This window comes from Enterocloster aldenensis (assembly GCF_003434055.1).
Lineage (GTDB): Bacteria > Bacillota > Clostridia > Lachnospirales > Lachnospiraceae > Enterocloster > Enterocloster aldenensis.
Map to the genome: position 1 here is coordinate 661 of NZ_QVEX01000019.1, position 92,890 is coordinate 93,550.

Here is a 92,890-nt window from a genome sequence, read left to right on the forward strand (position 1 = left end):
TACACTGATATAGTCCTCAGGACTCTTATATTCCACAGTATAATTTAAAAAAAACGTAACTTCAATAGCCCTCCTGAAATTTTCCTTGTATCCAATCCTTAATTAACTGTGAAGCTGCGGCCGAACCGGCCAAAACAGTGCATGAGCACGCCAGACTGCCATTGGGGCAGTAAATCTTATTGTGGAAGGAATCCACAGGATATGAAATGATTCAACATTTCTGTGAATCCAGTATAACACAAAACGGTCCATTGTCCATAATCCCCTGCCTGGTTTTAGAAAAGATTCATAAATCGCCGGGATTGGAATAAGGTGGCAGGCAATCGGATAAAACCTCTCCCTGACGTTTAGGGAGAGGTTTTTGCAGGCTTATGGATGGCTCCGGCTCCTGATTCCACGTTAGAGCGTGTTTGAAAATTCATTCCCGCCATCTGCCCTAAGGAATCCACCATAGGTACCCCTTAGGGAAAAGCACGCCCCACTTCGCGGTATATTTGGTCCCAATTCGGTCAACGTAGCCCGCTACGCCTCCCTCATCGGGACCAAATCTCCCACAAAGTGGGACGCACAGCTGATGGAAAGCAATTTTCAAACACGCTCTAGAAGGAAGTCCATCCTCCGTCCGTCTGTACGGTTGCCCCGGTCATATGGGATGCGTCCGGGGAAGCCAGGAACAGGATGGACGCTGCCTGCTCTTCGGCCGTGGCTTCACGTTCCAGCATGGAGGTGTGCTTCTGGCCTGCCATGGACTGGGCTTTGGACGGGTCCATACCGGCTTTGACAGCGGCGTCCCTGCGTGCTTTTACATATTCATAGGCTTCGGCCACCATGGGTGTGGTGGTTGCCGCCGGGTTCACGGAGTTGATGCGGATACCGTATTTTGCATAGTCCAGGGCCAGGTTTTTAGTCAGGCCGTTTACCGCGTGTTTGGATGCCACATAGGCTGGATTGCCCGGGAGTCCGGTAAGCCCGGCTATGGAAGCGTTGTTCACGATTACCCCGCCGTGTCCCTGCCTGATGAACTCACAAAGCTCCTGCCTGCAGCAGTAAAAGACGGAATAGAAATTATTGGCCATGGTGTAGTCCATCTGTTCCCGGGACAGTTCATGGAGCGGGCTGGGGTTTCCCATGACGCCTGCATTGTTGATGGCTATATCCAGATGACCGTAAGTATTAACAGCAGCCTGGACAAGCTTGGCAGCGTCCTCCTCCTCCGAAAGGTCCAGGTGGAGGAAGATAGCATCCCCTCCAAGGGCTTTTAGTTGGTCCAATACCTGCCCGCCTTCTTTTTCCAGGCGGTCGGCCAGGACCAGCTTTGCGCCTTCCTGGGCAGCGCGCAGGGCCGTGGCTGTGCCGATTCCCCTGGCAGATCCGGTGATTATCATGACTTTGTCTTTAAAACGGTTTGGGTAAATCTGTTTCAAACTTCGTTTCCTCCTTCTGTCCTGTTTTCATTTTCTTTATATAGTCTTTACAATCCTGAAGAAAACATGTTACTTTTTAAAATGGTTAAAAAGTCCGCGGCGCACCCCTTTCAATTTTCTTACGACCTTAAAAATAATATCGCTATTCCTTAAGAAATGTGTTAGAATGAATTTGATTTTAGCGTTTAACACAGGAAGAAGTAAGGAAGGAAATGTACTTCACATGAATTTGAGGAAGCGATATAGAAAATACATTACATATACAGGCACTGCCGGTATGCTGGCCCTGTCCGTGGCATTGACGGGATGTTCCAAGGAAGCCTCAGGGCCAGGGGACGGGAACGCCACCCCGTCGGAAGTCACGGAGATACAGGCGGTTCCTGAGACCATTGCCCAGCTGGGGCTTCAGGGACAGGTCCTGCCTGGGCTTAATGACGTCGACCTGCCGGATGCGGAACCTGCTCCGGAGTACCTGAGGATTGGTGTGAGGCATGAGATTGTAAAGAAGCTGCAGCAGCGTCTCATGGATTTAGGCTTTATGGATAACGATGAGCCAACGGATTATTTCGGTGAGATGACCCAGATGGCTGTTAAACATTTTCAGAGACAGAATGAACTTCCCATGGACGGGATTGTGGGCAATGCCACATGGGATGCAATCATGGCGGAGGATGCCAAGTACTATGCCGTGTCCAAGGGGACCCAGGGTGATGATATACAGAGAATCCAGCAGCGCTTATATGAGCTGGGGTATCTGGCCTCGGCGGACCTGGTTACCGGCAATTTCGGGGATTCCACAGAGGCTGCCGTGCTGAAGCTTCAGGAGGTCAACGGACTGGACCAGGACGGCAAGGTGGGGCAGAGGACCATCAACCTGCTGTACAGTGATGAGATTAAACCGAACTTCCTGGCCTATGGCGAGAAGAGCGATGTGGTCCTGGAATGCCAGAAGCGCCTTAAGGACCTGGGGTATCTTACCACGACGCCGGACGGGGCCTATGGCGAGGATACGGTTGTGGCCGTAAAGCAGTTCCAGGCCAGGAACGACCAGGTGGTGGACGGTTATCTTGGGCCTTCCACAAGGATTGCCCTTAACAGCCCGGATGCAAGGGCCAACGGCCTGATGCTGGGCGAGAGCGGCGATGCTGTTACCAAGGTCCAGAAGCTGTTAAACAAGCATGGATATCTTGTATCCGGCAATGTGACCGGATACTTTGGCGAGGCAACCGAGCGGGCCATCAAGAACTTCCAGTCCAGGAACGGACTGACTTCAGACGGTCTGGTAGGTGTCCAGACCATGGCCAAATTGACCAGTGACAATGTAAGGCGCCCCGCAGCAGGATCCACCAATACAGGCGGTTCCACAGGCGGAGGCGGTACTGGAGGAGGAGCCCAGGGAGGCGGAACCGGAGGAAGTACCGGCGGCAGCACCGGTGGCTCAGGCAATGCAGGCAATACCCCGCCGCCAGTGAGCAAACCGGTTGGACAGGGCGCTTCAGCCCTGATATCCGTTGCATCCTCCAAGCTTGGAAGCCCGTACGTATGGGGAGCCAAGGGACCCAATGCATTTGACTGTTCCGGCTTTGTGTACTGGTGTCTGAATCAGGTAGGTGTTAACCAGAGTTACCTTACCTCCTCAGGCTGGAGAAATGCCGGAAGATATACGAAGATTACCAATTTCAATGATATACAGGCTGGTGATATCGTGGTTGTACGCGGCCATGTGGGAATTGCGGCAGGAGGCGGAACCGTTATCGATGCTTCCTCCAGTAACGGGCGCGTGGTGCACAGAAGCCTGAGCCAGTGGTGGGCCAACAACTTCATCTGTGCATGGAGGATTTTCTAGGGTGCGTTTGAAAACCGCTTCCCGGCGGCTTTGGACCGGAAGGTCGGAACCGGCCCCGGGAATGCGGGCTCAGTATGGGATATCCATTATAAAATATAGAAAACAGGTGTTCATTATAACAAGGAGGGCGAGGATGCAGACAATACTGGTATGTGATGATGATAAGCAGATTGTAGAGGCCATAGATATTTATCTGACAGGAGAGGGGTTCCAGGTAATCAAGGCGTACGATGGATATGAGGCCCTGGAGTATCTGGAAGGCAATCAGGTGGACCTTCTGATTGTGGACGTGATGATGCCTGGGCTGGACGGTATCCGGACCACGCTTAAGGTGAGGGAGAACAGCAGCATCCCCATCATCATCCTTTCTGCCAAGTCCGAGGATGCGGATAAGATTCTGGGGCTGAACATCGGCGCGGACGATTATATTACAAAACCCTTTAATCCCCTGGAGCTGGTGGCACGGGTGAAGTCCCAGCTGCGCCGTTATACCCAGCTTGGCAATATGAACCAGCAGGCTGAGGGGCAGGTATTCAAGTGCGGCGGGCTTCAGATTAATGATGATAATAAGGAGGTCACGGTGGATGGGGACCCCATTAAGCTGACCCCGATTGAGTATAATATCCTGCTGCTGCTGGTTAAGAATGCAGGCAAGGTGTTCTCCATTGATGAGATTTATGAGCAGATATGGAACGAAGAGGCCATTGGGGCGGATAATACCGTTGCGGTCCATATCCGCCATATCCGGGAGAAGATTGAGATTAACCCAAGGGAGCCCAAGTACCTGAAGGTTGTGTGGGGTGTGGGATATAAGATTGAGAAACAGTAGGTGTCCATATGACAGAAGAAAGAATACGGTTCAGGCGTAAGAAACAGGTCCTGACCCTGGCCCACATATTTTTTGTCCTGATAGCCGTGTTTGGAATCAGCGCCATGTATCTGAACTCAAACTATGGCAAGGGCATAAAGTGGGTTTTTGAGGAAGCATATGAGGATTCACCCCAGTTTACCAGCCAGCTGAGCAGTGATATCGGCCGTATATTCACATATGTGGGATACAAAGGCATGTTTGAGACGGACGGCGTCCTGGATATGAATAAGGTGATTGTGGGTGTGCAGAACGGCCCTGGTTATCAGGAAGAGTATACCCTGGATTATATTGTCCGTTATCTGAAGCGCAGGGGTTATTATCTGGATGAGAATTTCTCGGTTCAGGGCTCCCCCCTTACCATGGACGAGGATGAGGATGAGATCACGGTTGATTTCCAGAAATATAATCCGGATTTCCTGGACGCAGATGCAAGCGGGGAACGGATGACAATGGAGGATCTGGCTTTTGACATTGTGAACCATCTGGGGGAATACTATACAATCCGTAATAATTACATTGAAAATAAAACCAATCTCCGGTTCCGTATTGTTTACAGGGATGACCAGGGAAAGGAAGATGTATTTACCAATGCGGACGGCATGGGCCTGGAGGATCTGAAAGGTTCGGGCAAATATTTCTATATTCCCGGCAACAGCATCAAGATGGAAAGCAATATACCGTCCGTTCCGGAAAATGCGGCCACGCTTCTGGAAATATGGAATCCCAACAACAATGATAATTATTATATGGTGGTTTCTGTGGACACCTCTTATCCTGAAACAGATGCATATTCCACTGCGGCGCAGGAGTACAGCAGCGCCAGGCGGAATTTCATCCTGGGCATAGGCGGCGTGCTTGTGGGCCTTATGGGCTGTCTTGCAACCCTGGCATTCCTTATGCTGGGTTCAGGGCATATGACGGAAAGCAGCGAGGATATACGCCTGTTCCCCATTGACGAGGTGTATACTGAGCTGAGCCTGGTTTTGTGGGCTGCTGCCACGGCCCTGTTCCTGTCTGTCGGGAGATATGTGGGGATCCGTCTGTTCAGCCTGTTTGTGGCTGAAGGCCAGTGGCCTTACTGGAACAAGGTAATCAAGGCAGTCATCCTTTACGGAAGCTCAATCCTCTGTGTGTTCAGTATGCTGAGACGTTATAAGGCCAGGACCCTGTGGAGCGGCAGCCTTGTCAAGAAGGCCATTGATGCTGCAAAGCAGTATGTGGGCCATATATCCTTTGCCGCTGGCTCCGTATTCTGCTATACGTTATTTGTATCAGCCAATGCAGCCATGCTTTGGGGAATCATTTTCCTGTTTGCATACAGGGCGGATTCACTGAGTTACAGGATATTGTTTTATGCCCTGGTTGCCTTCTTTATCGGGCTGGACGGGTATATTTTCCATCAGATGTTTAAGAAGGCAATGCAGAGGGATGTGCTGGATACTGCAATCAGCAGCATTGCCGGGGGCAATACGCATTATAAGATAGAGACGGTCCGTCTCAGCGGCAAGGAAAAGGATATGGGAGAGCATATCAATAATATCAGCAGCGGACTGGATACGGCCCTTGTGCAGCAGGTTAAAAGCGAACGCCTGAAGGCGGATCTGATAACCAATGTGTCCCATGATATCAAGACGCCTCTCACATCCATCATTAATTATGTGGATCTGCTGAAGCGTGAAAAGATACAGGATCCCAAGATTGCAGCCTATCTGGAGGTGCTGGATCAGAAATCCCAGCGTCTGAAGACACTGACAGAGGATCTGGTGGAGGCCTCCAAGGCCAGTTCCGGCAACATGAAGCTGGATATGTCGGATATTGACCTGGTGGAACTGGTACAGCAGACCAATGGTGAGTTTGAGGAACGGTTCACCATGCGCCGCCTGGATCTTGTGTGCAGCGTGCCTGACGAAGTGCTGATGATACGGGCCGACGGACGGCGGCTGTGGAGGGTCCTGGAGAATCTGTATACCAATGCGTTTAAGTATGCCATGGAGCACAGCCGGGTGTATGTGGATGTGATGGAGGAGGACGGCCAGGCCATCTTCACCATTAAGAATGTGTCTGAGAATCCGTTAAATATTAAGCCGGATGAGCTGACTGAGCGTTTTGTCCGGGGAGATGTGGCCAGGACCACTGAGGGAAGCGGCCTGGGACTGTCCATTGCAAAAAGCCTGACTGAGCTGCAGAACGGTACGTTTGAACTGATGATTGACGGGGATCTGTTTAAGGCCATGGTGTCGTTCCCGATTATGCGGGCGGAGCATAAGACGGAGCGGGGGACTGTGGGATTGGAGGCTGAGGCGGATGCGGCTGGAACTGGTGGTACTGCTGAAGCCGGGGCTGAGGATGCTGGAACCGGCGCGTCAGGAACTGAGTCGGCTGGAACCCAGGTCACTGCCGCAAAGGAAGATGAGGCCGGATTTCCGGCGGAAGCGGAAGAAGATGTAAAATCATTGGATGCAGGCCTGAAAGACTGATAAAATTTTCACGAAAAAACTGACAGTTGACACAAAAATGTAAAAAATATACAATTACAATTGGTTATTATGCCATTCAAAAAAGCCCCTGGGATTTGCTTCCCAAGGGCCTTTTTGAACCTTAAATAATGTGTAAGCAGATTTTATTGGTAGTCAAATACGTTAATCCAACTCTCCAACAGTTCCTTTTCCTCCGGACGTTTATAGTACAGCTGGGCAGCGGCCACGATGGGCAGCCATCCCTGTACATAGCGCTTTTCGGTGCCTGTTTTCTCACAGAACAGATCCATGTACATCTCAGCTTTCTTTTTGTCCTTTAAGGAGAGAAGAAGGTAGGTTCTGGCAACATCGGCGCTTGCGTTTCCCTGGGAAGCATGTACCCAGTCAACCACATACCACTTGCCGTCATTACCTACAATGATATTGCTTGGATCAAAATCGCCGTGGCACAGCTTGGTGTGCTTTGGCATTCCGTCCAGCCTGGTCATCAGTTCATAACGCAGGTTGTCGTCCAGCTGAACCTCTGATTTTAAAGCACGCATGGTTTTTTCCTTTAACTTGTTAAGGAGCGGGCATGCCTGTGCATGGATTAAAATATGCAGGTCTACCATCTGCTCCATGTACTCCTCAAGTTTGTCAGGATTCTCATCCATCAGCTGCTGCAGGGTCTTGCCTTCCACAAGTTCCCTGATTATGGACCATTTTCCGTCCACAACTGATACCCCCAGGACCTTCGGGACATTCAGTGCTTCGATGTCCTCAACACGTGCGTTGCACAGTGCTTCATTGAGGACTTCGGCCTTTGGAAAACCTTCACAGAATTCCTTGATGGCAGTATTTCCGTCGCGGTAGACGGATTTGGTTGCACTACTGGAAATTAGTTCTTTTGCCATAATTATACTCTCCTTCCACACATTATAAACGGTGCTGCGACGAAGTATCCATCGCACTGCCTTTATTCTACTACAACCAGGACAAAAAGTACATACCCAATTTGATAAATTTTTAACGTACTTTTGCCTTACATATAACATTTTTTTCTTTTAAGTTCCTAAAAACGGAAAATGGCAGTACCGTAAGCAGGAAGAGGATAGGAAAATGAATAGGGCTGTCCGTCACACTCGCCTTTGGCAGATGAAAAGCCAGGCGCTTCCCCGGACTTATATGCCCCATGGGTGCTGTCTAAAAGCAGGGTGTATTTGCCGCGTTTAGGAACCCCTACCCTGTAATCCGGGCGCTCCACCGGGGTGAAATTGATGACGAACAGCAGGTTCTTTTTGCCTGTCTCGTCCCGGCGCAGGAAACTGAAGATACTCCTGTCCGCGTCATTGGCATTGATCCACTTAAATCCGTTCCAGTCATTGTCCTGGCGGTAAAGGGCCGGATATTTTTTGTATAAATGCAGCAGGTCCTTAACATATTCCTGCAGGTCCTTGTGTTCATCCTGTTCTGCCAGATACCAATCCAGTGAAACCTTTTCATCCCATTCATGCAGCTGTCCGAAATCCTGGCCCATGAACAGCAGTTTCTTGCCCGGATGCCCCATCATGAAGGTATATCCGGCTTTCAGGTTAGCGAACTTGTCCTCTCCAAGGCCAGGCATCTTGTTAATCATGGAGCATTTTAAATGCACCACCTCATCGTGGGACAGGACCAGGATATAATTCTCACTGGTAAAATAAGTAAGGCCGAAGGTCATGCGGTTATGGTTGTATTTGCGGAAATAGGGGTCCAGCTTCATGTATTCCAGGAAATCATGCATCCATCCCATGTTCCACTTAAAGGTGAAGCCAAGGCCGTCCTGTTCCGGATGGGATGTGACCTTGGGCCAGGCAGTGGATTCCTCGGCAATGACCAGTGCGCCATGGTTGCGCCCCTGCACCACGGTGTTCAGGTGCTTGAAGAACTCAATGGCTTCCAGGTTCTGGTTGCCTCCGTCCTTATTGGGAACCCACTGGCCTTCCTGGCGTCCGTAATCCAGATAGAGCATGGATGCAACTGCATCCACCCGCAGTCCGTCCACATGGTACTGCTCCACCCAGTAGAGGGCGTTGCTGATCAGGAAATCCTTTACTTCATTTTTGCCATAGTCAAACACCTTGGTTCCCCAGTCCGGGTGCTCACCCTTGCGGGGGTCGGCGTATTCGAACAGGGGCTGCCCGTCAAAATCAGCCAGACCGTGGGCATCCTTGGGGAAATGCGCCGGAACCCAGTCCAGGATAACGCCAATCCCGGCGCGGTGCAGATAATTCACAAAATACATAAAGTCCTTTGGTGAACCGTACCTGGATGTGGGGGCAAAGTAGCCGGTTACCTGATAACCCCAGGACCCGTCAAATGGATGTTCTGCAATGCCCATCAATTCAACATGGGTATAACCCATTTCCTTCACATAGGCAGCCAGCTCATGGGCAGCTTCTGAGTATGTATAGAATCCGTCTTTTCCTTCCCTGTTTTTCTTACGCCACGAACCAAGGTGGACCTCATAAATGCTCATGGGAAGCTTCTGTACATCCTGGGTGGTACGTTTGGTAATCCAGTCGGCGTCCGACCAGTTAAAACCTTGAATATCCGCGGTCACAGAGGCAGTACCCGGCCGGTATTCGGCGCTGAATGCAAATGGGTCGGCTTTGTAGAGTATCTTGCCGGATTCGGTGGTGATGGCGAATTTATAAAGCTCCCCCACCCTCATTCCTGCATTGAAATACTCCCATATGCCGGAATCCGGTATCTTAACCATGGGGTTGGCCTCAGGGTTCCAGCCGTTAAAATCGCCCACCAGATGTACTTCCCGGGCATGGGGAGCCCAAACTGCAAAATAGATGCCGTCCTTTCCCTTGTATGTCTTGGGATGGGCGCCCAGCTTCTGATAGATATCATAGTGGGTTCCGGCTCCGAACAGGTAGCAGTCCAGGTCGGAGATGTATCCTGTAATCCGGGATGTTTTCTTTTTAGGCGTGGCCCCTGCGTTGGCCTTGGTCCCTGCGTTAGCCGAAGTACCTGTATTGGCCCTGGCTTTTGTACCGGAATTGCGTTTATTTACTGCCATATGAGTTATCCCCCTTTACTTTTAGGACAGCGCCCCGGTTGCCCCTTAATTTTATATGGATCTTTCCATTGGCCACGGGAAGGATGGATCTGCCGGGGCCATCCTCCAGCAGGTCCACTGCTTCCTTGGCCGGGATTGGTACAGGTACATCAATCTCCACATCATTCCCGTCATTGTTCACCGCGGTGATGATGACCGAGTCCGCACCATGCCGGGCAAAGGCATACTGGCGGTTGGTCAGCAGCAGTTCCTGGTAGCGGCCCCCATGGAACTCTTCGTTTTCGTCATGGATGCGGCCAACCGCGCAGATGAACTGGGTAAGTTCACAATTCCGTTCATCTGACTGGCTGATTGGGATGGCAGGACGCAGCGCCTCATCGCTGGTGCTGGTCCTCTTTCCCTCCACGCCCCATTCCCCGCCATAATAGATGGATGGGATACCAGGCAGGGTAAAAAGACAGAGGTAGATGGGAATCAGGTGTTCTTTCAGCTTCAGCTTGCTGGCAATCCTGTCCTCGTCGTGATTGTCAACAAAGGTATAAAGCTGCCTTCCGATTGCTTCCAGCCGCCTCACATTGTGGGCAATCTCAAAGAAATTATGGTCGTTAAAGCCCGAGTACAGGCTCTTGTGCAGTTCGTAGTTGGTTACGGAGTGAAGCATTTGCGGATTGACCCAACGGCTGTAGTCGCCGTGGATTACCTCGCCCATAAGCCAGAAATCTTCCTTCATCCGTGCGGTTTCCTGCCGCATCTCTTTCATGAAATTAAAGTCCAGCACATTGGCGCAGTCCAGCCGGATACCGTCAATATCAAATTCATCCACCCAGAACCGGATTACATCAAACAGATAGGACCGGACCGCCGGATTAAAAAGGTTGAGACAGGGAAGTTCAAAATGTCCCTGCCATGCATCGTATCCAAATGGGTCCCCGCATGGGCCCTGCCAGTCGAAATTAACCCCTTTATACCAGTCTTTGTAAGGGGAATCCCACTTTTTTTCCTGGATATCCTTAAATGCAAAAAACTCCCGTCCCGTATGGTTGAATACACCGTCCACCACCACGCGGATTCCGCTGTCATGGCATTGTTTCACAAAATCCTTAAAGGACTCATTATCCCCCAGCCGTCTGTCCACCAGCTTGTAATCCCTGGTGTCATATCCGTGGCTGGTGGATTCAAAGAGAGGCCCTATGTATATGGCGTTGCATCCAAGGGTGCGGATGTGCAAAATCCACTGCAGTAATTCTGCAAAACGGTTGGTTACTTCTGTGGCGTCATTGTGTCTGGGGGCTCCCGTCATCCCCAGGGGATACATGTGATAGAAAACTCCCCGCTCATACCAGGTGCTCATGTTGTTGTCCTCGCAATCTTTTGGTTTTATTTTATGATGCTTTATATGTGATGATGCCAGGAGGATTAGTCCTCCTGGCTTTTGAATTTCCGAAGCAGGAACTGGTAGCGCAGCTGTGCGGCATTCAGTTCATAGATATAGCAGTCAATGAGGGTAGGGTCAACCGCCTGCTCAAAATGATTTCTGGCAGCATCGATGGCGCACTTGGTGCGGTCGATTTCAAATTTCAGATGGATTAGTTCAGGACGGATCCTTCTTGCAGCGGCAGCGCCTGTCCTTGAAGCAGCTGTCTCCCTGACCGCTTTAAAAAAATCAAACATGCTTTTCATCTCCCAGATATTGATAGGATTAGTATATCTGGAAAATGCGGTCTTATGCATATACTGGAATTTAATATATAAATTCTTCCAGCCGGTACCCAAGTTCCATCAGCCTGCGGTTGGATTCCCTCAGGGTCAGGTAATAATAGTTGGCAGTGCCTTCCTGGCGGATGTCCACAATGCCGGCTTCCTTCAAAATCTTCAGATGATGTGAGATGGCGGGCCGGGAAAGGCTGGTGCGTTTTGTGATTTCATTGACATTCAGGGCATGGTCTTCAAATATGATGGGGCCGGCCTGCTGCTTGCAGTCCATGGCTTCGGCTGTCAGTACTTCAATGATGGACAGACGCATCTCATCGCCCAGGGCGATGAATAAAGGCATACATTGATGAAAACGTTCCTTAAGTTCCTGGGCAGTTGTCATCTGCCATTCCTCCTTTGGTTTAAAAATTTGAACCAATATCATTTTACCATTTATATAAGAAGAGGTCAAGGAAATAAGAGGGGAAATATATAAAATTCACCCTTGACATTTAGGTCCAAATCCTTCATAATGAAACAACATTCAAGATATTCTTTTTTATAATTCTAAGAAGCAAGATATTGTTAATTGCCTGGATCGGGCAGGAATCTCCAAGTGAAAGAACGTAACTGGCAGGTTGGGAACAGGGGGAACAGGATAAAACCAAGGGAAAGGAGGAAGAAATCTTTTATTGTCTGATTTTATATTACTTACCGCGCTGGCTTTCTGCGCTGCTTCAGATGTGAGGACACACCGGATTCCCAATTATTATGTGGGGTACGGGGCTGTCATGGAACTTTTATGTATTTGTTTGGAACAGGTGTATGGGACGGGACTTGGGGCCGGACCGGCAGGTTTGGCTGGTATGGGGACCGGGGCCTGTATGGAGGCCGGGCCTGGTATGGGAGCAGGATTCATATGTATCCTGGCAGCCGCGGTTGGGTTTGCAGCCAGGATGGCCCTGGTGTGGGTGCTGGGATTCCCGCTTTTTGTACTGGGGATGGCCGGGGCAGGGGATATTAAGATGGCAGGGCTTATTGCCGCATCCCTTGGAATCAGGGACGGTTTGACGGCTGTCATGGCCGGATTGATACTGGGAGCTGTTCTGGCTCTCGCAAAGATACTGCATCAGGGCAGGATCTGTCAGAGATTTTCATATTTATCAGCCTATATCAGGCGCATGGTTCAAACCAGGAAAGCAGAAAAGTATTATTGTCCTGACCGGGATGGTTATGGATGTGTCATTCCTTTTGGGGCCTGTCTGTATGCGGGAACGCTGTTCGCAGTCTTGTGGAGAGGGTAGCAGGAATACAAGTCCAATGGAGAGGAACGCAGGAAGCAGGAATACAGGCCCAATGGAGAGGAACGCAGGAAGCAGGAATACAGGCCCAATGGAGAGGAACGCTGGAAGCAGGAATACAAGTCTTACGGAAAGGATAACTGGATGTGGAAATATAAGAGGAGGTGACAGATGGTTTCATGATGAGGATTTTAGCGGTATATGGAATCGATTCTTCGTATGGGGAACGGTTTGCCGATTATGTCAATCAAAAGGAGAAGATACCTTTTACCGCCATGGCATTTTCCAATCTGGAGAAGCTTTTGCAGTACAGCAAAGAACACGCGGTTGAGATACTTCTGGTGGATGAGGAGGCCAGGGAGCAGGTCCGGGAGGTAAAGGCAAAGCAGGTGATGGTGCTCTGCCAGGGAGAGCTGGTGGAGCAGAAGGAGGAACTGCCGGCCATCTATAAGTATCAGTCGGGAGACTGTGTCATGCGTGAGGTGATGGCCCGATACTGCAGCCAGCCGGTGGAGCCGGGACTGGCCCTGCTGGGGACCAGGGCAGTGGTCATGGGAATATATTCACCTGTGAACCGGTGCTTTAAGTCCTCCCTGGCATTAACGCTGGGCCAGCAGCTGGCACGGGATGAATCCGTGCTGTATATGAATCTGGAAGAGTATTCCGGATTCTCAAGACTGGTGAGCGGTGATTATGAGATGGGCCTGTCGGATGTCCTGTACCTGTATAAACAGGGCGCTTATAACTGGATGCGGCTAAAATCCATGGTATACAACTGGGGTAACATGGACTATATACCGCCTGTCAGGTATGCGGAGGACCTGAGCCAGGTATCCCCGGATGAGATGGCCATGCTCATTGACCGGATTTCCAGGGAAAGCGGTTATGGCAAAGTGGTTGTGGATGTGGGACAGATGGGCCGGGGCGCCCTTCCGGTACTGTCGGTCTGCGATGTGGTTTATATGCCGATAAGGGAGGACATGGTGTCTGCGGCCAAACTGGAGGAATTTGATGAATATCTGGAGGAGGCGGATGATGGTTCGGTGCGGGACAGGATACAAAGGCTGCGGCTGCCGTCCCCTGCCAGGATTGGAAGGCGGGAGGGGTACCTGGAGCAGCTTTTGTATGGGGAAATGGGGGATTATGTGAGGCAGCTGTTAAAGGGCAGGGGGCCGGAGCATTTATAACATATGCGGGGTGTGCTGATGATTAAGGAACATGAGGACAGAATGCTGCTGGAAAGAGGGGGGAGGCTTCATCAGGAAAATGGAGGGGACCGGGAAGGAATCCGTTCCAGGCTCCGCCGCCGGATTATGGAGGAACTTACGGAAAGCCGTGACATGGATGATGAACAGCTGCTGGAACGGATTGATACTGCCATCCGTGATATGGGACAGGGGATTTATCTTCCCCTAAAAGAGCGGATATGGCTGAGAGGGAGCTTGTATGACAGCTTTAGAAGGCTGGATATCCTGCAGGAACTGGTGGATGATAAGACCGTGTCGGAAATCATGGTCAACGGGGCCGGGAAAATATTCATCGAGCGCAATGGGAAGACCCAGGCCTGGGAAAGGCGGTTTGAAAAACCGGAGCAGCTGGAAGACATCATCCAGCAGATTGTAGGCCGGGTTAACCGGGTGGTTAACGTATCTTCCCCCATTGTAGATGCAAGGCTGGAGGATGGTTCCAGGGTACATATCGTACTGCCCCCGGTGTCCCTGAACGGGCCGGTGGTGACAATCCGTAAATTTCCTGAGCCCATAACCATGGAGAAGCTAATCCGGTTCGGGGCCGTAACCGAGGAGGCAGCCGGGTTCCTTAAGGAGCTGGTGGGGGCAGGGTACAATATTTTTATCAGCGGGGGCACCAATTCAGGCAAGACCACATTCCTGAATGCATTGTCTTCCTTTATACCGCCCCAGGAACGCGTCATCACCATTGAGGATTCCGCAGAACTGCAGATTACCCAGGTGCCCAACCTGGTGCGCCTGGAGACAAGAAACGCCAATACGGAAGGGGAAGGCGAGATAACCATGAGCCAGCTGATACGGGCGTCCCTTCGGATGAATCCAACCCGGATTATCGTGGGGGAAGTCAGGGGAAGGGAGACCTTGGATATGCTGCAGGCCATGAATACAGGTCATGACGGTTCTCTTTCCACGGGGCATGGGAACAGCGCCCGCGACATGCTCAGCCGTCTGGAAACCATGGTGCTGATGGCCGCAGAGCTCCCGCTGCCCGCAATCAGAAGCCAGATTGCATCCGCCCTTGATATCATGGTGCATTTGGGGCGGCTCAGGGACGGGAGCAGGAAAGTACTTAGCATTGCAGAGATTGGGGGATGTACGGATGGAGAAGTGGAAATGGAATCCTTATATGAATATGACAGGAAAACAGGACGGCTTGAAGCAAAGGGGCTGCTTAAAAACAGGGAAAAGCTTGGAGCTGCAGGATATTGCCAGAGGCGGGAATAGAGGACGTATGTCCGGCAGGGGAAAACGGGAGAGGGAAGTAAAAACAGGCAGGGGAATAGGACAAGATAAGGATGTAAAAACAGCGGGGGAGGACGGACCAGGCAGGGAGACTAAGAAAGGCGGGAAATTAAACATAACCAGACGTTCAGGGAGGGTGAGGACTTTGGGGACAATCCCAAAAGCCGGTTCCAGGCCGCCTGAGACAAGGGATTACCGTATTTACCGGCTTTCAGCCAAGGAGTGGGTTGTATATGGATGTATGGGTATTAGTGCATGCGCCGTTGTGGCTTATACGTTTTACAGGAGTTTCATGGCGTTCCTGATCATGATGCCTGCCGGGCTGCTTTTCCCCCTGTATAAGAAAAGGGACTTAAAGCAGGAGCGGACCCGGCAGCTGGGACTGCAGTTCAAGGAAGGAATCCTTGTGCTGGCCTCGTATCTTGGGGCAGGATATTCCCTGGAGAACGGACTTGCCATGTGCACAGGGGAATTGGAAGGCATCTATGGAAAACAGGGGATGATTACAGAAGAATTTGCCATACTGGCCAGCGGCGTCAGGATGAACCGGCCGGTAGAGCTTCTCTTGATGGAACTTGGGGCCAGAAGCGGTCTTGAGGATGTGGAACATTTCGCCCAGGTATTTGCAGCAGCCAGAAGAAGCGGGGGCGAACTGGTGGGGATAATCAATTATACAGCCGGAATCATACGGGATAAGGTGCAGGTACAGGAGGAAATCCATACCATGACAGCTTCCCGGGAGTTTGAGCAGAAAATCATGAATGGCATTCCATTTCTGATTGTATTGTACATTGACCTGACATCCCCGGGGTTTTTCCGGGTGATGTATGAAACCATGATGGGCAGGGCTGTCATGACCATATGCCTGGCAGTGTATCTTGGCGCCTGGCTGCTGTCTAAAAGGATACTTGAGATTGAGGTGTGACAAGAAGTGGGATATAAGCAGGGATGGCGGAGCGGACAGTGGAAGAAACTGAAATGGAAAAAGCAGATCGGCTGTATGGCCATAGGCCTGATTCTGGGAGCCGCGGCCCAGATTCAGGCTGGAGCCGGACAGGACCTTGGGCAGGGATATGAGCTTAAGAGAAATGGATATGGGCAGGGGGAGGCTTTATACCAGATGAATGTAGAAGGCCTGGAAGCGGATCCGGTATCCCTGGATATCCGGCTGTCAGAGCGCATTTATACAAAGGAAGAAGCCCATAAGACATATGAGTCGGTCATGGAAAACCTTCCACGGTATATTCTTGGGGAAAATGAGTCATTAGACGAGGTAAGGTCCAGCCTTAACCTTGTGACATCCCTGAACCAATACGGGATACGTCTCAGGTGGGAGTCGGACCAACCCGGACTTGTGGATTCATATGGACAGGTAAATAATACGGAAGTAGAAGAAGCCGGCCGTGAGGTATGTCTGAGCGTACGCATGACCGACGGCACATGGCCTGAGGAGTTTATCATAGGGGTTGTGGTAAAGCCGCCTTTGCTGACAGAAGAGGAAATACGGCAGGACCGTTTCCTCAAAATGCTGTCATTGGAGGATGAACAGCAGAGTTCCACTGAGGTTTTGAAGCTTCCCGGCTCATTTCAGGGAAGGGAGCTGCGCTATCACATAAAGAATGAGCCGGTTTTCCTGCTGCTGGCAGGACTGGGGGCGGTATGTGCTGTATTACTCGCCTTAAAAGACCAGAATGATATTAAGAAGGGTGAGAACAAGAGGAAACACCAGTTATTACTGGACTATTCTGAAGTTCTCTCGCGGCTCATCATTTTTCTTGGCGCAGGTATGAGCATCAGGACTGCATGGGATAAGATTGCATTTGATTACCAGAAACTGATGGACGACGGAAGGCAAAAGCCCAGGTATGCATATCAGGAGATGTATGAGACTAGCTGCCAGATGAGGGGAGGAGTGCCGGAAGGAAAGGCGTTCATGGAATTTGGAAGGCGCATCGGGCTGCAGCAATATATGAAGCTTGGCAGCCTTTTGGAACAGAACCGCAAGAACGGCTCAAAGAACCTGAGGGACACGCTGAAGGTTGAGATGGCGGAGGCATTTGAACAGCGCAAGCACCAGGCCAGAAGGCTGGGGGAGGAAGCGGGGACCAAATTACTGCTTCCACTGTTCATGATGCTGTCCATTGTCATGGTGATGATTGCAGTTCCGGCGCTGATGGAATTTGGATAGGAAAGAGGTGAGTATATGGAGTTAAGAAATGAATGGAAGGCGTTTATGGAGGATGACCACGGCGTGGGAGTCATTGAATTGGTGTTAGTCCTGGTGGTCCTGATCGGTCTGGTGATTATTTTCAAAAAGCAGATAACCACCTTGCTGGAAAATATTTTCAAGGAGATTAACAGCCAGTCGAAAGAGGTGTACTGATGGACAGGAAAGGGGAGATAACCATATTCCTGGCCATGATACTGGTGAGTGTCTGCGCCCTGCTGTGCGGACTTGCGGAGTCGGTTCGGACGGCAGGGGCCAGATGTTATCTTCGGATGGCCGCTGATTCCGCAGTGGACTCCCTCATGGCGCAATATCACAGGGAGCTGTGGGACAGGTACCGTATCCTGGGGCTAGAATACGACAGTCAGGATACCCTTGAAAATGAGCTGGAAGGCTTTCTGACCCCCTATATGGAAGCCGGTAACTGGTATCCCATGAAACTGTCAAAGGTCCGGACAGAAGATATCATAACACTAACAGAGGGGGGTGGGAGATATCTGGAACAGGAGATACTGGATTACATGAAGTACGGATTATTTGATACGGATTGGGATGAGCTGGATGAAGCGGGAGCAGGGGAACTGCTGGAGGCGTGGAAAGAGGGCGGAAGCGTAAACCGGCTCTCAGACCTTTACTCAGCCCATTCCAGGGAAGCTGTCCGGTTAGAAAAGGCGCTGGAGAATATCAACAGCAGGCTGGATTCCCAGAAGGAGTACTGGTCCCAGGCCATGCAGTGTCTGGAAGGCCTGGACGGGCAGGGGTTTATCACCCGTGCCAAAAAGGTCATAAAAGAGTTGGAACGACTTCCCTCACTGGTGGGGATATATGAAAATAGGGCGGACCAGCTGAGGGAGCGCCTGGATGAAAGCAGGGAAAAATATGGGAAGGAGCAGGCAAACTTAAGTCCGGAGGTACAGGCTGCCCTGGAAGATGAGATTGCCCAGTATGAAGCTTATGTGGATAAGGATGGGCAGAGAAGGCAGGAGGTTATAAGACTCAGGGAATATGCGCCGGACAGGATTGCGTGGATACAGGATGTCATCAGGGACGCGGAGGATGTGATGGAGTATATCGATAATTGGGAGCCGGATGACGAGGATGATGAACTGGATGAAGCTGCATTGTGGAAACCGGTGGAACGCCGGTGGTCTGGTTATGGCATGCTTTCACTGGGAATTGAGTTTGGGGTAAAAGATAAGGAGAAAGAAGGTTTTTTGGAACGGATTGGCAGCATGGTGTCGGGCGGACTTCTGGAATTTGTACTGCCGGAAGGGACAACCGTATCGGGCAGGAATCTTAAGCTTGGCTCGGTGCCTTCCGCTTCCCTGGTTGATGCCGGGGACATGGAGGGAAAAGAAAACCATGGTACCGGAACCCAGGGAAGCGGCCTTTTGGGGACCGGGAACCTTGTGTCACGTGTTCTGGTAGGGGAATACGATATACGGTTTTTTAAAGGATTCCAAAAAGAAATGGGGGAAGGGGAATTCTATGAACTGGAATACCTTATTCACGGGAAAAATCAGGACAGGGATAATCTGTCAGGCGCTGTATCACGTCTGGTTGCGTTAAGGCAGGGGCTGAACCTGATACATATTCTGTCCGATTCCGGAAAACGGGAGGAAGCACGGGGGCTGGCCCTTGCCATTGTGGGAGGCACGGGAATCCTTCCATTGGTGTCCGTCACTGCATTCCTGATCATGACGGTATGGGCGTTGGGTGAGGCGCTGGAAGATGTGAGGTCGCTTTTGGACGGAGGAAGGATACCCTTCCTTAAGAACCGGAGTCAATGGAAGATAAGCCTGGACCAACTCCTTGACATAGGGAGGAATGGACGCCTGCCAGGTGGAGAAACCACGGGCAGCGGAGGAAACGGGCTGAATTATAAAGGTTATCTCCGCATCCTTATATTCGGAGGATATGGGATTGGCATGATATACCGGATGATGGACATCATGGAGATTAATATTGCAAGGGGACAGAGCGGATTTTCCATGGGACACTGTGCCTGCCGGGTGGATACGGAATCAACCGTTAGTGGAAAACATGTATTTTTTTCAACGGGATTGTGGAAAAAACAGATGGGAGACAGTGACTTTGATTATGAAACCCGTATTGGGGCATCCGGCAGCTACATGGATGATTCCGGGAACCGGTAATAGCAGGAAAGGAGGTTCATGGCCATGCCCTTTTTCATGTGAAAAAGGATATGCGGATACATAAAATGAAAAAGAAATCAAATATAAATGACGCACCTCTCCAGGTACAAAGTAGCTGCTTTTATCCATCTGTCATATCGGCATACCATGATAAAAGGGCATTGCCATGCACCTCCTGTTCTGAAAACGCAAGCCTGTCTGTTGAGGCGGCCATGTGCCTGTCCTTGTTTCTCTTCCTGTGTGTATGCCTGATGATGCCCATGAAGATGATGGACAGGCAGAGACAGATTCAGGCCGTGGTGGAGTCTGTGGGGGAAGAGCTGAGCCAGTACGCTTATGTGGAATACTGCCTGCGTTCAGAAACCAAGGCGTCCGTGGACATAAAACGGGCAGACGGCGGGGAGGCAGGTTCACTTCTGGCTGCCGGATATGCAGTGGCGCGGATATTGGGACAGGTGGATAACCGCTGGATTGAATCTGTTTCTTTTGACGGTACGGACATTGGCACGGATGATATGGTATTGATTGTCATGAAGTATAGGATGAAGCTTCCATTTTCCATATTGGGGCTTAGCAGTGTGCCGGTACAGCATGTCTGCAGCCGGAGGATGTGGAATGGGGCGGACGGAGGGAGGTTTGGGCAGGGGGAAACATCAGACAGTACAAAAGAAGAACTTGTTTATATAGGAAAGAACCCCACACGCTATCACAGGCAGAGAACCTGCCATTATCTGTACAATGACTTAAAAGCAGTGTCTGCCGGTGAAGTGGAATCCATGCGCAACCAGTCCGGAGGAAAGTATGTGCCGTGCAAAACCTGCGGAACAGGAAATGGAAACGGGACTGGGACCGTGTATATTATGCCGTACGGGGGCAGTTACCACACGGTAAAGACCTGTCCCTCCATTATTGCATATGTACAGGCAGTGGCTTTATCACAAGTGGAGTATCTGGGAGAATGTTCTTATTGTGGAGGTAAATGATATGGATAATATTAGCGTCTGGATGAATGTAAATGAAGTTTTGCTCAAAGGGGGATTCCTGATATTCCTGGCAGCTGCCGGTTATCAGGATTTAAAGGACAGGAGGATACATATATGCCTGTTCCTGGCATTCGGCACTGCGGGGGCGGCGCTGAAAGGAATTCATATGGTGCTGGAACTGAGGTCATATATTGCCGGATATGGAATGGAGGAGGCATGGATACAGGCAGGGAAGCACTTTAAGGATACGGGCATGGCAGTGATGGTTGGAGGCGCCCTACTGGCATTGTCCGCTGCTACCGGGGAAGCGGTGGGCAGAGGGGATGGATGGTTTTTTGTGGTGTCGGGCATCTATCTGGACTTTGCCAGGAATCTGCTGTTGCTGTGCGGCGGCCTGATACTCTGCTTTTTGGCCTGTGCCGTACTTTTCATGAGGGGCATGGGAAACGGCAGGGATGTAAGGCATATGCGTCTTCCGTTTTTGCCGTTCCTTGTGCCGGCCGGGATGGGAGTGATGTTTTTGTGAAGGGAGAAAAGTGGTATGTCAAAGGCAGCTTTACGGTTGAGGCGGCCTGTATCATGGCGGCAGTCCTGCTGTCCATATCCATGATGATCCATCAGGCTGCACGTATCCGAGACGAGACGGTTGGCGCCATGGGCCTTCATGAAGCAGTGGAAAAAGGCAGGCATGAAAAAGGCGCAGAACTTCATGTGGTGGCGTCAATGGTTCAGGATAATATGGGCCGTCCCATGACATTGTCCGGTTATCAGATACAGTTAAAAAGCAGATGGAACCGCATATCGGGAAAGGCACAGGGCACGGGATGGAGTCATGAGATTGAAGGAAAACGGTTCAGGCCGGAAGCATTCCTGCGGAAAATCACATTAATTGAGGGTCTGGGAGAAGAGGATGGAGATTAGTTACAGGCGGGAAATTAAGCACAATTATCTGGTCATTACACCGGATTCCGGTACCACTCCCGGATATGAAGCCCGTATGCTTGCCGGCAATGAGATTCAGGGGCTTCTGCGCATGCACATCCGGTATCAGGATGGGAGTTCCCTTTACTATTATGATATTACATCCAGGCAGCCTTTAAGCCGCCTGCTGGATGCGCGTTTTATAAGCAGGGATGAAATCTGCCAGATCCTGATACAGATTCATGTTGCCTTGATGCGGATGGAAGAGTATCTGCTGGGGGATGGAGGCATCCTGCTGGACCCCGGTCTGATTTACATGGATCCGGAGCTGTTCCAGATAGGACTGTGCCTGGTTCCGGGACAGACCGGGGTATTTCCGGAACAGTTGAGCCGTTTTTTGCAGTATATACTAAAGTGTGTGAATCACAAGGACAGGGAATGCGTGGTCCTGGCATATGGGGTATATCAGGAAAGCCTGAAGGAAAATTACGGCCTGGATGACATTTTAAAGTTTATTGTTTCAGATAATGATAAAAGGGAGCTGGCAAAGGAGAAGGAACAGCATGTTTCAGGTTCTGGGTATAAGGACAGATATGAATATCAGGCAGATGGGGAATTGGTACCTGACAAGGAATATGAAAATAGACGGAATGAGGAGAAAGAAGGTGGGATGCCGGACAGGGATATCCATAAAGGCGGCGCTCGGAAAAATAGTATGAAAAAGGAACTTGTTTCTATGGCAAAACTGGCCGGGGTGTGGATAGGGGCCGTTGTTCTGGTTCCCATGGCAATCTGGTTATTTGGCGGAACGGGAAGACTGGCTTCCATGAAGGCCACGCTGGTCTGGCTGGACTCAGGCCTTTTCCTGTTCCTGGCTGCTGCTAATATCCTGCGGATCCTCTTATACAAAATAAATGGAAAACATGAGGCGGCCACGGATGGGGGACTTGAGTCAGGACAGGAACCGGAGCAGGATTCCTGGAGGATCCTATATGATGATAAAGAGGAAACATGGCCCTTGGAGACAGATAAAAACGCAATGGAACCTGCGCCCAGGAATGTCCAGGAGGCAAAAAGCAGCCCGGAACCATTGGAAGATGAGGTGTTCCGGACCGCACTTTTATGCGGAGAACCCTCAGGTGAGGGAGTCCGCCGTCTGAGGGCGCTGGATGAAGGGGGGGAGGACATCATTCTTCCATATTATCCGTTTGTCATAGGTAAAAACAAGAATCTGGCTGATTACACGCTGCAAAAGGATACAGTCAGCCGTTTTCACCTGAGGATTGATAATGAGGGAAAAAATTATACGGTGACAGACCTTAATTCCACCAATGGAACGCGGGTGAATGGCAAGGCGCTTGATGCAAATGAAACCTCTTTAATAAAGGCAGGCGATGAAATATATATTGCAGATGTAGGGTATGTATTTGAATAACAGCAGACAGCCGCAAGCGGTTGACATAAAAGTGAGCCTTTTGCTTAAAAAATGTGATATATTACAAAAAATACATGGGAGGGGGATGATAAAATTAATTATATTGTTACTTACCCACTTAACAAGAACTTGAAAGTATGCTAAGATAAGATATCATTGATGATGTGAGGAAGACCGATGCAAGCTTATAAGATAAAGGATAAGGCATATGTCAATATAGCGTTAATTGCTGTGAATGTGCTTATTTTTCTTTATTTTGAGTTAATCGGTGACACGGAAGATACAATGTTCATGATAATGCACGGAGCCGTCTATGAACCGCTTGTTGTCTTGCGTGGTGAGTATTACCGGTTGTTTACTTCCATGTTCCTGCATTTTGGGGCCAGTCACTTAGTGAATAACATGCTGGTCCTCTTTGTGTTGGGCGAGAGAATGGAACAGGTCCTGGGACATGTAAAATATCTTATATTTTATATTGTCAGCGGTATTGTTGCGAATATCATATCCATAATGGTTCATATGGGGTCGGCATATGCAGCAGTATCAGCAGGGGCTTCAGGAGCCATTTTCGGTGTGGTAGGCGGCCTGGTCTATGTGGTTGCTGTTAATCATGGCCAGTTGGACGGTCTTACCAACCGGCAGCTGGGGTTCATGATCATCCTGAGTCTGTACCATGGTTTTACCGCGTCAGGAGTAGACAATTGGGCCCACATAGGAGGCCTGTTTTCCGGCTTCATCTTAAGTATCTTTCGGTACCGGAGGAAACATACTGCCAGGATTTCCGATACAGGAAGGTAGAAACTACAGCTGTGTAAACCGCAGCAGAAGGAGGACTTTCAATATGACAGATGACAATTGTATTTTTTGTAAAATAGCAAACGGGGTAATTCCGTCAACAACCCTGTACGAGGATGAGCAGTTCCGGGTAATCCTGGATTTAGGTCCGGCTTCCAGAGGACATGCACTCATTCTGCCGAAACTGCATTTTGCAGATGTATGTGACCTGGATGAGGAGATTGCGGCAAAGGTACTTCTGCTGGGTGCTAAGATTGGCGCTGCAATGAAGAAGTCCCTTGGATGTTCCGGTTTTAACCTGGTTCAGAATAACGGTGAATCGGCAGGACAGACTGTGTTTCATTTCCATATGCACATAATTCCCAGATATGAGAATGGTCCATCGATAGTAAGCTGGATTCCCGGTACGGCATCACCGGAGGAACTGGCTCAGATTGCAGAAAAAATTAAGACCAGCTTGTAAAGATGAATTGACTATGGAAAAGAAAATGGATGCTGATAAGAGAAAGAAGTTTGAGGAAATGTACCTGGATTTCCAGCTGATACTGAGAAAGATGGCTTATGTCAACGACATTCCATATGATTATATCGATGATGTGGTTCAGGATACATTTGTCTCGTATGCCCACTATGATTATTCACTTGACCTGCCGTTGGACAATACCAAGATGCTGTTAATAACCATTCTCAAAAGCCGCTGTATGGATTATCACCGTAAGATGAAGCACAGAAGCTATGGGGAGCTGGATGAAGAAGCATATAACAGCGAGAGTTATCCATCTCATGACAGGTCTGGCAGTCTTCCGGATTTTGTGGTAAGTAAAGAAAAGTGTCAGGCCCTTCTTAAGGAGATTGAGAAACTACCTGAGAACTGGAGGCAGGTGGCTGTCTTAAGATTAATAGAGGGGCGGCCAACCAGGGAAGTGTGCGAGATCCTGAACATTACAGAAAAGGCCTGCTATTCCCGGGTCAGCCGTATCAGAAAATATCTGGAGATATTGTTAAATGATGATAACTGGCCTTAAGATGATTTTTCACATGATTCAATGAGGGACATGACAGTCTCCACCGCATTGTTAAGACTGCTCTGTTCCATGGCCTGTATATAGGATGCCCTGTTTTGGTACAGGTCGTCGATTGCTTGAAACAGGCTTTCATTTGTTATGGACTCCTCTTCCAGAACCTTGCTGAATCCCTGTTTCGCAAAGGAATTTGCATTGAGGATCTGGTCGCCGCGGCTGGCAGAAGCGGACAGGGGAATCAGAAGATTTGGTTTGCGCAGGGCCAACAGCTCACAGATGGAATTGGCTCCGGCTCTGGAGATGACGATATCGGCTGCTGCGAACAGATGCTTTAATGGGGCGTCTACATATTCATACTGTACATATCCGGCTGTACCAATCAGGCTTTCGTCCAGATTGCCCTTGCCGCAGATATGTATTACCTGGTATTTGGCAAGAAGACGTGGAAGTATACTGCGTACGGCCTGGTTCACTGTGACAGAGCCAAGACTTCCGCCAATAATCAGAAGGACAGGCTTATCTGCACTGAGGTGGGAATAAGACAGGCCTGACAGGCGGTCACCCTGAAGCAGTTCTTTCCGGATGGGGGAGCCTGTAAGGACTGCCTTGTCTTCCGGGAGATATTTCAGTGTCTCAGGAAAGTTACAGCAGACCTTGGAAGCAGAAGGAATGCAGATTTTATTAGCCAGTCCGGGAGTCATATCGGATTCGTGGATGATGGTGGGGATTTTATAATGCCTGGCAGCCAGTACCACGGGGACTGCAACGAACCCGCCTTTGGAAAACACTACATCTGGCTTATAACGTCTGATGAGACGCAGCGCTTCTCCATAACCCTTGATGACGCGGAACGGGTCAGAAAAGTTCTTGATGTCAAAATACCTGCGCAGCTTACCAGAGGATATGCCGTCATAGGGAATACCTGCATTTTCAATAAGCTTGCGTTCCATGCCCTGATAGGAGCCGATATAGCGGATATCATAGCCAGCTTCCCTGAGGGAAGGAATCAAAGCCAGGTTGGGAGTGACGTGTCCGGCAGTACCGCCGCCGGTAAGAATGATTTTTTTCATGAAAACCTCCTGAAGGTTATATTATGATGGGGAAAATCCCGAATCATAAACGTCTACTATTATAGTAAGCATTAAACGCAAAAAGTCAACCCTAAAGGCAAAGGTAACTTTAGGAGATTTTGTAAACAGAGGTGTCACGTGGGAGATTATAACAAAGATTCAGAACAGGACAAGGACAAAACAATAGACTTCCTGCTTCGGGAAATGTGTGATTGTTCAAGGGAAGACCTTTTAGACGAATTTGAGGCAGCCAGCAATACAGATATTCCCCTGCCCATTCCTGAACCAGCCGCAGATGAGTTTGAGAAAATCTGGTCCAGGATACAGGAAGAAAGGGCTGAGTCAGCGGATACAACTGAACAGGCCGGATCCGAAGAACCAGGAGAAGACAAGGTTATCCGAGTCAGGTTCGGATGGAAGCGGCTGGCCGCAATTGGGTTGATTGCATGTTTGATAGCTGGTAGTGGTAGTATCGTGGCGGTGGGAAGGAAGTCTTATTTTTTCCGGGAGCGGAAGGATGAGATTGGAAGCAATGGCGTTGTATTCAATAATGATATGAATAAGGTGGCGGTTAATGGGGAGGAAGAAGCGTATGCTTTAATAATGGATAAATTAGAGATAAAACCTTTGCGACTCGGGTTTGTGCCAAGTGAGATGAGTTTTGAAGAGATGCAAATGGAAGATGGCGTGGCTTATATGAGTTTCCGATATAAGGATGATTTCCTTTATTTTATACAATCAAAATATAACACAGAAGTGTCACATAATTATAAATCTGACTTGAAATCTGAAGAAGAAAATGTTACATATAATAAGTGGCTAAAGGAAGATTTAACAATAAGAAAGGAGTTTCATAAAGACAATAAGGTAACGATAGAAACATCAATTATTATTGAAGGGGCATTCTATAGATTAGTTGGGACTGTTGAGTATGAACTTTTCCAACAAATGGCAGAAGAGCTGACATTTTAAATACGGAGGATGAAAAATGAAGAGATTAATTATAACTTCGGTAAGTGCCATTATGATAAGTATTCTTGCTACGATTAATGTGTTTGCTATACCGTTTATTCCTGATAGCCATACATCTGTAAATGTAGACTCCAAATTACTGCCTCCTGGAGTAAAACAAAGTAAGGTAACTGAAAGTGCCCAAGCGCGTGGTGAATTTTTTATTAGTGCTGATTTAACAATTAAGAATAATGGAGATGGCACAATAGGTGCCCTTGCTGTGGCATTAACAAGATTTCCGGTAGATGAAGCGTATATTACTATATATTTAGATCGCTGGGATGCAGAGGCGGAGAGATGGCGTCAAGTAAGCTATCATGAAGAAGAATTTTATGCTGAAGAAGGTACAGAGGGTTTGGTTATGCCTACAGTTGATATTTCGTTTATAGACCAACCTAGAGGTTTTTATTACCGTCTAAGAGGTTCATTTTCTGTAACATACAAGGGCGAATTCGAAGGCTTCAGCCCAGTCACCGATGGCATCTTATTAGACTAATTTAACTAAATAAACCAAATCAAAAGGCAGGTCCCCCGACCTGCCTTAACTTTACTCCCATGTACAACCCTACTGTTCCTTATATTGCTTCAAAGCCCTGGCTAACTGATCCGGACAGGATGTGGGCCTGGGGCCGCAGTGGATGCCGTCCAGCCTTGTGATGGCCTCGTCTATGTCCATTCCTTCTATCAGTCTGGACAGGCCCTGGGTGTTGCCGGAACACCCGCCTACGAATTGGACATTGGTAAGCTTGTTATCTTTTACTTCAAAGGATATCTCCCGTGAACAGACTCCTTGTGTTTTATACCTCATGTATATAGCCTCCTGCTTAAATCATTCATGTATATCAGATTATGCCTTATGAATATGGGAATGTCAAGTGCGAATAAGCTTTATACTTGAAAAACCGTACACTTCGGATATAATAAAGGATAGGTGCCCTACAGGGGACAAGAAGGAGGTTTTTATGTTAGGAATTATTGGAGCCATGGATGAAGAAGTGTCCAGGCTTAAGGAACAGCTGACAGACGTGCAGGTGGAAACCAGGGCGGCTATGGATTTTTATAAGGGCAGACTGGACGGGAAGGATGTAGTGGTGGTGCGTTCCGGCATTGGTAAGGTCAATGCCGCCATGTGTACACAGATACTGGCAGATATATATAAGGTTGAGGGAATTGTGAATACAGGCATAGCAGGTTCCCTTAAGGCAGAGATAGATATCGGGGATATTGTTTTGTCTGATGATGCGCTGCAGCATGATGTGGATGCCTCTGGTTTTGGATACGCAGTGGGACAGATTCCACGTGTGGATACACTTGCCTTTGAGGCAGATGGGAAGCTGGTTCAGCTGGCTAAGGAGTGCTGTGCCAGGGTGAACCCGGATATACACACATTCGTGGGCCGTGTTGTGACAGGGGACCAGTTTATTTCGGATAAGGGTAAGAAGCAATGGCTTGTGGAGACGTTTGCCGGATATTGTACTGAGATGGAAGGGGCAGCCATTGCACAGGCATGTTACCTGAATTCCATTCCGTTTTTGATTGTAAGGGCTATCTCGGATAAGGCGGATGACAGCGCTACGGTAGATTATCCTGCGTTTGAGGCAAAGGCAATCACACATTCGGTAAACCTGCTGATGGAGATGATACGCTCTTATTAAGCAGTTATAGGGTACTTTTTAGCATCGGGAACCTCTGGTTTTTTCCAGGAGGTTCTTTGTGCTGTATGGGCTGCTTTCCGAAATCATTTCCAAAGCCATTCCCAAAGTAATTTGTAATGCCGCATATGGAACGATACTCAAAGCCAATGCTAAAACCAAAGCCAATGCTAAAACCATCCATAGGAACAAACATAAAGTTCATTGTATAACAATCCATGGAAGCAGACATAAACGAAGCAAACATAAACCTAATTGTAAAGTCATTGATTGGAACAGGGAGAGGGCAGTCCGGAGCGTTCCATAATAATAGGAAAAGGCAGTATGGAGCGTTCCATAATATTAGGAAAAGGCAGTCCGGAGCGTTTCATTATATTATAGAAGGAAACCGTTTAAAGCCATAAATGGACAAGGCGTAAAAGCATAATCTAAAAACGCCCGGTTTGCCCATGTCTGCGTTCTTGGGCCTGCTTGAACATATATTCCTGGCATCTGTCCTAATAAATGCATCATAGGGACTCCTTAGGGCAAAGCACGCCTTATTTTGCGGCAGATTTGATTACTGATTCGGTCAACGTAGCCCGCGACGCCTCCCTCATCGGGACCAAATCACCTGCAAAGGGGGATGCACGCCTGACGGAAAACAATCTTCAAACCGGAAAGCAATCTTCAAACAGGCCCTTGGTAGAAGCCATAACAGGAACAATGGTCACTGCGGTTATCTGCTTCCGCCCGCGCCCGCGGTACGGATAGGAATGGACTGCGCTTATCCTGCTGCTTGCAGCTGCATGCTGCCCCGAGATTTCAGTAATTGCAGAAGGGACAGATGGTACGGATGGGACAGACGGGACAGATAGGACAGACGGGACAGACGGGTCCGGCAGGCATCTGAACCTTACATCTGGCATCCCGATTGCCGGGTTAAGCAGCCATATCATATATCCCGGACAGGGACTAGAATTTAAACTATATGTTCCCGCAGGCATGATTATTTACTGGATTGGGGGAAGGGGGCTGTGGGGAAAGGAGGGGACAGGGCCTTAATATACAGGCTTCTTAAGGGATGACTTACCTTTCAGAATCGTTTTTTAGGAGAATTTGGCGAACGATTCTAGGCTTTCTCAACTTCCCAAATCAAAATCCGTTGCTATAATAGACTTTACCGGGAAACGCCTGACTGCAGGGGCATTTCCCAAACGACGGACAATGGAGCCTGCCGCAATGCGGCCGCCCATCAGATACCGTCAACCATAGTATAGTAACTGGAAGGAATCCGGGAAGAAGAAAGGGGCTTTTACAATGATGAGCTTTTTACAAACAGGAAGGGCACTGTATGTGCTGGCAGCAATCTGCCTGGCAGGGGTATTCAGCCGGCTGATGGCGGGAAGCTTCTACAAACGATTAATTAAAGAGAGTACCAATATGGCATTGACCAAGAACAAGTGTCTGCGTAATTTGAAACAGAATGCAGAGGATACATATAGAATTAATCAGGGTATGAGCAACACACGTGTTTATCTGGAACGCCAGATGTACAGCCTCCGTACCGCAGGAATGACTGCAAGAGGACTGGACAACCTGTCAGGGCAGCTGACACTTCTCTGCTTCCTGGCAGGAGGCGGGGCAGCATTCCTCTCTTATTGGTATAGAAGTGATAATTATTATATTGTTCTTTACGGCTCCATCGGTATCCTGGCAGGCATGTTTACCATGCTGGTGGATTACGGGGTGAATCTGGAGGCCAAGCGCCAGCAGCTTCTCACCTGTTTACAGGATTATATGGAAAATGTGATGTGGCCGAGAATGAACCGCGAGGGCAGTGCGGACCATGTGCCTGCCGTTACAGCAGAGGAGGAGCGCAGGGAACCGGCGCCTGTACGCTCCATAGGAAGGGAACGCCGTTCAAATAATAACAACAGACGGGGGCTGGAGCAGACTGCTGCCAGCAGGGAGAGACAGGAGGACAAGTCCAAGGACAACTGGCTTCAGGACCTGAATCCGGACCAGAAGCGCATGCTTGGGGAATTGTTAAAGGAGTTTATTTCATAAATCTGAAAATCAGCTACATAGGATTAATTAGTGCAGCATTATTTTCGTGTAATTAGTTGATGGAATTAGAAAGAAATAGAATTATAAGGCAGGATATGGTATAATTTAAACGATAAGCGGCTTTACCGCAATAGATAGAGGCATGGATTGGCATGGATGTCCATCCATGGACATAAGAAAAGGAGAGCGCGAATTATGGTAAAGGAAGTAACATTTGATTATTCCAAGACAGCAGGAGTCATTTCTGCTGAGGAGATGGCCAACTTTAAGACTACGGTAATGAGTGCAAAGGAAACCTTGCTCAGTAAGACGGGAGCGGGCAGCGATTTTCTGGGATGGATTGACTTGCCTGTGGATTATGACAAGGATGAGTTTGCAAGGATTAAGAAGGCGGCAGCTAAGATTCAGAGTGATTCAGATGTCCTTTTGGTAGTGGGAATCGGCGGTTCCTATCTGGGAGCCAGGGCGGCCATTGAATTTCTGTCACACAGCTTTTATAATGTGTTACCTAAGAGCGTTCGTAAGACACCTGAGATTTATTTTGTGGGCAACAGCATCAGCAGCAAGTATATCCATGATTTAAAGCAGGTATTGGAAGGAAAGGATTTCTCCATCAATATCATTTCCAAGTCAGGCACTACCACTGAGCCCGCAATCGCATTCCGTGTATTCAAGGAGATGCTGATTGAAAAATATGGCAAAGAAGAGGCTAACAAGCGTATCTACGCAACCACAGACAAGGCTAAAGGCGCCCTTAAGAATCTGGCGGATGAAGAAGGATATGAGGAATTCGTTGTACCGGATGACGTAGGCGGGCGATTCAGCGTATTGACAGCTGTAGGCCTTCTGCCAATCGCGGTCAGTGGAGCGGATATTGATAAATTGATGGAAGGCGCTGCTTCAGGAAGGAAGAAGGCGCTGGAGACCCCATATGAGTCCAACCCTGCCCTGCTTTATGCGGCAGTGCGCAACATCCTGCTCCGCAAAGGCAAATCAGTTGAGATTGTGGCCAACTATGAGCCAAGCCTTCACTACGTGTCCGAGTGGTGGAAGCAGCTCTATGGTGAGAGCGAGGGCAAGGATCAGAGAGGCATTTTCCCGGCAGCAGTGGATCTGACCACAGATCTGCACTCCATGGGACAGTTCATCCAGGACGGAGCACGTATCATGTTTGAGACAGTGATCAATGTGGAGGAATCTCCGGAAGAGATTCTCCTGAATAAAGAAGACGTGGATACCGACGGAATGAACTACCTGGCTGGGAAGAGCGTGGATTTTGTTAATAAGAGTGCCATGAACGGCACGATTTTGGCTCACACAGACGGCAATGTACCCAACCTGATGGTTAAGGTACCGGAGCAGAATGCGTTCTATCTGGGGGAACTGTTCTACTTCTTTGAATTTGCCTGCGGTGTAAGCGGTTATATTCTGGGTATTAATCCGTTTAATCAGCCGGGTGTGGAGAGCTATAAGAAAAATATGTTCGCACTTTTAGGCAAGCCTGGATATGAGGAGCAGAGGGAAGAACTGCTTAAAAGGCTGTAATGGACTGTTTGGCACGGTAAATCCATAAAGGATAAAAGGCCGTCCTGCTGATGATGTAAGTCAGCAGGACGGCTTTTCAATTGCAGATTGTAATCCGGTGCTGTTATTTGCGCAATGAAGCCCCGGGCCCCGTCTTATCTATTCCTCTATAACCTGTATCTCAAGAAAATCAAAGTCAATGGACTCGATAAAATTGTCCTGTGTAAAACGGGCCTTATCGTGATACTTAAAATCCTTTACAGTGGAATCCAGCCACATGGGCTTTTCCAGATTGAACTCGTAGCAGATGGAGTCCAGGGAGTCAAAAACCATCTGGGTCCTGGATAGGGAGTAGTCTGATATGCATATCACGGTATCCCTTAACAGATGGTTGTCCTTCATTAATTTTCCCCACATTCTGAACATAAGGCTTCTCCTTTCTTATATTTACCTGCCATATGAAGCAATGCTCCTGTGAGCGGTTTTGCGTCTGAGGTTTAGTATATCATTTAATCCCGGGTTTTAAAAGGATTTATTATTATATGTCAGTGGACTCCCTTATGATCAGCTCCGTGGAGTACTGGGAAAAGACACAGGGGGTCTTGGGCGCCCTGATCCTGGTCAGCAGGCAGTTGGCGGCTGCTATGCCAAGCTGTTCCTTGGGCGTGTGTATGGTTGTCAGCGGGGGATTGCATTTGGCCGACTGGTTGATGTCATCAAAGCCCACGAAGGCAACCTCCTCAGGAATACGGTGTCCAAGGAACTGCATGGCGTGCATGACCTGTATGGCGGTCCAGTCATTGCCGCATATATAGACGTCGGGAAGCCCTTCCATGGACTTAAGCTTATTGACAAGATAGGGAAAATCCATGTACTGGTTATTGGTTTCATAGAGCAGGGAGTGGTCCTGGTCAAGGGGAAGCCCCAGCTCATTAAGGGCTTCGCAGAGGGCGTCAAAACGCTCCTGAAATCCGCGTCCCACGTTATAGGAGTATATGTCTCCGGCAAAGGAAAAACGGCGTTTGCCCTGACTGGCCAAAAGCTTGACAATCCGCCTTACATTGGACTTGTTTTCCATGGTTATGATGTCCAGCCTGCCAATGAGGTTCTCATATTCTTTTGGCATGTCCACGGTTACACATGGGATGCCGGTTTCGATTAATGTCTCACAGGCTTCCCGGCTGCATATCTCAACCATGATGATGCCCTGGATGGAGGTATCATAAACAATGGGAGGGAACTGTCTTTTCTCCAGCTCATCATCCGTGATGATGCCAAGGGTAAGCGTGTAACCGCAGGGAGTCAGCACGGATTCTATGCCTTTCATGACATTGACCCAGAATTCGGAGTAGTCAGCAGACGCCTTTGTCAGGAAAAGGATGGTTCCCTGGGAGGATGAGGATGCAGGGACAGAGGTTTCATTTAATATATTCCTGTAATTCATTTCACGGGCCTTTTCAAAGATTAACCGCTTGGTTTCCTCTGATACCCCGCCTTTTCCGTTAAGGGCTTTTGAGACCGTATTTCTTGATATGTTTAATTCATGGGCAATGTCCTGTATGGTACAGTTCATATGACAACCTCCTGAAGTTATTTATAAACATATTATAAGGTGCATTTGGGGAAAATGCAAACAGTTTTTGTGTTCAAATGTAACATTATAAAAAAGAGGATGCACAAGAAGAGAAGTGTGCATGAATGGGTGCATATGCACACGACAAGCCTGTTGGTACAAACATAAATATTGTATTAAATTCATAATAGAGCACAGGATTCACTGTATATGTATACGAAATTCATAGAGTGACGCCCTAAATACATTGACAATTATGTGTGCATTAACTAAAATGAAAGTGCAAATGAGAGAAAAATGTAAAGACAAAGGATGGGGCAAATGGATAAATTATTTTTCAAACCAGACCATGCATGGGTAGGTGACTTAATACCATACTATGAAAATGGCACATACTATGCATACTATTTGCACGACCCCAGGATTACCCCGGGAGAATTTGCAGAGCAGACAACCTGGCATCTGGCCACCACAGAGGACTGCAGGAAATTCCGGTACCAGGGCGAGGCCATTGCAAGAGGAGGGGATGACCGGCCAAATAAGAACATTTACACTGGTTCCGTGATTAAGAAGGGTGAAAATGAATACTATGCGTTCTACACTGCTTACAATGCAGATATCCGGATTCATGGCAAGAGCGTGCAGTCCGTGATGCGGGCGTCCAGCACGGACCTGATTCATTGGGAAACGGATGAGGATTTCCTGTTCGTGGCAGATGATTGTATGTATGAATCATTTGACTGGCGCGATCCCTTCGTATTTAAAAATGAGGAAGAGGGCAATTACTGGATGCTGCTGGCTGCCAGGAAAAAGGGAGGCGGCGCCCATAGGGGCGGCTGTACGGCCCTGTGCAAATCAAGGGATCTGGTCAACTGGACCTGTGAAGAACCGTTTTATGCCCCTGAAATGTATGTGACAATGGAATGTCCGGAAGTCTTCCGGATGGGCAGCTGGTGGTACCTTGTATTCTCCACATTTTCAGACCGTTTTACCACCCATTACAGAATGGCCAAAACACTGGACGGGCCGTGGGAGATCCCAAAAGACGATGTGTTTGACACCAGGGCGGATTATGCAATTAAGACTGCCTCTGACGGACAGAGGAGATTTGCATTCGGATGGATTGCAAGTAAGGCCGGAAACAGTGATTACGGTCCCTGGGAGTGGGGCGGGACCATGGTTGCACATGAGATTGTCCAGGAGGAGGACGGGATATTACGGGTGAAACCCACGGAGGCAATGAAAAACTTCTATGACCAGGTTTGGCCTGTCAAAGATTTATGTTATTATCATTGTACCGCCAAAGAGGAAGCAGGGGAAACCACCATACAATCTGAAACCCTGGGCGCGGTGCTGTTTCCGGTTCCGGAGCAGGGGTTTGAACTGGAGCTTACCATGATTCCAGGAAAATCCGCTGAGGCCGGCGTTGCGCTGCATACGGATACAGGAATGGAAAACGGTTATTTCCTCAGGATGGACCTGTCAGGGCACACGGCTGCATGGGACATGTGGCCCAGGTCGGTTCAGGGCGCCTATCAGTGGCAGATTAAGGGCGATGTACCGTGCCAGGTTGAGACTTCGAGGAAGCTGCCCGCATCAGATACATACCATATAAGGATTTTCCGGGAGGATGACCTGTGCGTGCTGTACATCAATGACTGCATGGCCATGTCCACCAGGATGTATGACCACAAAGGCGGTTATGGGGGTATCTATACGGTGGGGGGAACGGCGTCTGTCAGCGGATATCAGATAAAAGTAAAATCAATATAATACCGGGAAGGAGAAGAGAATATGAAAAAAAGGATATTAGCAGTTGTATTAACAGCAGCAGCCATGCTGACCATGGGGGCCTGCGGCCAGGGGGCGTCCGCAGGCAATCCGTCCAATGCTTCTGAAAATGGGAAAGGAAGCGCGGACAGCGACGTGACGGTGGTTAAATGGTTTGCCTCAAGGCCTGTGGACGGGGAAATAGACCTGACCATGAGGGAGATTGCCGAGCAGTACAGCAAGGAAAAAGGGGGGAAATGGAGGATAGAGGTTGAGACAACGGCAGACAGGCCCTCCTACCTCCAGAAGCTTAAGACCCTGATTGCAGGCGGGCAGATGCCGGACATCATTGATATTGACGCAGACCCTTACTGCCAGGAACTTGTGGATGCAGGATATCTTGTGGATGTGAAGGAATTCCTGCAGGATGAAGGGCTTTACGACAGGTTCTATCCAACCGCCCTGCGCTATCAGGAATTTACGGATGGCTCCATGTACACCCTGCCATTGGAATATCATGTGGAGATGATCTGGTACAATAAAGACATATTTAAGGAAAATGGAGTTGAGGTGCCTAAGACCATGGATGAATGGCTGGGTGTCTGCAGGACCCTTAAGGACAATGGCATCACGCCGATTTCCGTTGACGGGATTGACCGGTGGCCGGTACAGCGCTACATTGCAATGATGCCGTTTCGGATGACAGGGAACGAATACATCATCAGCCTGAGGGATGGAAAGGCCTCCATGGGGGATGAGACCGGCAGGCAGGCCGTGGAATTCTTACAGGAAATCGGACAGTATTTCAATGAAGGCTTCGGCGCAACGGATTATGCCACGGCCCAGTCCATGTTCCTGGACGGAAAGTCCGCCATGTATTATATAGGGGATTGGGAGCAGGCAGCCATGCTTGAGGCCTACAATGCGGGCAAGGTTGACTACTTCTACCTCCCCACGGCAGAAGGCGCAAAAACAGGAGCCAATGAGTTCTGTGTCAATTCGGGAATCGGCATGGCATTCAATACACAGACATTTGATGCTAAGACCAAGGACTTCATAAAGTATGTGATTGAGAATTATGGCAAGATTTACGCCGGACGCATGCAGATGTCGCCCATCAAGACAGAACTGCCCGAAGATATCCAGTTTACGGACCTGTATTTACGGATCCGGGAGGACATGGAGAAGACAGGGGAAAACTTCCTGAAGCCATGGGATACGTACCTGGATGTGGATACAAATACCGTGATGCAGGATAATATGCTTTTGCTGGCAGCCGGTGATATGACGGTGGATGATTTCATAAAAATCGTAGATGATGCCATTGCTTCTAATGTTAAATAGGAGACTTGCATTGCTTTGGCGGGATTCCCGTCCTCCCGCCAAAGCCGGTATGGAAAGGGGAAAGGGATATGGGCATTTTAAGGGACAGGAAGGCGTTCTGTGTATTTCTTCTGCCAGGCTTATTGTTTTATATACTGGCTGTGTTTTATCCGATTGAGGAATCTATCCGGCTGAGTTTCATGGAATGGGGAGGCATTGGAGCCAGAAAGTTTGTGGGCCTTGAGAATTACATCCATATGTTCAGGGACCCTGTATTCTATACCGCGTTTGTGAACAATCTCATATACCTTGTCATCGTGGTGTCCATGCAGCTGATCATAGGGCTGATATTTGCGGTGCTGCTTACTTATATGACAAAGCATGTTGCCCTGATTAAAACCTTATATTATGTTCCGTGCATCATCACAACGGTGGCTGTTACCCAGCTGTTCAGAAGCATGTACGCAACCGAACCCACAGGGTTAACCAACCAGATAATCAATGTTTTTGGTATCCGGAGCATCAGCTGGCTTACCAATATCAAGACGGTCCTTGCGGCCGTATCCCTGCCCGAGGGATGGCGGTTTGCGGGAATGTATATGGTCATCTTCTATGCGGCCCTGATTTCACTGGACAAGGAAGTCATGGAGGCGGCCAGGGTGGATGGGGCAACGGACTGGCAGCTGCTGATTAAGATTAAGCTTCCCATGATCCGCCAGATCATCCTTCTCACCCTGACCATGTGCCTGACCGGCGCCCTGCGGGGGTTTGACATTCCATTCCTGCTGACCAACGGAGGCCCGGGAAATGTCAGCGAGCTGATGTCCACCTATATGTACAAGAAGGCATTTTCCAGCAACCAGTATGGCTACGGCAGCACCCTGTCCGTATTCATCATCATAGAAAGCATACTGGTGGTTGCCTTGCTCCGGGCCGTGATGTCGGAGGAAAAGACATTAGTGAAGAAGAAACAGCATGCGGGGGGACAATGATATGGCTAAAAAGAAAATCGGAAAAATCGTATTCCTGATTGTTATATGTCTGTTTCTGGCGGTGCAGCTATATCCTGTTTTGTGGCTGTTCCTGGCAAGCATCAAGCCCACCACGGAATTGTCCGCGGCCCCGTTTGCCCTGCCAAAATCGCCTACCCTGGCAAATTACATTAAGATATTTTCAGACGGGAAAATCCTGGGATACATGTGGAACAGCTTTAAGATTACGGCGGTTTCCATTGTCCTCATTGTATTCCTGAGCGCCACGGCAGGGTTTGCAATTTCTAAATTCAGGTTTAAGCTTACGGGCAGGATTTATGCTTTTTTTACTTTCGGCATCATGATCCCGGTACAGATAACCCTGATTCCGCTGTTTATCTTTTACAGCAGGATGCACATACTCAACACCAGCTTTTCGCTGATCCTGCCACAGGTGGGATTTGCACTGCCGCTGTCCGTCATGCTGTTTGTCAGCTTTTACAGCTTCATACCCAATGAACTGATAGAGTCTGCCATTGTGGACGGCTGTTCCCCGTACCGCACCTTTATCTCCATTGTTTTCCCGCTGGCAAAAAACACGGTGATTACCGTGGCGTCCATGCACAGTATCTTTATATGGAACGACTTCATATTTGCCAACACATTCATCAGTGAACAGGCGGCCAAGACAGTGGCCCTGGGCCTTAAGGACTATGTGGGGGCCTTCGGGAATGTTGACTGGGGGGCCACGTACGCTGCCATTGCAGTATCAATCCTTCCGCCCATGATTGTGTATTTTGCGCTGAATAAGTGGGTGGCAGAGGGCATGACGGCCGGGGCGGTGAAGGGCTAGGGCGTGTTTGAAAATTGCTTTCCGTCAGCTGTGCGTCCCCCTTTGTGGGAGATTTGGTCCCGATGAGGGAGGCGTAGCGGGCTACGTTGACCGAATTGGGACCAAATATGCCGTGAAGGGGGGCGGGCAGATGGCGGGAATGAATTTTCAAACACGCTCTAGGGCTGGCCGGTGCCAAGGAGGCTCTAAGAATACACTCAACAGGGAGGACACCATGTTTGAATATTCAATGACAGGTATGCTGGGAGCCCTTCCCATGTTAAGGCATGGAAGGAGCAGGGCCATTAATGCTGAGAACCCAACAGGGGAAAAAGGGAAAGGAGGCATGGCCTCAGGCCCTCTGGGCCCGTCCAGGAAAGGGAGCCCGTGCCTTAAGGATATACAGCCGGGAGAGAGCGTGGTTCTGGGCAGGATAAAGGGCGCGGGCATGATTAACCACATCTGGATGACCGTGGACCGGAAAACATCCGATGCCGCGCGGTATGTGCTCAGGGACCTGGTGCTGCGCATGTACTGGGATGACGAGACAGAGCCTTCCGTGGAAAGCCCTTTGGGGGATTTTTTTTGCTGTGGTTTTGGGACGGATTATAGGGTGGACTCTGTCCCTGTGACGGTGGCGCCGGCCAGGGGGCTTAACTGTTACTTCCAGATGCCCTTCCGTACAGGGGCGCGGATTGTCCTTATAAACCAGCATTCCAACCCAATCCCGGCATTTTTCTACCAGATTGATTATTGCCTTTACGACCGTATCCCGGATGATACGGCATATTTCCATGCACAATGGAGGCGCGAGAGGATTACCTTGCCCGGAAAGGATTATGTCATAGCGGACCATATCAGGGGAAGGGGACATTATGTAGGGACCTTCATTGCCTTAAGTACCCTGGAGCGTTACTGGTGGGGGGAAGGGGAAGTGAAATTCTATATTGACGGGGACAGGGAATATCCCACCATCTGCGGGACCGGGATGGAGGATTATTTTGGCGGTTCCTGGAGCTTTGCACGCCAGGAAGGCGGCCGGACCGTGGAGACCATTTATAATTCCCCGTTTTTAGGCTATCCTTTTTACTCTGCCCATGATACGGATATCCATAATCCATACCATAATGACGACTGCCCTCCCATGCGTTCGTTTTACAGGTGGCATCTGATGGACCCGGTTATGTTTGACCAGGAGCTCCGGGTTACAATCCAGCAGATTGGGGTCAGTGACATGGGGTTATTTGAACGCCAGGACGATCTGTCATCCGTGGCCTACTGGTATCAGACCGAACCCCATGGAGCGTTTGAGGCGCTGCCCGGCGCCAGGGAGCGCTGGCCAAGATAGGGGTACAAAAAAATTGTTAAAAATACCTACAATCTAAAAAATATTTAGTCAAAATCCGGAATAAAATGGTTGAATTTGAAGCTTGATAATCAGAAAAAGTCTGAATATATAAGGAAATAACCAGTGATAAATAATTAATTAACGAAAAACATAATGTTGACAAAAAAATATTCCCTTCTATAATGGTAATCACCAGGAGTGTTCTGAAAACTGGTTTTTTAAGAACAGTGTTTAAGGGTATGTCCGGCAATCTGTCCGGGCCGGCCCCGGATCATGTAGAAGGAGGATATAATGATGCAGCATTTAAGAAGAATGGAAGACCGTGTTGTACTGCTTACCGGAGGAGGCGGCGGAATCGCCAGAGGCGTGGCAAGGGCCTTTGCCGACGAGGGGGCCAGCATGATCCTCACCGACATTTTCCCCGGGGGCATGGAGAAGACAAAGGCTGAACTGGAAAAGGATTTCGGCACGGATGTGGTAATCTGCGTGGCAGACGGCTCCAACGAAGACCAGGTCAAGGCTGCCATTGAAAAAGGCGTGGAACATTTCGGCAAGTTGAACGTGCTGATTAACAGCGCCCAGACCTCGGCATCCGGACTGACCCTGGTGGAACACACCCAGGCGGATTTTGACAAGGCCATTTATTCCGGGTTATACGCAACCTTTTTCTATATGAAGCATGCATTCCCGTATCTGAAGGAATCCCATGGTTCGGTCATCAATTTCGCATCCGGCGCAGGTATCTCCGGCAAGCCGGGACAGAGCTCCTACGCTGCTGCAAAAGAAGGAATCCGCGGCCTGTCCCGGGTAGCTGCCAATGAATGGGGCCCATATGATATTAATGTGAACGTGGTCCTTCCCTTGGTCATGACGGATAAGCTGGCCCAGTGGGGACAGGAAAATCCGGAGATGTTTAAGAAAAACCTGGATGAGATTCCTCTTGGCAGGTATGGGGATGCGCAGAAGGATATCGGGAAGGTATGTGTGTTCCTTGCCAGCTATGATGCAAAATACATAACAGGTGATACCCTGTTCATCCAGGGCGGTGTCGGCATGAAGCCTTAACCGTGTCTAAAAGGCAGTATTCAGACACCCCGCAGTACCCTGAATCCCTGAAAAACCTCCTTTTGGCGACATATTTCTGACATATTTGAACTTTTTGTAACATCCCTTGCCCCAAGGGGTGATTTGTAGTAAGCTATACATAGTTACAAAAGTTCCCATAAGGAGGAAATGCAGGTGGGACAGGCAATTACGGATTATGTAAAGTTCCTGGCAGATGCCAGGGATGCGGTGTACCGTCTGGACTGTGACCAGAAAACGGCAGGTCAGCTGGAAGTATTGGAAAAGGAGCAGGAACGGGAACTGGAGGCAGCAGGCAGGGCTGTTACGGATGCTGTTAACCAGACAGTCAGGAAGCGGCTGGAGGAAATCAGTTCCAGCTATGATAAGGAGATTGCCAAGGGGCAGGACCGGCTGAAAAAAGCAAGGGCAAAACGCGAGAAGGCCAAGAGCCGCGGGATGAAGGAGCGGATAGCCGAAGAGACCAGTGAACTAAGGGAGCACAACAGGGATTTAAAGGTGCAGATGAGGACATTGTTCCAGAAGGAAAGGGTGCCGTCATTCTGCAACAGTACATTTTATTACGCGCTGTATTACCCGGGAGGCCTGAAGGAAATCGCGCTGTTCCTCCTGACCCTGACCGTATGCTTCCTGGCAGTGCCCTGCGGGATATATTTTTTCCTGCTGCCCGAACGCCATATGTGGTATCTGGCCGCAGTGTATTTTCTGGATGTGCTGCTGTTTGGGGGATTGTACGTGCTGGTGGGCAATAAGACAAGGCTCCGGCACCAGGACGCCCTAAAGCGTGGGCGGGCCATACGCAATACCCTGCGCGCCAACCAGAAGAAGATTAAGGTCATTACCCACACCATCCAGAGGGATGGCAATGAGGACATCTATGACCTTGAGAAATATGATGATGAGATAGCATGCGTGGAACAGGAGCTGTCAGAAATCACCTCTAAGAAAAAGGACGCCCTGAACACCTTTGAGAATGTAACAAAGAATATAATCACGGATGAAATCATAGCCAGCCATAAAGCGCGCCTGGACAGCCTGAAGGACGCCCTGGACGGCACATCCAGGTCATTGAAGGAACTGGAGGAGGGCATCAAGCAGCAGAACATCCGGATTACGGATTCCTTTGGCCCTTATCTGGGCAAGGAATTCCTGGAGCCGGACAGGCTTTCTGAGCTGTCCAGGATCATCCAGGGAGGGGAGGCTTCCAATATCACGGAGGCCATTGGGATTTATAAGGAGTCAAAGCAGGCGCAGTAGGGCGTGTCTGAAAATTCATTCCCGCCATCTGCGCGCCCCGCTTCGCGGCATATTTGGGCCAAATTCAGGTTACATAGCCCGCTATGCGCCCTTCATTTGACCCAAATCTCCCACAAAGTGTGACGCACATCTGACGGAAAGCAATTTTCAGACACGCCCACGCGGATGCAGTATCAGAAGACAGTTAAAAAGGGGCGGCCCAGCCATCCGTATGGATGATTGGGCCGCCCCTTCTTTCTATGGATAAAAATAAAATGTGCTGTACAGGGGCGCCCATGCATGATTGCTCAACCGGCGATGCATGGGTGCCTTTGGATGTTTGTTCTAATTATGTCCGGTATCATGTCCTGCTGCCTGCTTTTGTTCCTTCTGCTCCTTGTGTAACTGTTCAATGCCGAGGCGGATCAGTTCCAGTGTGGCGGCAGAACGGCTTGAAAAGCGGTTTTCAAAGCGGAAGTCATCAATTTGTTTTAATAAATCATGATCAACGATTATGGTATAACGCGGTTTCTCTGTAGGCATGATTCAATCCCTCCTTAGTTCATATGATACCCAGGTTCATACGTTCTGTCAAGCAAAAAAGGATACTAAAAGAGACAAAAAAGTGTACGTTAAAATCCTTGACAGGTTCAGAACCTATGAACTATAATTAGTACAGGTTCATTGGTTCTGAACCATCTATAACGGAGGTGATATTCATGGATTCCGGGCGAAAGAAGCTGTCTTTTGTAGTGACGCCTGACATTGAAGCCATCCTGGACAGGGAAAAGAAAGAATGGTTCTATGACCGTTCACGGTCTTATATGATACGTGAACTTGTCATGGCCGGCTTAAGAGCCTTAAAGGAAGAATCTGAGGTGGCGGACGGGAACCATGAAGGGAGCACATAGTATCATGACAGAAAGAAAAGGAGAGGGACATTATGAGAAAAAGACTTGCAGCAATGGTGATGGCAGCGGTATTGGCGGGCAGCAGTATGATGGGATGTGCAGGCAGCGGGAATCCTGCTTCCACGGCGGCCGGGGAGCCGCAGGAAACCGCGCCTGCGGCAGCAGGACCGGACGGATCACAGGAAGCGGATCCCGGTGTAAAGAGCGATGTGACATACACACTGAGTTTCTGGCACGGCGCGACCGACGATGTCCGCCAGCAGATGTACGATCATGCAATCTCACGTTTCAATAAGGCTTACCCGAATGTGACGGTGGAGCAGACCCGTCTTGACAGCGATGCATACAAAACAAAGATTAAGACCGTGATGGGCGCTGGGGCAGCTGATATTCCGGACGTATTCATGAACTGGGGCGGCGACGTGCTCAAGTCGTACATTGAATACGGGTTAGTGGCGGATATCACTGATTTAATCGCACCGTATAAAGATGAATATTATGATTTTGAATTTGGGATTTCCACCTTTGACGGCAGGATTTATGGGATGGGTATCGGAATTGCACCTTCGGTTGTATTTTATAATACGGAGGTTTTTAAGGATCTTAACCTGGATGTGCCGGAAACCTGGGAGGAGCTGGATACGGTATGTGAAACCCTGAAGCAGGCAGGATATGTTCCCTTTGCCTTGGGGAATAAGAACAAGTGGCCCGGACTGCTGGAATACACCATGCTGGGCGTGAACCTGGGGGGACAGGAGATGTCAAAGGGACTTACGGACCGCACCATGTCCTTTGATAATGAGTATTTTATCGAGGCTGGCCGGCGTCTGGCCGACTTTTCAAAGAAGGGTTACTATCCGGACGGGACCAATGGCATTGACCACAATGCGGGGGGCAGCCGTATGCTGTTCTATAATGAAGTTGCTGCCATGTTCATCATGACCAATGGGTTCTTAAGCAACTGTGTGGCAGAGGATGCCGAGTTTTATGAAAAGGTGGGCACATTCCCCTATCCGGCCTGTAATGACTCGGGAGAAGTGGGTATTGTTGCCGGAGGCAATGTATTCTCCATATCATCCCAGTGTGAATATCCTGAGATGGCAGCGGATTTCCTGTATTACCTGACCAATGCGGATTTCAGCCAGGACTACATCGAGGCAGGGAACTGCTTTACAGGCGCAAAGGATGTAAGGATTGAGGACCCGCTGGTTCAGGAACAGTTTGATAACCTGATTAAGGCTGACTGGACCCAGAACTTTTATGACCAGCAGTTTGTGGCTGAACTGGGTGAGGCCTTCAAGGACTATACCCAGGCTCTTTATGGCGGTACCATGACCCCGGAAGAAGTGGCTGCAGGTCTGGAAAGGGTGGCTGTTGATTGTTATGGGGAGCTTAAATAGCATCCCATCCATGCGTGTAAGGCGAAGGAGGGTTTATGTCTGATAATATGGAAACAACAGGGCTGTCAGGCCCTGTTCAGAATAAGGGTAAGCCTGTTTCGGCCAGGCGCGTCCTGACCATTCTGGTATTTATTGCGCCCACCCTTTTGTTCTATGGTTTTTATAATGTGTTTGCCATTGCCAAAACAATCTATTTCAGCTTCTTGGACTGGAATGGCATCATGTCCTCGGGATGGGCAGGGTGGGCTAACTGGATCCGTCTGGTTCATGACCCCAATGTATGGTATGCCTTAAAGAATAATCTGATTTTAATGGTAACATCAATCTGTATCCAGCTGCCTGGAGCCCTGATACTGGCACTGCTGATTAACTCCAGGCTGAAAGGCGTGCGTATTTTTAAAGCACTCTGGTTTTTGCCAGTCCTTCTTTCCACTTCGGCTACCGGTATATTATGGAACCTGATATACGACCCTAATTTCGGTCTTCTTCAGGCCGTGCTGCGGGGGATTGGGAAAGGAAGCATGGTAAAAGGATGGTTAGGGGAGCCGGCATATGCCCTGCCCTGCGTCCTGCTTGTGATTTGCTGGACCTTTATTCCGTTTTACATGATATTATTGAAGGCCGGCCTGACTAATGTGCCGGGCGAACTGATGGAGTCAGCCATGCTGGATGGGGCTAACAGCTGGCAGTGCTTCTGGCATGTGACCTTTCCCCTGCTGCTGCCCACCATACGTACGGCTGCCCTTCTGAATATTGTGGGGTCCCTGAAGTATTTCGATTTAATCTGGATTATGACAGGCGGAGGTCCGGCGGGAGCCAGCGAGTTAGTTGCCACTTATCTGTATAAGCAGGGAATCCAGGGATGGAATATGGGGTATGCAAGCGCCATTGCCAGCTTCCTGTTTCTGTTTTGCGGTACCTTTGCCATTGTATACTATGGCGCAACCGCGGCGTTCGGGGATATTGGCGGCAAGACTTATAGGAGAACAGGGAGGAGGAAGGCCGGGTGAAGGATAATACAGGTCTGTTAAAAGGGATATTCCGTGTGTTTCAGTATTTTTTATGTCTGGTCATAACAGTTATTACGGTATACCCGTTCCTATTTATTGTCATGACATCCTTTAAAACCCAAAAGGAGTATTTTGGGAGCGCATGGGGAATCCCGTCCTCTTTCTGCCTGGACAATTTCAGGCTGGTCCTTACAGGCGATTTTTTACGGTATTTCCTGAACAGTATCATAGTGTGTGTGTCAGCGGTGTTTTTGGTGGTGGTCTGCTCCACCATGGTAAGCTTTGCCATATCTAAGCTGCGGTTTAAGGGGGCCGGGTTATTGTTTGCAGTCATCATGGTTGGTATGATGATTCCTGTCCATACAACCCTGATACCGATTTATGTAATCTCTAAAGATTTGGACATTTACAATCACCTGATTGCCCTGATTGGCCCGTATGTAAGCTTCAGCATTCCGATTTCCACGGTTATCATAACCCAGTTTTTCAGGGATATACCCCATGAGATAGAGGAAGCGGCCATCATAGACGGGTGCGGACCCTTTTCCCTGTATGGGCGGGTTATCATGCCGCTGGCAAAACCGGCTGTGTCCACGGTTGTTATCTATGATATCCTCCATACCTGGAATGAGTTCATATATGCAATGACGCTGGTGGACAGCAAGGAAAGGATGACGCTTCCTGTTGGGCTTAAGAACTTTTACGGAGAAGCAGCGGTTAATATTCCTGCCATCATGTGTGCCGTGTTCATCAGTTCCCTGCCGGTGATCATCGCTTATTTTTCCGCCCAGGAACAGATATCCAATGGCTTGACCCAGGGAGCTGTCAAGGGATAAGTATGCTGCGTAAAATAATCAGCACTATATTGAAGGAGGTATATCATGAATTATTATGTATCGGCAGATGGGCCGCTGTTAGGCGACGGTTCACAGGACGCGCCCTTTCGCAGAATCGGCCAGGCGGCCGAAGCTGCCAGGCCCGGCGATACGGTCATTGTGGCGCCGGGCATATACCGGGAGTGTGTGAATCCTAAAAATGGCGGTACATCTGACCGGAACCGGATTGTATACCGTTCCCAGGTACCGGGGGCAGCGGTCATCACCGGCGCAGAGGAGATAAGGGAATGGGACCATGTCAGGGACGACATATGGATGACAAGGATACCGAACGGTTTTTTCAGCGGTTACAATCCATATACTACCCAGATTGAGGGGGACTGGTACCGGGGGCTTGGGAGGATCAACCATACAGGACAGGTATACTTTAATGGTCAGGCCCTTTATGAGGAGGATTGCCTTGACCGGCTTTGGAACAATGAACCATTAGAATGGGCATGGGACAAGGAGTATTCCAGGCAGCACAAATGGTATACGGAGCAGGATGGGGACATCACTGTCATCTATGCCAGGTTCCCGGATGGGACACCCCATGGAAACCGTGTGGAGGTCAATGTGCGGCGCAGGGTATTCTTTCCGGAACAGACCGGGGTAAACCATATTACTGTTTCCGGGTTTACCCTTAAGCAGGCAGCCACCCAATGGGCGCCTCCCACGGCATTCCAGGAGGGACTGATTGGACCGCATTGGAGTCTGGGATGGATCATTGAAGACTGCGTTATTTCCGATTCCCGTTGTTCGGGCATCAGCCTGGGCAAGTGCTGGCATCCTTCGGACAACCGTTGGACAAAGGAGCGCATTAAGTCAGGAACCCAGCTGGAACGGGACCTGGTACACTATGCACAGCATACTGGCTGGAGCAGGGAGACGGTTGGTTCCCATATTGTCCGGCGCAACCGGATATTTAACTGCGGCCAGACTGGAATCGTGGGCCATTTAGGGGGGATCTTCTCACTGATTGAAGGGAATGAGATCCATCATATCAATACATACGGGGAGTTCAGCGGCTCTGAACTGGGCGGTATCAAACTGCACGGCGCCATTGACACAGTGATACGCCGCAACCATATCCACCACTGCCACAGGGGGATATGGCTGGACTGGCAGACCCAGGGAACCAGGGTTTCCTGCAACCTGTTCCATGATAACCATGGGGAGGAGGATACCCGCACCAGTGAGGATCTGTATATAGAAGTAAGCCATGGCCCGGCGCTTGTTGATAATAATCTGTTCCTTTCCCGGTTTGCGCTCAGGGAGCGTTCCCAGGGACTGGCCTTTGTCCACAATATAATTGCGGGGCCCATTGACATCGGAAGTTCTGAGGGAAGATTCACACCGTATCATTTCCCACATGGGACAGATATCATGGGATGCATGACAATCAATAACGGTGATGACAGATTCTACAACAACATATTCATTCAGCCGGACCTGCCCGAAGAGAAGAGACGGGTCCGCAATCCCGAGGTGGCCAGACTGGTTGGGATGAATCCACAGGTGAATATCGAAGCAGGTCTGCATATTTACGATGGTTATCCGCTTCATGATGAGTATTACCATCAGTTTACGGATGAAGGGACGCCGGACACTTCCTGGGGTCGCCGTTATGATTATAACTGTCATCTGCCTGTATATATCAGCGGCAATGCATACTTTAACGGGGCCAGGCCCTATGGCAAGGAACAGCTGAGATATGTTGATACGGAGAACCAGGTTTATTTTAGTTTGATTGAAAAGGATGGTTCCTATTATTTCAGCACCAATCTTTATGATTATCTGCCGCGGATGGAAACGGAGATGATTTCCACATCCATGTTGGGAATGTCCTTTGAAACGGAGCAGCCATATGAGGACCCGGATGGCTCACCAGTGCTTATTGATGAGGATTTCTTAGGCAGAAGGCGGGGGCAGCACCCTACACCAGGTCCATTTGAATATACGGACATGGATACTGGGTTTGGTGAGATAAGGCTGGTATGATAATGGAGCATTTAGTTTTCAGCCTTAATTCAGTCCTGCCCGTATTCATGGTAATGGGAATTGGTTTCTATTTGGGGAGACGCAATCTATTGACAGGGGATTTTGTGGGACAGGCCACGTCATTGGTATTCTATACAGCGCTCCCGGCAAAATTATTCCTGGATGTATCCCGCAGTAACTTTTCCGATTGTCTGGATATAGGGTTTACTGCATATTTACTACTCTGCACTTGTGCGGCCTTTGCAGGAGCCTGGATTTTATGTGTTCTTTTAGTCAGGGACAGGGCAGCTGTCAGCGCTGTTGTCCATAGTGCATTCAGGGGGAATTTTGTGTATCTGGGACTTCCCATCTGTCAGAGTATACTGGGACGGGAATCCGTTCTATCCGCCATTATGGTGGTTACTTTTGTGCTCCCTTTTTATAATGTACTGGCAACCATTGTCCTGTCCTACTATGACCCCTCAGGCAGGAAAGTAAGCTGGAAGAGGATGCTTAAGGATATTTTAACCAATCCCATGATTGTTGCCATTCTCGCAGCCCTGCCGTTTTCGCTGCTGGGAATTAAGCTTCCGCCTGTGTTTGAGAAGCCGCTGGCCTACCTGGGGCAGATGTCAACGCCCATGGCCCTTATATTAATCGGGGCAGGTATCAGACCTTCGTCCTTTGCAGGCAGGGGAACGTGGATTGGTTTTGGCGCTATTTATAAAGTGGTGGTCACACCCCTTGTATTTGCAGTTCCAATGCAGTGGATGGGGTTTAACCCGGAGCAGATTGTGACAGCATTTGTGATGTTTGCAGTTCCATCTGCCATGAATGTATATATTGTAACCAAGAAGATGGGCGGGGACGGAGAACTGGGAGCCGCGATTATTACGGTTTCCATGCTTCTATCAGCAGTTACGCTGCCCATGGGGATTTGGGTGATTAAAACCTTGGGAATCATATAAATCCCACACCCCATCCGGATGGTAAAGCATAGGGGAGGAGCGGACAGGAAACAAACAGAAAGACAACAAACAGAAAGGAAGCATGGCCGATTCCCACATTAATCCGGGATGCGGCCATGCTTCCTGTTTATATTTTCATGGGCGGCAATTAAGGAACCCCAAAAATCCCTTCCCCTCAGATACTCACCAGATGATACTGTATCTGATTGGCTGTCAATAGCTGCGCCTCCCGCTGATGGCAGGTGAATATGATGATTTGGCTGTCATAAGCCTTTACCAGCCACTTAAGAGCTGTTTTCAGCCGCTCGTCATCATACAGCACAAAGCTGTCGTCAAAGATAAGGGGCATGGAATCCCGGCCGTTCTGGATCAGCTTGGCCGCCGCCAGGCGGACCGCCAGATAAATTTGGTCCATGGTGCCGCTGCTTACCTGTTCGATGGGCACAAGCTTGCCCGGGGTGTTCATGAATACATCCATGTTTTCATTGATGCTCATGCTGGTATAGATGCCTCCCGTAATACCTGATATCAGATCTGAGGCTGTCTTGTTCAGGTATAAGCCAAAGGAATCCCGGATGGTGGTGGAAAGGGCGGTCATGGTGTCCTGGGCCAGGTCGATGGCGTTCAGTTCTTCCTGGGCCCGCTCATTTTCCGCAAGTATCTGTTTTAAACCCTCAGCCTTTGTCCGGCAGTCAGCCAGGTGCTCCAGCTTCTGTTCCAGTTCCCACTGGATGCGCTGCTGCTGTTCGATTTCCTCTGAAAATATCTCCTCATTGGCCTGGAGGCGGCTGATTTCTTCCGACAGCTGGCTTAAGGTCTGTTCTGATTGCTCCACGGCTTTGCTCAGGCGGAGGAACTCAGCCATCTTGGTTTCCAGCGCCTTCATGGCGTCCGGCGATATGGAGGAATCCCCCAGGTGGCGTGCGAATATCTCCTGGAGCAGCCGTGTATTGGTCTCCAGCTCCTTTTTAAAGCGCCGGTTCTTGTTCAGCTGCAGGATGGCAGCCACAAGGGCCGCCGCCGCAACCCCGCCAGTGATTCCCGCGGCCGCGGCCATATGGATTGGCAGCCTGATTGCATCATGGATGATCTGGGGCGCTCCAAGGCACAATCCGGCAAAACCGCCGCAGGCCAGGGCCACCATGAATAACAGGACTGCCCAGACTGTCCTGGACTTCCTGCTGCAGGCTGCCCGGGTCACCTCATATTCACTGTAAAGCTTCTTGGTGTCATCAATATAAACCTGGACAGAATCCCTGTCCGTGAACTGGCTGCCAAGCAGGATCTGGCGCCCCTTGGCTGTTTTTTCCAGGAGGCCTTCCTTTTCCTTCTGGAGGCTGTCTAACTGCTGCCGGATTTCCATTTTCCTGGTACGGCAGGCAATCAGCTGGTTGGCATATTCAGGCGCGGATATCTCCTGTTCAATCTTGCGGATTTCCCCCAGCAGGGCCGCATAACTTCTTGCGGCTTCCGGTACCATCTGGTTCTCCAGCTCGCGGCGCTGGGCCTTTAGGTAGGAGGTTGCCTTGGTTATGTTAAGGGCAATGCTTCCCGAGGTGTTGAGGTTGGCAATGTAGTTCCTCAGTTCGGACACCATCCCTCCGTCCGTGGCGCATTTGAGCTGTCCGATGCTGATGGTGTTGTCGTAAGCGGTTTCGGAAAGTCCGCAGCGCAGCTGGTCCAAAAGTGCCTTGGTGGGTTCCAGCTCCCTGCCAAGGGTCTCATTGACAATGGTCAGTTCCCTGCCCCTTTTGTGGAACCTGCGCTGGATGCGGTAAACCTGTCCTTCGCTTTCCAGGCGCAGCCATCCTTCGTAGGTGCCGCTTCCCTGCCACGGTTCGTATCTGCTGTAGGTATCATTTCTGGCAGCCCGTCCTCTCTGCCGTTCCAGGCCGAACAGCATGCCTTTTATAAATGTGTGCAGCGTGGATTTGCCGGCCTCGTTTTTGCCGTAGACCACATTCATCCCATCCTGAAAGGAGATGTCCTGGTCGTGAAGCTTGCCGAAGCCGTCAATGTGCAGACTCAGTATCTTCATGGGTTCAGCTCCTTTCATCCGTGGTCCGAAGCAGTGCGTTGACTCCGTAATATAATGCTTTCTTTTCCACGGGGCTCATGTTTTCTTTTTGAAGGGCCTGGATAAAAAATCCTATCATGTCGCTGGAATGCTCTGCAAAAAGGGCTGAAAAATCATACTGAGGTTCAGAATCATCCAGGATCTCGGCTATCCTGAAACGTGAGGAAAGCTGCTCCAGATCAAACTCAATGTCAGGATCCCTCATGCCCTTTAGCCGGAAACGGTAGATATTCTGCTGGCCGCGGTTCTCAATCTCCCTGGCAATCCGGTCAGACAGTTCACCGTTGGTGGTGTCCTTGGAGACATTCACTGCCAGAGGAATGTATTGAAGGCTTGCTGCCGGGATGAACTGCAGGCTTGTCAGCTTTCTTGTGAGCGGATGCACCTCCCCGGCATAATATCCGTGGGCGCCTGTTTCCGTCAGGTCCAGCGGTTCGGGGGAGCCGCAGTAGGCCATCTTTCCCTCGCCTACGATATGGGGCTTGTGGATATGACCCAGGGCTATGTAAGAAAATGGCGACAGCTCCAGGCTGTTAAAGTTAATGGGCAGATGGGACGCATCGCCCCCATGGGCCATGAGGATTTGGATCCTGCTGTTTAAGGGAACCTGGATGTCGTCCAGAAGGGGTTCCTTAATCTCTGTGCGGTGGTAGCTGAAGCCATGTACCTCCGTGTTGATGTCCTCAAAGTAAACAGAAGTCAGGTTTTCATCCATCAGGAATGTCACATTAGGACTCCATGTAAAACTCAAAAGGGCGGAATTATCCCGTATACGGTCGTGGTTGCCTGCTATGATAATGACCTTTGTGGAGGGAATGGAGGAAAACAGGTAATTGACCTCCTTCAGGTCCTTCATTAACGGCTGCCTGTGGAACAGGTCCCCGCTGATGAATAAGCAGTCCGCATCCATCTCTTTTGTATGTTCAATGATTATCCGGAATGTATCTTTGATTGCCTGGGCCCGTTCCTTGCCCCACGGCTTGTTGGCATCGGGACACATACCCCAGTGGATATCCCCGGTGTGGATGAATTTCATGTCTGCCTCCTGTTGGTTTATGGTTGGCGTGCCCCCGCCCGGGGCATTGGCGGACAATGTCCCGGGCGGCTAGATGTACCAGGTGTTCTTTACAGCTCGCAGTTATTAACGGTTCTTGGGAATGGCACAACATCCCGGATGTTGCCCATGCCGGTCAGATACATGACACAGCGCTCAAAGCCAAGTCCGAAGCCGGCGTGGCGGGTGGAGCCGTATTTCCTTAAATCCAGGTAGAAGTCATAGTCCTCCTTGTGAAGGCCAAGCTCATCCATCCTTGCCACCAGCTTATCCAGATTGTCCTCCCTCTGGCTGCCGCCGATGATTTCTCCGATGCCGGGAACAAGACAGTCAACCGCGGCAACCGTCTTGTTGTCCGGGTTCATCTTCATATAGAAGGCCTTGATTTCCTTTGGATAATCGGTTACGAATACAGGCTTTTTGAACACCTTTTCAGTCAGATAGCGCTCATGCTCTGTCTGAAGGTCGCAGCCCCAGGATACCTTGTAGTCAAACTCGTCATTGTGCTTCTCAAGCAGCTCCACTGCATCCGTGTAAGTAATATGGCCGAATTCTGATTCCAGGACATTGTGGAGGCGCTCCAGCAAGCCCTTGTCCACGAACTGGTTGAAGAAGTTCATTTCCTCCGGTGCGCGTTCCAGGACAAAGCGGATGATATACTTGAGCATTCCCTCGGCCAGGCGCATGTCATCATCCAGGTCGGCAAACGCCATCTCAGGCTCAATCATCCAGAATTCGGCTGCATGGCGCGCCGTGTTGGAGTTCTCGGCCCGGAACGTAGGGCCAAAGGTATATACGTTGCGGAATGCCATTGCGTAGGTTTCGGCATTGAGCTGGCCGCTTACGGTCAGGTTGGTTGCCTTATTAAAGAAGTCCTGGCTAAAATCCACCTTGCCGTCCTCTGTCTTGGGGATGTTGTTCAGGTCCAGGGTGGTTACCTGGAACATTTCCCCGGCGCCCTCACAGTCACTGCCTGTTATCAGCGGTGTGTGCACATATACAAAATCCCGTTCCTGGAAATACTGATGGATGGCATACGCAACCAGGGAGCGCACACGGAATACTGCCTGGAAGGTATTGGTCCTTGGACGCAGATGGGAAATCGTGCGCAGATACTCAAAGGAGTGGCGTTTTTTCTGAAGCGGGTAATCGGAAGCAGAGGCGCCTTCCACGGTCACTTCTGTGGCCTGTATCTCAAAGGGCTGTTTGGCCTGGGGCGTGGCCACCAGGGTTCCCTTTGCGATGATGGCAGTACCCACATTCATCTTGGAAATCTCTGCAAAATTAGAAAGGCTGTCGTGATACACAACCTGAAGCGTTTCAAAATAACTTCCGTCACTTACCACAATAAAGCCAAAGGCTTTGGAATCCCGCAGACTGCGGACCCACCCTCCAATGCTTACTTCCTTGTCCAGATAGTTCTTCGGATGCTTATAAAGTTCTCTTACGGTAATCAGATCCATGACTGATAATCTCCTTTTCTTTTCTCTCTATCGATACAGTATCCCCAATTCCCCAGGAAATGGACGGTAACTACATATACGTGATTATAAGATATTTCCCGTAATGTTTCAAGATTATTCTGTCTTCCTATTTATAATGTATGCCCATGGGACCTGACGGTGGTAGAAATTAACAGTTATAAGGCGGGATTTATCTGATATGATGTTTGTGCGGACATTGGACCGGAATCAGACAAATTGCGCGGGGTGGGGGTGGGATATTTAGTGGTAAAATCCATTGTGAGGCACTAGATATGGGGAAAATCGGTGCGAAATGGTTATTTTAGGAAGAAAATGTCGGAAAAATGCACAAAAACGGTGAAATAAATTCAAAAATTTATGTACTATTTACGAAGTTTGTGCTATAATTAAAATTACAAAAATTTTAACAGCAAGAGGTGATAACGTGATTAAAAAAGAAATGATAGCCATGCTTTTAGCAGGCGGACAGGGAAGCCGCCTTGGCGTACTGACGCAGAAAGTAGCCAAGCCGGCCGTATCTTTTGGGGGAAAGTACCGAATCATTGATTTTCCACTGAGTAACTGTATCAATTCCGGGGTAGATACCGTCGGGGTCCTGACACAGTACCAGCCATTGCGTTTAAATACCCATATCGGGATTGGTATTCCGTGGGATTTGGACCGGAACGTGGGCGGTGTGACCATTTTGTCACCATATGAGCGCAGCAAAGGCAGTGACTGGTATACCGGTACTGCTAATGCAATCTATCAGAACCTGGAGTATATGGAGTCATATAATCCTGAATATGTGCTGATTTTATCCGGCGACCATATCTATAAGATGGATTATGAGGTAATGCTGGACTATCACAAAGCCAATAACGCAGATATCACCATTGCTGCCATGCCTGTACCCATTGAAGAAGCAAGCCGTTTCGGCATCCTGATTACGGACGAGTCCAACCGTATCATGGAATTTGAAGAGAAGCCCCCAGTGCCGAGAAGCAACCTTGCATCCATGGGTATCTACATATTCAGCTGGCCGGTGCTTAAGGAAGCCCTGATTAAGATGAAGGACGAGCCTGGGTGTGACTTCGGCAAGCATATCATCCCCTACTGCCATGCAAAGGGAGACAGGGAATTTGCTTATGAGTACAATGGATACTGGAAGGACGTGGGTACCCTTGGTTCCTATTGGGAAGCCAATATGGAGCTGATAGACATCATTCCTGAGTTTAACCTGTATGAAGAATACTGGAAGATTTACACCAAGAGCGACGTAATCCCGCCTCAGTACATATCAAGTGAAGCCAGCATCGAGAGAAGCATCATCGGTGAAGGCACGGAGATTTACGGAGAGGTTGTAAACTCTGTAATCGGCGCAGGAGTCACCATTGCAAAGGGAGCCGTGGTACGTGATTCCATTATCATGCAGGGCTGTGTAATCGGCGCAGGAAGCGTTGTGGACAAAGCGATTGTCGCGGAGAACGTGAAGATCGGTTCCGGCGTGGAGATTGGAGTGGGCGAGTATGCGCCCAGTGCATATGACCCCAAGGTCTATCAGTTTGACATTGTAACCATTGGTGAGAATTCCATTGTGCCTGACGGGGTTAAGATTGGGAAGAATACTGCCATAGCAGGCGATACAACCGTAAGTGACTATCCTGACGGATTACTGGCAAGCGGAAATTACATTATAAAGGCAGGTGGCGTAAAATGAGAGCAATCGGTATTGTATTAGCTGGTGGTAACAGCAAGAGGATGCGGGAACTTTCAAATAAAAGGGCAGTGGCTGCCATGCCGGTTGCAGGAAGCTACCGCAGTATTGATTTTGCATTGAGCAACATGACCAATTCCCACATCCAGAATGTGGCGGTATTTACACAGTACAATTCCAGGTCCCTGAACCTGCATTTAAGTTCCTCCAAGTGGTGGGATTTCGGACGCAAACAGGGCGGATTATTCGTATTCACGCCATCTATCACACCGGAGAACGGGGACTGGTACCGTGGAACGGCAGATGCCCTTTATCAGAACCTGACATTCTTAAAGAACAGCCATGAGCCCTATGTGGTGATTGCGGCCGGCGACGGCGTGTATAAGCTGGACTACAACAAGGTCCTGGAATACCATATTGAGAAAAAGGCTGATATCACGGTTGTGTGCAAGGACATGGAAGACGGCACGGATGTGACCAGGTTTGGCTGTGTGAAGCTGAATGACGACGGACGCATCACGGACTTTGAAGAAAAGCCCATGGCAAGCGATGCAACTACCATTTCCTGCGGTATCTATGTTATCCGCAGAAGGCAGCTCATCGAACTTTTGGAGCGCTGTGCGGCAGAAGACAGGTATGACCTGGTGAACGATATCCTTGTGCGTTATAAGAACCTGAAGAGGATTTATGCCTATAAGCTGAACGGCTACTGGAATAATATCGCCTCTGTGGATTCCTACTACAAGACCAATATGGACTTCCTGAAGCCAGAGGTAAGGGATTATTTCTTTAAGCAGTACCCTGACGTGTACACCAAGATTGACGATTTACCGCCGGCCAAGTATAACCCTGGAGCCATTGTAAGGAATAGCCTGATTTCCAGCGGCTGTATCTTAAACGGCACGGTTGAGAATTCCATTCTCTTTAAAAAGGCATATGTGGGCAATAACTGTGTGATTAAGAATTCCATCATCCTGAACGATGTTTATATTGGAGACAACACGGTGATTGAGAACTGCATCGTGGAGAGCAGGGATACAATCCGAGCCAACACCACACATATCGGCACACCGGAGAACATCAAAATCGTCGTGGAGAAGAACGAGAGGTATACATTATAAGACGTGTCTGACCACGGGAATGCGCACGGGGAGCGCGCCTGTGGATGATGCGGGATAAGACGGAAGGGGTATAAGAACATGCAGGTTACGGACGTGAGAGTGAGACGGGTAGAAAAGGAAGGGAAGATGAAGGCAATTGTTTCCATCACCCTGGACAATGAATTCGTCATTCATGACATCAAGGTTATCGAGGGGGAGAAGGGGTTATTCATAGCCATGCCAAGCCGCAAGGCAGCGGACGGGGAATACCGTGATATTGCCCATCCCATCAACTCTAATACAAGGGATATGATTCAGACCATTATTCTGAATAAGTATGAGACTACCCTGCTGGAGAACGAGGCGGCCGAGGAAGCGCTGGTATAATACATATGTAAATTAAAAGTGAGAGCCGTTGCTGGATGACAGATGAACGGCTCTTGTTTTGTATAAAGATGATTTGAGATTCACATACGGATCAGTTCATGATGAATAGGAACAGATTTAAATACGCGGCAAATATACACCATATCAAATACGGGATCTGTAAATAAGCGGCAAGCGGGGTGACGGCGTAAAACTCCCTTATCATAATGATTATTATGAAGATTAATGCAATGAGCCAGATAAAAGCTAACAGGTAAAGATTAAAACCAAAGAAAAGAATGCTCCAGCAAAAGTTGAAGAATAGCTGGATGCCGTAGATTAATAATGCTTTGGCTTTATTGGGACTATTTGAAGAATAAACAATATATGAGGAAATTCCCATCAGTATATAAAGGATGGTCCAGACAATCGGAAAAATATATCCAGGAGGGCTGAACGCAGGTTTATTTAATGCGGTATATGATGACATGTTTCCGCTGATCAAGGCAGAGATTGAACCAACGGCCAGGGGGATAAGGATTGATATGATAAAGACGCTTTTATTCCGTATTTTCATATACTTGGAAACCTCTTGATTTTATTTAACTAACTATATGCTGCGGGGGTTGGGGTTATGCCTGATAAAAGGATAGGAGCCACTGCAAATGCGGATGATTCATCTGCATTTGCAATGGCTCCATTATGATGTTACGGCAATGGATGCCTGATTATGCGTGTAATCCAAAGAACCGGCAGAACACCTCCAGCTTTTCTAAAAGCATCTGTTTGGTGCTTTCATCGCAGAAGCTGGCGCGGACTGCGTTTTCCTGGATGCGGATCAGGTCCTTTTCGGTCCAGCCGCAGGCCAGGGCTGCACGCTCAAGTTCCTGGCAGAGGTCAATCCGGAAAAGTTCAGGGTCATCCGTGCTTACGGTCACGGGTATTCCCAGATTATATAAATCCTTCAGCGGATGTTCGTCCATTGTTTTGTACAGTTCCATCAGGTTGGATGTAGGGCATGTGTTTAAGGTAATCTGTCCGTCTGCAAGGCGTTTTAACAGGTCCGGGTCTGAGATTGCCCGTACGCCGTGGTCAATACGCATGGCGCCCAAGATATCCAGGGCCTGGGTCACCCCTTCTGCAGGAGAGGATTCTCCTGCATGGACCGTGATGCCGAAACCGGCATTTCTGGCTTCCAGGAATGCCTCATAAAGCACCTGGCCGGACTGGGGGGAAGCTGCTTCGTTGCCGTCCACGGAGAGACCCAGCAGACGGGGATGACGGTGCGCTGTCATATAGCGTACCAGTTCCAGGGATTCTCGCCTTGTCTGGGAACGCAGGAGTGATACCAGCAGACGGCAGTCGCAGTAGCCGTCATCGTATGCCTGGTCAAAGCCCTGCAGTATGTTTTCAATCAGGTCCTGGTATGACAGGGACTTCCAGTGGGTGGGATTGGTCATGACCTCTGCATACATTATGTTCTGGGAAGATGCGTATCTGGCATAGTTATAGGCCAGTTTCCTTGCATCTGCTCCGTCTTTTACAAGGGAGCAGGTCCAGTTGAGCATTTCCAGGAAATCAGTCAGTCCTGTGAATGTAAATAAATCTTCTTTGGGCCTTGGAAGCTCCATATGGTTCTTCTCAGCCAGTTCCAGAATCAGTTCAAGGCTTAATGTTCCTTCCAGATGGACATGAAGCTCCACCTTTGGAAGGGTGTGGATAAAATCCGGTTTCATGATGGTCCTCCTTAGTGTTGGCAGAAACAGTTCCCGACTGCTGCCATTCGTAAGCCAATTATCTTATATTCTTATTTTGCCAGTATACTCCGTGCCACGCTGATACCATTGGCAGAAGCCTGCTGCAGCCCCCTGGTAACGGACGCCCCGTCGCCGATGGCGCGCAGTCCTTTTACGCTGGTCTCAAAATCAGTGTCCACAACTACTTTGTTGGAATAGAACTTAACCTCCACGCCGTAGAGCAGCGTCTCATCGCTGGCAATGCCCGGGGTTACCTTGTCCAGGGCCAGGAGCATTTCCTTGATGTCCGTCATGATGCGGTGTGGGAATACAAGGGAGAGGTCCCCGGGCACGGCATCCTTAAGCGTGGGTATCAGGTTATTGCGGCAAAGGCGTTCTTCTGTTGTACGGCGTCCCCTCTGGAAGTCACCAAAGGTCTGTACCATGATACGGCCGCCGCAGAGCATGTTGGAAAGCTGGGCAATGTGCTTGCCGTATTCAATGGGCTCGTTAAAGGGCTTGGTGAAGTTCTTGCTGACAAGAAGGGCAAAGTTGGTGTTGTTGGTCTTATATTCTTGGGACTTGTAGGCATGTCCGTTGACAACCGCAAGCCCGTTCTCGTAGTATTCCGTGGCCACTTCCCCGGATGGGTTGGTACAGAAGGTACGGACCTTGTCATCAAAGGTTGGGGTATAGTATACCAGCTTGGCTTCATACAGGTTCTCATTGAGGAACTTCATGACCTCATCCCTTACCTCGACGCGGACGCCTATGTCCACGGTCCCTACCTGGGTTTCAATGCCGTGGTCCCCGCAGATGTGGGAGAACCAGTCGGAGCCTTCGCGTCCAATGGCAGCAACGACCTCAGGCGCGTGATAGGTCTTGTCCTTATCCGTGATGACGCCTTTTACCGTACCGTCCTCAATGATGATATCCTTAACCATGGTGTTGAATTCCATGATGACTCCCTGTGCCAGAAGGTGTTCCTGAAGGCGGGTGTAGATTTTATAACCCTCCTCTGTCCCCAGGTGGCGGATAGGGCACTCGATGAGCTTTAAGTTGGCATTGATGGCCTTGCGGCGGATTTCTTCTATTTCTTTCTGCTTATCTATGCCGTACACATTGGTATCGGCCCCGAATTTCAGGTAAATGTTGTCGGATTCATTGAGCAGTTCCACGGTCCTGTCATAACCCAGGATTTCCGGAAGGTTGCCGCCCACATCCGGTGACAGGGACAGTTTTCCGTCTGAAAATGCGCCTGCGCCCGCGAATCCTGTTGTGATGGAACATGGTTTACATCCTACACAGACTTTGGTGGTACGCTTGGGGCATACACGTTTCTCAATGGGGCGTCCCTTTTCCACCATCAGAATCTTCATATCAGGTTTTTTCTGGATGAGCTCGTATGCGCAGAAGATGCCGGAAGGACCTGCGCCAATGATGATTACGTCGAAGTTGTTGGTTGGATTCATAATAATAACTCCTTTCGCTTGCTTGTTAAGCATTTCTGTGTGGTGCATGGTTTTTTACATAAAAAAAGCCAGTATACAAAATAGAAGCATGTAGTCAACTATTCCGGTAGCTGGTAGATACGTTCATCCTATTATGAACTTATACAGGCATCGCAACGCTATTAGTTTAACATAAAATGACTGGTTATGCAAGGATAGATTGGCAAATAATTTTGGCCTAAATATAAAAACCCTAAAAAATAATTAGGCAACATTAAAAAAATATATGGCGGATTCGTCTAAAAAATGTACATTTAGCATAAAAAACTGGTGACACCATGTTGACAACTTGGCTGCCATGTTGTAAACTGGACATACAAGATGAAGCGAATGAAAAGGAGTATGGGTTATGAAACGGATTATTATTGACGCAGATACGGGAGTGGATGATTCCCTGGCCATATTATACGCACTCAGGTCCCCGAATTTCCGGGTGGAAGGGATTACCACATGTTTTGGCAATAACAATGCAGAACAATCTGCGGACAACTCCTTGCGCTTGATAAAACTTTCAGGCTGCGGCTATGAGGTGCCGGTGGCCGTGGGCGCCAATGAATCCCTGGAGGGGGTGTTTGAGTCGGCGCCGGCATTTATCCATGGGGATAATGGAATTGGCAATGTGGAGCTGCCAAAGAGCACCCAGAAACCTCTTGAGGAACCTGCCTGTGATTTCATTATAAGGAAGGCAGAGGAGCTTAAAGGGGAACTGATCATCATAACCACAGGCAGGATGACCAACCTGGCCCTGGCCTTTCAGAAAGACCCCGGGCTTCCCGGAAAGGTGAAACGGGTGGTATCCATGGGCGGCACCCTGAATGCGCCCGGCAATATAACACCTTATGCCGAGGCCAATATCTACGGGGATGCCATGGCTGCGGATATTGTGTTTAAGGCAGGATTCAATCTGATACTGGCAGGCCTGGATGTGACCATGAAGACATTCATCACGGACAGGGATGTGCAGGACCTGTGTACATACTGTCTGGAAGAATGCAGGCCCATTGCAGGGTATATAAAGGATGTGCTTAAATTCTATTTTGAATTCCACCGGGTATCCATGGGCATGGCCAACGCGTGCGTGGTCCATGACCCGCTGGCCGTACTGATAGCAGAAGACCCGTCCCTGGGCATGTTTAAGATGGTCAGGGCAGGGGTGGAATATGGGAATGAGGCATTTAAGGGCATGATAAAGACTGACAGCGGGTTCGTACCGGTCCTTGACCGGGAGGAGATTGCCGTGTGCGTGGAGGTGGATTCCGTAAAAGCCGTGCGCAGGCTGTTCTCCGTATTCCAGGACATGAGGCCGGGGCGGTATAACAAGTCATAGTAATGTTTATAAGGAACCGGGCGGACAAGCTGTACGCGGCGCTGGTGTACAGTGCCCTGGGTGCGGATGTATGCGGTATGTGCGTGGACGGCAGATGGGTCATGAGGGAGCGCAGGCCCATAAGCCGAATAAATAAAAAGGGATAAAGGAGAAATGTTATGGGAAAGAAAATGATGCACATTGGGTTGGAAGCCGGGGATGTGGGAAGGTACGTGTTCCTTCCGGGAAGCCCGGAGCGTACGGAGAAAATAGCAGCATATTTTGACAATCCAAGGGAGATTGCCTATAACAGGGAATACAGGACATTCGTAGGGGAACTGGATGGTACCATGGTGGCTGTGACCAGCACCGGGATTGGGGGACCGTCTGCTGCCATTGCGGTTGAGGAGCTGCACCAGTGCGGCGCGGATACCATGATGCGCGTGGGCACCTGTGCGTCCGTATCTCCCAAGGTGTCCCTGGGGGATGTGGTAATCCCCAACGGGGCAGTGAAGATGGAGGGGGTGAGCCAGCACTATCTGCCGGTGGAATTTCCTTCCGTGCCGGATTTCCAGATGCTTAAATGCATTGAGCAGGCAGCCATTAACCTGGATTATCCATATAATGTGGGAGTGACCATCACCAAGGCGTCCTTTTACACACAGACCGAGCCGGAAACCAAGCCGGTGGGACCGGAGCTTCAGTATAAGTGGTCCGCATATGAAAAAGGCGGGGCCGCCTCCACCAGCATGGAATGCGCCCCACTCTTTGCAGTGGGTGCGTCCCTGGGAATCAGGACGGCCTGTGTGATGGCCAGCGCCACCAATTGCAGGAATTACAGCGATAACGGCAGGAATACGGGAATCGATATTGAGGACAGGGCAATCAGGACCGCAATTGAAGCAATGAGGCTTATAATCAGGAAAGACAAGGAGATGGCATAATTGATGGATTATAAGGAAATGCCCCAGCTGGGGGATTTGAATATACCTTATTATGTGCAGATTTACGATATTATTTACCAGCTGATCCAGGATGAGAAGCTGAAGGAGGGGGATTCCCTTCCGGGAGAGAACATCCTGGCAGAGTACTGGAACGTAAGCCGCAGTACGGTGCGTATGGCGGTGCGCAAGCTGGAAGAGGACGGTTATATCTATAAGATGCAGGGGAAAAAGACCACGGTAACGGGACAGCTGGCCAGGAATAAGGATGGGCTTCAGCATATTACCAACCCATGCCTTGTCAGCTGCGTGGATGCCATTACAAGGGTGGAGGCAGTCATCAGCGTCCAGAACGGAGGACGGCTGATTGGCGATTTGCTGGGATATAACGGCAGGGGGTTCACGGCAGTGGCCGTGGACATGAAATATTTTGTAGGCGATGCTTACGTGGCGTCTTCGGTGGCAATCATCCCTGTGCTGCTTCTGGAAAAAGAGGAAATAGCAATTGATGATGAGGAAGGGCTGAAGGAATTTGCCCTTGCCTCCTTATATAAGCAGGCGGAGCGTTCCAGGCTTTCCATGAGCGCTGTGGAGTGGTCCAGCGAGGTGGTGGACCAGCCCCAATGCCCCATTGTCATTGTAATGGATGAGGTGCTGTTTAAGGGCGAGGAGCCATTAAGCTATCACAAGTACAGGATGGATAGCAACTGGTACCGTTTTACACTGGACCGCAGACTGTGACAAGTGAAACCTTCTGCTGAATAAGCAGTTTGTTAAAATAACATGTACGATTACAGGAGGAAATGGAAATGAAGAAAAGAATCGTAAGTACCCTACTGGCGGCCGCCATGGCAGCATCCATGCTGGCTGGCTGCGGATCTTCCGCAAAAGAGACAGCAGCGGTGCAGGCAGGCAAGGAATCCCAGGCAGGGGATACCACGGCACAGGCGCAGGAGGAAAATGCAGATGACGCAGGTGCTTCTGACAAACCCCTGAAAGTGGTTTATCTGTGCAACGGCAACCTGGGCGACAAGGGCTTCAATGACTCCGCCGCAAGCGGCATGCAGATGCTGGCGGATAAGATGGGGGCCGAGGTCAAGACCATCGAGATGGGCAGGGACGAAACCAGCTACGAGGGCAATTATCTGGATGTGTCTGAGCAGGACTGGGACATGATTGTATCCGGAACCTGGTCTGTCAAGGAACTGGCCCAGGATATTGCGGCTGAGTTCCCTGATAAGAATTACCTGATTTTTGACGTGTCGGTTGACAGGGACGTGGTGACAGAAGGCAATATGATGGGCGTTAACTACTACTCCAACCAGGCGGCATTCCTTTCCGGCGTACTGGCGGCCAAGATGCTGGATTCCGGTGATGCCAAGATTGATCCTTCCAAGAAGATTTTAGGCTTCGTAGGTTCCATGGATACGTCCAATATCAATGATTTCCTGGTAGGGTATCTGGAAGGCGTCCAGTATGTGGATCCTGAGATTAAGGTCGTGACTTCCTACGTGGGCTCCTTTGAGGATGTTTCCAAATGCATGGAAATGACCACCCAGCTGTATAACCAGGGCGCCCAGGTGGTTTACGCGCCGGCCTCCCAGTCCATCCTGGGCGCCGTGACAGCAGCGCAGAAGTCAGATAAATACCTGATTGCCTGCGACCAGGACCTTTATGCAGAATTAAAGGATTCCGATCCGGAACTGGCAGCCAATGTGATTTCCTCCAGCCTTAAGAATGTGGGTGAATCCATCTATACCTCTGTCAAGGGATGGAGCGAGGGAACCATGAGCCTGGACCAGGATTACATCCTGGGACTGGACAGCGGGGCAGTGGGTCTGGCAAAGAATGAAAACTATACAAAACTTGTTCCTGAGGACATCCAGAAATTTATTGACGAGACAGAACAGAAGGTTATAAGCGGTGATATCACGGTTGGAACCGCCTTTGACATGACAACAGAAGACGTAGCAGCTCTTCGTGATGGCATGAAGCCTTGATGCAGGGAAGTCTGGTCCGGGAGGCTGCTGTAGCGGATACAGGGCCTCCTTTTTTGAACGTAAAATCCGGTGTGGATCTTGGAAACATGCGGTGCAGGAAGGGCGGCGCCGGAAGGATGAGGTGTTGATTATGGCAGAAGAAGCATTGAGAATGTCCCATATTGTGAAAATCTACCCCAATGGGGTCATGGCCAACAAGGATGTGACATTGTCCGTGAACCTTGGGGAGATACATGCCCTATCCGGTGAGAACGGTGCGGGCAAGTCTACCCTGATGAAAATCCTGTTTGGCGAGGAACAGCCGACATCAGGTGAAATTTATGTAAATGGAAAACAGGTACATATGTCATCCCCGCAGATGGCAATAAAAATGGGGATTGGAATGGTGCACCAGCATTTCATGCTGGTATCCTCCCTGACGGTTGCGGAGAACATCATCCTGGGCATGGAGCCCAGGAAGGGCGTCATGGTAGACCTGGCTTTTGCAAGAAAGCAGGTGGAAGAGATGGGCAGGAAATATAACCTTTACGTGGACCCGGACAAGCGGGTGGAGGACCTGACCGTTGGACAGAAGCAGAAGGTAGAGATCCTTAAGGCGCTGTTCCGCGGGGCCAGGATCCTGATCCTGGACGAGCCCACGGCCGTGCTGACGCCCCAGGAGACCCAGGAACTGTTTGATGAGCTTCTGCACCTGAGGGACAATGGATATACAATCATATTCATTTCCCATAAGCTTCAGGAGATTAAGCAGATATGCAGCCGGATTACCATCATACGCCGCGGGACCACCATGGGGGTGCATGAGGTGGAACAGGTTTCGGAGCAGGATATCTCCCGCCTTATGGTTGGCAGGGACGTTATCCTGAATGTGGAGAAGGAGCCGGCCAGTCCAAAGGAAGCCCTGGTTAAGGTAAGGGACCTGGTGGTGGTGGACGAGAATGGGAAGCATGCAGTGGACCATGTGTCGTTCTCATTGAGAAAAGGCGAGATCCTTGGAATTGCCGGGGTGGAGGGCAATGGGCAGACCGAACTGGTGCGGGCCATTACCGGTATGGGGTCTTACAGCCGCGGTACCATTGAGATAAGCGGACAGGATATCAAGGGATATTCAGTTGAGAAGATCAGGAAATTGAAGCTGGCCCATATTCCTGCGGACAGGATGACCATGGGCATGGCGCCCCACCTTTCCATTACGGAGAATATGATTGCAGATAAGCTGGGCTGGAAGCGTTTCTTTAAAAGCGGGGTGCGGGATAAGAGGGCGGTAAAGGAATACGGGGATGAGATGGTAAAACAGTACCTGATATTCTGTAAGTCCCAGGACGTGGCCATCAACAGCCTGTCAGGCGGCAATATCCAGAAAGCGGTCCTGGCAAGGGAACTGTCCGGGTCCCCTCAGGTCATCATCGCGGACCAGCCCACCAGGGGTGTGGATGTGGGCGCAACGGAGTTTATCCGCAGACGCCTGGTTGAGATGAGGGATGAAGGGAACGGGGTCATCCTTGTGACTTCTGATTTGAATGAAGTACTGGGCCTTTCCGACAGCCTGATTGTCATGTATGAGGGAAGGATCGTGGCTTATATCAGCGACACCTCCCGGATGACAGAAAACCAGCTGGGAACCTATATGCTGGGAATCCAGGTACAGTCGGAGGAAGAGATAAAGGAGGCGCGGCATGAACAGTAATAAACGAATCAACCTGCTGGTGGACCTTGTGAAGCTGGCCCTGATAATCCTCATAGCCTGTGTGCTGGTATCTGTCATTGTGTTTATTGTAAGCGATGACCCGTGGACAGCCATCAGCAGTTTTTTCCTGGGGCCATTTACCTCCCTGCGCAGGGTGGGCAACATCATAGAGGCGGCGTCGCCGTTAATGTTCACGGCGCTGGCAGTAATCATTATCTTTGGTTCCGGCCAGTTTTCCATGATTGCAGAAGGTTCCTTCTTTATCGGAATAACAGGCGCCATGGTGGTGGCCATTGCCTGTAAGCTTCCGGGCGGCGTCCACCCGGCGGCGGCCATCCTGTTCGGAGGATTCTGCGGGGCCGCGGTTGCACTGGTCCCGGCCCTGCTGAAAATGAAATGGAATGTAAGCGAGCTGGTTACGTCCATCATGTTCAATTACGTGGTGCAGTTTTTTGCCATTTACATGGTCAGCTATCATTTCCGCGAGGTCAGCAGCTCCAGCCTGGCTTCCCTGGAATTTGAAAAGACATCCAGGCTTCCCGTTGTCCTTAACGGAACCAGGATCCACGCAGGCATTGTGCTGGGAATCCTGCTTTGTATCCTGGTATGGTTTTTCCTGTACCGCACATCCCTGGGGACCAGGCTCAGGATTACCGGGGACAATCCGCTGTTTGCCAGGTATGCGGGCCTTAAGGTCACCGGGCTCATGGTTGCGGCCCAGGTCCTTGCAGGGGCCATCGCAGGCATGGGAGGCGGAGCGGAGCTTCTTGGCATGTATAACCGGTTTAAGTGGACCACAACCCCCGGATATGGGTGGACAGGCATCGTGGTTGCGCTGCTGGCCAGAAGCAATCCGCTGCTGGTTCCTCTGGCAGCTGCCTTTATCGGGTACCTGAATGTGGGTGCGGATATCATGGCGCGCAGCAGTGATGTGGGCCGCGAGGTGGTGGATATCATCCAGGGCGTCATGATGTTCCTGATTGCAGCGGACGCACTGTTAAAAGGCTGGAGGCAGCATCTGATTGTCAAGGCCGCAAAAGCAGAGGAAAAGGAGGTGGCGCAGGCATGAATTTACTGGGCTTAATCATCAGTACGGACTTTGTGTACATGTGGATACGTGTGGCAACCCCCATTATCTTTGCTTCCCTGGGCGCTGTAATCTGTACAAAAGCAGGGGTGGTGAATATGGGGCTGGAAGGAATCATGCTCATATCAGCCCTGGCAGGCGTCCTTGGCAGCGCCTTTGGCGGGAACCTTGTTTGGGGCGTGCTGGCAGGCCTGCTGGCAGCGGTTGCGGTAAGCGCGGTGTTTGCATATTTCCATCTTGTCCTGAAGGCCAACAACGTACTTTGCGGCACGGCTGTAAACACCATGGCTACCGGTCTTACGGTATTCGTGCTTCAGCTGGCCACCGGGGAAAAGGGCAACTCCTCTTCCTTAAAAAGCTTTGCATTCCCCAACGTGGACATTCCTGTCATCAGGGATATCCCTGTTATCGGGACAATCCTGTCAGGACATAATGCACTGACATACTTTGCGTTATTCATGGTGGCAGCCATCTGGTTCTTTCTCTATAAGACGCCTACGGGGCTGCGCATGAGGGCGGTGGGCGAGAACCCGGACGCAGCATCCAGCGTGGGGCAGAACGTGGTGAGGATACAGTTCCTGGCCATTGTGCTGTGCGGCCTTATGACAGGACTTGGGGGAATGTACCTTTCCATGGGTTATCTTAACATGTTTGTAAGGGATATGACGGCTGGGCGCGGGTTCATTTCCCTGGCAGCCTGTTCCATGGGACAGGCCACGCCCGCGGGGGCCCTGCTGTCATCCATGATATTCGCATTTTTTGACGGGCTTTCCAATATCCTTCAGGTACTTAAGATCCCGTCTGAGTTCATACAGATGCTGCCATATCTGGCAACCATTGCAGGCCTTACGGTTTACTCCATCCAGAAGTCAGCCGCGGCCAGCCGTAAAATGAAGAAAATAAAGGAGGTACAGGGCTGATGGCACTGGACAAAGAAAGTAAGACAGCAGGAAAGAAGCAGTATCACATTCATCTGAAACCGGGCGATATAGGAAAATATGTGCTTTTGCCAGGTGACCCCGCGCGTTCCGACCGCGTGGCCAAGTATCTTGATAACGCTGAATTTGTTGCGGTTAACAGGGAACACCGCACCTTCACCGGATTTTATAAGGGGGTCAAGGTTTCCGTCACCTCCACCGGCATGGGCTGCCCTTCGGCTGCCATTGCGGCGGAGGAACTGATGAACATCGGGGCGGAATGCCTTATACGCATTGGAAGCAGCGCTGCCCTGCAGGATCATATTAAGATCGGCGACCTGATGATTTCCACCGGTTCCATGAAAAATGAGGGGACCAGCCGTTTTTATGTGCCGGACTGTTTCCCGGCTGTGCCGGATTTTGACCTGACCAGGGCCATCATAGATACGGCCAGGGAAATGCAGCCTGATTTATATGGAAAGGTGTATTACGGGATTAATGCATCGGACGACGCCTTTTACGGGGAAACCCAGGAATGGATTGACAAGCTTTCCGGGCTGGGATGCCTGAACGTGGAGATGGAGAGCTCCGCGCTTTACACGGTCTGCCATAAAAGGAAGAAGAGGGCGGCCATGATCAGCGCTGTTTCCGGCAACCTGGTTACAGGGGAAGTGATTTACGAGACAGCTAATGAGGGGCTGGCAAGAGGCTGGGATGAGGAAATCAAGATCGTGCTTGAAGCAATATACCGGTTTGAAAAGGAAATGAACGGCACAGGGAATGAAGCCGCACAATAGAAAAGGAAGGTATGAAACATGGGAGAACAGAAAACCATGCACACGGATGTAACATCTGACCAGATTGGGAAATACGTATTCCTGCCCGGAAGCGTGGAGCGGGCGGCCCTGATTGCAGAGCACTTTGACAACCCGGTAAAGGTTGCGCATAAGAGGGAATTCCTAACCTACACAGGAACCCTTGAGGGTGTGCCGGTGACCGTGACCAGCACTGGAATCGGCGGCCCATCTGCCTGCATTGCCATTGAGGAGCTGCACTCCTGCGGCGCGCACACCATGATGCGCATTGGTTCCGCCGCATCTACTTCCCCCAAGGTCAGGATGGGGGATGTGGTAATACCAAACGGCGCGGTACGCATGGAGGGGACGGGCAATCACTATCTGCCCTTTGAGTTTCCGGCCGTGCCTGATTTTGAGATGTTAAAGGCGCTGGAGGCAGCTGCCGTCAAGCTGGGACACCCCTATAACGTGGGGGTTACCATCACAAAGGATTCCTACTACACAGAGGCTGAACCTGAGACAAAGCCGGTTTATGAGGAGCTTAAGTACAAATGGGAGTCTTACATAAAAGGAGGCGCCACCAATACCAGCATGGAGTGCGCGGTGCTTTTCCTTGTGGGCGCGTCCCTGGGTATCAGGACAGCCAGTGTGATGATAAGTGCCACTGACTTTGGCCAGTATTCCAATGATGCAAAGGATTATCCGTCCGGTTGGGAACAGAGGGCCATTGAGGTGGGGATTGAAGGGATGAGGAGGATGATACGTAAGGATAAGGCGGATGGTATGTCCATGTAACGGAAAACTGTATTATGGGAGGGAATCCATGGTTACTGCAAGGTCCCCGGAAGGCGTCAGGCTTTCCGGGGACCTTTTTCTGGAATTTTGGCGGGTTGTATAGGATTCTGTAAATTTCCTAAATATTAGAAAATTACCGTATTTCAGCAAAATTACCGAAACATAAATGAAAAATTACCGTTTTGATATGCCGCAATAAGTTTCCCGTACCCCTAAGAAAAGTGATACATTCTAGGTAAAATAAATGAGAGGAGGCTGCATATGAAGATTTTAGCAATCACTGCCTGTACGGCTGGCATCGCCCACACCTACATAGCAAAGGAAAAGCTGGAAAACGCAGCAAAAGAATTAGGTGACTCAATTAAAGTTGAAACCCAGGGTTCCATTGGCGTTGAAAACGAACTGACACCGGAGGAAGTAAAGGATGCGGACGTGATCCTGATTTCTGCTGATATCCGCGTGAACAAGGAACGCTTCAAGGGGAAACCGGTGGTGGAGATTCCTATCAGTACGGTTATGAAATCTCCGAAGGGTGTAATTAACAAGATTCACGAGAAGCTTGGCAAGTGAGTATGGCAGATTGGCAAATACTGAAAGATGGGGGACTTTTAAATGGCAAAGAAGCAGAAATTCATGAAACACATTATGACCGGTATCTCCTATATGATTCCTATTGTTGTGGCAGGCGGTATCCTTGGGGCGCTGGCAAAGGCATTTGGCGGATGGGATATCGGAAGCGCTGTTGCGGCGGGTGCAACACCGTTTTCAAACCTGAATCCATTTACCTGGGTAGGGTTCTGGTGGGGTGTTAACAAATTAAGTTCCTATGCAATGGATTTTGCGGTTGCAGTGATGACAGCAGGCGCCGCTTATTCCATGGCAGGACGGCCCGGCATTGTGCCTGGTCTGATTATTGGCTACTGTTCGGCCCAGTCCAAAGCCGGCTTCTTAGGCGGCCTTCTGATGGCATTCATCATCGGTAAATTTGTGAACTGGATGAAGACATGGAAGCTTCCCAAATGGTGTGAAGGGCTTATGCCTGTTATGTTCATACCGGTCATATCCACACTTGTCTGCGGCATGATCTTCCTGTGTGTTTTCTCAATCCCTCTGGCATGGATCATGGATGTGTTCCAGCAGTGGATCATCTCCTTGAACGGCGGCGCGAAATCCGTGATTGGAGCGGTAATCGGTGCCTGCATGGGCTTTGATATGGGCGGGCCTGTTAACAAGACCGCATCCATGGCAGCCAATGCCCTGGGTGCCGACGGAATCAACGGCCCCATGTGTGCTAAGATCATCGGCGGCATGACTCCTCCCATCGGACTGTTCATCGCGACCATGATTAGAAAGAACAAGTTTACCAGGACCGAACTGGAGACAGCAAAGACAGCGCTTCCCATGGGACTCTGCTTTATCACGGAGGGCGTCCTGCCTTTTGCCGCAGCAGATCCCGCAAGGTTCATTCCGTCCAGTATGGCAGGTTCTGCTGTTGCGGGCGCCATTGCAGTAGGCATGGGCTGTGAGTCCGTGGCAGGCCATGGAGGCATATTCGTGGTTCCCATGATGAAGAATCCGGTGTGGTTCATGATTGCGCTTGTCATCGGCTCTGCAGTGACCGGCATCATCTACGCGCTGATTAAAAAGCCGTCCATGGATGAGGCTGCCGCAGAGGAAGAGGACATTGACATTGATCTGGATATCAGGATTGAATAGCTTAAATAATGGCGGTGTAAGGACAATGGACTAGAAAGGACAAAATCATTATGTTAGTTTCAATGAAAGCAATTCTTGAAGATGCAAATACAAATTACTACGGCGTCATGGCCATGAACAGCATTAACATTGAGATGGCGCGCGCCGGCATCATGGCTGCTGAGGAGGAACACTCTCCTATCATCATCCAGTTTGGCCCCGGCCAGATGAAGAATCATGCCCACATGGAGGAAATGCTTCCGGTGGTGGAGGAACTGGCAAAAAGGGTGCATGTACCCGTTGCCTTAAACCTGGATCACGGCAGTGATTTCTATGTGATTGCAGACTGTATCAACGCTGGTTTTACCAATGTCATGTTTGACGGCTCATCCCTTCCCTATGAGGAAAATGTAAAGAGGACCGCCATTGTCAGCGCCCTGGCCCACGGCATGGGCTGCTCCGTTGAGGGGGAGCTGGGCCATGTGGGACAGGCGGCTGACGCAGATGACGACAACCTGGATTTATACACAGACCCTGACCAGGCCATGGATTTTGTGACCAGGACAGGGGTGGATGCCCTGGCAGTTGCCATCGGTACGGCCCATGGCGCATATCCCAAGGGCAAGATCCCAAAACTTGACTTTGAACGTCTCCGCCTGTTAAAGGAAACCTTAAAGATGCCGTTGGTGCTGCACGGCGGTTCCGGCTCCGGGGAGGAAAACCTTAAAAAGGCTGTGGCAGGGGGAATCAACAAGATTAATGTGTGCACCGATGCATGGCAGGCTGCCAAGGATGCCACTTTACATGCCCTCAGGGATAACCCTGGGATGGACTATATGCACCTGTGCATGGCGGCTGAGGCAGGAATCAAACAGTTTGTCAAAGATTACATGAAAGTCATCGGTTCCAGCGGCCGTTATATTTATGGCCAGGCTGTGGGCAGGAGCAGCGAGTAATCACAAAAGAACAGGGAGTGCTGGATTGAAAGAGGATAAGAAGGCAAAAGACAACAGCCGGATAATGAGGCGCCTTCTGGATGGAGGAAGCTATACCACGTTGCAGATTGCAGAACAGGTAGGGCTGTCTGAAAAGACTGTGCGGACCAAGATGGACCTTATCAACGACTGGCTGGAGGAAGAGAACCTGGGACGGATTGAGCGCAGGCAGGGAAAAGGAATATGGCTGGCGGCGGATGAGAACCAGAAAAAGCGTCTGAACCAGCTGCTTCTCTCGGACCAGGACCTAAAGCCCGCCGCCTGCCAGGACAGCCGCAATAAACAGCTGATTGGAAAACTTCTGAAATTAAAGCCTGGTGAGATTACCACCCTGCAGCAGCTGGCCGACAGCCTGTATTTAAGCCCGCCTACGGTAGGTGGGCTTTTAAGGGATGTGGCCGGCTGGTTTTCAGAGAGGAGCCTTAGGATTGTTTCCATGCGGAGCAAGGGCGTGTGCCTGGAGGGGGAGGAATACAGCTTCCGGATTGCAATCAGGGACTATATGATGGATATGATGCCTGAAGTGCTGGAAGCCCTTTTGGGGACATTTGCCCCAGGGGTGGAGGTGACCCGGATCCGGAACATCATCGTGGATGCGGAAAATGCCTGGCGCATCGAACTGGCGGACGATTCTTTTAAGATGGTATGGATCATGGCCTGCCTGTCGCTGGCACGCCGGAGTAAAGCAGGAAAGTTCATACAGGCCAAGGAGGAGGACATCCAGAATTATAATGAATATTCCTTTTCGGAGTCCATTTACCAGAGGATTGAGAAGGAATATAAACCCCACACCTCAGAGGATGATGTGATGTTCCTGGCCCTGATGCTCCTGACCGCCAAAAAGCTGAAGAACTTCTCCGACTTGAAGGGAGGGGATTATGCCAGGGCATATGACAGGAATTTGGGGAAATTTGTAAAATTGATTATTGACACCATTGATTCGGTGCTGGATATTGACCTTTCCGGGGATGAGCTGCTTTATGAGAGCCTGATGCTCCACATGCGTTCCGCTATTTTCCGGATGAAGTATTCCACTGCCACCGGCGATCATATCAGCAAGTATGTTAAGAATGAATATAAGCAGACCTTTCTGGCCACCTGGTCCACCAGCAATCTTTTTGAAGAGTATTATGATGTGCAGGTGACGGAGGATGAACTGGCCGGGATTGCCCTTTACATACAGGCAGCCATTATCCGGAAAAAGAAAGGGCGGCCCATCAGGGCGCTGCTCATCAGTGAGCGGGGCATGGCTGCCAGCCAGCTGACCAGCGAGATGCTCAAGTACAGCATTCCTGAAATCACAGATATAGAGGCTGCCAGCTGCCATGACTTCCGGCTTTCCAATTACCGGGATGTGGATGTAATCATCAATACGTCAGGAAATGAAATCCGGGATGAGCGCGTGGTGGTACTGGAGGGGCATTTAAGGGACCAGGGAATCGAGGCGGTCCGCCAGAAGGTCAATCAGATTTTCTATTTCCGGAAAAAACAGGAATTTCATTTTAACAGTCTGTGCCATCAGCTGTTTGAGGCGGACCTTTTTTTGATTAGGCCCAAGGTTGGGGACAAGGACCAGCTCATTGGCATGATGGTGGATAAATTAGTTAAAAAAGGGGATGTGACGGCTCACTATCTGGAGAGCGTATTTGACAGGGAACGGGCTACCACCACCAGTATTGGACACGGTGTTGCAATCCCCCATGGCAATATGACGGAAATCAATGAATCCAGGATAGTGGTGGCGATTTTGGACAGGCCCATCAGCTGGCATGGCGACATGGTGGATATGGTGTTTTTGCTGGCTGTGAAAATGACATCGAAATTTGAAATAAAGAGGACAAAGCAGTTTTATAAGGATTTCCTTCAGCTGACAGATAATGATGAGAATCTGGAAGCCGTGAAGAAAATGGATTCTGCCTTGGACATTTATCAATATTTTATAAAATAGAGGGGAGATTTCAGAATATGGCTGTAAAAGAGATTCTGGATGATCGGGTCATTGACCTGAATATGAATGCAAAGAATAAGGATGAAGTAATCAGGCATCTGGCCGGACTCCTGAAAAATGCCGGATACATTGAGAATCTGGAGGGGTATGTGAGGGATGTGTATGTGAGGGAAAGCGAGGGAATCACGGGAATCGGCGGACATGTGGCCATTCCTCACGGAAAGTCGGACCATGTGGACCGCGTGGGGATTGCTGTGGGCCGCACCAGGGATATGATTGACTGGGAATCTTACGATGGGGAGCCATCCCGCCTGTTTTTCCTCTTTGCTGTCCCGGCCGACAGTGACGGCGCCAAGGACCACCTGCGCCTCATTGCAGAACTGGCCGGGAAACTGGGAAATGACAATACCATGAGAAGGCTGCAGACCGCTGCTTCCTATGATGACCTGCTGGAGGCATTTTCATAAAGGAGACAAAGAAGATGGCAGATACATTTATTGCGCCCGGACAGATCATAAGCGGAAACCGGGCCTTGGACATGGCCGCAGGAACCGTGGCAAAGCTGGGAAAAAAGGCCCTGGTGGTGACGGACGATGTCATGCGGCAGCTGGGGAATCTGGATAAGGTGACGGACATGCTTATAAAAACAGGAGTTTCATATGCTGTTTTTACAGGAGTGGGCGGAGAACCGGATGACCGGATGATTGAGGCCGGTGTGGCTGTGTACCGGGAAGAAAAATGCGACTTTCTCATGGCTTTGGGGGGAGGGAGCCCCATTGACTCCATGAAGGCCATTGCCATGATTGCGGCCTGGGGCGGCAGGCCGGCAGACTACATGGGCAGGACTGTCTGTGAGAAGCCGGCACCCATGGCAGCCATTCCCACCACGGCGGGGACAGGATCGGAGGCCACCCAGTTCACCATTATCACGGACACGGCAACGCAGGTAAAGATGCTCTTAAAGGGACCTGGGCTTATGCCGGATCTGGCGGTCATCGACCCGCAGTTTACCATGACAGCGCCTCCGGGAATCACGGCAGCCACGGGTGTGGACGCCCTGACCCACGCCATTGAGGCGTATACTTCCAAAAAAGCCCAGCCCCTCAGCGATACCCTTGCCCTGTCTGCCTGCCAGAGGATTTTCAGCCATTTAAAGAGTGTATGGGAACATGGGGATGATTGGGAAGGAAGGAACCAGATGGCCCTGGCAGCCCTGGAGGCCGGCATGGCCTTTAACAACTCCTCGGTCACCATTGTCCATGGAATGAGCCGTCCCATGGGCGCCCTGTTCCACGTGCCCCACGGCATCTCCAATGCCATGCTCCTAAATGTTTGCCTGGACTATGCCAAGGAGGGGGCAGCGGACCGTTTTGCCCATATTGCGGTCAAATGCGGTTTGGGGAAGCCGGAGGACAGCAGCCGTGAGGCGGCGGATAAGCTTATGGAGCGGGTAGGAATGCTTCTCAGGGAGATCCAGATTCCCACCCTGGCGGAATACGGTATCCCGAAAGAGGATTTTATGAGGGCAATCCCAAAGATGTCTGAGGATGCCATGGCTTCAGGCAGCCCGTCCAACACCCGCAGGGATGTTACGGTCCAGGAAGTGGAAGCCCTTTACAGGAAACTTTGGAAAAGGGAGGAGATGTAAAATGGAATATCTTACATTTGAGCAGGACAGGAAATATGACCTGATCCTGTTAGGCAGGATTGCAATCGACTTTAATCCCCTGGATTATTATAAGACCCTGGCGGAGAGCGGAACCTTCCGCAAATATGTGGGAGGTTCACCGGCTAATATCGCGGTAGGGCTTTCCAGGCTGGGAAAGAAATGTGGGTTTTTCGCAAGGATTTCCCATGACCGTTTTGGCGAATTTGTGGTAAACTTTTTTAAGGAGGAGGGGATTGACACCTCCCATATCAGGCTGTGTGTTAACGGGGAGAGCCTGGGGCTTACCTTTACGGAAATCCTGAGCCATGATGAGAGCAGCATTCTCATGTACCGCAACGGCGTTGCGGACCTGTCCCTCTGTCCGGAGGATATTGACGAGGATTATTTAAAGGAGGCTAAGGCCATCCTGATTTCGGGGACAGCCCTGGCTGCCAGCCCTTCCAGGGAGGCGGCCCTAAAGGCAGTGGCCCTGGCAAAAAAGAATGGTCTGCGCATTATCTTTGACATTGACTACCGCGCGTATAACTGGAAGAATGAGGATGAAATCGCCCTGTATTACTGTGCGGTGGCAAGGGACAGCGATATTATCCTGGGTTCCAGGGAGGAGTATGACCTGACGGAGCGGTTTTTGGGACTGGACGGTACGGATCAGGCCTCCGCGGCTTACTGGTGTGCCGGGCAGGCATCGGTTGTGGTGGTCAAGCATGGCAGGGAGGGGTCCACTGCCTACACCAGGGATGGAAATTCCTATTCCATCCGTCCCTTCCCGGTGGAGGCCCTGAAAGGGTTTGGAGGCGGTGACGGCTATGCCTCCAGCTTCCTCTACGGTATTCTTAACGGCCTGGATATGATGGACTGCCTGGAACTGGGATCCGCCTCCGCCTCCATGCTGGTGGCGTCCCACGGGTGCAGCCCGGATATGCCCACAGTAAAAGAGCTGGAGGCATTTATCAAAAAGGAAAAAGAGCAATATGGCGAAATGGTGGCCAGAGAGGAGTAATCAGTATGGAAATGAGGAAGATTGGTAAAACAGATATACAGGCCGCCGGCCTGGGCCTGGGCTGCTGGGCCATTGGCGGAGGCCTTTGGTGGGGGGACAATGATGACAGGATGTCCATTGAGACCATCTGTCGGGCATTGGATCTGGGCATCAACTGGGTGGACACTGCCAGGGTGTACGGTTTTGGACACAGTGAGGAGGTGGTGGGGAAGGCCCTTAAGGAGCTGCCCCGTCATAAGGTGGTCCTTTCCACCAAGTGCGGAATCCAGTGGTATGACAAGGGCGGGGAGCTTCATTTTACAAGGGAGGGCCATGAGGTCCGCCGGGACCTGTCCCCCAAGGCAATCCGCCGGGACCTGGAGCTGAGCCTGAAAGCACTTGGCACGGATTATATTGATGTTTATTACACCCACTGGCAGTGTATGACCTATGGCCTTGTGCCCGTGGCAGAGACCATGGGTGAGCTCATGAGGATGAAGGAGGAGGGCAAGATCCGGGCCATCGGCGCCTCCAATGTAAATCTTCAGATACTGAGGGATTACGAAGCCGCCGGACAGCTGGACGTAATCCAGGAAAAACTCAGCATCCTGGACCGGAAACCGGAGGCAGAACTTCTGCCCTTCTGCCAGGAGCACGGCATCACGCTCCAGGCATACTCCCCCATTGAACAGGGGCTGCTTGCAGGAAAGGCAGGGGATGACTATGTGCCTTCCAAAGGAAATGTCCGCGAAGGAAAGACATGGTGGAAGCCTGAGAACATTGCTGCGGTTAACAGGATGCTGGCAGGATGGCGGGACCTGACGGAGAAGTACCACTGTTCACTGGCAAATCTCTGTATTAAGTGGAACTCCATGCTGTCGCCTGATATTAATGTCCTCTGCGGGGCCAGGAAGGTTTCCCAGGTAGAGGACAGCGCCAGATCCCTGGATATCCCCATGTCCCAGGAGGATTTCCATCGGATGAAGAAGGATGCAGACAAGGTCATTTCCATGGCCGGAAAAAATAAAAAATTATAATGAAAAGAGGATACAATCATGAAAATCGCAGTTTTGAATGAATTTAGCCAGGCACCTAAAAACGGGATCATCCTTAAGGAATTAAAGTCTGTTGTGGAGCCAATGGGGCACCAGGTGTTTAATGCCGCCATGGAGGTTCCCCTCACTGACCAGGATGTTCCGGAAGCATACACCCAGGAGAATCCGCGCCTGACCTACCTGCATCTGGGAATCATGTCCGCGCTGCTCTTAAACTCCGGTGCAGTTGACTTTGTGGTCACAGGATGCGGGACGGCCCAGGGAGCGCTGATGTCCTTAAACATGTATCCCGGCGTTGTGTGCGGCTACTGTATTGAGCCCACGGATGCCTACCTGTTTTTGCAGATTAATAATGGAAACGCCCTTGCCATTCCATTTGCAAAGGGCTTTGGCTGGGGGGCTGAAATCAATTTGAACAATATCTTTGTCAAGGCATTTGGCTCGCCCAAGGGAATGGGATATCCGGACGGCCGCAAGGAAGCCCAGAACCGAAATGCAGACCTGCTGTTTGATGTAAAGAAAAAAGTTGCAAAGCCTCTTTTAGATGCATTAAGGGCTTTGGATCCCCAGATGGTGAAGGAGTGTATGATCCCCAGATTCCTTGACTGCTTCTACGCAGGCTGCCAGGATCAGGAAATCAGGGCTTTTGTGGATGAGATGGCTTACTCCAAAGGCGGGAATTAAGAATGGTGGAACATGTCAGGGAGCACAGCCTTATAGGGCAGCCGGACCACGGGAGGATACACCCTCTTAAAAGGGAGGAGATATACCGTGTCCTGGACCGTATGACAGAGGGCCTTCCTAAGGCAGGGAGGATTCTTCTGGTGCCGCCGGACATAACAAGGCTGTATTCCTATGCAGGGGTCATAACCTCATATTTATACAAAAAACTGTCTGTTGACGCCCTGGTCCGTATCCTTCCGGCCACCGGGACCCACCGGCCCATGACACCGGGGGAGCGCTGCCGGTTCTTTGGCCGGGATATACCGGACCATGCATTTCTTATCCATGACTGGTGCAGGGATACGGTGGATATCGGGACCGTGCCGGGCGCTTACTGTGCCCAAGTATCAGCAGGCAGGTATACAGGGGATATTTGCGCCCAGGTCAACCATTACATAGTGGACCAAAGCTTTGACCTGATCCTTTCCATCGGCCAGGTGGTGCCCCACGAGGTCACAGGGATGTCAAATTACACCAAGAACATACTGGTGGGCCTGGGAGGCCGCAGGATCATCAATGAAAGCCATATGCTGGGCGCGGTCTGCAACCTGGAGACAATCATGGGAAATACGGACACGCCTGTGAGGGCGGTGTTTGACTACATTGAGGAGCATTTCCTGAAACAGGCGCCCCTTATGTATATCCTTACCGTGACTTCCCAGGCAAAGGAGGACAGGCTGGTCCATGGGATATTCACAGGGGCTTCCAGGCAGGTGTTTGAACACGCCGCAGCCCTTGCCCGGGAATGTAACATAACATACCTGCCAAAGGCTGTGGAAAAGGTGGTGGCCTATCTGGAGCCGGAGGAATTTTCTTCCTTCTGGGTAGGGAATAAGGCGGTTTACCGCACCCGCATGATAATCCGGGACGGCGGGGAGCTGCTGGTCATTGCCCCGGGACTTAAGGACTTTGGGGAGAATCCGGAAGTGGACCGGTTGATCCGCAGGTATGGTTACAAGGGCACGGAGCGTACCATGGAACTGGTAAGGGAGGGGGAGTTTGCAGATATGACAATGGTCCCGGCCCATATGATACACAGTTCTTCGGAGGGGAGGTTTAAGATTACCTATGCCGTGGACCCCGGGAAACTGTCGCCCCAGGAGGTACAGGCAGCCGGATATGGATACATGGATGTGTCGGAGGCGCTGAAAAGATATCCTGTCGCCTGTATGGAGGACGGGATGCAGAGGATGGAAGACGGGGAAGAAATCTATGTGGTAAAGTCCCCGGCCCTTGGGGTCTGGAAGGTGGGAGGAACTCCCTTAAGAAATTCTAACGCCGCCTTTAGAAAAACTTCCACAAATAGTCAGGGAATAGTCACGTAGTGTTAAGGCTTTTTCAAAGATTAAATCCAAGGTATGTGATATGATAGATACATAAAGTGATAGATTATCAGCATATCCATAAACAAGGACAAATCAGATTGAGAAAGCGGGTGAAGTGAATGAAGGTGCGTAAAGGATTAAAATATCTGGCAGCTATGATCATGGCTGCAGGGATCTGTCTCTGTGCCATGGTCATCATGGATGGTTACCACATGTATAGGGATGCGGTGGCTGAGGTAAGCCTGGAAGATAAAGTGGCTTCCATCCGCAGCAAGGAAAATTACACCACCTTTGATGAGCTGCCCGAAATCTATGTGGATGCGGTGCTGTCCGTGGAGGACCACAGGTTTTACAATCATCCGGGCATTGACATGATTGCCATCGGAAGGGCTGTTTTTAATGATATCCGGGCAGGGGCATTTGTTGAGGGAGGCAGCACGGTGACGCAGCAGCTGGCCAAGAACATGTACTTTACCCAGGAAAAGGAACTGCAGCGCAAAGTGGCGGAAGTGTTTGTGGCTTTTGACCTGGAGCAGAATTACAGCAAGAACGAGATACTGGAACTCTATGTGAACACCATTTATTATGGAAATGGATACTACTGTGTTAAGGACGCCTCGGAGGGGTACTTTGGGAAAGCGCCAAATGACATGACGGATTATGAAAGCACGCTCCTGGCCGGAATCCCCAACGCACCGTCTAAATATGCCCCGACCGTAAGCCCGGAGCTGGCGCAGAAGCGTCAGGAGCAGGTGCTGGCGCGTTTGGTGAAATGCGGGTATTTTACGGAGGAACGGGCACTTGAGACGCTGGCGGCAGGGAATGTACTGTAGAGAGATGTATGCTGTGGATGTATGTTTGCTGAGGATGAGTCCAAGGCGCATTGACGATGGGAATCCAGGATGATATGATGGGAGTATTCAGATTCAGGAGGAAAATACATGCAGATATCGTCCAGCTTAGGAATGAGCATTGTCACGGAGGTAAAGAAAATCATCCATGAAGATCTGACATTCATGGATAAGAGCTGCCGTATCATTGCCTGTACAGATGAAAGGCGGATAGGAGATTTCCATGAGGCCAGCAGGAAGATGCTGGATGAGGGCCTTAAGGAACTGACGGTGCCGGATGACGATACATATCAGGGAACCCGGTCCGGGATTAACCTGACGCTGGAGCTTGAAGGCCAGGTCGTAGGGGTCGTGGGCATCACGGGAAACGAAGAAGAGGTCAGCCGCTACGGACAGGTAGTAAAGAAAATGACGGAAATCCTGCTGCTGGAAAGCTATTTGAAAGAAGAAAAAATCCGGGAACGCAGCGCCAGGAACCGCTTTTTGCAGGAATGGCTGATGACGGATGAGTTGAGGATGAATCCGGCCCTGGTAGATGAAGGTATCTCCCAGGGCATCGATGTGATGGCGGCCAGACGGGCTGCGGTGCTTGAGCATACCGGGAATTCCATCATGAGTCAGGAGGATGTGGAACGGATTGAACACAGGATCCGCCGCATCCTGAAAGAGGATATGCGCAATGTAAGCGGCAGCAGCGGCGGAAATTTTATCGTACTGATGAGTGAGCGCAGCGATGAGATGGCGGAGAAGCTGATTGCCCAGATACAGAAGGATGTCCTGAAGGAATGCGGATATCAGCTGATTGCAGGCGTGGACAGCCGTACTGTCAGCGGCGGACAGCTTAAAGCCGGATATCTTCGGGCCATTAAGGCCATGAACGGGGCCGCGGTGCAGGGAAATGGCGGGATTGCCTTTTACGACAGTATTTTATTGGAAATATTCATCAATGATATTGGACAGGCCACAAAGGAAGAGTTCATACAGCGTGTATTTAAGGGATGTTCGGAAAAGCGGATGAAGGAAGCTGTCCGTATTCTGAGGGTGCTCTATGAGTGCGACGGTTCCATCAACCAGGCTGCCGGGCAGCTGTACCTTCATAAGAATACCCTGCAGTATAAACTGAACCGGTTAAGGGAAAAAACGGGTTATGACCCACGTAAATTAAGCTCGGCGCCTTATTACTATCTGGCGATTGCGTTTTATGAGAGCATGGAATGAGGGATATTCATAGGGAGAGGATTACTGCGGGCAGCGGTAGTCCTTTTTTTGATGCGGCCTGGAATCCGCAGGCGGGGTAATGTGAGATAAAAGTGCATAAAATTTCAATGCAAATATATATAAATAAATATAAAATACACAAACATATATATTATACATACCATATTATTCTGATTAAATATGGCTTTTGTAACATATCGGTGAGAATGATTTTATGTTATAGTTAATTCATGAAAAACAGGCGTAAAAGTTAATGAGGAGGGGGATATGAAGATAGAAATACCCTATGGAAAGACTGTGTTATCAGCAGATATACCGGATGTAAGAGTGAGTGCGGTACTTAATAACCGGCTGCATGATTATGAACCTTTGGCTGCCGCTGATGAGCTGGTAGAACAGGCGCTGGCATCACCAATCAGCAGTCCGCCCTTATGTGAGCTTGCAAAAGGAAAAAAGAATGTGGTCATACTGGCAAGCGACCACACCCGCCCGGTTCCCAGCAAGGCAATCATACCAGCCATGCTGCGGGAAATAAGACGGTTTAACCCTCAGGTAAAAGTTACAATCCTCATAGCCACAGGATGTCACAGGGAATCGACCAGGGAGGAATTGGTTCACAAATTCGGCCGTGAGGTTTGTGAGCAGGAAAAGATAGTTATACATGACTGTCTGAAGGATCCCATGGTGGATTATGGCGTACTTCCATCTGGCGCGCCTTTAAGCGTGAACCGGATTGGTGCCCAGGCGGATCTGCTGGTTGCGGAAGGTTTTATTGAACCGCATTTTTTTGCCGGGTTTTCGGGAGGACGCAAAAGCGTGCTTCCGGGAATCTGCGCAGCCAGTACGGTTTATGCCAATCACAGCTCCCATATGATAAACAATCCAAATGCCCACAGCGGCTGTCTGGAAGGGAACCTGATTCATGAAGACATGGTGGAGGGGGCGCGCCGTGTGGGTCTTAACTTTATTGTGAATGTTGTGTGCAACGGCAATAAAGAGACCGTGGCTGCCTTTGCAGGGGATTTTGAACAGGCGCACCTTGCAGGCGTAAGCTTTCTTAATGGACTATGCAGGATGCAGGTTAAGGAAGAGGCTGGTATTGTCATCACTGGCAACGGCGGTTTCCCATTGGACCAGAATATCTACCAGGCAGTCAAGGGAATATCCACGGCAGATATCATCTGCCGCAGGGGCGGCGTGATTATTATGGCGGCTGCCAGTGTGGACGGCCATGGGGGAGATGAATTCTATAACACATTCGCATGCGGGAAAACAGCAGGGGAAATCCTGCAGGATATCCTCAGCGTACCCCAGGATAAAACCCGGCCCGACCAGTGGCAGTCCCAGATTCTTGCAAGAGCAATGGCAAGGCATCCGGTCATTCTCATAAGTACGCAGCCCTATGAACTGGTACATAAGATGGGAATCATACCTGCTGATAACCTTTCCCAGGCCATTAAGAAGGCGGATGAAATACTGGGACGGGAAGAAAAAATTGTAGTTATACCGGATGGGGTTGGGTGTATTCCTGCCTTGGAAGGATAATGGTAAAACGAAACGGTAAGGATAAGTGTTCGAGGAGGGACAGAAAATGGGGAAATGGATGAAAAACAGCTCAAAACGGCTGCTGACAATCTCTGTTTTACTGATGTTAATCAGTATGGTAATGGCAGGGACATTGCAAAGTGATTTTGGAAAAGTGACTGTCAAGAAAATTAAAGTTGAAACAGATGCAGGTTTAACCATGGGCGGACTGTTATACGTACCGGATTCAGCTACAGAGGAGAATCCGGCGCCAGCCGCAGTTGTCGTACACGGATGGTGGAAGACAAAGGAGAGCCAGTCTTCCACTGCCATGGAGCTGGCCCGCCGGGGAATTGTGGCCCTTGCTATTGATATGTACGGACACGGTGATTCTTCTAATGTGAAATTTAATTTTGTGGATTCCTATAATGGGTTGGAATTACTGGCTGCACTGCCTTACGTTGATGCTGACCGTTTGGGCATTACAGGTCATTCCATGGGAGGCAAATGCTGTACCGCAGTGACGGAATGGGCGGACCAGGGCGGTTCCGTGGATGTGGCAGCCATGGTCATTGCAGGTACGGACCCCACGTATCAGGATAAAGACGGTGCCTGGATTAATGCTTACGGCAGCCGGGATGTGTGCATGATTGCGGCCAGATATGATGATTTTGAGTACCACGGTTCAACCATCCATGGACCCTGGTATAATGCGCCCAGGGACTATGCATCAACAGACCGGGCAAAATCCTTTGTGAATTTTGGGGAGGATCCGGCAAATATTAAGGATGAGGTCCAGGTTGGCAAGGTATATGAAAAGGAGATTGATGGCAGGATTGCCAAACGACTGCTTTATACACCGACACAAATCCACTCCTGGTTCGTGCTGTCACCGGTTTCCACCGGTATGACCGTATCCTTCCTTCAGGATTCCCTGGGAGCGCCTAATCCCCTTGGGGCATCCAATCAGCTTGGATTCATCAAGGAACTGTTTACCGCATTGGGACTGGTGGGAATGTTCATGTTCATGGTATCCCTTGTCTATGTATTGATTGAAACGCCTGCATTTGCCTGCCTTAAGGCATCCAAGAAGGTAGAACCCCTTCCGGCGCCAAAGGGCAGGGGACTTGCATGGTTCTGGGGGGCAATCCTTGTGACAGCAGTAGTATCTTATGCCACGCTGTTCCCCATTGCAACCTGGGTCAATACAGCGCCGCCTGACCCGCTGCTGCCAATCATTCAGGCCAAGTCCCTTGGAATCTGGGGCGTAATCAGCGGTGCCGTGTCTTTATTGATCATGTACCTGAATTATCGGTTCTATGGAAAGCATAACGGAATTGATTTAAGGGAACGGGGAATCATACTTCCAAAGGGTATATTTGCAAAGACAGTCCTGCTGGGGATAATTGCTCCCCTTGCAGCTTATGGATTTGTGTTCCTTGCAGACTATTTCTTTACCACGGACTTCCGTTTCTGGACCTTTGCGGCCAGGGCCTTTGAGTCAGATAAAGCATTTTACACCCTGGTTTCCCTGCCGCTGTTTTTGATGTACTATATTCCTAATTCCCTTGCAACAAACTGTTTCCGTTATAACCGGATAGGAGGCAGGGAGTGGATTAATACCTTGATTGTATCAGTGGGAAACGCTCTTGGCTGTATTGGGCTTCTGGCAGTACAGTATATAACCTTTGCTGCCACCGGCTATTCCAGATGGCATGATAATGGCTCGGTGAAATCCGCAATCGGGTGGTCCTATGCAGTGGTTGCAATCTTAATAATTGCTCCTATTGTTGCACGTAAGATATATAAAAAGACTAATAATCCTTATCTGGCAGGAATCATCAACGGCATCATAGTAGCCATAATTAGCTGTACCAGTACCTCTACCATACTTTATACGGTCGGGACATCTTACATACCCCATTGATGCCAGGGTTCCGTCCATCATGCAGGTGTATTTTTTAAAGGCAATCCTAACATGCCCTGTTTATTATGAGTCTTTACAATTCATATAGAATCTGTTAGAATGAGGAAACAGCCAAAAAAGCGTTAGATACCCCCTATCGGTGCGTATCTAACGCTTTAAGGCGTGTCATAAGGGCATGCCGCGGCAGGGTTTGATATCAGATGGATGAAACAGGACAGAGGGACGTAAAATGAGCGGAATATGGGACAGAATAAAGGGTATACTGGGATGGGTAAAAAGGGAACCGGATAAGAAGGAGGACGACAGGGTCATGTATATCATAGCAGGTTTGGGCAATCCCACAAGGGAATACGAGAAGACAAGGCATAATGTGGGATTTGAGGTCATTGATGTGCTGGCCGACATGCTGGGTACCACGGTTGAGGAGAAGAAGTTTAAGGGATGTTACGGAAGGGGAATCATCGGCGGTGAGAAGGTGCTGCTGTTAAAACCCCAGACCTTCATGAACCTTAGCGGCGAGAGTATAAGGGCTGCCTCTGATTTCTATAAAGTGGATCCTGAACATATCATTATCATATATGATGATATCAGCCTGGATGTGGGGCAGCTGCGCATCCGCAAAAAGGGAAGCGCGGGCGGCCACAACGGCATTAAGAACATCATCGCCCACCTGGGTACCCAGGAATTCCCGCGCATTAAGGTTGGGGTAGGCGATAAGCCTAAGAAAATGGACCTGGCCGACTATGTGCTGAGCCGTTTTTCCAAAGAAGACCGGGCGGCCATGGAGGATGCGTTTAAGGAGGCGGCAAAGGCTGTGGAAGTGATGATAACAGAAGGAATGGATACAGCCATGAATCAGTTTAACGGCCATAAGGCCTGATGAGAGGTGCGGGGTAAGATGGAAAATCCATTATTGGAATTACAGGAATATGACAATCTGATCCAGGCCCTGAATAAGGGGAAGGGGCCTCTTCAGGCAACGGGTACGCTGGACTCCCAGAAGGTCCATCTGATGTATGAGCTGGGGGAGGGGACGGCATTTCCGTGGAAGCTGGTGGTGACCTATGATGACACCAGGGCCAAGGAAATATACGATGATTTCCGGAACTTTACAAACCAGGTATGGCTCTATCCGGCCAAAGACCTGCTGTTTTACAGTGCGGACATCCATGGAAACCTTATGACAAGGCAGCGGATTGCCGTGTTCAGGCACCTGATGGAGGATAAGGGCGGAGTGGTGGTCACCACCATGGACGGCCTGATGGACCACCTTCTTCCCCTGCAGTATCTGAAGGAGCAGGCCATTACCGTCACAAGCGGGCAGGTCATTGACCTTAATGTGTGGAGACAGAGGCTGACCGCCATGGGGTATGAGAGGATGGCCCAGGTGGACGGCATGGGACAGTTTTCCATCCGCGGCGGGATTATCGATATTTTCCCGTTGACAGAGGAAGTGCCGCTGCGTATCGAACTGTGGGATGATGAAGTGGATTCCATCCGTACCTTTGATCTGGAGAGCCAGCGGTCCGTGGAACAGCTGGACTTTGTCACCATCTATCCGGCGGCCGAGGTGGTGCTGGATAAAAATCAGCTGGAGACAGGGACCAGCCGGTTGGAAAAGGAAGCAAAGACCTATGGGAAGGCCCTGCGGGAACAGCATAAACCGGAGGAAGCCCACAGGATCCATTCCATCATAGAGGAATTGACAGAGGGGCTTAGGGACGGCTGGAAGCTGGGGGGTCTGGACGCGTATATCCGGTATTTCTGTCCGGATACAGTGTCCTTTCTGGAGTATTTCCCTAAGGGGGAAAGCGTGGTGTACCTGGATGAACCTGCCAGGCTCAGGGAGAAGGGAGAAACCGTGGAGCTGGAGTTCCGGGAGAGCATGATGCACCGCCTGGAAAAGGGATATCTCCTGCCGGGGCAGACCGAACTGCTCTATCCGGTGGAGGAGGTCATGGCCAGGGTCCAGAGGCCGCGTACCGTGATGCTCACAGGCCTGGACCAGAAGCTTCCGGGTATGAAGGTGAACCACAAGTTCAGCATTGATGTGAAGAATGTGAACTCCTACCAGAACAGCTTTGAGATCCTGATTAAGGACCTGACCAGGTGGAAAAAGGAAGGATACAGGGTCATACTCCTGTCAGCGTCCAGGACAAGGGCCAGCAGGCTGGCCAGCGACCTGCGGGAGTACGGCCTGCGCGCCTACTGCCCGGATGGGGCGGGACCTGAGATGGAAACCGGGGAAGGGATGGAGGCCAAGGACGCCCATCCAAAGGTAAAGCCAGGGGAAATCATGGTTACCTACGGCAGCCTCCACCGGGGGTTTGAATACCCGCTTCTTAAGTTTGTCTATATCACCGAGGGTGACATGTTCGGCGTGGAAAAGAAGAAAAAGCGCCGGAAGAAAACAAATTACCAGGGCAAGGCAATCCAGAGTTTTTCCGAGCTGTCCGTGGGTGACTATGTGGTCCATGAGGAGCATGGGTTAGGCATTTACAAGGGAATCGAGAAGGTCGAGCGGGATAAGGTCATCAAGGACTATATCAAGATTGAGTATGGGGACGGCGGCAACCTGTACCTGCCTGCCACCCGGCTGGAAAGCATCCAGAAATACGCGGGCGCGGATGCCAAGAAGCCAAAGCTTAACAAGCTGGGAGGTACGGAGTGGGGCAAGACCAAGACCAGGGTAAAAGGGGCGGTCCAGGAGATTGCCAAGGACCTGGTTAAGCTTTATGCTGCCAGACAGGAAAAGGCCGGATTCCAGTACGGCCATGACACGGTGTGGCAGAGGGAGTTTGAGGAACTGTTCCCTTACGATGAGACGGACGACCAGCTGGATGCCATTGACGCGGTGAAGACGGATATGGAGAGCAGACGGATCATGGACCGGCTTATCTGCGGCGATGTGGGATACGGCAAGACCGAGGTGGCGCTGCGGGCAGCCTTTAAGGCGGTCCAGGACAGCAAGCAGGTGGTTTACCTGGTGCCCACCACGATTCTGGCCCAGCAGCATTATAATACGTTTGTCCAGAGGATGAAGGATTTCCCGGTGCGGGTCGACATGCTGTCCAGGTTCTGTACTCCGGCCAGGCAGAAACGGACCCTTGAGGACCTGCGCAAGGGCATGGTGGATATTGTCATCGGCACCCACAGGGTCCTTTCCAAGGATATGCAGTTTAAGGACCTGGGGCTTCTGATTATAGATGAGGAGCAGAGGTTCGGGGTCGCCCATAAGGAGAAAATCAAGCAGTTAAAGGAAAATGTGGATGTGCTTACATTAACCGCAACCCCCATTCCAAGGACCCTGCACATGAGTCTGGCGGGAATCCGGGACATGAGTGTGCTGGAGGAACCTCCGGTGGACCGTACCCCGATTCAGACGTATGTGATGGAATACAATGAGGAGATGGTCCGGGAAGCCATTAACCGCGAGCTGTCCAGGAACGGACAGGTGTATTATGTATACAACCGGGTGACGGATATTGACGAGGTGGCAAACAGAATCCAGGCCCTGGTACCTGAGGCCGTGGTTACATTTGCCCACGGACAGATGAGGGAGCATGAACTGGAGCGGATCATGGCTGATTTCATCAATGGGGAAATTGATGTGCTTGTATCCACCACCATTATCGAGACAGGGCTGGATATCCCCAATGCCAATACCATGATCATCCATGATGCGGACCGGATGGGCCTGTCCCAGCTGTACCAGCTGCGCGGCCGTGTGGGGCGTTCCAACAGGACCTCCTACGCCTTCCTCATGTACAGGCGTGATAAGCTATTAAAGGAAGAAGCGGAGAAGCGCCTGCAGGCTATCCGGGAGTTTACGGAACTGGGCTCCGGCATCAAGATTGCCATGCGCGATCTGGAGATCCGCGGCGCGGGTAATGTCCTGGGTGCGGAGCAGCATGGGCACATGGAAGCCGTGGGGTACGATTTATACTGCAAGATGCTGAACGAGGCCGTGCTTGCGCTTAAGGGAGAGAAGCCGGACGAGGATTCTTACGAGACCGTGGTGGAGTGCGACATCGACGCATATATTCCGGGCTCTTATATTAAGAATGAGTATCAGAAGCTGGATATCTATAAGAGGATTTCTGCCATTGAGACAGAAGATGAGTATATGGATATGCAGGATGAACTGATGGACCGCTTTGGCGATATACCGCGCAGTGTGGAGAACCTTCTGATGATTGCCGGACTCCGTGCCCTGGCCCGCCAGGCATATGTGACGGAGGTGGTCATTAACCGCCAGGAAATCAGGCTTTCCATGTATCAGAAGGCAAGACTCCGGATTGAGGAGATTCCTGAACTGGTTAAGGCTTATAAGGGGGATTTAAAGCTGGTTCCCGGGGAAGTCCCTGCGTTCCATTATATTGACAGAAGGAATAAGAACCAGGACAGCCTGGCCATGGTGGAGAAGGCCAAGGAGATATTGAAAGGACTGGGGGAACTGAGGGAGACGAATTAGGAGGGAAATGCGTATGAAGGGTTGGAAACAGAACTTTTTCACCATATGGGCAGGGCAGGCATTTTCCCAGTTTTCAAGCTCCGTCCTTCAATTTGCAATTGTTTGGTATCTGACGGACCAGACCGGATCCGCCCTGGTGCTGTCGGCTGCCATGATGATGGGGTTCCTGCCCCAGGGGGTCCTGGGACCCTTCATAGGCGTGTTTATTGACCGCTATAGCAGGAAACGGATTATGATTATATCCGACCTGCTTATATCTGCAGCCAGTTTTGTCATGGTGATAGCTGGATGGATGGGAACCCTGTCAACCGGGCTGATTCTTGCGGTCCTGCTGTGCCGCTCCATTGGTTCGGCGTTCCATACGCCCTGCCTGCAGGCGGTTACCCCGCAGATTGTACCGGAGGACCAGCTGGTGAGATGCGCCGGGTATTCCCAGGCCCTGGAGTCCGTGTCGCAGATACTGAGTCCGGTTCTGGCAGCTGTTTTATACAGTTCCTGGAGTTTGAGCGGAATTATCTTCCTGGACGTCATCGGGGCGCTGGCAGCAGTGTGCACCCTGGGAATTACCGTGATACCGGGACTGCCGCGGGGGATGGATGAGGGGAAGGTGCAGATACTGCGGGAAGCAAAGGAAGGGTTTCAAATCCTCTGCACCAATAAGGGGATGCTGGGGCTGGTGCTTATCAGTACCCTATACACCCTGGCCCTGATGCCCACCAGCGCCTTGTTTCCCCTGATGAGCATGTCCTATTTTAACGGTACCAGCACCCATGCCAGCATTGTTGAGGTGGTGTTTTCCGTGGGGCTTTTATCCGGCTCCCTGGTATTGTCCAGATGGGGCGGCACAAAGAACAGGATTTATACGATTATCGGTTCCTTCCTGCTGATGAGCTTCAGCTTATTTGTTTCAGGGATGCTCCCCAAAGGAGGATTTGCCATATTTGTTATCTGCTCCTGGCTCATGGGGGTGTCCGGCCCCTTTTACTGGGGGATATACACCCCCCTGCTCCAAAGCAACTTTGAGGCAAAGTACCTGGGCCGGGTCCTGTCGTTGTCCAGCAGTATACGGCTGATCAGCGGGCCGGTGGGATTGTCACTTTCAGGACTGTTCGCAGAGGCTTATGGGGTTGAGAAATGGTTCCTTATTGCGGGGGCGCTGGTTTTGTTGGCGGCATTCCTGTGCCTGGCCGTGCCGGCCGTGCGCGGCTGTGATGACGGCGGGAACAGGGGACAGATGTGAAGGACGGTTTCGATATAATATCAGATGCGGATGATAGCCGCGGTTATTCCAGGTTTTACCAGCACATGTCTGGTTCAAACAGTGGGAACCGCGGCTTTTTTATTACTGGGTCCCGTTTTTATGACAGGGGAGAGATAAGGATGTGTACATTAGAAGTAAAAGAAGAGTTTTATAAGACCTATATTCCATGGAACATACACGAACCAGAGGAAGGCATATTTGACTTTGGCGGCAATAAGGATGTGGAACGCTTCGTGGAGCTGGCCGGGGACATGGGGCTTTATGTAATCCTAGATGCAGAAAATCTGGCCATGGAAGTAAAAGAGCTGTTAAAGCGGGCCAGCATCAATCTTTACATGTTTCAGGGAGGCACGAATTTCGGCTTTTACAACGGATGTTCCGCCAGGGGGTATACGGACCTACCCCAGATTACATCCTATAATTATGACGCCATCCTGACCGGGTGGGGAGAGCCCGCCGCCATCGGGGAATGTGCGGATACATTCTTAATTGCCGGGACCTCTGTTGAAAAGGGCAGGAACGAAATCATAATCTTCGAAACAGAGGGCAGGACCGCGGGCACATTATCACTTGAGGACCGGCCTTACTATGCGGCGCTTGAGTGATTGGCGGTATGGGGAAGCGGATGGATCATGCCTTTTAATGCGGGCCATACTGACGGTTCAATGCAAAGGCCGGGGAATCATTCCCCGGTCTTTTCCTCTTCTTTGATTTCCCAGTGGATTAGGAAGGTAAGGGCGGCCCGCAGGGCAATGATGCCTGCCACGATTCCGATTTCCCTCCATTCGCGCACCACCACGGTCCGGAGAATCTCGCTGCCCATCTTGAATTCCAAGCCCATGGCCAGGCCTTTGGCCAGATATATCTTGGTGTCGGGCGCCCTGCGCACGAATCGGAGGAAGCCGGTAAGGCCGGCGTAGATAATGATGCCTACGCCGATGAATTCAAATATAAGGATTGCGGCATTGGCCACCAGGGACAGGAGTCCTTCTAAGTATTCCATAGGATAACCTCGTTCTTCTGCGTGAATGGACTGTATTTATGAAGTGACAGGAACCTGTATGGATTTAACCTTCACACCATCCACCTTGCCAAGGTCACCAGCAAAGGAACTGATCTGGTTCTGGGTCCCATGCATGACCACGCTTATGACGGAAACACCGTATTCCCGGCAGGGAACTCCCAGGCGCGCAATGATCAGGCTTGACTGGAGATGGAATTTTTCATTTACAGTTGCAACGGAATCTGGATTGCTGATAATTAAGCTGATGACAGCAAGACGGTCTTCCATAAAGTATGTCCTCCTTGTGTGTGTTTTAGACCTATAGGGCGGGGCCGGCGGCGCCGGTAATTTTTTCCGCCATGGGGGTTTATTTCCAGTATGTGTTCAGATATACGCCTGCATCGGCCTCTGA

The 92,890-nt window shown here is 50.2% G+C and carries 86 protein-coding genes, 2 pseudogenes and 1 riboswitch; of the genes and pseudogenes, 66 read left to right on the forward strand and 22 right to left on the reverse strand.

Annotated features, from left to right (window positions below; genetic code table 11):
* Positions 1-436 precede the first annotated feature (436 nt).
* Both DWX59_RS30290 and DWX59_RS24300 read right to left on the reverse strand, forming a co-directional pair.
* Positions 437-592, reverse strand: coding sequence for a DUF6783 domain-containing protein (locus tag DWX59_RS30290; RefSeq protein ID WP_409337944.1), 156 nt, complete (start codon positions 590-592; stop codon positions 437-439).
* Between the two features lie 7 nt (positions 593-599).
* Positions 600-1,424 carry an SDR family NAD(P)-dependent oxidoreductase gene (locus DWX59_RS24300; protein WP_117562420.1) on the reverse strand — a complete coding sequence of 275 codons (825 nt, stop codon included), beginning with the start codon at positions 1,422-1,424 and terminating at the stop codon, positions 600-602.
* 229 nt (positions 1,425-1,653) lie between these two features.
* On the opposite strand from DWX59_RS24300, the gene DWX59_RS24305 reads away from it, so the two are divergent.
* The 3 genes from DWX59_RS24305 (at position 1,654) to DWX59_RS24315 (ending at position 6,618) form a co-directional block, all read left to right on the forward strand.
* Positions 1,654-3,270 (forward strand): C40 family peptidase, encoded by a 1,617-nt coding sequence (locus DWX59_RS24305; protein WP_117562572.1) that lies wholly within the window; start codon positions 1,654-1,656, stop codon positions 3,268-3,270.
* 133 nt (positions 3,271-3,403) lie between these two features.
* The gene (locus DWX59_RS24310; RefSeq protein ID WP_025485033.1) at positions 3,404-4,099 is read left to right on the forward strand and encodes a response regulator transcription factor; all 696 of its coding nucleotides are present in this window, start codon (positions 3,404-3,406) and stop codon (positions 4,097-4,099) included.
* A gap of 8 nt (positions 4,100-4,107) precedes the next feature.
* Entirely contained in the window at positions 4,108-6,618 is a 2,511-nt protein-coding gene (locus DWX59_RS24315; RefSeq protein WP_117562422.1) for a sensor histidine kinase, read from the forward strand.
* A gap of 143 nt (positions 6,619-6,761) precedes the next feature.
* Here the strand turns inward: DWX59_RS24315 and DWX59_RS24320 are convergent, their stop codons facing one another.
* From DWX59_RS24320 to DWX59_RS24340, 5 genes are all read right to left on the reverse strand, one after another.
* Entirely contained in the window at positions 6,762-7,511 is a 750-nt protein-coding gene (locus DWX59_RS24320) for a phosphotransferase family protein (protein WP_117562424.1), read from the reverse strand.
* Positions 7,512-7,669: 158 nt separating this feature from the next.
* Positions 7,670-9,667: a 1,4-alpha-glucan branching protein GlgB gene (glgB, locus tag DWX59_RS24325; RefSeq protein ID WP_235845168.1), complete on the reverse strand. Its 1,998-nt coding sequence runs from the start codon at positions 9,665-9,667 to the stop codon at positions 7,670-7,672.
* Positions 9,654-11,018: an alpha-amylase family glycosyl hydrolase gene (locus DWX59_RS24330; protein ID WP_117562426.1), complete on the reverse strand. Its 1,365-nt coding sequence runs from the start codon at positions 11,016-11,018 to the stop codon at positions 9,654-9,656. Before DWX59_RS24330 ends, glgB begins: the two co-directional genes overlap by 14 nt.
* A gap of 65 nt (positions 11,019-11,083) precedes the next feature.
* Positions 11,084-11,398: a YaaL family protein gene (locus DWX59_RS24335; protein WP_117562577.1), complete on the reverse strand. Its 315-nt coding sequence runs from the start codon at positions 11,396-11,398 to the stop codon at positions 11,084-11,086.
* A 10-nt stretch (positions 11,399-11,408) separates the two neighbouring features.
* A complete protein-coding gene (locus DWX59_RS24340) occupies positions 11,409-11,762 on the reverse strand; it encodes an ArsR/SmtB family transcription factor (protein ID WP_117562427.1) in 354 nt (117 codons plus the stop codon).
* 289 nt (positions 11,763-12,051) lie between these two features.
* Between DWX59_RS24340 and DWX59_RS24345 the strand changes: the two genes are divergently transcribed.
* The 14 genes from DWX59_RS24345 (at position 12,052) to DWX59_RS24410 (ending at position 24,694) form a co-directional block, all read left to right on the forward strand.
* Positions 12,052-12,663 carry an A24 family peptidase gene (locus tag DWX59_RS24345; protein WP_235845169.1) on the forward strand — a complete coding sequence of 204 codons (612 nt, stop codon included), beginning with the start codon at positions 12,052-12,054 and terminating at the stop codon, positions 12,661-12,663.
* 176 nt (positions 12,664-12,839) lie between these two features.
* Positions 12,840-13,847, forward strand: a complete 1,008-nt coding sequence (locus tag DWX59_RS24350) for a P-loop NTPase family protein (protein WP_117562429.1) — start codon at positions 12,840-12,842, stop codon at positions 13,845-13,847.
* A gap of 126 nt (positions 13,848-13,973) precedes the next feature.
* A complete protein-coding gene (locus DWX59_RS24355) occupies positions 13,974-15,134 on the forward strand; it encodes a TadA family conjugal transfer-associated ATPase (RefSeq protein WP_289580393.1) in 1,161 nt (386 codons plus the stop codon).
* Between the two features lie 259 nt (positions 15,135-15,393).
* Positions 15,394-16,077, forward strand: a complete 684-nt coding sequence (locus DWX59_RS24360; RefSeq protein WP_117562584.1) for a type II secretion system F family protein — start codon at positions 15,394-15,396, stop codon at positions 16,075-16,077.
* Positions 16,078-16,152: 75 nt separating this feature from the next.
* On the forward strand, positions 16,153-17,340 hold the full coding sequence (locus DWX59_RS24365) for a hypothetical protein (RefSeq protein WP_235845171.1): 1,188 nt from the start codon (positions 16,153-16,155) through the stop codon (positions 17,338-17,340).
* 15 nt (positions 17,341-17,355) lie between these two features.
* Positions 17,356-17,535 carry a Flp1 family type IVb pilin gene (locus DWX59_RS24370; RefSeq protein WP_117562433.1) on the forward strand — a complete coding sequence of 60 codons (180 nt, stop codon included), beginning with the start codon at positions 17,356-17,358 and terminating at the stop codon, positions 17,533-17,535.
* The gene (locus tag DWX59_RS24375) at positions 17,535-19,535 is read left to right on the forward strand and encodes a DUF5702 domain-containing protein (protein WP_117562435.1); all 2,001 of its coding nucleotides are present in this window, start codon (positions 17,535-17,537) and stop codon (positions 19,533-19,535) included. Before DWX59_RS24370 ends, DWX59_RS24375 begins: the two co-directional genes overlap by 1 nt.
* A 65-nt stretch (positions 19,536-19,600) precedes the next feature.
* Positions 19,601-20,518 (forward strand): hypothetical protein, encoded by a 918-nt coding sequence (locus tag DWX59_RS24380; protein ID WP_227116745.1) that lies wholly within the window; start codon positions 19,601-19,603, stop codon positions 20,516-20,518.
* A gap of 1 nt (position 20,519) precedes the next feature.
* The gene (locus DWX59_RS24385) at positions 20,520-21,044 is read left to right on the forward strand and encodes a hypothetical protein (RefSeq protein ID WP_117562437.1); all 525 of its coding nucleotides are present in this window, start codon (positions 20,520-20,522) and stop codon (positions 21,042-21,044) included.
* 53 nt (positions 21,045-21,097) lie between these two features.
* A complete protein-coding gene (locus DWX59_RS24390) occupies positions 21,098-21,439 on the forward strand; it encodes a hypothetical protein (protein WP_117562589.1) in 342 nt (113 codons plus the stop codon).
* Positions 21,429-22,874 carry a DUF6382 domain-containing protein gene (locus DWX59_RS24395; protein WP_117562439.1) on the forward strand — a complete coding sequence of 482 codons (1,446 nt, stop codon included), beginning with the start codon at positions 21,429-21,431 and terminating at the stop codon, positions 22,872-22,874. The genes DWX59_RS24390 and DWX59_RS24395 overlap by 11 nt, the downstream gene beginning before the upstream one ends.
* 177 nt (positions 22,875-23,051) lie before the next feature.
* Entirely contained in the window at positions 23,052-23,672 is a 621-nt protein-coding gene (locus DWX59_RS24400) for a rhomboid family intramembrane serine protease (RefSeq protein ID WP_117562441.1), read from the forward strand.
* Between the two features lie 43 nt (positions 23,673-23,715).
* A complete protein-coding gene (locus DWX59_RS24405; RefSeq protein WP_117562443.1) occupies positions 23,716-24,132 on the forward strand; it encodes an HIT family protein in 417 nt (138 codons plus the stop codon).
* A 13-nt stretch (positions 24,133-24,145) separates the two neighbouring features.
* Entirely contained in the window at positions 24,146-24,694 is a 549-nt protein-coding gene (locus DWX59_RS24410) for an RNA polymerase sigma factor (protein ID WP_117562445.1), read from the forward strand.
* Here the strand turns inward: DWX59_RS24410 and DWX59_RS24415 are convergent.
* Positions 24,691-25,761: an undecaprenyldiphospho-muramoylpentapeptide beta-N-acetylglucosaminyltransferase gene (locus DWX59_RS24415; RefSeq protein ID WP_117562447.1), complete on the reverse strand. Its 1,071-nt coding sequence runs from the start codon at positions 25,759-25,761 to the stop codon at positions 24,691-24,693. The two genes, DWX59_RS24410 and DWX59_RS24415, sit on opposite strands and share 4 nt — an antisense overlap.
* A gap of 138 nt (positions 25,762-25,899) precedes the next feature.
* Between DWX59_RS24415 and DWX59_RS24420 the strand changes: the two genes are divergently transcribed.
* Positions 25,900-26,733, forward strand: coding sequence for a hypothetical protein (locus tag DWX59_RS24420; protein ID WP_353626784.1), 834 nt, complete (start codon positions 25,900-25,902; stop codon positions 26,731-26,733).
* 16 nt (positions 26,734-26,749) lie between these two features.
* Positions 26,750-27,268 (forward strand): DUF6147 family protein, encoded by a 519-nt coding sequence (locus tag DWX59_RS24425; RefSeq protein WP_117562449.1) that lies wholly within the window; start codon positions 26,750-26,752, stop codon positions 27,266-27,268.
* Between the two features lie 69 nt (positions 27,269-27,337).
* Here the strand turns inward: DWX59_RS24425 and DWX59_RS24430 are convergent, their stop codons facing one another.
* Complete coding sequence (locus DWX59_RS24430; protein ID WP_117562451.1) at positions 27,338-27,580, reverse strand: TIGR03905 family TSCPD domain-containing protein; 243 nt, start codon at positions 27,578-27,580, stop codon at positions 27,338-27,340.
* Positions 27,581-27,734: 154 nt separating this feature from the next.
* On the opposite strand from DWX59_RS24430, the gene DWX59_RS24435 reads away from it, so the two are divergent.
* The 3 genes from DWX59_RS24435 (at position 27,735) to DWX59_RS24455 (ending at position 32,018) form a co-directional block, all read left to right on the forward strand.
* Complete coding sequence (locus DWX59_RS24435) at positions 27,735-28,427, forward strand: 5'-methylthioadenosine/adenosylhomocysteine nucleosidase (RefSeq protein ID WP_117562454.1); 693 nt, start codon at positions 27,735-27,737, stop codon at positions 28,425-28,427.
* A gap of 1,296 nt (positions 28,428-29,723) precedes the next feature.
* A complete protein-coding gene (locus DWX59_RS24450; RefSeq protein ID WP_117562461.1) occupies positions 29,724-30,473 on the forward strand; it encodes a hypothetical protein in 750 nt (249 codons plus the stop codon).
* 195 nt (positions 30,474-30,668) lie between these two features.
* Positions 30,669-32,018: a glucose-6-phosphate isomerase gene (locus DWX59_RS24455; RefSeq protein WP_040380463.1), complete on the forward strand. Its 1,350-nt coding sequence runs from the start codon at positions 30,669-30,671 to the stop codon at positions 32,016-32,018.
* A gap of 138 nt (positions 32,019-32,156) precedes the next feature.
* Here DWX59_RS24455 and DWX59_RS24460 read toward each other — a convergent pair whose 3' ends face one another.
* Both DWX59_RS24460 and DWX59_RS24465 read right to left on the reverse strand, forming a co-directional pair.
* Positions 32,157-32,423 (reverse strand): hypothetical protein, encoded by a 267-nt coding sequence (locus DWX59_RS24460; RefSeq protein ID WP_117562464.1) that lies wholly within the window; start codon positions 32,421-32,423, stop codon positions 32,157-32,159.
* A gap of 112 nt (positions 32,424-32,535) precedes the next feature.
* Complete coding sequence (locus tag DWX59_RS24465; protein ID WP_117562466.1) at positions 32,536-33,570, reverse strand: LacI family DNA-binding transcriptional regulator; 1,035 nt, start codon at positions 33,568-33,570, stop codon at positions 32,536-32,538.
* 321 nt (positions 33,571-33,891) lie between these two features.
* Here DWX59_RS24465 and DWX59_RS24470 point away from each other — a divergent pair, with 321 nt between their 5' ends.
* From DWX59_RS24470 to DWX59_RS24485, 4 genes and pseudogenes are all read left to right on the forward strand, one after another.
* Positions 33,892-35,343, forward strand: a complete 1,452-nt coding sequence (locus tag DWX59_RS24470; RefSeq protein WP_117562469.1) for a glycoside hydrolase family 32 protein — start codon at positions 33,892-33,894, stop codon at positions 35,341-35,343.
* Positions 35,344-35,364: 21 nt separating this feature from the next.
* Positions 35,365-36,684, forward strand: coding sequence for an ABC transporter substrate-binding protein (locus DWX59_RS24475; RefSeq protein WP_117562471.1), 1,320 nt, complete (start codon positions 35,365-35,367; stop codon positions 36,682-36,684).
* Positions 36,685-36,752: 68 nt separating this feature from the next.
* Positions 36,753-37,655, forward strand: a complete 903-nt coding sequence (locus tag DWX59_RS24480) for a carbohydrate ABC transporter permease (RefSeq protein WP_117562473.1) — start codon at positions 36,753-36,755, stop codon at positions 37,653-37,655.
* A gap of 205 nt (positions 37,656-37,860) precedes the next feature.
* A pseudogene (locus DWX59_RS24485) lies at positions 37,861-38,451 on the forward strand (carbohydrate ABC transporter permease); the annotation flags it as partial.
* On the opposite strand, the gene DWX59_RS30145 reads toward DWX59_RS24485, so the two are convergent.
* The gene (locus tag DWX59_RS30145) at positions 38,339-38,596 is read right to left on the reverse strand and encodes a DUF6783 domain-containing protein (protein WP_353626719.1); all 258 of its coding nucleotides are present in this window, start codon (positions 38,594-38,596) and stop codon (positions 38,339-38,341) included. The pseudogene DWX59_RS24485 and the gene DWX59_RS30145 sit on opposite strands and share 113 nt — an antisense overlap.
* Between DWX59_RS30145 and DWX59_RS24490 the strand changes: the two genes are divergently transcribed.
* The 3 genes from DWX59_RS24490 (at position 38,495) to DWX59_RS24500 (ending at position 42,154) form a co-directional block, all read left to right on the forward strand.
* Positions 38,495-39,814, forward strand: a complete 1,320-nt coding sequence (locus DWX59_RS24490) for a DUF2961 domain-containing protein (protein ID WP_353626785.1) — start codon at positions 38,495-38,497, stop codon at positions 39,812-39,814. The genes DWX59_RS30145 and DWX59_RS24490 overlap by 102 nt on opposite strands.
* A gap of 294 nt (positions 39,815-40,108) precedes the next feature.
* Positions 40,109-40,879, forward strand: coding sequence for an SDR family NAD(P)-dependent oxidoreductase (locus DWX59_RS24495; protein WP_117562477.1), 771 nt, complete (start codon positions 40,109-40,111; stop codon positions 40,877-40,879).
* A 174-nt stretch (positions 40,880-41,053) separates the two neighbouring features.
* Positions 41,054-42,154 (forward strand): hypothetical protein, encoded by a 1,101-nt coding sequence (locus DWX59_RS24500; RefSeq protein WP_117562596.1) that lies wholly within the window; start codon positions 41,054-41,056, stop codon positions 42,152-42,154.
* On the opposite strand, the pseudogene DWX59_RS30150 reads toward DWX59_RS24500, so the two are convergent.
* Both DWX59_RS30150 and DWX59_RS24505 read right to left on the reverse strand, forming a co-directional pair.
* Positions 42,108-42,284 (reverse strand): annotated as a pseudogene (locus DWX59_RS30150) (DUF6783 domain-containing protein). The gene DWX59_RS24500 and the pseudogene DWX59_RS30150 overlap by 47 nt on opposite strands.
* 194 nt (positions 42,285-42,478) lie before the next feature.
* Positions 42,479-42,676, reverse strand: coding sequence for a ribbon-helix-helix domain-containing protein (locus DWX59_RS24505; protein ID WP_117562480.1), 198 nt, complete (start codon positions 42,674-42,676; stop codon positions 42,479-42,481).
* A 176-nt stretch (positions 42,677-42,852) separates the two neighbouring features.
* Here DWX59_RS24505 and DWX59_RS24510 point away from each other — a divergent pair, with 176 nt between their 5' ends.
* From DWX59_RS24510 to DWX59_RS24535, 6 genes are read left to right on the forward strand one after another with little or no spacing between them, the layout of a single operon-like run.
* Positions 42,853-43,044, forward strand: coding sequence for a hypothetical protein (locus DWX59_RS24510; protein WP_117562483.1), 192 nt, complete (start codon positions 42,853-42,855; stop codon positions 43,042-43,044).
* A 32-nt stretch (positions 43,045-43,076) separates the two neighbouring features.
* Positions 43,077-44,444: an ABC transporter substrate-binding protein gene (locus DWX59_RS24515; RefSeq protein WP_235845170.1), complete on the forward strand. Its 1,368-nt coding sequence runs from the start codon at positions 43,077-43,079 to the stop codon at positions 44,442-44,444.
* Positions 44,445-44,479: 35 nt separating this feature from the next.
* Positions 44,480-45,454, forward strand: a complete 975-nt coding sequence (locus DWX59_RS24520; RefSeq protein ID WP_166460295.1) for a carbohydrate ABC transporter permease — start codon at positions 44,480-44,482, stop codon at positions 45,452-45,454.
* Positions 45,451-46,290: a carbohydrate ABC transporter permease gene (locus DWX59_RS24525; protein WP_117562485.1), complete on the forward strand. Its 840-nt coding sequence runs from the start codon at positions 45,451-45,453 to the stop codon at positions 46,288-46,290. Before DWX59_RS24520 ends, DWX59_RS24525 begins: the two co-directional genes overlap by 4 nt.
* 45 nt (positions 46,291-46,335) lie before the next feature.
* The gene (locus DWX59_RS24530; RefSeq protein ID WP_117562487.1) at positions 46,336-48,330 is read left to right on the forward strand and encodes a right-handed parallel beta-helix repeat-containing protein; all 1,995 of its coding nucleotides are present in this window, start codon (positions 46,336-46,338) and stop codon (positions 48,328-48,330) included.
* A 2-nt stretch (positions 48,331-48,332) separates the two neighbouring features.
* Entirely contained in the window at positions 48,333-49,277 is a 945-nt protein-coding gene (locus DWX59_RS24535; RefSeq protein WP_117562489.1) for an AEC family transporter, read from the forward strand.
* A gap of 175 nt (positions 49,278-49,452) precedes the next feature.
* Here the strand turns inward: DWX59_RS24535 and DWX59_RS24540 are convergent, their stop codons facing one another.
* From DWX59_RS24540 to asnS, 3 genes are all read right to left on the reverse strand, one after another.
* Positions 49,453-51,315 (reverse strand): ATP-binding protein, encoded by a 1,863-nt coding sequence (locus DWX59_RS24540; protein WP_117562491.1) that lies wholly within the window; start codon positions 51,313-51,315, stop codon positions 49,453-49,455.
* Between the two features lie 4 nt (positions 51,316-51,319).
* The gene (locus DWX59_RS24545; RefSeq protein ID WP_117562493.1) at positions 51,320-52,390 is read right to left on the reverse strand and encodes a metallophosphoesterase family protein; all 1,071 of its coding nucleotides are present in this window, start codon (positions 52,388-52,390) and stop codon (positions 51,320-51,322) included.
* 89 nt (positions 52,391-52,479) lie between these two features.
* The gene (asnS, locus tag DWX59_RS24550) at positions 52,480-53,871 is read right to left on the reverse strand and encodes an asparagine--tRNA ligase (protein WP_117562495.1); all 1,392 of its coding nucleotides are present in this window, start codon (positions 53,869-53,871) and stop codon (positions 52,480-52,482) included.
* A gap of 445 nt (positions 53,872-54,316) precedes the next feature.
* On the opposite strand from asnS, the gene DWX59_RS24555 reads away from it, so the two are divergent.
* From DWX59_RS24555 to spoVG, 3 genes are all read left to right on the forward strand, one after another.
* Positions 54,317-55,591 (forward strand): glucose-1-phosphate adenylyltransferase, encoded by a 1,275-nt coding sequence (locus DWX59_RS24555; RefSeq protein ID WP_117562497.1) that lies wholly within the window; start codon positions 54,317-54,319, stop codon positions 55,589-55,591.
* Positions 55,588-56,709: a glucose-1-phosphate adenylyltransferase subunit GlgD gene (gene glgD, locus DWX59_RS24560; protein WP_008720661.1), complete on the forward strand. Its 1,122-nt coding sequence runs from the start codon at positions 55,588-55,590 to the stop codon at positions 56,707-56,709. The genes DWX59_RS24555 and glgD overlap by 4 nt, the downstream gene beginning before the upstream one ends.
* Positions 56,710-56,787: 78 nt before the next feature.
* Positions 56,788-57,075, forward strand: a complete 288-nt coding sequence (spoVG, locus tag DWX59_RS24565; RefSeq protein ID WP_117562499.1) for a septation regulator SpoVG — start codon at positions 56,788-56,790, stop codon at positions 57,073-57,075.
* A gap of 91 nt (positions 57,076-57,166) precedes the next feature.
* On the opposite strand, the gene DWX59_RS24570 is transcribed toward spoVG, so the two are convergent.
* From DWX59_RS24570 to DWX59_RS24580, 3 genes are all read right to left on the reverse strand, one after another.
* Positions 57,167-57,631 (reverse strand): TspO/MBR family protein, encoded by a 465-nt coding sequence (locus DWX59_RS24570; protein WP_117562501.1) that lies wholly within the window; start codon positions 57,629-57,631, stop codon positions 57,167-57,169.
* A gap of 151 nt (positions 57,632-57,782) precedes the next feature.
* A complete protein-coding gene (add, locus tag DWX59_RS24575; RefSeq protein ID WP_117562503.1) occupies positions 57,783-58,790 on the reverse strand; it encodes an adenosine deaminase in 1,008 nt (335 codons plus the stop codon).
* A gap of 71 nt (positions 58,791-58,861) precedes the next feature.
* Entirely contained in the window at positions 58,862-60,262 is a 1,401-nt protein-coding gene (locus DWX59_RS24580) for an NAD(P)/FAD-dependent oxidoreductase (protein ID WP_117562505.1), read from the reverse strand.
* A gap of 71 nt (positions 60,263-60,333) precedes the next feature.
* Positions 60,334-60,429: riboswitch (purine riboswitch) on the reverse strand.
* Positions 60,430-60,650: 221 nt separating this feature from the next.
* Between DWX59_RS24580 and DWX59_RS24585 the strand changes: the two genes are divergently transcribed.
* The 28 genes from DWX59_RS24585 to DWX59_RS24715 all read left to right on the forward strand — a co-directional run bounded on the left by DWX59_RS24585 (position 60,651) and on the right by DWX59_RS24715 (position 92,080).
* Entirely contained in the window at positions 60,651-61,628 is a 978-nt protein-coding gene (locus DWX59_RS24585) for a nucleoside hydrolase (RefSeq protein WP_117562508.1), read from the forward strand.
* Positions 61,629-61,630: 2 nt separating this feature from the next.
* The gene (locus DWX59_RS28915) at positions 61,631-61,774 is read left to right on the forward strand and encodes a hypothetical protein (RefSeq protein ID WP_166460296.1); all 144 of its coding nucleotides are present in this window, start codon (positions 61,631-61,633) and stop codon (positions 61,772-61,774) included.
* Between the two features lie 12 nt (positions 61,775-61,786).
* On the forward strand, positions 61,787-62,551 hold the full coding sequence (locus tag DWX59_RS24590) for a nucleoside phosphorylase (protein WP_117562510.1): 765 nt from the start codon (positions 61,787-61,789) through the stop codon (positions 62,549-62,551).
* A 3-nt stretch (positions 62,552-62,554) separates the two neighbouring features.
* Positions 62,555-63,289, forward strand: coding sequence for a GntR family transcriptional regulator (locus DWX59_RS24595; RefSeq protein ID WP_117562603.1), 735 nt, complete (start codon positions 62,555-62,557; stop codon positions 63,287-63,289).
* Positions 63,290-63,357: 68 nt separating this feature from the next.
* Positions 63,358-64,548, forward strand: coding sequence for a BMP family lipoprotein (locus DWX59_RS24600; protein ID WP_165642605.1), 1,191 nt, complete (start codon positions 63,358-63,360; stop codon positions 64,546-64,548).
* A 130-nt stretch (positions 64,549-64,678) separates the two neighbouring features.
* Positions 64,679-66,235, forward strand: a complete 1,557-nt coding sequence (locus DWX59_RS24605; protein WP_117562512.1) for an ABC transporter ATP-binding protein — start codon at positions 64,679-64,681, stop codon at positions 66,233-66,235.
* On the forward strand, positions 66,225-67,304 hold the full coding sequence (locus DWX59_RS24610) for an ABC transporter permease (protein WP_117562514.1): 1,080 nt from the start codon (positions 66,225-66,227) through the stop codon (positions 67,302-67,304). Before DWX59_RS24605 ends, DWX59_RS24610 begins: the two co-directional genes overlap by 11 nt.
* Entirely contained in the window at positions 67,301-68,242 is a 942-nt protein-coding gene (locus DWX59_RS24615) for an ABC transporter permease (protein ID WP_117562517.1), read from the forward strand. The genes DWX59_RS24610 and DWX59_RS24615 overlap by 4 nt, the downstream gene beginning before the upstream one ends.
* Positions 68,242-69,036, forward strand: coding sequence for a nucleoside phosphorylase (locus tag DWX59_RS24620; protein ID WP_117562520.1), 795 nt, complete (start codon positions 68,242-68,244; stop codon positions 69,034-69,036). The genes DWX59_RS24615 and DWX59_RS24620 overlap by 1 nt, the downstream gene beginning before the upstream one ends.
* 18 nt (positions 69,037-69,054) lie before the next feature.
* Entirely contained in the window at positions 69,055-69,831 is a 777-nt protein-coding gene (locus DWX59_RS24625) for a nucleoside phosphorylase (protein WP_117562522.1), read from the forward strand.
* A 261-nt stretch (positions 69,832-70,092) separates the two neighbouring features.
* Entirely contained in the window at positions 70,093-70,401 is a 309-nt protein-coding gene (locus tag DWX59_RS24630) for a PTS fructose transporter subunit IIB (RefSeq protein WP_117562525.1), read from the forward strand.
* A gap of 42 nt (positions 70,402-70,443) precedes the next feature.
* Complete coding sequence (locus tag DWX59_RS24635; protein WP_117562528.1) at positions 70,444-71,547, forward strand: PTS fructose transporter subunit IIC; 1,104 nt, start codon at positions 70,444-70,446, stop codon at positions 71,545-71,547.
* A gap of 50 nt (positions 71,548-71,597) precedes the next feature.
* A complete protein-coding gene (locus tag DWX59_RS24640; RefSeq protein ID WP_117562530.1) occupies positions 71,598-72,482 on the forward strand; it encodes a class II fructose-bisphosphate aldolase in 885 nt (294 codons plus the stop codon).
* A 25-nt stretch (positions 72,483-72,507) separates the two neighbouring features.
* Entirely contained in the window at positions 72,508-74,469 is a 1,962-nt protein-coding gene (locus tag DWX59_RS24645; protein ID WP_117562533.1) for a BglG family transcription antiterminator, read from the forward strand.
* Between the two features lie 17 nt (positions 74,470-74,486).
* The gene (locus DWX59_RS24650; protein ID WP_117562536.1) at positions 74,487-74,936 is read left to right on the forward strand and encodes a PTS sugar transporter subunit IIA; all 450 of its coding nucleotides are present in this window, start codon (positions 74,487-74,489) and stop codon (positions 74,934-74,936) included.
* A 14-nt stretch (positions 74,937-74,950) separates the two neighbouring features.
* Positions 74,951-76,117, forward strand: a complete 1,167-nt coding sequence (locus tag DWX59_RS24655; RefSeq protein WP_117562538.1) for an iron-containing alcohol dehydrogenase — start codon at positions 74,951-74,953, stop codon at positions 76,115-76,117.
* Position 76,118: 1 nt separating this feature from the next.
* A complete protein-coding gene (iolC, locus tag DWX59_RS24660) occupies positions 76,119-77,138 on the forward strand; it encodes a 5-dehydro-2-deoxygluconokinase (protein WP_117562540.1) in 1,020 nt (339 codons plus the stop codon).
* Between the two features lie 5 nt (positions 77,139-77,143).
* Entirely contained in the window at positions 77,144-78,154 is a 1,011-nt protein-coding gene (locus DWX59_RS24665) for an aldo/keto reductase (protein ID WP_117562543.1), read from the forward strand.
* An 18-nt stretch (positions 78,155-78,172) separates the two neighbouring features.
* Positions 78,173-78,856, forward strand: coding sequence for an RpiB/LacA/LacB family sugar-phosphate isomerase (locus DWX59_RS24670; RefSeq protein ID WP_117562545.1), 684 nt, complete (start codon positions 78,173-78,175; stop codon positions 78,854-78,856).
* Between the two features lie 2 nt (positions 78,857-78,858).
* Positions 78,859-80,220 carry a nickel-dependent putative hexonate epimerase gene (locus tag DWX59_RS24675; protein WP_227116732.1) on the forward strand — a complete coding sequence of 454 codons (1,362 nt, stop codon included), beginning with the start codon at positions 78,859-78,861 and terminating at the stop codon, positions 80,218-80,220.
* A gap of 119 nt (positions 80,221-80,339) precedes the next feature.
* Positions 80,340-81,053 carry a biosynthetic peptidoglycan transglycosylase gene (locus DWX59_RS24680; protein WP_117562548.1) on the forward strand — a complete coding sequence of 238 codons (714 nt, stop codon included), beginning with the start codon at positions 80,340-80,342 and terminating at the stop codon, positions 81,051-81,053.
* A gap of 108 nt (positions 81,054-81,161) precedes the next feature.
* Complete coding sequence (locus DWX59_RS24685; protein ID WP_117562550.1) at positions 81,162-82,289, forward strand: CdaR family transcriptional regulator; 1,128 nt, start codon at positions 81,162-81,164, stop codon at positions 82,287-82,289.
* Positions 82,290-82,556: 267 nt separating this feature from the next.
* Positions 82,557-83,834, forward strand: coding sequence for a nickel-dependent lactate racemase (gene larA, locus DWX59_RS24690; RefSeq protein WP_117562553.1), 1,278 nt, complete (start codon positions 82,557-82,559; stop codon positions 83,832-83,834).
* Positions 83,835-83,880: 46 nt separating this feature from the next.
* Entirely contained in the window at positions 83,881-85,740 is a 1,860-nt protein-coding gene (locus tag DWX59_RS24695; protein ID WP_117562556.1) for an alpha/beta hydrolase, read from the forward strand.
* A gap of 229 nt (positions 85,741-85,969) precedes the next feature.
* A complete protein-coding gene (gene pth, locus DWX59_RS24700) occupies positions 85,970-86,620 on the forward strand; it encodes an aminoacyl-tRNA hydrolase (RefSeq protein ID WP_117562558.1) in 651 nt (216 codons plus the stop codon).
* Between the two features lie 18 nt (positions 86,621-86,638).
* The gene (gene mfd, locus DWX59_RS24705; protein WP_117562561.1) at positions 86,639-90,214 is read left to right on the forward strand and encodes a transcription-repair coupling factor; all 3,576 of its coding nucleotides are present in this window, start codon (positions 86,639-86,641) and stop codon (positions 90,212-90,214) included.
* A gap of 13 nt (positions 90,215-90,227) precedes the next feature.
* Positions 90,228-91,454, forward strand: coding sequence for an MFS transporter (locus tag DWX59_RS24710; RefSeq protein ID WP_117562563.1), 1,227 nt, complete (start codon positions 90,228-90,230; stop codon positions 91,452-91,454).
* 140 nt (positions 91,455-91,594) lie between these two features.
* Positions 91,595-92,080, forward strand: coding sequence for a beta-galactosidase (locus DWX59_RS24715; protein WP_227116729.1), 486 nt, complete (start codon positions 91,595-91,597; stop codon positions 92,078-92,080).
* Positions 92,081-92,157: 77 nt separating this feature from the next.
* Here the strand turns inward: DWX59_RS24715 and DWX59_RS24720 are convergent, their stop codons facing one another.
* Entirely contained in the window at positions 92,158-92,478 is a 321-nt protein-coding gene (locus tag DWX59_RS24720) for a DUF1622 domain-containing protein (RefSeq protein ID WP_117562566.1), read from the reverse strand.
* A 36-nt stretch (positions 92,479-92,514) separates the two neighbouring features.
* On the reverse strand, positions 92,515-92,766 hold the full coding sequence (locus DWX59_RS24725; RefSeq protein WP_117562568.1) for a TM1266 family iron-only hydrogenase system putative regulator: 252 nt from the start codon (positions 92,764-92,766) through the stop codon (positions 92,515-92,517).
* Between the last annotated feature and the right edge of the window lie 124 nt (positions 92,767-92,890).

Coding starts and splice junctions, on each gene's coding strand:
- DWX59_RS24310 (WP_025485033.1), top strand. CDS start 3,404: ATGCAGACAATACTGGTATGTGATGATGATAAGCAGATTGTAGAGGCC.
- DWX59_RS24315 (WP_117562422.1), top strand. CDS start 4,108: ATGACAGAAGAAAGAATACGGTTCAGGCGTAAGAAACAGGTCCTGACC.
- DWX59_RS24320 (WP_117562424.1), bottom strand. CDS start 7,511: ATGGCAAAAGAACTAATTTCCAGTAGTGCAACCAAATCCGTCTACCGC.
- glgB (WP_235845168.1), bottom strand. CDS start 9,667: ATGGCAGTAAATAAACGCAATTCCGGTACAAAAGCCAGGGCCAATACA.
- DWX59_RS24330 (WP_117562426.1), bottom strand. CDS start 11,018: ATGAGCACCTGGTATGAGCGGGGAGTTTTCTATCACATGTATCCCCTG.
- DWX59_RS24335 (WP_117562577.1), bottom strand. CDS start 11,398: ATGCATAAGACCGCATTTTCCAGATATACTAATCCTATCAATATCTGG.
- DWX59_RS24340 (WP_117562427.1), bottom strand. CDS start 11,762: ATGACAACTGCCCAGGAACTTAAGGAACGTTTTCATCAATGTATGCCT.
- DWX59_RS24350 (WP_117562429.1), top strand. CDS start 12,840: ATGATGAGGATTTTAGCGGTATATGGAATCGATTCTTCGTATGGGGAA.
- DWX59_RS24355 (WP_289580393.1), top strand. CDS start 13,974: ATGGAGGAACTTACGGAAAGCCGTGACATGGATGATGAACAGCTGCTG.
- DWX59_RS24360 (WP_117562584.1), top strand. CDS start 15,394: ATGGGTATTAGTGCATGCGCCGTTGTGGCTTATACGTTTTACAGGAGT.
- DWX59_RS24365 (WP_235845171.1), top strand. CDS start 16,153: ATGGCCATAGGCCTGATTCTGGGAGCCGCGGCCCAGATTCAGGCTGGA.
- DWX59_RS24370 (WP_117562433.1), top strand. CDS start 17,356: ATGGAGTTAAGAAATGAATGGAAGGCGTTTATGGAGGATGACCACGGC.
- DWX59_RS24375 (WP_117562435.1), top strand. CDS start 17,535: ATGGACAGGAAAGGGGAGATAACCATATTCCTGGCCATGATACTGGTG.
- DWX59_RS24380 (WP_227116745.1), top strand. CDS start 19,601: ATGAAAAAGAAATCAAATATAAATGACGCACCTCTCCAGGTACAAAGT.
- DWX59_RS24385 (WP_117562437.1), top strand. CDS start 20,520: ATGGATAATATTAGCGTCTGGATGAATGTAAATGAAGTTTTGCTCAAA.
- DWX59_RS24390 (WP_117562589.1), top strand. CDS start 21,098: ATGGCGGCAGTCCTGCTGTCCATATCCATGATGATCCATCAGGCTGCA.
- DWX59_RS24395 (WP_117562439.1), top strand. CDS start 21,429: ATGGAGATTAGTTACAGGCGGGAAATTAAGCACAATTATCTGGTCATT.
- DWX59_RS24400 (WP_117562441.1), top strand. CDS start 23,052: ATGCAAGCTTATAAGATAAAGGATAAGGCATATGTCAATATAGCGTTA.
- DWX59_RS24405 (WP_117562443.1), top strand. CDS start 23,716: ATGACAGATGACAATTGTATTTTTTGTAAAATAGCAAACGGGGTAATT.
- DWX59_RS24410 (WP_117562445.1), top strand. CDS start 24,146: ATGGAAAAGAAAATGGATGCTGATAAGAGAAAGAAGTTTGAGGAAATG.
- DWX59_RS24415 (WP_117562447.1), bottom strand. CDS start 25,761: ATGAAAAAAATCATTCTTACCGGCGGCGGTACTGCCGGACACGTCACT.
- DWX59_RS24425 (WP_117562449.1), top strand. CDS start 26,750: ATGAAGAGATTAATTATAACTTCGGTAAGTGCCATTATGATAAGTATT.
- DWX59_RS24430 (WP_117562451.1), bottom strand. CDS start 27,580: ATGAGGTATAAAACACAAGGAGTCTGTTCACGGGAGATATCCTTTGAA.
- DWX59_RS24435 (WP_117562454.1), top strand. CDS start 27,735: ATGTTAGGAATTATTGGAGCCATGGATGAAGAAGTGTCCAGGCTTAAG.
- DWX59_RS24450 (WP_117562461.1), top strand. CDS start 29,724: ATGATGAGCTTTTTACAAACAGGAAGGGCACTGTATGTGCTGGCAGCA.
- DWX59_RS24455 (WP_040380463.1), top strand. CDS start 30,669: ATGGTAAAGGAAGTAACATTTGATTATTCCAAGACAGCAGGAGTCATT.
- DWX59_RS24460 (WP_117562464.1), bottom strand. CDS start 32,423: ATGTTCAGAATGTGGGGAAAATTAATGAAGGACAACCATCTGTTAAGG.
- DWX59_RS24465 (WP_117562466.1), bottom strand. CDS start 33,570: ATGAACTGTACCATACAGGACATTGCCCATGAATTAAACATATCAAGA.
- DWX59_RS24470 (WP_117562469.1), top strand. CDS start 33,892: ATGGATAAATTATTTTTCAAACCAGACCATGCATGGGTAGGTGACTTA.
- DWX59_RS24475 (WP_117562471.1), top strand. CDS start 35,365: ATGAAAAAAAGGATATTAGCAGTTGTATTAACAGCAGCAGCCATGCTG.
- DWX59_RS24480 (WP_117562473.1), top strand. CDS start 36,753: ATGGGCATTTTAAGGGACAGGAAGGCGTTCTGTGTATTTCTTCTGCCA.
- DWX59_RS24495 (WP_117562477.1), top strand. CDS start 40,109: ATGCAGCATTTAAGAAGAATGGAAGACCGTGTTGTACTGCTTACCGGA.
- DWX59_RS24505 (WP_117562480.1), bottom strand. CDS start 42,676: ATGCCTACAGAGAAACCGCGTTATACCATAATCGTTGATCATGATTTA.
- DWX59_RS24510 (WP_117562483.1), top strand. CDS start 42,853: ATGGATTCCGGGCGAAAGAAGCTGTCTTTTGTAGTGACGCCTGACATT.
- DWX59_RS24515 (WP_235845170.1), top strand. CDS start 43,077: ATGAGAAAAAGACTTGCAGCAATGGTGATGGCAGCGGTATTGGCGGGC.
- DWX59_RS24520 (WP_166460295.1), top strand. CDS start 44,480: ATGTCTGATAATATGGAAACAACAGGGCTGTCAGGCCCTGTTCAGAAT.
- DWX59_RS24530 (WP_117562487.1), top strand. CDS start 46,336: ATGAATTATTATGTATCGGCAGATGGGCCGCTGTTAGGCGACGGTTCA.
- DWX59_RS24535 (WP_117562489.1), top strand. CDS start 48,333: ATGGAGCATTTAGTTTTCAGCCTTAATTCAGTCCTGCCCGTATTCATG.
- DWX59_RS24540 (WP_117562491.1), bottom strand. CDS start 51,315: ATGAAGATACTGAGTCTGCACATTGACGGCTTCGGCAAGCTTCACGAC.
- DWX59_RS24545 (WP_117562493.1), bottom strand. CDS start 52,390: ATGAAATTCATCCACACCGGGGATATCCACTGGGGTATGTGTCCCGAT.
- asnS (WP_117562495.1), bottom strand. CDS start 53,871: ATGGATCTGATTACCGTAAGAGAACTTTATAAGCATCCGAAGAACTAT.
- glgD (WP_008720661.1), top strand. CDS start 55,588: ATGAGAGCAATCGGTATTGTATTAGCTGGTGGTAACAGCAAGAGGATG.
- spoVG (WP_117562499.1), top strand. CDS start 56,788: ATGCAGGTTACGGACGTGAGAGTGAGACGGGTAGAAAAGGAAGGGAAG.
- DWX59_RS24570 (WP_117562501.1), bottom strand. CDS start 57,631: ATGAAAATACGGAATAAAAGCGTCTTTATCATATCAATCCTTATCCCC.
- add (WP_117562503.1), bottom strand. CDS start 58,790: ATGAAACCGGATTTTATCCACACCCTTCCAAAGGTGGAGCTTCATGTC.
- DWX59_RS24580 (WP_117562505.1), bottom strand. CDS start 60,262: ATGAATCCAACCAACAACTTCGACGTAATCATCATTGGCGCAGGTCCT.
- DWX59_RS24585 (WP_117562508.1), top strand. CDS start 60,651: ATGAAACGGATTATTATTGACGCAGATACGGGAGTGGATGATTCCCTG.
- DWX59_RS28915 (WP_166460296.1), top strand. CDS start 61,631: ATGTTTATAAGGAACCGGGCGGACAAGCTGTACGCGGCGCTGGTGTAC.
- DWX59_RS24590 (WP_117562510.1), top strand. CDS start 61,787: ATGGGAAAGAAAATGATGCACATTGGGTTGGAAGCCGGGGATGTGGGA.
- DWX59_RS24595 (WP_117562603.1), top strand. CDS start 62,555: ATGGATTATAAGGAAATGCCCCAGCTGGGGGATTTGAATATACCTTAT.
- DWX59_RS24600 (WP_165642605.1), top strand. CDS start 63,358: ATGAAGAAAAGAATCGTAAGTACCCTACTGGCGGCCGCCATGGCAGCA.
- DWX59_RS24605 (WP_117562512.1), top strand. CDS start 64,679: ATGGCAGAAGAAGCATTGAGAATGTCCCATATTGTGAAAATCTACCCC.
- DWX59_RS24610 (WP_117562514.1), top strand. CDS start 66,225: ATGAACAGTAATAAACGAATCAACCTGCTGGTGGACCTTGTGAAGCTG.
- DWX59_RS24615 (WP_117562517.1), top strand. CDS start 67,301: ATGAATTTACTGGGCTTAATCATCAGTACGGACTTTGTGTACATGTGG.
- DWX59_RS24620 (WP_117562520.1), top strand. CDS start 68,242: ATGGCACTGGACAAAGAAAGTAAGACAGCAGGAAAGAAGCAGTATCAC.
- DWX59_RS24625 (WP_117562522.1), top strand. CDS start 69,055: ATGGGAGAACAGAAAACCATGCACACGGATGTAACATCTGACCAGATT.
- DWX59_RS24630 (WP_117562525.1), top strand. CDS start 70,093: ATGAAGATTTTAGCAATCACTGCCTGTACGGCTGGCATCGCCCACACC.
- DWX59_RS24635 (WP_117562528.1), top strand. CDS start 70,444: ATGGCAAAGAAGCAGAAATTCATGAAACACATTATGACCGGTATCTCC.
- DWX59_RS24640 (WP_117562530.1), top strand. CDS start 71,598: ATGTTAGTTTCAATGAAAGCAATTCTTGAAGATGCAAATACAAATTAC.
- DWX59_RS24650 (WP_117562536.1), top strand. CDS start 74,487: ATGGCTGTAAAAGAGATTCTGGATGATCGGGTCATTGACCTGAATATG.
- DWX59_RS24655 (WP_117562538.1), top strand. CDS start 74,951: ATGGCAGATACATTTATTGCGCCCGGACAGATCATAAGCGGAAACCGG.
- iolC (WP_117562540.1), top strand. CDS start 76,119: ATGGAATATCTTACATTTGAGCAGGACAGGAAATATGACCTGATCCTG.
- DWX59_RS24665 (WP_117562543.1), top strand. CDS start 77,144: ATGGAAATGAGGAAGATTGGTAAAACAGATATACAGGCCGCCGGCCTG.
- DWX59_RS24670 (WP_117562545.1), top strand. CDS start 78,173: ATGAAAATCGCAGTTTTGAATGAATTTAGCCAGGCACCTAAAAACGGG.
- DWX59_RS24675 (WP_227116732.1), top strand. CDS start 78,859: ATGGTGGAACATGTCAGGGAGCACAGCCTTATAGGGCAGCCGGACCAC.
- DWX59_RS24680 (WP_117562548.1), top strand. CDS start 80,340: ATGAAGGTGCGTAAAGGATTAAAATATCTGGCAGCTATGATCATGGCT.
- DWX59_RS24685 (WP_117562550.1), top strand. CDS start 81,162: ATGCAGATATCGTCCAGCTTAGGAATGAGCATTGTCACGGAGGTAAAG.
- larA (WP_117562553.1), top strand. CDS start 82,557: ATGAAGATAGAAATACCCTATGGAAAGACTGTGTTATCAGCAGATATA.
- DWX59_RS24695 (WP_117562556.1), top strand. CDS start 83,881: ATGGGGAAATGGATGAAAAACAGCTCAAAACGGCTGCTGACAATCTCT.
- pth (WP_117562558.1), top strand. CDS start 85,970: ATGAGCGGAATATGGGACAGAATAAAGGGTATACTGGGATGGGTAAAA.
- mfd (WP_117562561.1), top strand. CDS start 86,639: ATGGAAAATCCATTATTGGAATTACAGGAATATGACAATCTGATCCAG.
- DWX59_RS24710 (WP_117562563.1), top strand. CDS start 90,228: ATGAAGGGTTGGAAACAGAACTTTTTCACCATATGGGCAGGGCAGGCA.
- DWX59_RS24715 (WP_227116729.1), top strand. CDS start 91,595: ATGTGTACATTAGAAGTAAAAGAAGAGTTTTATAAGACCTATATTCCA.
- DWX59_RS24720 (WP_117562566.1), bottom strand. CDS start 92,478: ATGGAATACTTAGAAGGACTCCTGTCCCTGGTGGCCAATGCCGCAATC.
- DWX59_RS24725 (WP_117562568.1), bottom strand. CDS start 92,766: ATGGAAGACCGTCTTGCTGTCATCAGCTTAATTATCAGCAATCCAGAT.